The following is a 115,343-nucleotide window of genomic DNA, read 5'->3' as shown; positions in this document are numbered from 1 at the left end:
TTATTTGATTTTTATAGCGCAAACATTATATTAACGCTCGTCGAAAATTCGACATTCAAAATCAGAAAGGGAAATATAATGAAAAAAATAATTGGACTAGCTGCTGCAAGCCTTATTCTTACCTCAGGTTGTGCCACAATTCTTACCGAAGAAACACACAAAATAAACGTTACAACAACTAGCGGTGAAACGACTACAGTTACTGTTGATGGCATGTCTCAAACAGTTCCTGGTGTAGTTACTGTTAAGAAAGAGAACAAAGATAAAGTGCTAGTTGCTGACGATGCAAAATGTACCGACGTTAACTTGAACAAAGAAGTCGAATCTGCGTTTTTCATCAACATTATTAGTGGCGGTGTATTCGGTTCGTCTACCGATTACGGCTCAGACAAAATGTGGAAATACCAAGATTCAGTAAGCGTACCTTGTAAATAAGATATGTTTACTCGAATTCTAAAAGGAAGCATTCTTGCTTCCTTTTTTTTGATTTTTTCAGCTAATTCCACGGCCAGTGACGTTACTCAAACTAGCTACTCGAAAGTTGATAGCGCAACGTTACAGCAAATAGCTAACGACCCGTTGTGGCACCTATTGTTACAACTAAAAAATGGGAAGCCAATTACTAACGACACCTCTATCTATATATCAAAGTCGTTCGTCAGCCCGTTGGCCGAAGCGCAAGCTACCATAGACCTTTTTCAGCGTAATACCCAAAACATTTGCAACTACCCTGCTCGTTTACGGCTGCTCAAGCGTTACATACCAGAATTCGAATCTATTACCCCTGCCGAGCACTGCGCAGAATATCGCAAATTTGTTGAAAGTGTTCCGGCCGATAGTATCAAACTAATTTATGCCTCAGAAAATGTTACATCTGCGAGCTCTATGATGGGGCATATTATGCTTCGACTAGATGGAACTAACTATAAAGGCATTCCCGTTAAGCACGGTATTACGTTTTTTACAGAATTAGACTCTTTAAACGTCCCTCACATCATGTACGAAACATTGATGACAGGAAAAGAAGGCGTATTTAAGGTTGCTCCTTACCAAGAATTTGAGCAGTTTTACCTCTATGAAGAGCAAAGAAATATTTGGCGATACACGCTAGATTTCAGTGAGCAGCAGCGCCACTTTGTACAAGACTACATATGGGAATTGGGACAGCAGAGCCCCGCTTATTTTTTTCATATATTCAACTGTGCCACCGTTACTCAGTTGTTGGTAAATATTGCTCGTCCTGCTCATCTAAATCAGGTTGCAAGCTGGCTGACCCCTCTTGATGTTGTTAAATTTGCACAAGCAAACTCTCTCGTTGCATCAACCCAATTTGTTCCTTCTAACAAATGGGAAATAACGACGTTAGAAGAAAGTATCGGGAGTAAACGCGCGTCTGCCATATCTTCGCATTTAGCTCGCGCTCAGCTAGATTCATTATCACTTTCGTTTGTTGAAACCAAATACGCACTGGCGCTTAATCAATACTTTAGGTCAGCTCAAACAATTTCAGAACAGAAATATCAAAAGAACTCCGCTGAAATTGCAGCGTTTGATGCTAAATATCAACACCTTTCTTTAGACGTGTCTGAGTTTCCTGTTCCTTCCACTCGCCAGCAAGAAGGATATGTTGCTGCCGGCTTCACTCATCAAGACAGCCGTTCGTTTATGTCAATTCGAGCCTTTCCTGTTGCAAGAAGGCTAGCCGACGACAACAGAAGCATGATTGGTGAAACCGAGCTTATCTTGGCCGACGTTGAGTTCAGAGTTGGTTTAGAACAAAGCAACTTAGGTGATATCTATATGGACAAGGCCATGCTTTACCAAATGGTGTCGCGGGTACCTGTTACACAAAATATAAGCAACTGGTCATCATCATTTAACATAGGGCTAAACCGCGTGCTAACTGACGAGCGAAAACGCAAACTCATTGTGCAATCGGAGTTTGGGTTAGGCTTAACACGTGAAGTAATGCAAGGTTTAGGGGGGTATAGCGACATCATAGTAGGTGCAGGCGCTAACAAGCACGAAGCATTTGTGTACGCCAAACCCGTTATTGGGCTATATGCATATACAAAACTGAATAGTAAGTTGGCGATTAGCTTAAGTAGGACCTTCAACCAATATGGAAGTGATGAGCCAATCGATGCAGCATCACTTAGCTTGCACCAATATGGTTTCGAAAACATCGCGTTAGATTTTGAAGTGAATATACAGAAAGTTGCCGATGAATATGAATCTAGCGCAGCTTTTATGTTGGGTTATCGTTTTTAATTTACTCATAGTGGGATGTATTGGGGTTACTTCATTTGGTGCTGCCTAACAATTGAAGTCCCCCACCAAACCAATTAAAGTCGCTCAGCACAAACCCTTCTCACTTCTTAAAAGGCTTTAATTAATGAACATTGAACGAATGGAAACTAAGCAGCGCATGAGTCGTATTGTGAAGCACAATGGCGTCATCTACTTATGCGGGCAAGTATGCGCAGATGCCACGCAAGATATTACTCATCAAACTCAAACCATGTTAGATAAAGTCGACAGTCTGCTTATACAGGCAGGCAGCGATAGAAAGCATATGCTTTCAGCGACCATTTACCTTAAAACCATGGATGATTTTGCGAAAATGAATGAGGTGTGGGACAACTGGGTACCAGAGGGTTACGCTCCGGCGCGAGCTTGTGTTACAGCCGATATGGCGCGTGAGGCTCTGCTTGTAGAAATCTCAGTTGTTGCTGCTGAGATTGCAGACTAAGCATTAAAAGCAAGAACGGATTCTAGGCTCTATGATTGATGATATACCGCAATTGCATAGAGCCCTTCCATGCTAAATTTATCCAAATTTTTCTCGCCGTAATATCTCTGAAATAAATATCCTATAGCGTATAAGGTTCTCTGAAAGTGCCGTCAAAAGCACTATTTCAAAACGCACATTGCTCCGATACGAGTTTTCATGAAGAAATTGAAACGCTATCAATACGAACGATATGCCATCCTCTGTCAACTCGCCTACCCCGATGCCGACGCGCAATACGAAAAAATACTCGACCCTTTTCATGAACGACATCTTGTCGATAAGTACGGCAGAATGAGCGTGAGGATCCTGTGGGTAGAGAACAAAAAAGAAGTCATCATCGTTTTCCGAGGTTCCTTAGGCTTCAAAGATTGGTTTGCTAACCTGTTTTTCATACCCTATAAATTGCACCAGTTAAATAGAAGTTTCTTTGTCCACTGGGGGTTTGCCCGATTACTTGCGCAACCTATGTACTCAAGTACAAAAACCTCTGATGACGCCTTACCACTCAGAGAACTACTCGTAAAAGTATTAGAGCCACTTCGTGCACAAGGCAAACGGTTTTCATTTATCGGTCACTCATCCGGTGGTGCGGTCGCCGTGCTCATGGCCGATTATTTCGAAAGACGGTTCCCTAAGTCAGTAAAAAGAGTGGTTACCTTTGGGCAACCTGCTGTTGGCACCCGCTCTTGGTACAAGCATTACTTGTTACACCATCGAACGTATCGCATTTGCTGCGACCTAGACGTTATTACCTTTATGCCTCCCTTCCCTTTTTACTTCTGGCATGTGGGTAAAATGCTGTGGCTGCATGATGATAAAATTTATGAAAACACGCCTACTCACAGGCGATTTTTAATGTCTCTTAAAAGCTGGTTGTTGCGCCCTATTACCTACCACTACATGCGAAAATATATCCGCAACAAGTCTTTGTTTGACGAGCATTAAAGCGATCATTTTTGGCCATTTGCGCGTAATTTAAATGAGTTAATACACGCATACCCATCCCAATGAGTTAGTTGGCAGGCGAGAGGAAAGATGGCTTCATTAATGGTAGAACGCGCAAGAGCAGCACTCAAAAACGCATTTGTCGGCGACGCACTCGCTATGCCGGTGCACTGGTTTTACAACCCTGCCGATATTTATAAAGCCTTTCCATTAGGTATCGAACAATTTGAAGATGCTCCAACGTTCCACCCCTCTTCAATAATGTCGCTACACTCTACTCAGCAAGGTGGACGGGCAAACAAAGCATCAGCTAGCCAAAAAGAGATAGTGGGTGAGGTTATTCTAAAAGGAAAAAGGCAGTACTGGGGTAAAGACAACGTTCATTACCATCAGGGAATGAAAGCAGGTGAAAATACGCTTAATGCCCACTGTGCCCGTATTGTTTTAACCTGCGCGCTTAAAGGCTATGACGCAGATGAGTTTTTAAACCAATACATTAGCTTTATGCGCGCCGATGTTCCTAAGCACCCCGACACGTATGCCGAGTCTTATCACAGAGGTTTTTTCGCAAATCTCGTACAAGGCATTCCGGCAGAAAAATGTGGAGCGGTTACCCACGATACAGCTTCGATAGGGGCTTTTGTATCAGTAACACCTTTAGCGGTAGTAGAAGCAGCTAAGAACACTGCGCTTAATGACATCAAACACCTGTGTCGTAAGCATCTATATTTAACTCATCCCGACGAGTCGTTAGCTTCAGTCTGTGATTACTATGTAGAGCTGATATACAAATTGGTTCACCGCCAAGATGAATCACCCAAAGACATTTTAGATGAAATTGCGCGTAACTCAGCAGGGTTGAACTTGCCGTCCCTTACGGCAAAAAACAAAAGCGATATTGAAGTTGTAGGGCGCATGTATTCGCCAGCGTGTTATATCTCAGACGCCTGGCCCGCCGTTTTGTATTTCGCATACCGCTACGCAGATAATCCGAAAAGAGCGCTTGTAGCAAACACTAATGTGGGCGGTGACAACGTGCATCGCGGTTTTGTGTTAGGGGCCATACTAGGTTTAATGCACGGGGCAGAAATAATGCCATGGTTTAGTGAATTAACTGATGCGAAAAAGCTAAATTCGCTGATCGATTCGCTCGCCGAGGAATAATTAGGATATAAAAGTATTGTAGTTTAAGGCTGTGTACTTTCAGGGCGAAGCGAATGTCTAACTGAGCGCATTGTAAGCTACTAATTAATGATGTTCGCTTCACCCTAGTTAACTTTGTGGCAAAATCTTACAGCGTAATCGTTTGACCCGTTTTCGCTGCCTCAAATATCGCGTTAACAATCTTAATATCAGCAAGCCCTTCACTACCAGGTACCATTGGCTGTCGCCCAGTTAATATGGCTAGGGCGTCGTTATCCATTTGAAGTGTTTGCTGCATACCGTCAATAGGTGGCAGTGTTTTCCCATCAGATGTTGTACCCGTAACACCGTTGTAGCTCTGCATTGGTTTTAGCTGATACCAACCGTCTTTACAGTCAGCTTTAAAATGGTTAAACCCTTTTACTACGCTAGTGCCGCAATCCGCCACCAGCCCGTTACCAAAGTCCATGGTGAATAAGGTAGTTTCATCAACTTCAGTAAACTTGTTTGGGAAGCGCTTTGGAGGATGACTACCGGTAACAGACAAGGGCTCTCGCCCCGTTAAAAAGCGCGCACTGTTTATTGCATAAACGCCCATGTCATAAAGGGCACCGCCTCCCATATGCTTTTTCATACGCCAGTTGTCAGCTGGTCTACCCTGCCCCGCATAACCAGCGAAGCTCGACACGGCAGTTATATCTCCGTAGGGTTTCGTTTCAAGGTATTGATGAAAAGTGCGGGTATTAGGTTCGTGCTGCATGCGATAACCAATAGACAGGGTCACATTATTTTTACTACAGGCATTGATGATGGCCTGGCACTCCTCACTATCCATGGCCATTGGCTTTTCACACCACACGTGTTTCCCCGTATTTGCGGCTTGCACTGCGAAGTCTTTATGCGTACCTGTGGGGGTAACGACATAGATAATGTCGATATCGTCGTTATTCGCTATTTCTGCCATTGAGCTGTATGTATATACGTTGGGGTCTTTAATACCGTATTTTCTTTGCCACTTGGGAATTTTTTCTTCGCTACCCGTGATGATGCCTCGCAGCTCGCAATGCTTGGTGTGCTGTAGCGCTGGCGCTAATAAATTTGTGCTGTAATTGCCTAAACCAAGCAAGGCTACGCCTAGTTTCTTCTTAGGTGTCTGAGCGAGTAAATAAGGGCTGTGGGCAACGAGTAAACCTGAACCCGCTATTTGAAGGAAGTGACGACGAGTAATACCAGGCATTAGCCCTCTCCATAAGACAATAATCCATGTTTGATTTTAATAGTGCTTTACTTGCCTATACAGATCACCCAAATATTGTCGAAGAAGATACGAAGACTAGAGTTTGAAGGAATTGAACTTTAAACATGAAATTTTCGTAATATTTATACTCTTTCTTCTTCAAGATTGACGAAAAAATCGCGCAAATTTCGCTTCTCACCCAAGGCTAAGACATGGATAACGCTGGCTCTACTAACGAACAACAACGAAAGAATTTAACTGGTGCGTACCCTAAAATAGCCAAGCAAACTAAGTTGCTGAACACCCTGGTGATCTTCGCCTTTATTTACACCATGTATTTAGCGAAATCACTTCTAATTCCACTGTTCTTTTCAGCTTTTATAGCCTTACTACTCAGCCCACTTGTCGCCATTGCTAGAAAGGTATATGTGCCACGGACAATTTCGGCTGGCGCTCTAATTGTACTGTTGGTAGCCCCCTTTACTTTGTTATCAGTACAGCTCGCTGAGCCCGCCGAACGTTGGCTACACTCCCTACCTAAAATAGCTGCCGAAATAACGGAAGAGATAGAAGAAATTAGTAGCAGTATTGACGCCTTTACTACCCCTCCACCTCCTCCCGAGACCGAGACCGAAGAAAGAGAGTCTTCGATTTTTGATTGGTTTGGCGACAAGGATGAACCCGATATTCCGGAGACTCAGTCTGATAAAACAAATTCAGTGACCGACAAAATTAAGCAAACCGGCATTGATATGGGTTTAACGCTTTTTAGTAGCGCGCCTTTTTTGCTAGCGCAAATGCTGGGCTGTGTAGTATTAATCTTTTTCTTGTTAGTTTTCGGTCCTAACCTGTTTCACGTTTTCATAAGAGACTTTCCCGTGGTTACGGATAAAAGACGAGCATTAGTGTTAGTCGATCAAATCCAACGGGAGCTTTCTTCATACATAGTAACGATTAGTATTATAAATACTTGTTTAGGGCTGGCTACCGCAGGCGCATTTCATTACTTTGGTATCGAAGATGCCTTATTGTGGGGGGCACTAGTCGCTTTAATGAACTTCGTACCCTATTTAGGTGGCGTTGCTAGCTGCGTTGTACTTCTTGTTGTGGGGCTAGTTCAGTTTGGGCTTACAAGTAGTGTATTTTTACCCGCGGGGGTCTTTCTTATTTTAAATATCACCGAGTCTCAGTTGATCACACCGGCTGTTTTAGGACGAAGTATGCAGCTTAATCCACTCATTATTATAATTTGGATAGCAATAACAGGTTGGTTGTGGGGCGTAATTGGTGTGTTGCTTGCTGTACCTATCTTAATGTGTGTGAAAATAATACTGGCAAACTTAGGGGTGTTTAACCACTGGATAAGGCTTATTGAGTCGAAGTAACACCTTCTTATCTTGCTAAAAATACGACTTCCGTTGCAATGAAAATATGGAAAGATGTAATAAGTGAGTTTTATTTAAGGTGTTTCTAAATAAGGAATGAAGCGACCTAATACGATAACGCACAACCATAGCGCTATAGATAACCAAGCCACTACCGCTGCTTCTTTGCCTATCGTTGGTGGCTGGTGAGTCTTATGTAGTTGCGGTTTTACTCTTTTTACAAAGTAAATCGTATTAACACCGGCTAGCCCAATAGCCAGCATCTTAAGCCCGAAAGCAAGGTTAACTAGGTATCGTCCAGGGTCGCCTACTACAAATAAGACACCCGAAATCAAATTAATAGCAAAACCGATAAGGGCAAAACGGAGAAACAACTCAACATTGTTTAGCGGAATTTTTTTGGCTACACCTACAAGACGTAAATCTACGATCAGCAGAGCCCCAAAAAGCATGCTCAAACCTAAAAAATGTGCCATTTCTAATATTGGAAATACTGCGGCATTGTCCATAACGAAATGATTAAGCTGGCTTGATTGTAATGTATCGATCACTGTGGATAGAAAAGTATTCATTTTTACGCCCCTAACCTGTGTAGCCAATCAAGCGGCCAGCAATAATAGCAAACACCCAACAAAGCAGTGCGACGACAGCCAGCGTCTTATGCCTTTTATCGTTTTCGCTTGGTGATGACATCGCTTTTTTGACCATCAACTTAGTAAAAGTAAGCCCCAAAATGACCAATACAATTTTTACTCGAAAAGCCAAGTTGAAATAAAGTTCGGAAGCGTTACCGAAAAACAAAGCTGAACCAGATAAAAAGTTAATCACGAAGCCAACCAAGCCTATCGACCAATAGGGAGTAAAGGACGAAAGAGGTATGGTTGACGCAAATCCTAAAACACGAGCACATAACATCAATGAAACGCCCACCATAATCGCCATACCAATCGCATGCAGCGAGAGGATAATGGGATAGCCCCATTGCGTGCTTGATACAGTTGTTCCAATTTTTGTCTCTTCAAACCAATACAAAAGAGGTTTGACCGATTGACCTGCTCCAACTTTTTCTGAGGCACGTGTTACACCTACCCCACCTAAACTGTCTGACCCTCGTTCAGCGGTTAGATCTTCACATTCGTAGTCTATGTATTGGTCGCTGGTGAAGGTTACCTGATCTTGCCCTTCCATTGGTGACGCTAAATATAGTGGGTCTGTTATCGTATATTTTCTGGTTAAAACAGTGCCATCTTCACTTAACGTAAAGCGCTCTACAATCGTCATCTGTGTACTGTTCTTAGCTGGAGAAGGTGGGCCTGGTCTTCCCTCGGGGCCACTTCTCCCCTCACTAGGCATACCTTGTTCACCGTCTGGGCGTGGTGGTCGGTTTGCTCTTTCTTGCCCCGGTGGCGGGCCGCCAGGATTACCTCCAAGAGGCGCCATTATCCACCCTTCATCAAACCCTGTGGTTGTCACAACTAATTCCTCTCCTTCCCAATGTCCAGTAGAAAAACCGGCACGATTAGGCTGATAGTCTTTTGGAATAGTAGTGCCATCTAGATAAATAGTACGCTTTAAGTTCATGAAGCCGTATGTCAACGTAATACGTTTATCTGTTTGGTCAATATGATTAACCATCATATCGAACCACCAGTCCATAATGATGTTAGTTGGCTCACATTGATATCGAGGATTATCAGCGGATGTAGCGTCTTCAACCGCTTTTTCTCCGGCAGACGTTAACACTGCTTTGCCTCCGCCCCCGCCGGGAGGGCCTTCGCCTGAGCGAACCATGACCCAATTTCCAGCCATATTCAACGAACCATCTTCGCGAAGACGCTCACGCGAACTTGGGTCTACGGTCTGCTCTGGAGAGGTGGTCTCAACATCGCCGCCTTCATCATGATGAACGTCCTCTTCATGATGGTCCTCGTCATGCTCTTCAGCGTGATAGTCTTTGGAAGGCTCGTCTTCTAAAGCCCCTTCACTTGCTACAAGTACATTCCCTTGTTCATCAAACTCGCTATTTCGTGATGCAACAACGCCATTTTCAAACGTAATTTCTTTCATGTAACAAGTAGTAGGATCGGTTCTGTCTGGTGAACCTTTAATGGAAATAAAGCTACCCGTTTTGAAGAGCGACTGAGTCCAGCCTCTTCGCTTCAATAATGAGCCAGACTGCAATTCGCACCGTTTGTTTGTAACCTTACCTGTTTCATCAATTGAGTCGAAATACACGTAAGCATGTGGGTTAACAAGACGTACCCTAGTGATGTTACCGCTAAACTCGACCGTGGCATTGGTATCGAATTGTCCGCTACTTCCGTGATGAGCGAATGCTGACAAAGACATTATTAGCGCAGCAAATGCACAAAAATAAGCAAAGTGGCGCATTACTTTTCCTATATAAATGGTTTTGAAATAGTGTCACTAGCCACTTAGGTTAGACATAGTTCACACTACTAAGAAAAGATATTCAAAGTAGAAAAATATCATAGTGAATAAGTTTTCCGCTCACCATAGGATAAGTGTAAAGATGGGTTAAAGCTTGTGCTTGAGAGTAGAGGAATTATTGCCTGTTTAGCCACTGTGCCGTATTTTACTTCACATCAATTACTCACTATCCAAATTACCTCTTACCCTTCAGAAGAAGCCTCTCGATGTGAGCCAGAGCATATTAAGTCAACCTTTCACAATGCGCGGTACGATAGTCGCTCCACTAGACAGTTCAGCTGTGGGAAGTACTAATTTACTCGTTACCAGCTTTCATAGACTGTGAAAAAAGTGACCGTTAACTATGATATCCAAGCCGTCAATAAGCCCTATACCGAAACAGAATCTCGCACTACAACCTTGCGCCATAAACCCGAACACTGCTCGACAAACTGCTTATGAATGGGATGAGATTGGTATTCATCTTGCGCTTCAACACTTTCGAAAAACATGAGCTCAGACACATCAAAAGAATTATCAATAACATCGCGCTTTAAGGTATTGGCAGGTACGCCAATGTGAAGGGAATGAATTTGCGGTATAGCTTTTAGAGACTCTAAGCCAGCTATCAACTTCGCTCTATCTTCATTGGAGCCGGGATTGTTAAGCCAAAAATAAACCATATGAAGTATGGGGGGAAGCATACTACTTTTCATGCTTGAATACTTAGCAGAGGCTGAAGGTATAGAACTTGGAGAACTGGCACTAGCAGGTAATGCAGCAAAAGAAGCCAGTGCGCCGGCACTCGTTACAAACTTTCTACGTTTTATATCCGTCATCTTTGATGCTCCATGGTTAAGCGCTTTATCGAAGGTCTACCTACCATCGCACTATGACGAAAACGAAGCAACTATAGCCAGCTATTATTTAAAACAGCCAGCTATCGTCTAAACTGCAGCAGCTATGACACCGCTTTTGGTACATTAAGCGCTTCCCGGGCGTCATTGGTCAGTTTCACTAACGCTTTCCTTACATCCGTCGAAGACGCGCATAGCTCCTCGAAGGGGATAAACCAAGTCTGTTTTTCTGTACCGCAATGCATGCCTTCTGGAAATACACTGTGCATTATCGGCGCTTCAACGTTAACGCCTATTTTGTGCTGCAAGATAAGCTGCATCGCGTCCTGATGGTCTTCATTCATATGGGTAATCATGCCCTCTGGTGCGCTATGCCAGTCTTGGGCTTCAACGCGCCAATAGTTTTTATCAACCCAATGGATTTTTCCGAACCCACCAATAAAACGGACTCGCTCAGTACGAATAACGTAAAAATTGAAGTCGTGAGTTTGCTCGTATTTTTTAGCTTGTGGGAATAAACGAAGATACTGCGCTTTCACGTCATCTTGGTTCGCTAGCTCCGCACTCCCCATAATAGTCACGCGACCATTCGCCTGAGAGTCATCTTCACTAGCATCGAAAATGGTTAAGCTAACCTTGTCGTTCGCTTTAATATTGCGCGTATGCAGAGCGATATCGCTGATGTAAATAACTGCGTCACCGGCAGACGTTAAATAATAAGGTACAACCGAACCAAAAGGGTAGCCGGGCATTGATGTTGAATGCGTTCCCAATACACCGCTATGATGGGTCCGGCTTAGCTGTTTTGCTTGAAATGCAATATCTTGCATACTCATGGTTAACTCCGTTCTTGTTTATCGGTTTTCGCTATATTTTCGCTATAGTTAATGTGTGACGAAAACTTGTTTTTGTTCGTTTTTAATTAGGTTTAACTGGGTGTGATAGCACCGAGATAGCATATCGGTAGTGAGCACTTGCGTTGGTGCTCCGTCGGCTAAGCAACGCTTTTCACCCAGTAAAATAAGTCTGTTGCAGTAAGGCGAAATTAAATTCAGATCGTGACTTACGCAAATAATGCAAAGCCCTTTTTCTCGTAACGCGACCAGTTGCTGCATGACCAGTTTCTGGTGACGTAAATCCAGCGCTGAGGTGGGTTCATCTAACAGCAAAAGCTTGCCTTCCAACGTCTCATTCTGATCACTTGGCAATATTTGAAGAACTGCCTTGGCTAAAAAAACCCTTTGCCTTTCTCCGCCAGATAAGGTTTGAATATTTCGAGTAAGTAAGTGCGTAATGTCGAACTGCTCGGCTACAAGATTAATCAGACGACTTTTGTGTTCTAGCGATTCAATATGCTGATACCGCGCCAAATGAAGTAGCTCGTCGGCGATAAATCCAAATGGCGTTGCAGCGCTTTGTGCCATCACTGCACGCTGCTTTGCTAACTGGTTTGCGCTTAGCGAGCTAATCTCTTGCCCGTCAAGGGTTAGCGTTCCACCAGATGGCGTTTCTACACCACTGAGCATACTTAGAAGCGTAGATTTGCCACATCCGTTTTCACCCGCTATCGCTGTAAATTCGCCAGTGTTAAATGACAACGATATTTGCTCTAGCAAGCGCTTTTTACCTCTGGCAATGACAACATTTTTTAATGTAAGCAACTCAGTGTTTAACCGTTTATCGTTATCGCTTTGCTCTAAGCTTTCAATTTTCATAGTAGCTACACCCCACCACTAAATATACGGCGTTGTTGCCACAGTAAGTAAAGGAAAAATGGCGCCCCTACTGCTGATGTAACAATACCAATAGGTATTTCCATAGGCACAAATAAGGTACGAGCCAATGTATCGGCAACCATTAATAGCAACGCGCCCATTAGTGCGCAGGCAGGTATTAGCACCCGGTGGTTTACACCAAAAATTGCCCTGCACATGTGGGGCACCACCAAACCTACAAAGCCAATAATGCCGCACAGCGCCGTCGCTAGTGCCACAGAGAACGCCACCAGCCATAAAACCCAGTGTTTGTATCGGGTAACATTAAGCCCCATATAGGCCGCCTCTTTTTCACCAAGCGCAAGTAAATTAAGCGCATTACGTGACTTCATAAGACCAGTAAAAGCAACAAGCCCAGCTAGCGCAATAAGACCACAAAGCGTCCAGCTTGCTCCGGCAAGGCTACCCATGGTCCAGTAGCTTATTTGGCGAAGTGCATCATCGCTTGCTACATAACTAATAGCCCCTATCACAGTTCCGGTTAAGGCGTTAATGGCAACCCCTGCCAAAATAAGCGCGGCTACTGAAACGCCTTGCGGCCCATTTGAAAACCGAAGCACTGTCCATACAGAAAGTAGTGCACCACCAAAGGCCCACATGGCTACCCATATAGACTCAAGCGCAGGGATGAGGGGAGGTACTATGGTCATACTAAGAGCTGCGGCTGCGGCTGCGCCACCTGCAATACCAATTAAACCAGGGTCGGCAAGAGGATTACGCACTAGCCCCTGCATTGCACAGCCAGATACGGCTAGAAGCGCGCCAATCAGCATTGTCATGATCACCCTCGGCAGCCTTATTTCAGACAACACATACCAATGGGTGCTATTTGCCGCGGTATTTCCGCCGCTAATGAAGTATCTAAGTTGCTGTTCAATATCAATTGGTAAACTGCCGCGGGTTAACCCCACATAAGCACAGAGCAACAGCAATACAACCAATATTCCTATGCCAATACGTTTTCGCTGCGCGCGGGCATTAATAAGCTGAAGTACCACAGACATAGACGCACTATCGCCTGGCTTATCAGCTAGGTTATCACTGTGCTTAGCTGCCGAAGATAACTGCATTATTGACTCGTACTACTGTTAGCCGCGTTTTGCGCTTGCTTAATTTCAATAGCTTTTTCTGCATACTCTGCAACATGCTGAAGCGCTACATCAAAGCGAGGAGAAAGGCCCAAACTTATGCTGCTATCCATGGCTTCAACCAGGCAATGGATACCAGCAAAGGTGGCTGCCAACGCATGGTGCGTACAAAGGGCGTCCTTCGCGCTTTTCCCACGTAGCATGTGCCCAGCGGCAATTACAATATCAGGATTTTGCATCAGCACAGACTCTGCGCTCATCACTTTGTAACCTTCCACTGCTGCACCTATATTAACGATACCCAGCGTATCGAATAGCGCTTGGGGCACAGTATTTTTACCCGCAACCATTATTCCTCTGTCATTATTCGCCACCACAAAAAGCGCTTTAATTGGCGTATTGAACGCTAAGGTTTTATCTGCGAACTGCGCTTTTTGTTGCTCTACCTTCTTTTCAATATCGTGAACAAGGGTAATGGCGTTATCACTTGCCGATAGTTTTTCGCCAATATCCAGTACTAGGCGCTTAAGGCCACTTAAGTTTTTATCTACGTTAAAGGTAGTAACCTCTACGCCAGCATGGGCTATTTGTTCAAGCGCAACACTTGGGCCTGTCGCCTCAGCTCCTAGCAGCATTGTGGGCTGTTGGGCCAATACTCCTTCAGTGCTGAGCTGTCGAAAGTACCCAAGCTTAGTTAAACTTGCCGCTTCTTTTGGGTACATACTGGTACTGTCAGTAGCAATTACCCAATCGCCTCGTCCTAACGCGAAAACAATTTCGGTGATACTGCCGCCAGCGGTAACAATTCTAGGAGATGTAGTTTGCGGTTCAACTAAAGGGGCGCTAAACGCCCCTCCCGCAAACAAACTCCACCCCGCCATCACAGTACACATCGCTTTTACGGCAATAGATGAAAGTGAAAGAGCCTTTTGCAACATTGTTTACTCTCCACTTACCGGGTCGGCGCGGAAACTGTACGCACCTGATGTTCCCTCTTCATCGTAATAGCTGGTAATTTGAAGCTTGTAGGTAGTGTCGCCAGACTGAATTAAATAAACCCCAAACTGTGAGTAAAGTAAGTGGCTGGTACTGTCGTAGAAATACCAGTTGTTCGTAGCCATAGCGTACTCGCTAACGGTCTCTTCACTGAAGCCATAAAACTGTGCCGCTTCGGTATCCACGCCATCGTACGTTTCAGCGTCGGTGCGAAGTACGGTTGCATCATCAGCAATAGAAAGGGTAAATTCCCCCGCCCCGTCCGCACACGGAATAGATAAGTCCCAACCGTCGGCTTGTGTAACTACTTGCTGCATATCAAAGTCAACGTAAACGGCGTCGCTACAACCCACTGCATCAACGGTAAGTGCAACTTCTTCAGCAAAGGTGCTTTGCCCGTCAAGTACACTTTGATGCATAACGCCAAGGGTTATTTCGCCAATACCTCGCCCTTCAGTGACAATGTCGGTAACGTGAAATTTTGTGTAGTTGCTGTCAGAGGACACAATGTAATACGTCTCTTCATTTGGCGTTACTACGTGAGTAGTAAAGTCGTAGTTGTAAAAGGTATCGCCGATCACTTGGGTTTCTGTATCTGTGCTGAACGCTTCAGCTTCTGGTATATCGCTTTGAGTAACAGCTAAGTAGTCGTCAAGTTCGCTATCAGCCGTAGCATTTAGGAACAATTCAGATACTGGCGCGCCTGTATCATCATAAAAGTCGCTGTTATTTCCGGTAAAGTAAAGGCTAACAGCGGTTTCCTGGTTTGTATTCAAAAACACATTGGTACGCTTAAAGCCAATATCCCACGTGGTATCCGTTGCGGCTTCTTCTTCAGTAAGCGTAAGTTGTGTTTGTGTATCTAAGTCAAAATAAACGACCACAGGCTCTGATGTAGACCCTGTACTAAAAGGCCCGTAAATGGTCCCTTCTTCGTTTTCACCATCACTGCTTCCGTCATCTGAATCTCCACTGCCATCGGTTACTTGATCAGGCGTTTCAACTGAGGTGTCATCGCTACTTGAACCACCACAAGCAGTTAAACCGAATGTCATGGCAAGCAATAGCGCCAAATACGTTTTGTTCATGTGTTTTCCTTTTTTAAAGTTCGCCGAATTAACCAGCGGTTTTTAGTTGTTGGTTTGGGATCTGCCGTTAGGTATTTTTTGTTTTGATCTCAAACGCTGTTTTCTATGTCGGTGCTTTCGTTTAATGGTTATTTCAATACTGAAAACTCACGCCCAGATACAACCGCCTTGCAGCAATCGGCCTTGCGTCGAAAGTCCCCGCTAGAAGTGCGTCGGTTGAGCGATGCTCATCGGTGAGGTTTTCAAGCCCGAGGCGCGCTTGCCACTGAGGCGTGAACTGGTGCTGTACAACTGCGTTTAGCGTGGTAAAGCTGTCTTTGAAAACTGATGTATAGCCACTGGAAGGAGATACATTTCCCTCATGCACTCCGTAAAGCTGAAGGCTGGTGTCGGTTTGGCTAAACTGATAAGTAACGGATGCTTTAACTAAGTGCGTAGGGCGTTCAGGCAAGCGCTGAGAATTACCATCTTCAGCAATTAAATAACTGTAATTCAGTTGCCACTGCCAATTATCATTCTGCACGCTGGCGCTTAAATCTGCACCGTATAGGGTCGCTTCATCGAGGTTTTGATAAACTGAAATATCTAAACCTGCTTCTTGCGATGCGTCCACATCTACCGCTGTGGTGATAAAGTCATCAGCTTTAGTGTAATGAAGGTTAATATCAAGGTGATATAACCAGTCACTTTGGATCGGTTCTACTCGAAGGTTAGCGCCTAAGTTAGCATTCAACGCGGTTTCAGGGGTAAGTGCGTCGTTGCCAAGCACCATATAACCCAAGTTACTGTGGTCAAATATGTAATAGCGTTCCTTAAGGTTAGGCACGCGATAACTACTGCCAGCCCCTGCGCGAAGTTGCCACGAAGTACTGTCAGCACTAATTGACTGGCTTGCACTTGCTTTAAATGCAGTATGCCAACCAAAATCAGAATCGTTTTGTATTCTTGCGCCTGCTAAAAGCTGGGTGTCGTTTTTCTGCCAGTTTCCTTGTAAATAAAGCTCGGCACTTTCACGACTTACATCGTCAACTTCAACCGTGCCCGTGCTGAGGTTTTGCTGGTCCAGCGTGTCGCCATGTAAAACAAGGCCGCCTACCCACTCGATATCTTCGGTAGAATAAATTTTCTGCGCTTCTAGTTCCGCTAGCTGAATATCGGTTTGACGCAACCCGTTGCTGTTACCACTCTCTTCATCATGTGAAAGATAGCGCGTGTTGATATGCCAATCGTATTGTTGCTCAACGCGAAGATCGTGCTGCCACTGAGTAACGTTAGAAAGATAACTAATAATGGTGGCTTGGCCTGGTATTGATGACTGAGGTTTGTCTTTTTGCTCGTCCAGCCATTGCCCTTTATATTGCACGCTAACGCTATTTATCAACGTTGATAAAGACATTTGCACAAAAGATTTGTCTACCGCGCCACCATCTTGCGATGTAGTTTCGCCGTCGTAATCAAAACCCGGGTTAGTAATGTTCTGAGCCGTGATGCCAAGCTGCCAATCGCTTACTGCTTTCGCTGCAGTGACCCTAGACGTGTGCCCGAATTCATCACCGTCAATTGCATCATCGGTAAAATAAGATGCCTCGTAGTCTGCTGAAAACTGCGAGCCTTCTACCCTTTCGGTAATGATATTGATAACGCCGCCCATAGCAGAGCTGCCGTAAAGCACAGAAGCAGCGCCTCGCACAATTTCAATTTGCTTAATATTAGCCACGCTAATTTGGTCAAGGTCGACCGAAGAGCCTGTAGGTGAAATGATGGGCTGGCCGTTGATTAGCACCAGCACATGGTCACCATTGAAGCCATTTAGCTGAACGTTGTACCCGTCTTTTTGACTGCGCCTAACCACAACACCGGGCATCACTTCAAGCACTTGGCGTAGCGTGCCTTTACTTAATCGAGCAATCTCTTCTTTATCAACTACATCAACCTTCACTGGTGAAGAAGCCAGTAATTTCGGCGTCCTAGTGCCAGTCACCACAACGCGCTCTAGGTCATCTTCCGCTAAAACTGAAAAAGCCAAAGGAAGCGTGGCGGCTATGGTAAGTGAAGATACAACGTAGGCTCGTTTCATTTATTTTTCTTATAACGCAAATGATAATGATTTGCGTTTGATCTTATTTATTTAGAAACGTTTTGCAAGGCCAATTCTTAGATGCGTCCAAAAAAACAAGGTAAATGCCTAATAGATATGACTTTTTAATTATTTCTTGTAGTTTAAAATGATGAATGGGGAAATTTATAAAACTTGGCAAGATAATTGATTTACAAGGTAGGAATTAAGGTTTTAATAACGGGATTTTGACACTATGCGCCTGCCTACCAAACAACTTATCAATAAAATAGAAAATTTGTCTAATGGCCTGACACCAGAACAACTATCGAGCTTTTTAGATATTATTGACGCTATGACAGCACTGGTTGAGGAAGCGGGCGAATTTAAGGAAAGTAATAAGGGCAACAAAAAAGTTGAGCCAGTACCGGTGCCAGCACTTTCTAGCGCTGTCCATTAATCATTATGCTTGGGATTAAGAACCGCTATTAGTTGATAAATACTGCCCATTGCAATACTTTAGCGCGCGTCCCACTTAGAAAAAGAGAAACGCGTGCTATACCTTGTTGCAGTTACAGTCCTATGGGCATTTTCCTTTTCGCTTATCGGTGAATTCTTGGCCGGCTCAGTAGATAGCTACTTTGCCGTATTAACCCGCATCATTCTTGCTGCAGCAGTGTTCCTTCCGTTTCTAAAAGTATCATTGTTAAGCGCAAAGCAAAAAGCGGCGTTGGCAGGTTTAGGTGCCGTGCAGTTGGGGTTAATGTACATTTTCTTCTACCACGCGTTTTTATATTTAACCGTGCCTGAAGTGCTGCTATTCACCATTTTTACGCCGCTCTATGTCGTTATGTTAAACGACGCTCTGTTTAAGCGATTTACTCCGTTTTATTTGTTGTGTGCACTTATCGCCACCGCAGGGGCAGCAATAATTCGCTTTGATGGCGTGACTGATGATTACTGGTTTGGTTTTGCCATTGTTCAGGGTGCTAATCTTTCCTTTGCGCTAGGACAAGTGGGTTATAAAAAGCTGACTTCGACTTTTACGGCCCAAGTGCCTTATCACAACGTATTCGCATGGTTTTATTTAGGCGCGTTAGTTGTAGCCTTACCCGCGTTTTTCCTATTCGGTAACCCAAACCAACTACCACAAAATGCCGAGCAATGGTGTGTGCTGCTGTGGTTGGGTATTGTAGCGTCGGGGCTTGGGTATTACTTTTGGAACCAAGGGGCGCTAGCCGTTTCTGGTGGTACCTTAGCTATTATGAATAACGCACTCATTCCAGCGGGGCTTGTGGTTAATTTAGTGCTTTGGCAAAAAGATACGGATTTTTTTCGTCTATTTTTTGGCGGTGCCATCATTGCTATTGCGCTTTGGATGTCTCATCAATACACCAAAAAACAGAAGCAGACCTAGCCTTACCAAAGCCAACGCTACGCAGGGCTATACTCACTTACCATAGTGTAGTCTTTGCGCGGGCCTTTGACCTGCCATGTTGAGCGCCACACAGGCCAAGTAGAGAAGTCATAGCGCACTACGTAGTTGTCATCGCCGCATAAGTGTTCGGCGTTCGGGTTGCTTGCACTAAATGTATGAAAATAACGTTCATCGTCGAACAACACTTCAAATAAACCCGTTTGAGGCTGCTGCCAGAAATACCGACGTTCTGCAGGCATTACGCTATTATTAGGTGCGGTTACTTCGCCTTTTTCGTAATACTCTAAGGTGCAACTCTCTTTATGTGCGCTGCCATTATCTTGGTCTTCTATGCCTTTGTGTTTTTTGGCTATATTGTCTTTGCCGATGTGGCCGTTATCTAGGTAGTCTTCACTTATGTAGCTTTTACCTTCTAGCCAGCTAAATTCAGCTTGGCCAGAAAAGGTAAATACATCGCCATTTCGCTGGATGATTTTGCGCGTTAGCGTCCATTGTCCAGCAAAATCGTCTAAGGTATGAGGATGATTCTCTATCATTGCTCTCCCTTACCAAAAATAGGTAACAGTGGCAGAGTATTGGTCGCCGCGCCCCGGCGTACCAGGAATTTCTTCAAAGCGCTCATCCCACAAGTTATCTACGGCCAATACTAGGTTTAACCCTTCAATCTGAGCCGGTGAATAGGTAAGGGTGGCATGCGAAAAGAACGCAGAGTCACTGCCGTTTCTAAGCGCGTTGGTTTCTTGTTTTCGCCACTCGTTATCAATGCGAATTTCAACCGTTTCAGTTGCGAACCACACCAATCCAAGGGTTGCGCGATGCGGCGGGTAGTTAAGCGCGTAAAAGCTCGCGTCTACCTCATCAATTCGATAATCTTCAGACTTGTCTAAATAGGTATAGCTGGCCACCACATCTGCGCTATCAAAGCGTTTAATGGCAATCACCTCAACACCTAAGGTTTCGATATCAACCGGGTTTGCACTGCGCGCTGAAGTAGCGTCGAAGCTATACGTCCAATCTGTCAGCTCGTTATCCCAGCGATAGAATACGGCGGTATCAACTTTGAAAGACGTTTTATCAAATGACGCCCCAAACTCTAGGTTTTTGCTGACTTCTCGCTGTAATTGATTGTTACTTCTAAACAAACCGCTTGTGGTACTGCCGCCTACAGCAGTGTAGCCAGCCACCTGCGTCGCCTCTGCATACGAAAGATAGAGTGTACGCGAGGTATTGCTCCCTGTTTGGGTAAGCCAACTAATATCGCCCACAAAAGACAGTCGGTCGTCGTCGCGGTTCGTATCGTCAAACGCTCCACCTAAACGAACGGTAAGCGATTCATTGCTGTTCAACTGCGTTCGATACTCGGGCACTACACTTATTTTGTAGTAGTCGCGAGAGGTGAAATTGTTTTCTAGCGTGGTTGATGTGATGTCGTCTGCAGTAAGCTGTGCGGCGTAGTTAATACCGAATTCTTGCGAAACATTATGAGTACCAGAAAGCGCCAATGACTTCACTTTGGTTTCGTGAAACGCCTGAAACGCTTCAGGATTTTCACGTGAGAACACGTAATGGTCGTCATTCTCTCTGTAGTAAGCAGAAACCTCAAAGGTATTTTTCATGCTCTCTTCTCCGTAGCGCTGTTTGTGATTTAGCATGACCAAACGGGTTTGAATGTCTTCTGTCTCGTTTACATTAAAAGGCGTGTACAAGTTAGGCCAGCCAAAAAACTTTTGCTGAAAGCCATAAAACACGTCTGTTTGTGAGGTTTTACTTGCCAGCTGAATACGTCCAGACGCGCGTTCGAAATTATGATCGCCATTAGCGATAGAGCCATCACTTTCAGAGCGAGAATACTCGCCTTCAACCCCAACAGACCAACCGGCTTTCAAACCAAGTAAGCCATCAAGCGAGTGCTTTACTGCACCGTGTACACGCTGCAAATTGAAGTTGTTATTACCTACTCCCACTGACACACTGCCTGCTGTTTGGATAGGACGCCAGCCGTAAGACACCGTACCTACAGAGCTATTTACGCCGTAAAGCGCATTATCGACGCCCGTGAAAATACTCGGTTCCGTCAACATTTCTGGCGCAATAGGAATTTCAGCGAAATAGTGCCCCGTTTGCGGGTCGATAAGCGTTGCGCTTCCTATGCGAAACCCCGTGTTTTCGAATATACCGCCGCGAATAGTCACGTCAGCCTGCGCTTCTGCCATGTTCCTCGATTGCAAATCGACACGCGGGTCGTACTCTAAATTTGAAATAGGTGAATTAAACGTGCCTACCGGCTTGTCATTCGCCGTCGCCGCCCCTTCAATCGTAATTTTCTCCACGCCTTTTTCGTTACTGTTCACGCCAGCGTTAGCGCTTGAAGTATCAACACTTTCAGCGGCCATGGCAGAAAAAGGTAGAGTACAAAAGAGTAATGAGAGGGTTGTATGACGCATTTAGTGTCCTAGTTCAAATTTACGGGTAGCAAGCAATAAGGCGTGACAAAAACGCGAAGTGTATAGCATTGGCAGTCAGAGGAAAACGCCAGATAGTTGAGTTTGGACCAGTATATTCACTTTGCAACAACGCTTTGTAATAACGCTTTGCGCGTTTTTACTTTTCGGAAGAAGCACCCTGTATGCATTTAGTCCTCAATAATCATCAATTTCACCTCTTCACCCATCAATACCATTGATAAAAGAAACGAGATAACATAACATTCGCAGCCTCTACTAAACCTGCCAAAGACACGTAATACCTTGCTTATGCTTGACCTTAAAAAACCGTTTATATTTTCTTTAGCCGCATTATCAGTAAGCGCCGCTGCGCAAAGTGATGATGGCTCCCTTCAAGGCGCTCATGATGAACTTGAGCACATTGAGGTAAAGAGGCACTTTCAGCCTTATCGTGGAAATGTACCGCTAATAGATACGCCTCAAGCAATCGACCGAATTACTGCTGATACCTTAGCGAATGAAGGGATCACGCGCTTCATCGATGCGCTAGATTTTGCGCCCACCATTGTTAGACAAAACAATTCTGGCGGCATGTTCGATAGCTTCGCGATCCGAGGGTTTTCTGGCGATGAAAATAACCCGTCGGGTTATCTAATAAACGGCTTCAACGTGCGAGGCTACAGCGGTAATAGAAGTACCGTTAACGTTCAAACCATAGAAGTAATGAAGGGTCCGGGATCAGCCTTATATGGTCAAGGTGAACCTGGCGGTACCATTAACGTTATTACCAAAAAACCTCAGTTCGAAGAGCAAGGCTACATCCAGGGTACCGTAGGTAATTTTGATAAAAAACAAGTAGAGTTCGATTACACGAACGGCATTAATTCAGACATGGCGTATCGCGTTAACGGTTCATACGAAGACTCTGATACTTATCGCGATAACGTGTTTTTCAAGAATTTGAACCTTAACCCTTCATTCATTTGGAATATTTCTGATCACACCAGCTTAAGCTATCAGATGGAAATACTGGATCAGGAAAAGCCGCTTGATCGCGGTGTGTTCATATTAAATAACGACTTTGACGCCGTAGATGCCGAAGACTTTTATGGTGATGTTAGAGACGGAGCCCATGAAGTTAAAGCCTTCGGACATCAGCTAGTGTTAAATCACGAGTTGAATCACAACTGGCATTTACTCAGTGGCTTCGCCTACAGAGACTCTTCTTTTGAAGGGCAGTCTTCAGATACTGAACTGTCAGAAGGCCGTCAGCTTTTGTATACCGACCCATCTATACTTTCAAGGCAACGCAGAACCCGTGACTATCAAGCGCAAGACTTATCACTACGCTTTGAATTAAGTGGCGTGGTAGACGTGGCAGGCTTCGTAAATAACGTCTTGTTTGGCTTGGACTATTACAACTACCACATCGATACAGACTATCGTCGTTGGCGCACTGCGTGGGGTGCTGGTGATACCACTTACAGCATCGACCCTGAAAATCCAGACTACGCTATTTTCAGACCTGACGTTACGCCCACTACACTCACAGCTGAAAAGCAGAAAGGGTTAGGTTTCTACGCACAAGATGTTATTGAACTCACCGATGCAACCAAGCTTTTAGTTGGCTTTCGCGTGGACAAATTCGAGCAAGACATTCTTAATAAGTTAAGCAATGAAGGGCAAGAACAAGACCAAACGGAAGTGACGCCGCGCTTTGGCTTCGTGTATGAAATCAATGATTCTGTAAGCCTTTACACTAGTTATGCAGAAGGTTTCAGACCCAACCCCGGACTTGACTCTGACCGCAACGCGTTTGACCCTGAAGAGACCACCTCTTTTGAGGTAGGAGCTAAGTGGGAAAACATTGCTGATATGTTTTCTGGTAGCGTCGCTATTTTTGATGCTGAAAAGACCAACATGCTTACCGCTGAACCTAACACTGGCTTTTCAGCTACGCTCGGTGAAGTTGAAAGCCAAGGGGTAGAATTTCAGTTAACGACTGACCTTACTTCAGACATTCGCCTTGATATGGCCTACGCATACATTGATGCTAAAACCGCTAACGAAGTCAATAACTTGGATTGGGGCGTGCCTATTCCTAAAGGGTCGCGCTTAATCAATATTGCCAAGCATTCGGGGTATATCTCGCTTAACCATTTCACCAGCATCTTTGAAAAAGAAGCGTTCTTTGGTGTGACCATGCGTTACGTGGGCGATCGCTTAGGGCAAACCACGGATCCAACATTCATTTTGCCGTCTTATACCCTTGTGAACTTAGCAGGGTCAGTGAATATCAGCGATGCGCTTTCTATGAGATTTGACGTTAACAACCTGTTCGACAGAGATTACTTTGAGAACTCATACCATCAGCTTTGGACCATGCCGGGCTCACCAACTAACTATACGGTGAGCGTTAAATACCAGTTCTAGTATTCAGTTTCGAGAACCTCTGTTTCAGTAAGTTTTTCCAAGTGCGCTAGAAGCGCGTTTAAAACCGAAAATAAAAGCCGGAAGTGTTTTCATCGCTTCCGGCTTTTTAATTTTATAGCTTCAGAAAATGTAAGGGCTGTGTGCCTTGTTATAGACGCTCTAAATCAAACGCGCCTTGCTTTGAGAGCTTTTCGTTCAACGGCTTCACTTCTTCACCAAACAAGGTTTCTAGCTGCACTTTGTACTGCTGCCACTTTGACTCTAAGTCTTCCAACCGTTTTAGTGCACCAGCTTGTGCAGGCGCGCCCGTTCTGTCGAAGTTATCCATCAAGAAACGTACTTGTCTGTCGAGCATATTCGGCCAGTTAATGTCATCTTCAAAAGTTTGATGTTTGGGCTGAATAACCAACGCTTCCCAGTCGTCGATTGCACTAACAATGCGCTCGATTGAAGCCGACACATCGCTTGCCAGCATTACGTTATCTTCAGAAACGCCGTTTAATTGTGCTCGCACATCACGGGCTTTTTGCAGGTGAGCAAACAAATCATTCAGTAAGGTTTCTGTAGCCTGAATGCTCTTTTCAACCACTTGAAGCTGCGCTTTATCTGCTTCTTCTCTTGGGTCTGGAAGTACTTTAAATGTGCGGGTTTGTGCCTGTTCACCTACTGTGATTTTCGCTTTGTAGTCTCCAGGCATAACACGGGCGCCTTTCCAACCACCAAACAGCTTTACATTCTCGATGCAGTTCAACGGCTCACGTCGAAGATCCCATACAAATTCGTTGTAACCCGCTTTTGTTGCAGGGTGTTTAAATTTGATGGGGCTACGAACGTCTTCATTACCCTTCACGCATTTTTCAAATGCACTAGGTGTCGATGACAGTGTGCGAACAAGCTCGTTATTGGCATTAAATATATCAATGCGTAGCGTTTGCTCTTCTTCTAGTGCGTCTTTCAAGTAATAACGGAAGGTAGCGCCACGCGGTGGATTCTTCGCTTGAGGCTGGTCAGTCATGCCACCGCCAGATAGCAAGCGAATGCCATCTACGGGTTCAAACTGAAACAGCGCTTCGTCATCTAGCGACTTGTGCACTTCACGTAGCGGGCTCATGTCGTCTAATATCCAAAAGCCTCGTCCTTGGGTTGCTACAACGAGATCATCACCTTTTACCTGCATATCGGTAATTGCCACAGGCGGCAGGTTTAAGTCTAGTTCTTGCCAGTGTTTACCGTCGTCGAAACTAATAAACATGCCGCTTTCTGTACCCGCGAACAGCATACCTTCGCGCTCTGTATCTTCACGCACTACGCGAACAAAGGCGTCCTCTGGTAGACCTTCGTCAATACGCTTCCAGCGCTTGCCGTAGTTGTCGGTTTTGTAAATGTAAGGCGTGTAGTCATTTAATTTATAGCCTGCTACCGCAACGTAAGCTCTGCCTTGTTCATGAGGGCTAAGTTCTATGGCATTGACCTGCGCTTCTTTTTTATGAGGGGTGATATCTTTCCAGTTTTTGCCCTCATCACGGGTTATATGCAGCTTACCGTCATCGGCTCCCACCCAAAGTTCACCTTTATTAACCGCTGATTCGGCAATATAGAAAACCGTATTGTAGTATTCAGCCCCAGCTTGCTCATTGGTAATGGGTCCGCCGTTCAAGCCTTGCTTTTCAGGCTCGTTACGGGTTAAGTCTGGGCTGATTTCTTGCCAGTTCACACCGCGATCTGTGGTTTTTAAGATCATCTGCGTGCCGTAATAGACTGTGTCAGGATCATGCTTTGACACTACCACTGGGGCATTCCAGTTGGTGCGATACTTTTGATCTCGTGCGTTTCGGCCAAACACATATTCAGGGTAAGGCATAATAGGTCGCGTAAGCCCGGTGTCGCGGTTGTATTCGGTTAATGTGCCGTTGATTGTAGTAGCGTAGATCAGGGTGGGATCGTCAGGGTTGAACGCAATATGCGCACTCTCGCCGCCGCCCACGGCAAACTGATCTTCTATTCCCATACCGTCACCCCAGGTTTCAGACGGGGTTGCCATGGTCGTGTTATCTTGCTGCCCGCCATAAACATAGTAGGGGTTTAAGTTGTCGGTAATTACACGATAAAACTGCGCTGTTGGCTGGTTGTAAATGCTCGACCACGATTTACCACCGTCGAAGGTAATGGTTGCGCCACCATCGTTAGCGTTGATCATGTTTAAGCTGTTTTCTGGGTTTATCCACATATCGTGGGTATCACCGTGGGGCAAAGATTTAATTTCGAAGGTTTTACCGCCATCAATGGATTTATGCAGCTGCACATTCATCACATACAGGGTATTTTCGTCGTTAGGGTCAACCTTAATATGATTGTAGTACCACGCACGGGCTTTAAGAATATTATCGCCGTTCATTAACGCCCAAGACTTACCCGCATCATCACTACGATATAAACCACCTTCATCAGCCTCGATAATGGCGTAAAGACGCTTTGGGTTAGACGCGGCGATATCAACACCTACTTTACCAATAAGCTTGGGCAGGCCTTTTTCTAGCTTGTCCCAGCTTTCGCCGCCATCTGTTGACTTATAAAGGCCACCGCCCTCACCGCCCGATTTAATAAACCAAGGCGTTCTGCCGTGATGCCACATGCTGGCATAGAGAATTCTCGGGTTAGTAGGGTCGATAGCTAAGTCGGCAGCGCCAGTATCGGCATTCACTTTTAATACGTGCTGCCATGTTTTACCGCCGTCTATCGTTTTGAATATACCGCGTTCTTCATTAGGCCCCCAGATATTGCCCTGCACTGCAGCCCAAGCTATATCGGGGTTGGTGGGATGTATGCGAATTTTAGGGATTTGACCGCGTTTATCTAAACCCACCAGCTTCCAGGTTTCACCGCCGTCCGTAGATTTATAAACCCCTTTTCCATGACTAGTAGTTACGCCTCGAATAGGGCCTTCACCCGTACCTACATAAATAACGTTTGGATCTGAAGGCGCAACAGCGATAGAACCTATGCTGCCTACCTTAAATGTTTTATCGGATATAGCTTTCCAGGATAAACCCGTGTTTTCGGTTTTCCAAACACCGCCACCTGCGGTGCCCATGAAATAAAGATTGGTATTACCTTCAACCCCAGTAACCGCCACAGAGCGCCCACCGCGATAAGGCCCAATAAAGCGATACTCCATTTTATCGAAAAGTTCGGGGTTAACCGTATCTTCAAGTGCGAATGCAGAATGCGAGAAACTAGAAAGTGCGCTTACGCAAATAGCAAAAGCGGCCACCATTTTCCGAGAAACCAGTCTCTGTGAAACCATAGATAGTGCCTTGTCGTGTTTTTATTTTAAAAAAGAAGAACTTCTTATACTGCTTTGTTGAAGGCGTTATGGCAAAAGTTTTTGTAGTGGGCAAAACTGTTAGTTGGTGATATGTGACGGAATATAACTTTAAAAATAATCCCTCAACACACACTCGCTGTTGGAAAGCTTAGCGACTATACGCTCACCAAAGCCGGGTAAAAACTCGATGGTAATAGAGACTCCTTCGCCTCGGCTTTCCATTGGATAACCGCTTAGCCACTTAAGGTAGGTTTCTACTTCGCTATCTGTTAGCACCATCGATTCATTCAGAGCATCCTTGGTTGATTGGATAGTTTCTCTGTCAAAGTCACTGCTACTATCATCTTGTTTTTCAGGCTCTGCAGCATCATTGGAATTGGTATATGGCTGTTTTTTCATGGCGCTTCCTTAAAGTCATCACTACAGACTAGGTGTTTCTTTGTTATGAATATCTAGATTAAACAAAGAAATGTATTGCCTGAATAAGCAGTTGTCTTAGCCCGTTTACGATTTCGTTGTTCATCTATTGCCTCAGCCCTTACAATGAATGCATTCTGTTGTTACGGCGTTAGCATTAGTGACTCGCGCTGTGTAATTCGACACCTAATTACTGAAGAGACTTTTTTTATGAGATTTCTACTTTCGATAGCTTTCACTATTGCGCTTGCAGGCTGTGCAACCCTTTCTCAGTTAGCGGTTTATACGGTTTCTAATGCCGAGCTAGAGCAAGTACTTGATAGCCAAGTAAGCAAACTGCAAAAGCAAACGTCACTTGCTGGTATTCCTCTGTATTTGGATGTGGAAGATATGACGGCGATCATTGGGCCAGATGGCAGAGACGTGGTGCAGCTAGGCGCAATTGCCACCGCTCGCGTTAGTGCCTTTGGTTTGAACTACCCTGCTAAGGTAAGCCTTTCATTAGAAGGCATGCCTTATTACGACAGTGAAGAAAAAGCGATTTTTGTGCGCTCGTTGTCGCTACTTGATAGCACCATTGATGCAGGCGGTTTTAAAGGTAACTTAGCGCCTGTAAGCGGTGAATTTATGCAGCTAATAAACGGTTATTTAGCATCGAACCCGGTTTATCGCTTAGACCCAGCAAACAAAGCGGTGAACGTACTTTCAACCGTGCCTTTACAGCTAACCGTTGAGCAAGGGCAGCTTGCGCTTCGACCTAAACAATAATCATTGAAACACCGTAAGCAGTGTCGAGGTTACTAATTGTTAAAGGTACTAAAGTAACCTGAGCCTCGATGCTCGCAAACAGATTTTCCCATTCAGTGAAATAGGCAGGCATAGTGACAGAACGTATCAAAACGCTAGATGAATTTGCAAAGCATGTAGATTATTCATTACTAAATACCCTTACCCCAGACCCACAGTCGACGTGTGATGGCAACGACCATGACCCGCGCCAAGTGTTCTCTGGTCACTATGTGCCGGTTACTCCGACCCCATTATCTTCACCCAAATATATTGCGCACAGCGAAACGCTATTTGCTGAATTGGGCTTAGACGATAACTTGGCTACAACTAAAGATTTCACCCAGCTGTTTTCAGGCGAAATGTCTGCAGTGCCTGAATCTATGAAGCCTTTCGGCTGGGCGACCGGCTATGCGCTTTCTATTTACGGTACGGAGTACACACAGCAATGCCCCTTTAGAACGGGTAATGGCTATGGTGACGGTCGCGCTATCTCTATTGTTGAAGGGATATTTAACGGTAAGCGTTGGGAAATGCAGTTAAAAGGCGCGGGTCGCACGCCTTATTGTCGCGGCGCAGATGGTCGAGCCGTATTGCGCTCTAGCGTGCGCGAATTTTTAGTACAAGAACACATGCATGCGCTTGGTATACCCACTTCCCGCTCTTTAAGTTTGTTCATGTCTGAATCAGACACAGTAGACAGGCCTTGGTATCGCGAAGGCTCTCATTCCTATGAGCCTGAAGTGATGGTAGAAAATATAACGGCGATATCCACCCGCGTCGCCCCATCGTTTTTGCGCGTAGGACAAATAGAGCTTTTCGCTAGGCGCGCACGCTGTAACGAACACAGCGAAGCATTAAACGAGCTAGAAGCCATTGTTAAACACCTTATTGAGCGAGAGTACGCAAGTGAAATAGACGCAGCGGCGCCATTTGAAGAGCAAGTGGTAACGCTGGCTGAGCTATTTAGAGGCCGATTAACTCGCCTAGTTTCTAATTGGGTTCGCGTAGGTTACTGCCATGGCAATTTTAATAGCGATAACTGCGCCGCCGGCGGCTTTACGCTGGATTACGGGCCATTCGGCTTTTGTGAGTTTTTTGAAGCAGACTACCAACCTTGGACAGGTGGCGGTCGTCACTTCTCGTTTTTAAACCAGCCCATTGCCGCCCAAAAGAACTTTGATATGTTTTGCCGCTCACTGATGACGCTACTTGAAGGCAACAGTGAACAACTCGCAAAGCTTGACGATATTAACGACGGTTTTTCTGACGTTATGGAACGCGCTATGGAGAGCATGTGGGCAACAAAGCTCGGCCTTGCCAGCTACGACCACGACTTGCTTATCAAGCTGCTTCAATTAATGCTTCGCACTGGCGTTGACTACAATATTTTTTTCAGAGAGCTATCATTGATACCTGAAAATATGGCGAGTTTGACGAAGAGCTTTTACTACCCGCCTAAAGCAGAGGTGATGACAGAATGGGAAGCCTGGTTACAAACGTGGCGTGAGCGTATTGAAAAGGACGCTGAAGCACAAGTTGATGCAGCAAACGCTATTGCTGCTACCGCAGAGAACATGCGCCAAGCTAACCCTAAATTCACATGGCGTGAATGGCTTATTGTGCCTGCCTACAAAGCTGCAGAGAAAGGTGACTTTACCCAAATTCACGAACTACAGAATATACTTACCGCGCCTTATGATGAGCAGACAGAAGAGGTAGAGAATAAGTATTACCAACTGCGCCCACTTGAATTTTTCAGTGCTGGCGGTGTTGCACACTATAGCTGCTCTTCTTAGCGAAGAGCAGCGGCGTCTCAGTCTACTTACAGCGAATCGATGGCAGAACTAGGCTCAGTAAACCAAACCGGGCCCTCTTCGGTCATATAGAAGTGATCTTCTAAGCGAATACCGAACTCGTTTGGCACCACGATCATAGGCTCGTTACTGAAACACATGCCAGGTGCTAGCGGGTGAGGATTATCTTTTACTAGATACGGCCATTCGTGAATATCCATGCCGATGCCATGTCCTGTTCGATGTGGCAAGCCTGGTAGATTATAATCTGGCCCTAAGCCGTCGTTCGCCAAGCTGTCTCGGGCAGCTTTATCCACTTCGCCGCAAGGAACACCGACTTTGGCGGCATTAAATGCCGCAAGCTGTGCGTGCTTTTCGCTTTCCCACATTGCCCGTTGTTTATCGGTTGGCTCACCAAAACAATAGGTACGAGTGATATCAGACAGGTAGCCGTGAACTTTACAACCCGTATCAATCAATACAAGATCGTTTTTCTTTAATACCTGCGGGTCTTTAACGCCGTGGGGAAACGAGGTCGCTTTACCAAAAAGCACAATACAAAAATAGTTACCGCTGGCGCCTACTTTTTTATGTGCATCATTAATAAATGCTTCAACTTCTGTGGTGGTAATGCCTTCATAAAGCATACTGGCTGTGGCTTTGTGTACAGCAAGGGTCATGTCCATGGCTCGCTGAATGAGCGCGAGTTCATTGCTAGATTTGTGCATACGACAGTGTGCAGTAACCTCAGCACCATTGATAATTTGCCATGGTTGTTCCAGCAGTTTATTAAAGCCATCTACAATAAAAAATTGCGTAGACTCATCCACACCCAGTTTGCTGCCACCCGCCGTATCCAGCTCGCTTAACATAGAAATGGCAAGCGCGTATGGGCTTTCATGTTCTTGCCAACCGATAATCTCGCCTTCTACTAGTTTACGCTCGTTTAATGAGTCTATTTCAAACGTAGGGGCAAGATATACAAGATCACCTTTTGCAGGTAAAAGTGCGCCGACCAAGCGTTCGCTGGCGTACCATTGCATACCTGTAAAATACGCTAAGTTAGTCCCCGCGTTTAGATATAACGCGCCAATGCCATGCTGTTGCATGTAATGCTGCGCCTTGGTAATTCGGGCTTTGTATTCTGAAAGTGGGATGGGTGTTAGGTCGCCTGTCATGTTGACGAGGCTATCTAAAGCCTGTTGTGGTGTTTTTGTGCCTATCGTTCTGCCCATTTTTTGTCCCTACACTAGCGCAAGGCTGATTTTCTATTGGAGTGTGTTCAGCCCGCCTTAACTATGAATTTATTAAAACGGGCACACTGTACAATAATGGCTAGGAAAGTCGAGATAAGCGAGGGTAGCGATGCCTGTTTAATGGCGTAACTATTGCTGAACACTCGCTTACTACAACTCAATTTTACAGTGCACTTTTCCACGCAGCTTCTGGAAGTAAGTACAAACCTTTCTCGCTTGCTGCACCTTCATTCACGATATAGCCGATGCCCGCAGCCATCACGGCTAGGGTTACGTCAAACGCATTGATGCTGTCGCCATAGCCCGCCGTTAAGTTAAACATAGAGCCATCAGCGAGAAGATACAGCGTTTTATCGCCTAGCTTATAAGCGTTAACATAAGGCATTGGCACACTGTGAGTAGCGTTATTTTTAAGGTATGGCACATCAATTTCTTTAGCTACATGGCCTACATTTAAAATAAACGCCCCGTCTTTCATGCTGTCTAAATGGCTTGAATTCACTACGCCATAGGCACCAGTTGCAGTGGCAATAACGTCAGCTTGGCTGGCTGCTTCATTCAAATCAACCACTGGCCAGCCGTCGTATTTCGCCTGCAGCGCTCTTGCTGGGTCAAGTTCTGCAACTTGAACCTGTGCACCAAACGCCTTTGCCGACGCTGCCACGCCCTGCCCTACCAAACCATAACCAATAACAACCACTACTTTTTCGTGCAGGGTTAAATGGGTGGTTTGGAAAAAGGTTTGCCATGCGCTTAAACCCACCATATGCCTGTTGTGAAGCCCTTCTTTAACTGGCAAATCATCCCAGTTAAATATCGGGTAGTTTGGCGCCATACCGTTTAAGCGGTTAATGCCAGAACCCGTTGCTTCTAAGCCCGATACAATGCTTGGAACTGGCTTGTTTGCTTTTATATTTTCATGCAGTCGAGTAGTAAGGTCCGCCCCCATTTCACATAAGTGAGTGGGTTGCCATGCTAGCGCTTTATCAAATGACTCAGACCAGTCAGCGTCGCTCATGTCTCGCCATGCATGTGCTGTTGCACCTTTATCAACAAGGTAAGACACCACGTCATCTTGAACCGTAGTAGGGTTGCACGTGGTTAAAAAGATATCGCATCCACGTGAAAGTAGCCCCTCTACCAAAGGTGCCATTTTTAAATCTAAATGCATGTTGCAGGCAAGCTTGACGTTAGACAGATCGGGAAGTGATGCAATGGCTTTGCGAGTGCGCGGCATATGCAGGCTGGCCCACGCCAGCTCTGCTTGAAAGTCTTGGTACATGAAAAGGATACTCTGAGAAAACGAAAACAGAATCATACGTGAGAATGCTGTATATATAAAACAGCGAGGTACTTCCTCTTATTTCCAACTACTCCTTTTTAATTTCTCTGGTTCTTGGCTTCTTTCTTTATTCGACGCCTTCGTTCCACAGCACCACCTTATTGCGCCCTTTCGCTTTTGCTAAATACAAGGCTTGGTCTGACTCTTTAATTAACACATTGATATCATCTTCGCCTGGAGAGGTGCCTGCCACGCCGATACTTACGGTTACACGAAGCAGTTTATTGATGTCATGGGTGAATAGATGTAGCCGCAGGTTTTCGGCTATTTGCTTAGCGTACTGAACGCGGGTATTAGGTAAAAATACTAAAAACTCTTCTCCCCCCCAACGAAAGGTGATGTCAGAGCCTCTAACCTGCCCTTTTATTTCTTCTGCCACTTTTTGCAGCACCTTGTCGCCCATGTCATGACCATACTTATCGTTAACTTTTTTAAACCAGTCGATATCAATAAGCATAACTGACATAAACTTATTACTGCGTTTTCCTAGCTCCCAAATAGGGTACACCAAATCTTCAAAAGCACGCCGGTTATAGAGCGAGGTGAGAGGATCGAGTCTTGCGTCGCGCTCAGCGTCTTTTCGCGCTTGCTGCACTTGCTTGTAGTTAAACGCTAGTGAAATAGACAGTAGAGACATTTCCAATAACATGCCAATTTCAATACCTCTAAATGCCCACTTTGAATAAGGAATAAGCCCCCACGTGGCCAAACTCGACACAGTTGCACCACCTGTTCCGCACAAAATAGCGGGGAGAAAAAACTTAGCAAGGGTGTCACCATTGCGATAGGCTAATATTCCGATACACAGCATCCAAACCGAAATTGATGTCAGTACCACCAGTTGTGACATCACCGCAAAAGAGCGGTTTCCAACTAGCACGATGATTACCGCAAGCCCAACTAGAGCACCGTAAATATACTTCCTTGACCGGTAAAGCCTGGGCAGGTAAAGCTGGGTATTAAGAAACTCGATAGTGAATCTTACCGCGCTGAATAAATAAAAAAACATAAGCGCTGGCATTAGCCACTGCTGAAGGAATACCGACTCTGACCATACCCACCAAAAACCGTGACCTGTGTAGGTGAAGTTAAACAACAGAAACGACGAAAGATATAGTGAATAAAGCAGGTAGCGCTGTTCTCTAAGATAAGAGTATAAGACGAGGTTATACAGCAACAGAATAATAAGCGCCCCATATAGAGCGCCATAAAAATACGCATTTTCCGTCGATTTATTCTTTGCCGTTCTGGGAGATCCGACATAAATGGGGATAGTCATCGGGTCTTGGGACGCAAACCGAAAAATTACCAGCGTTTCTGGCTGAGTAAACCGATAGGAAAGTGATGGCATGCGAGTATCTTCACGACGTGCGCTATGCACCTGGTTGTCACCAAGACGAACATGGTGTTTTCTTTTACCGCTTTCAAAAAAATAAACGTCGATATCATCGATCCACGCATTGTCTATTTTTATTGTAAGAGGTAAAGGTGAAATCGTTTGTTGCCGGGTTTCATCAACCTGATTGGTAAGTACGTTGTAGTTATTAAGTTCAATCTTTAGCACACCCCAAACGGTGTTATCGGTAAACCCATAACTGACTTGCCTTCCTACATTTTTGACTAAACTATTCTGCTGGTATTTTACTAAAATGTCTTCGGCGGCTGACGCACTACCGCCCTCGAAATACATCCAAAGCTTGTGATTTATCAGCTCCATCTTATCTAATGGCGCTGTTCCTTTAGCATAAGCGAAAGAAAGCCCGCCCCAAAGACTGTAAACTATCACCAAGCCAACAAAGAAAAGAAATGTTCTCATACATCAGTTCTTTCTAATAGGGGTTCAGAGACAGGGTTGGAATTAGAAAAGCTTAACCCTTGTAAACTTAAATATTAACTTACGCTTATCAACAAGGTTTGTGAATAAGTTTATTTAGTAGATCACTATGTAGCCGCTTTTTCTTTCGTAAATTACACATTTACTTTATGCATAAGCTCAGAAGCTTGGCATACTATGGTCCTGTATGCCTATTTGCAAAGCAGCAATCTACTGCTTTGTTTCGCAAATCTACTCAATGGCGTTAGTTCTTTTTATGCTTAGCTTTATTACCAGTACCCTTATTCCTGTATTGATCCTTCTTTTGATGGGGTGGCTTTTCTTTCGTATTAAGTGGCTGAATGAAGGCTTTATAGAGGCTGGGTCAAAGCTGGTATTTAACGTTGCGCTTCCTGCTCTCCTGTTCCTATCAATCGCCAGAGCTGACTTTTCCAAAGCCGCGAATCTATCCCTTATGAGCGTGGGCGTGATAGGTACACTTATTGTATTTGCAGCGCTCATGGTTATTTCTCATTTGACAGTACATCCTTACAAAGCCAGAGGTGTAGTTGTTCAGGGCGGCTTTCGAGCCAATATGGGTATTATCGGCTTAGCCTATTGTGCTAACACCTATGGGCAAGAAGGACTTGCTGTAGCGTCTGTCTATATGGGGTGTATTACCATCTTATTTAATGTACTTTCAGTGTTTGTTCTTAACTTTTACCAAGGTACGTCGCGCTCCTTAATGGGCCAAGTTACCGGCATGGCGAAAAACCCGTTGATCTTATCGATTGCCGCAGCTCTGCCCTTTTCATACTTCGAATGGCAGCTTCCCGATACCCTAGTGAAAACAGGAGAGTACTTCGCACAGCTTACCCTGCCACTTGCGCTTATATGCACCGGCGCATCACTGCAGTTCCGCTCTTTTTCCAGTGACTGGTTTAATATTGTGCTTAGTACAACCAGCAAATGTGTAGTTTACCCATTTGTATTGGTTGCCCTTGCCTATGCTTTTGGTTTTAAAGGGATGGAGCTGGGTATTGTTCTTTTATTAGCCATCTCACCAACCGCTGCAGCAAGCTATGTCATGGTGAGAAACTTAGGAGGCGACTATCGCTTAGCAGCAAGTATTATCGCAGTCAGCACATTAGCGTCTTTACCGATTACCGCCCTCGCCTTTGGGGTACTAAGCAAATTGCACCTTGTGTAACGCATCAAGGCTATTCCTATTTGCATAGAGCTATTTCGCAATTTTCTCGTTCACAGCGTTCCATTTGAGTAAAAAAGCTCCCATAGCCTAGCAACAGCTAGCCAGCACATATTACCAATTTTATTTTTATTTTTTACCAAAAATTAAAATTGGCCTATCCACCACATCTTCTATTCTGTTATTGTGTTTATTACAAATTGTCATTTTTAAATAACAACATTTTTACCCTACATCCGTTGTTACCTGTTTTCATCAATGGCTATTTGATAACAAGGAAATAAATACAATGAACATCAAGAAATTTAGCCTTACCATGCTAGCTGTTGGTATCAGCCTATCGTCTTTTGCTAGTGAAGCAAAAGGTCACCCTAACCTTATTCTTACCGAGCCTGGCGTAGAAAGAATGAGAGACAACTTGGGTGAAGTTCCTCTATTTGATAAAAGCTTGGCAATCGTTAAGCAAGAAGTAGACGCCGAAATTGCAATGGGTATTGATACGCCCATCCCTAAGGATTTCTCCGGTGGTTACACCCACCAGCGCCATAAACAAAACTTCTTCATTGCGCAAAAAGCAGGCGTACTCTATCAAGTGTTAGAAGAAGAAAAATACGCCAAATACATCCGTGACATGTTGTTTCAATATGAAGCCATGTACAAAGACTTACCTTTGCACCCGCAAGAGCGTTCCTACTCTCGTGGCAAACTTTTCTGGCAGTGCCTAAACGACAGCAACTGGCTGGTTTACATGAGCCAAGCTTATGATGCTATTTACGATTACCTATCAGCTGATGAACGCAAAACACTAGAGGACAACCTCTTCCGTCCGTTTGCCGATTTCATTTCGTTAGAAAACCCACAATTTTTTAACCGCGTTCACAACCACAGTACCTGGGGCATCGCTGCCGTAGGCATGATTGGCCTTGTTATGAACGATGAAGAGCTTATTCAACGCGCCCTTTACGGTATTGAAGACGATGGCTTAGAAGTGGGCGGTAAAGACAACGATGGCGGTACTATTAAAGTAGAAGGTCAGCGTAAGGGCTTTTTTGCTAATTTAGAAGAACCCTTCTCTCCTGATGGCTACTATACCGAAGGCCCTTACTATCAGCGCTATGCAATGTATCCTTTTCTAATACTCGCGCTGGCTATGGAGAACAATCGTCCAGACTTAAAAGTGCTACAACATAAAGATAATGTTTTGTTGAAGGGTATTAATGCACTTCTTAACCTTTCTGATGCCGATGGTGAATTTTTCCCGCTTAACGATGCACAAAAGGGCATGTCTTATAAGAAAGCCTCTTTGGTAACTGCAGTCGACCTCGCCTACTTTTACGGAGAAAAAGATCCTCGCTTGCTAAGCGTGGTAGAGAAGCAAGGACAAGTGCTTCTTCAAGAGTCGGGGCTTGAAGCCGCTATTGATATTCGAGATGGCAAAGCGGTTCCCTTTGTAAAGTCTTCCGTGAATTTAAGTGATGGCCCTAACGGTGACCAAGGCGGTGTAGGCATTTTGCGTTATGGCAATGAAAACCTAACGCTGGTGTTTAAATATGCCGCTCAGGGTTTAAGTCACGGCCACTACGATAAGTTATCGTTCTCCTTATACGAAAAAGGCGAGGAAGTTCTGCAAGATTATGGCCTAGCTCGCTTTGTAAATATCGGTCAAAAAGGCGGTGGTAACTATCTAAAAGAAAATACCACGTGGGCTAAGACAACCATTGCACATAATACTTTATCAATAAATGGCACAAAGCATTTTGATGGTGTGTACGACGTTGCCAGCCAGCATCACTCAGAACTTTTCACTTTTAACGCAGAAGATGACAACGTAAAAGTGGTTAGCGCAACAGAAGAAAATGCCTATCCCGGCACGTTAATGCACCGCACTATGGCCGTTATCAAAGACGAAAGCTTCGAAAAGCCGTTTGTGCTAGACATTTTACGCGTTGATTCTGACAAGAAAAATCAATATGACCTACCCTTTTATTACATGGGTCAGATAATTGATAAGAACTTTACTCACGTGTCGCCTACCAGCTTATCACCATTTGGTGAAGACAATGGCTATCAACATTTATTTGTAGAGGGCAAGGGTAACGCGAGTGAAGGCAACACTAAGTTCCAGTGGCTTCAGCATGGCAAGTATTATACGCTGACTACGGTTACCAACGCTGAAGACGAGGTGTATTTGACTCGCATTGGCGCAAACGATCCAGACTTCAATCTACGTCGCGACGCAGCGATTACGCTTAGACGAAATGATACTCAGGACACTTTATTTGTTTCTGTAGTAGAACCTCATGGTTCATACAGCCCGGTAAGTGAATCGTCGATTAACTCAAGAAGCAGTATCAAAAGTCTTGAGGTGGTTTTAGATAGTGACGCGTACACTGGCGTGCGTATTACCGATGTAAAAGGTAACACTCAGCTGTTTATTATCGCTAATAGCAATAATGATAACAGCGCAAAACACAAGGTTGAGATTAACGGTGATAGCTATAGCTGGGTAGGCCCTTACTTTTATATGTAAAAGCCTATAGGTGAAAAGCGCTTCACTCTTATCGCGAAGTAACTTAAAACAAAGCCTCATTAGAGGCTTTGTTCATTTTAAATTCTTACTTTTTACTTTAGCAATGGATATTCCCCCATTTTTCTTATTAATAGCACGCGCTAAAAAGGAATAGCTGGTGGCGCTATTTCAAGGGAGCCCATTACCTATAAAATTTGCCCGTCACTTTCTTGAGCTGAGCATTTTAACTTTAATAACCCTTCTATAATATTTTTACTATACTACCTTTAGTAACTAACAATTGAGCGCACGTATAATTTTTTGGAAAGTTGTGGATATCGAAAATCACCGATGTTCTCCAATCTAATCAAGCTTAAATGGATTTAAACAAATTACATGTCACAACTTTTTCAGACTCTACAGGCAAGAGTTATTATTCTGATTTTAATGATTGCCGTGCCCGGCTTCATTAGCATCTTTTACGATGCATTCGTGGAAAGAGAACAAGCAATAAAGACTGCAGTTATCCAAGCAGTAAATACCACAAAAACACACTCGAAGATCCAAGCAAACCTCATTGATAAAACACAACATTTTCTAAAGAACTTGGCGCAATTCGATGCAGTGCAGCAGCCTAGTTCACAACAGTGTAGTCGCTTCCTTGCTAACGTGCTTAAAGTAAACAGTAATTATGTAAATCTAGGTGTACCACGCGCAGATGGTGAATTGTTATGTAATGCACGAGAATTAAAACGTTCGGTAAACGTTTACGACCGACCTTATATACAACAAGCCATCGCCACCCGTAAATTTTCAATCAGTGAATTTCAAATAGACCGGGCGACAAATTTAACCAGTATTAACTTTGCCTACCCCGTTATAAATTCAAAACAAGGTAATTTAGTCGGTTTGGTTGTAGCTGTTATATCACTCGAGTGGTGGAACGAAATACTTTCTGAGTCTTACCTGCCTGATGCTACCGTGGCATTTATAACTGATAGTGAAAACAAAATTGTGGCAGCATTCCCTGCTAGACAAGAGCTGATTGGCACTCAGCTAGATATAGAAGAAAAGGGTGATAAGAGCGAATATACAGACATAACATTGGGTAATACTGTTTTTCTGACCGAAGACCCTTATCAACGGGTTTATGTAACGCACCCACTATTTGATGATGGGAAGCATATCAACATCACCATTGGTATTCCGCTGAAACATACGTTTGAAGCAATTGATACCAGGTTAACGACAACCACCCTTATATTAGCGTTGATCGTTTTATTTTTCGTCGGTGTTTCAGTATGGCTGATTCGAAAAAACGTTTTGATACCCATAAAAACCCTTTTGAAGTCGACTACAGCGTTGGCCGAAGGTAAAGAAGTTGATGAGACATCGACAAAGGGCAGTATAGAGCTAAGAAAGCTTCAGCTACGTTTTGCACAGATGGCTAGAACGCGCCTAGATGCTGAAAAACAACTTATTGATAGTCAAAATTCACTGCAGGAAAGTCGAGATATCTTAGCGAGTCATATTGAAAACACACCTTTAGGGTGCGTTACTTGGGATACTGACTTCATCTGCACTGATTGGAACAAATCGGCTGAGGTGATCTTTGGCTATAGCAAAGAAGAAGCTATAGGTAAGCATGCCTCGGAGCTTGTGGTTCCAATTGAACTGCGTCATGAAATAAATGACGTATTCGAAATACTAGTCGAGGGAAAAAAAACTGTCCGTAGAGTAAACGATAACCTCACTAGACTGCTCGAAACAATCACTTGCGAGTGGTACAGCACCCCAATCTTGGACTTCTCTGGCAAAGTAATAAGCGTCGTTTCATTAGTTCAAGACATTACTGTAAACAAACGCTTAGAAGATAAATTAAAGTTATCAGCCAGCGTCTTCTCTCACGCCCGAGAAGGTATCTTTATTACCGATAGCGAATCGAACATTATTGATGTAAACAAAACCTTTGAAGAGATAACTGGCTACTCCCGAAGCGACGTATTAGGCAAGAAGCCCAGTATGTTTAAATCTGGAAAGCAGTCTAAGGAATTTTACGAGAATCTATGGAAATCGATAATCAATGACGGCTATTGGGCGGGAGAAGTTTGGAACAAGAGAAAAAACCACGAAATATATGCTCAATTACTAACGGTTAGTGCTGTAAAAGATGATGACGGCACAGTTAAAAATTACATTGCTATTTTTAGCGATATCTCCGAGACAAAAGAACAGCAATATCGTCTTGAGCAGATGGCTCACTACGATATCTTAACTAACTTACCTAACCGCACTCTACTCGCTGAACGTTTGGATAGTGCTCTTAGGCAGTGCCAGACTAATGAACGTTACGCCGCTGTTGTGTTACTTGATTTAGACGGGTTCAAAGAGATAAACGATACGTTCGGACACAGCGTAGGAGACGAGCTACTTATTACATTGGCTCACCGTTTCAAAAGCACGCTAAGCCAGGGAGATACCATTTCCCGTTTTGGTGGAGATGAATTTGTAGCAGTACTTACCGATTTAAAGCAAGCCCAGGACTTTAGGAATACAGTAAAGAACATGCTTAGAGCAGCTTCAACGCCAGTTAAATATGGTGAAAATGAACTCAAAGTTTCAGCAAGTATTGGCGTTACGGTTTACCCTTCCGACGAAACCGATGCAGAGCAACTTATCAGACATGCTGATCAAGCCATGTACTTAGCAAAACAGAAAGGGAAGAACTGTTTCCACCTTTTTGACATTGAATCAGAAGATGCGATTAAAACTCGCCATGAAACAGTTAAAAATATAAGCAAGGCGCTTCAAAATAATGAGTTTGAACTTCACTACCAACCTAAAGTGAATATGCATACAGGAGAGATTGTTGGTGTAGAAGCGCTGATTCGCTGGCAACACCCACTACGTGGACTACTTTCTCCGGCAGAGTTCTTACCCTTTATCGAAAATCACCCTCTGAGTATCGACGTTGGCGAATGGGTTATTGAACAATCGTTGCGGCAATACCACCAATGGAAGCAATTCGGCATAGACATCAAAATTAGCGTGAATATTTCTGCATTGCAGATACAACAAAGAAACTTCCCTACTCGTTTAGAACATTTGCTTTCAAAAGTACCCGAAACACCACCTAAAGCAATCCAATTAGAAGTACTTGAAACCAGCAAGCTATCTAATATCAAAAAGGTGTCTGAGATTATGGAAGACTGTGTAAATCTCGGTGTAACCTTTGCCATTGATGATTTTGGAACGGGTTATTCGTCTTTAACTTACTTAAGACGCCTGCCCGCTGAGGTGATTAAAATAGACCAGTCATTCGTTCGCGATATGTTAGTAGACTTAGAAGATAAAACGATTGTTACTGGTGTAATAGCGCTGGCTAATTCATTTAACCGCAGTGTTATCGCTGAAGGTGTGGAAAGTGTTGCCCATGGAGCATCATTATTAGCACTAGGTTGTGAGCTTGCGCAGGGGTTCGGCATAGCACGCCCTATGCCCTCCAAAGCCCTACCTACTTGGGTGGAGCAATGGGAGACAAGGGAAAAGTGGAGATAAGCTCGAGAAGTATCTTCTCTACTTTGTGGTATTAATATTGAGCTTAGTTAGATGATTCAAACAGCGTTGGATAAAGATCAGGGAGCTCGCGCCAGTGCTCGATCACCGGTACGCCTTCAAATGCACTCGATACTCCCCCTTCAATATGACTCGCCCCCGTGTATTTCACTACCGACATTCCGGCACTTAACGCACCCTTAATGCCTGCATCAGAATCTTCTATAACTAGGCATTTTTCAGGTAATACGCCCATCTTTTCTGCCGCCAACAGAAAAATATCAGGCGCAGGTTTCCCTCTTGTAACTTCAGCACTTGTGGTTACATCGCCATTAAAAATACTGTCTAATGCCGTCGTTTTTAAAGAAAAGGTGACTCGTTCAGGATGACTACTGGTCGCAATACATTTTCTAACCAAAAGACGCTGTAAAATAGCCTCTAAGCCAGGTGTGGGGATAAGTTCTTCGGCAAACACAGCCAATAGTGCAGTTAGATAATCGTCCTTAAAAGCCACGGGTAGGTTGATGTTAAAGTCTTCGGCTATCTGCGCTTTTGCAGACTCATAACTTTTACCTAGAAAGTGCCTATCGAAGTAATCACCATCTATTCTAACGCCAAGGTCGTAAAGCATAGAAATAAGCACGCGTTTACACAAAATTTCACTGTCAATAAGTACGCCATCACAGTCGAAAATAACCAACTCGATATCGGTGTTAAGTGCTGTTGGCTTTTTCTGCTCCATAATAATTCCTTGCTTATTTTGCCCGTTGTTTGCCAGATATGCCTTCCATACCTTGCTACGGTTACTGACTAAATCTTGGTTTAAAACATGCTATCTATGTTCTGTCTTTCCGGTGAGCGCTAATGTCCTAACGGCAAAGAAGTACACTATTAACTAATGTTGAGAACCTAATAGTGTACTTGCTATGCGCTCATTGATACCTTGTGTTCAACGCGTCAACAATGCAACTAAGCCGCAGAAGACGACGTTTTTTCTCCCCAAGACAACTCGGGGATAGTTACGCCATCTTTGTCGAAGTGCATGATTTTCTCTTGCGCTGCCGTTAAGTTAATTATGTCGCCGTAGGCCACTTTACAATCACCATCGGCTTTCACTGTTAATGTACCGACACTATCAACATGAACATGCAAAAAGGTTTCAGACCCTAAGTGCTCAATCACGCCAACTCTACCGGTCCACAGGCCTTTTTCTTCGGTAATCCTAAAGTGCTCTGGGCGCACGCCCAAGCTGCACGTCGGGTCACCCGTTTTTGCATCTACGCTAATAAAGTTCATTTTTGGTGAACCGATAAAGCCTGCCACGAACTGGTTTACTGGCTTTTGATAAAGCTCTAAAGGCGTACCCACTTGTTCAATAATACCGCCATTAAATACCGCAATACGGTCGGCCATGGTCATGGCTTCAACTTGATCGTGAGTAACATAAATCATGGTGGTATCTAAGCTTTTATGAAGTTCAGATATTTCTAGGCGCATATTAACGCGAAGTGATGCATCTAAGTTCGACAGCGGCTCATCAAACAAGAACGCTGAAGGCTGGCGTACTATAGCACGTCCGATAGCAACACGCTGGCGCTGTCCGCCCGAAAGCTGACCTGGTTTTCGGTCAAGGTAATCGGTAAGGTTAAGCATTTTCGCCGCTTTTTCAATTTTCTGCTCAATGATTGCAGGCTCTACTTTCGCCTGTTTTAGCGGAAACGCAATGTTGTTACGCACCGACATGTGAGGGTAAAGGGCATAAGACTGAAACACCATAGCCAAACCACGCTGGGCGGGCGGCATGTCAGTTGCGTCTTGGTTATCGATTTCGATAGTACCGCTTGTAGTATCTTCAAGGCCGGCAATCATGCGAAGCAAGGTTGACTTACCGCAACCCGACGGCCCAACGAATACAATAAATTCACCATCTCGAATTTCTAAGTCCAACGGCTTAATCACGTTAACGTCGCCGAAGCTTTTTGTTACTTGTTTTAAGGTAATACTTCCCATTTTGAAGCTCTCCTATTTAACTGCGCCGAAGCTTAAGCCGCGCACTAACTGTTTCTGACTAAACCAACCAAGAATAAGAATGGGCACTACGGCCATTACTGAGGCGGCTGATAATTTTGCGTAAAATAAACCCTCTGGACTTGAGTAACTGGCAATAAATGCTGTTAAAGGCGCTGCGTTAGCTGCTGTAAGAATGAGTGTCCAAAATGCCTCATTCCACGCCAAAATAACGTTTAACAGTAATGTTGAGGCAATGCCTGGCAGCGCTATCGGCAGCAGCACTTGGAAGATCTCTTGCTTTATTCCAGCGCCATCCATGCGTGCCGCCTCTAATATTTCATTAGGGATTTCTCTAAAGTAGGTATAAAGCATCCACACCATAATAGGCAGGTTGATAAGCGTCATTACGATGACCAGACCAATGCGCGTATCTAATAATCCAAAATCGCGAAATAGCAGGTAAATAGGAATTAACACGCCTACCGGTGGAAGCATCTTGGTAGAAAGCATCCACATAAGTAGGTTCTTTGTGCGCTTAGTTTGGACAAACGCCATCGACCAAGCTGCTGGAATAGCAATTAGCAATCCAAGGAGGCTAGCCCCAAGCGAAATCACAACTGAGTTCATAAAATGGTCGAAATAAGGAGAGCGAGAAAGCACCTCTGCATAGTTCTCTAAGGTCCAATCGAACATAAACAAACTCGGCGAAGCAGAAATAGCCTCTGACTCTGTTTTGAAGCTTGTAATAATCGTCCAAAGAATGGGGAAGAAAATCATCCCGCTTACTGTCCACGCCGCAAGGGTGTAGATAAGTTTTGATTTATTCGTATCTTTAATCGCCATTACTTATCCCTCTAAGTTCTTGCCAATAAGGCGCATTAGGAAAATAGCGACTATGTTGGCAATAACCACTGCCACGATGCCGCCTGCCGAACCACCGCCTACATCAAACTGCAAAAGCGATTGGGTATAAATAAGGTAAGTAATATTGGTCGATGAATATCCAGGGCCACCGCTGGTCGTTACTAGGATTTCGGCGAAAATCGATAATAAGAAAATCGTCTCGATAAGGATCACCGCCGTAACCGCGCGAGAAAGGTGAGGTAACACGATATATACAAACTTGCTCCACGGGCCTGCACCGTCAAGATCTGCCGCTTCTAGCTGCTCTCGGTCAAGCGATTGAATAGCCGTAAGCAAAATCAGTGCTGCAAACGGTAGCCACTGCCACGACACAATGATGATGATTGACAGTAAAGGCAGTTCAGCAAAAAAGTCGATAGGCGTTACGCCAATAAACTCAGCGAAGTGGGCAAACAGACCATTCACTGGGTTCATAAACATGTTTTTCCATACCAGCGCCGATACCGTAGGCATAACGAAAAATGGCGCAAGTACCATAATGCGTACGTAGTTTCGCCCCCATATTGCCTGGTCTAATAAAACCGCTAAGCCAATTCCGCCACAAATGGTGATAAACAACACACCGCCTACTAGCAGCAAGGTGTTAAAAAATGACTCGATGAATGCGGGGTCAGTTAAAAAGAACTCGTAGTTGAGAAAGCCGATGAATTCGTTATCGCCCGGCATAAGCAAGTTATAGTCTAATACCGAGAAATAAAGGGTCATGCATAAAGGCACGATCATCCATGCTAAAAGCAAAGAGACCGAAGGAAAAAGCATGATTTTGGCTAAAGTACGAGATTGTGTGGTCGCCATGACTAGCCCTCTTATAATTATTAAATGGGAAAGTGCAATAAAGCACTTTCCCTGTGGTTAACGCTGTTTATTTTGGGTAGCGCGCTTTGCGCATAGCGCGTTCAACTAAACGCTGTGAGCTTTGCAGTGCTTGGTCTACCGTCATCCGGCCGGTTAACGCGGCGCTAAACTGTTGACCTACTGCGGTACCAATACCTTGGAATTCAGGAATTGCGACAAACTGAATACCTACGTAGGGCACAGGCTCTACTGTTGGGTTTTTCGGGTCTGCAGAATTAATCGAATCTAGGGTAATTTGTGCAAACGGCGCGGCTTCTAAATAAGCGTCGTTCTCATACAATGAGGTACGTGTGCCCGGAGGGACATTCGCCCAACCTTTTTTATCTGCAACTAAGTTTGAATATCCCTTTGATGTTGCCCAGCTGATGAACTTCATCGCCGCATCGGTTTTCTTACTGCTTGATGGAATAGCTAAAGTCCAAGCCCAAAGCCAATTACCACGTTTACCTAGACCGTTATCAGGAGCAAGCGCGAAACCTACTTTGTCGGCAACTTCAGAGTCTTTTTCATTAGTAACAAAGCCACCCGCTACTGTAGCGTCAATCCACATGCCGCATTTACCGGTTTGGAACAGTGCTAAGTTTTCGTTAAAACCATTGGCTGAAGAACCTGGAGGACCGTATTTTTCCATCACATCTACGTAGTACTCTAAGGTGTCTTTCCACGCTTTAGAGTCGAACTGCGGCTTCCAATTTTCGTCGAACCAGCGAGCACCAAAAGAGTTAGACATTGACGTTAATAGCGCAATGTTTTCGCCCCACCCAGCTTTACCGCGAAGACAAATGCCGTATACCCCGGCGTCTTTATCGGTCATTGCTGCAGCAGCTTCTTTGATAAAGCTCCATGTAGGTGCTTTCGGCATTTCTAAGCCCGCTTTTTCCATTAGGTCAGTGCGGTACATCACCATTGAACTTTCACCATAAAACGGTGCAGCATAAAGCTTGTCGTTTACGGAAAGGCCACTGCGAATGGCAGGTAACAAGTCGTCAATATCGTAATCGTCACCTAGCCCGTTAAGTTCGGTAAGCCAGCCTTGCTTGCCCCAAATTGGTACTTCATAAGTGCCAATTGTCATTACATCGTACTGCCCACCGCTAGTAGCAACGTCGGTAGTAACGCGCTGACGAAGAATGTTTTCTTCTAACGTTACCCATTTGAGGTCGATATCAGGGTGCTGCTTTTCAAACTCGCTGCTAAGCGACTTCATGGTGATCATGTCGCCATTGTTAACGGTAGCGATAGTGATAGTTTCTGCTTGCGCCGCCGCGTTAATGGTTAGTGCGCTGGCTACAATTAAAGATAGTTTTTTTAACATCGGGTCTCTCCCCTTTGTACTCTTATCAGATATGACTTTCCCCTCCCCGCCCAAATTTGGTTAAAGCGGGGATAAAAAAATCAGAGGTATTAAAGTAAGTTAGGTGGTTAGGCAGCGAAGCAACTCAGTGCCTAACCTTTTGTGTTAAAACTTGGTTAGCGATTAAAACTTAACTGAAATTTCAGACGTTAGACCGTCGAAACCTGCGCCAATTTGACCGCCAGAATTAACGCCTTCGTCTTGGTCTACGTATTCAACTTTCCAAAGGGTACGGTCGTTGATCCAATAGCCCGCTGATACCTGTAGACGAGTCACGTCATTATCTGTTTGCTCAATAAGGTCTGACGTATTTTCAGATTCTGCATAACGTGCAGCAACATAGAGCTTCTCTGGAATAATGTATTGCTGCGCTTCTACTACCCAGTATTCAACTGACGAATCAGCCTCAATGACTTGGTTAGAATCGAACGTAGTACCTGTTGGGTCTAACACGCCTTCATTACCGAAGTAAGTGATACCTGCAACAGCATTACCTTCTACGTCTGCAAAGGTATAATCATCAGTTGCTTTACCTAACATTAAAATAACGCTGGTTTGGTCACTTGGCTGATACGCCAAGTTAAGCTGCATAATTGATTGATTAAGCCCTGGTAGTACACCTACGTGAGTATCACGTTCACTAGAGGCAGACGCAGAAAAGTTATAGTTTTCACCGTCACCAAAACGATAGTTGGTAGTGGTAACGCCATCTAAGCTGGCAAGACCGTTTTCGAATACAAGTTGCTCGCCTTGATTAGCATTGAAGAAGTTAAGACCGGCTTTAAAGCCACCTTCAAATTCCAAGGTACCTTGCAAGCGGTAGTTGTAGCCGCGATCTTCCTGAAAAGCTTCACCAAAGCTTGACGTAGTCATGTGACCCGCCACATTGTATGAGCGAAGAATGCCGCTATCGAAGGTTTCGGTATAGCTTAGCTGAATACCGTTTTCGGCAGTGGCGTAGTCGTTAATACCGTTACCGATAAGTGCGTTACCTTGGTTGTCCGCACCGTCTTGGAAACCTTTAAACTGGAAAGGAGAGGCACCTATGTTGCCCACACGCAGAATAAGGCTAGCGTTCTCTTTTTCATAGCCTGTCAAACCAAACATATCAAACTCAACGCCGGCAAAATCTTGGTGGAATGAGAAGTCTCTGTCGCCATTATTACCGAAGTCATTAGGCTCTTCAGCGATATCAATATCGGCAGTTATGTTTTCAGTAATTTTGAACTTGAACATTAAGTTAACGCGAAGACGCCCAAAGCCATCTGACTGAGTTTCATCTTCTGGACGGAACGCACCATCTTTGGCTTGGATAGCTTGGTAGTTCTGCATAGCTAAGAAGTTAACTTGCACTCGTCCATCAAGAAATTCATTGGGTTCACTAGGTGGTACGTACATCGGCTTTTCTTGGCTTAGCTCTTGCGCCATACCTAACGTTGGCACGGTAGCCGCTAATACAGCGGCAGCGATCAGACTTAAAGATGCGCGTTTAGCGAACTTAGTTGATTGCGTCACGTGTTTCGTTGTATCTAGTCCCATTGTGAACCCTCTATTATTCTTTCGTAATTGTGTGGAGTGTAATTTTTGAAGAGTCTTCGTATCTTGGAGAAATCGGGAAAAACATCACCAAAACCCAAATGCTCACATAAAGATCAAATGCTCAACATGTGAGGATATGACCACCATTTGTTATCCCCGTCAACCAAAAAATTAACAAGTTTTTATCAATGCATAGCACAAAAATCACAAACGGTTGATATCAAAGATCTTTAAATTGTTAACTTTAATTGTAAATTTTCAAAATTTAATAAAAAGTAAAATCACTTTTTACACACCCTTACCTTTAAAGGCTATCAAAAGGGTTATTTTTGATTAAAAATAATGAACAAATAAAGCAAGGGCAATCAAAAGAACACAGCAAGAGCATTTGCGCCATATTGAGATTATCGGGAAGCATCGCTAAATTTTGTACTGTTGTCGTATCTAGGCGAGGATGAGTGGGTAGATAAAAGCGGGTATGCCATACTGGGCTCGTTCCGCTTTTGATCCGGCCTGAAGGTGATTTATGCTCAAAAATGTAAAGGTATTGCTAATTCATGGCATGCTGTCATTGCTACTCTTTTCACACGTCTCTCTTGCACTGGGAACCGACGCCAATTCGCTAGCCCGCCCCGCATTTGATAAACGCTTAAGCACGGTGGAATATCCATTCGATGCAAAAATGTTTAGCTTCTCTTCACAGGGGATCGATCTTGAAATGGCTTATATGTTTTTGCCCCCTAAAAAAGACAAGCCGGTTGTAACACTTTTCCACGGAAAAAATTTCAACGGTTCGTATTGGGAAAGTACAGTTCGCCTTCTGCAAAGTCAGGGCTATGGTGTGCTTATACCCGACCAAATAGGCTTTGGAAAATCGTCTAAACCCTCACAATATCAATACAGTTTTGCCACGCTTGCGAATAATACTCGACAACTGATGCAGTCTTTAAACATCGAAAAAAGTATTATCGTTGGTCACTCCATGGGCGGTATGTTGGCTACGCGATTTGCATTGCTTTCCCCCGACACAAGCGAAAGCCTTATTTTGGTAAACCCCATAGGTTTAGAAAACTACTTGCTGTATGAAAGTTACACCGACATTGAAACGGTATACCAAAGTGAGCTTAAGAAAACGCCAGAAATGATCGTTAATTATCAAACAAAAAACTATTACGACGGTGCGTGGAACAACACATATGCCGAGCATGCCGAGTTTTTACAAGGGTGGATAAACGGCCCAGACTGGGAAACACTAGCATGGGTTAATGCGCTGACCTACGATATGATATTTACGCAGCCGGTTATTGAAGAGTTTGATGATTTAGCCCTGCCAACCACACTAATATTAGGTACCCGTGATCGCACTGCGCCTGGACGGGCAAACAAACATGACAAGGTAAGTAGAGAATTAGGTCGCTACGACAAATTAGGCAAGGAAGTACAATCACGCAATTCAAACATCCATGTTGTTGAATTAGAAGGGTTAGGGCACCTGCCCCACATTGAAGCTTTTGAGCGATTTAAGGTGCCATTTTTAGACGCATTACATGACTAATCTCTGCGTAGTTATTACTTTCTAGAAAACCGATAGTAAATTTCTGGGGCGCATTAAGGTATTTTTCTTTGCCTTTGCGCCCAAATCCGATAACGGTTCATTACTGTTATAAAAGGGCGTTATTTAACGCCCTGAAATACCAGCTTTTGAACTCGTCTACCCGTATTAACTTCGGTGGTGTACAAGTTTCCTTCGCTATCGGTATCAATACTGTGTAGCCATATAAATTGACCTGGATAGCGACCGTTCTTACCTATCGAACCTAGCTTTTCATGAGACTTTCTATCGTAAATCCAAATACGCCCGTTCATCATATCGGCTACGTACAAGTATTTTCCGTCGGGTGAAAATGCCACATCAGTTGCTGTACCTAACCCTCCGGTTTCTGGCCGTACGGCAAAGTTTTTTACAAAGCGGATATCTCCGCTTTCTTCCCGTTTAAATATTTGAAGACGGTTGTTTCGACGATCGCAAACATAGATAAACCCGTCGCTGTCTTGATTTATACAATGCACGATATTCCCAAACAAAGGATTTTCCGGGTCTATTCCCTGCTTTTGCGGCTGAGTAGCTTGGGACTGATCGAAATCTCCTTCGCGAGTGGGCCCTAATGGCTTTTCTCCATAAGCACCAAGCACGTGAGTGGCCTTCTCTTTCTCAACATCAAAACTTGCAATGCGCGCATTAATATAGCCATCTGCAATCACTAACTCGTTGTGTGTACTGTCCATGAACATATCTGCGGGATTACCCAAAGTATGCAGGTTCATATTGCCGTTGGTCTGCCCACGCCTACCTATGCCTTTTACAAACTCGCCATCAAAAGTAAAACCTACAGACACATGGTCGTCTTTGCCATTCCCAGCTAACCAAACCGTGTCATTTTCATCAACAAATAGACCGTGTACGTTTACCGGCCATTGGTTTACACCGTCTATCGTAGGTGCATTGTTTTCTCCGCCCCATGCTGTAGCTACCTCGCCATCGGGCGTAAAACGAATAACATGGGGGGCTGGTTCACAACACACCGCAGTAGGAGGTGTTGCAACAAGCCCTGTATCGGTTTTACCCAGAGAGTTGGGACGTTGCAATATCCACACGTGATCATATTTATCGATAGAAAGACCCGACACCTGTCCGAGCATCCAGGTTTCGGGCAACGATGGCCAGCTTGCATCAACGCTAAATCTAGGCAGAGGCTTGTTATCTATAGGATAGGTGGCCATAGGGATAAGCGGCGCTTTATCTTCTAATAACGAAGCGCTTTTTACTGTTTCAATCCCATCTGATGGAGACGCGACTTGTGTCGCTTTGGCATAGGACGAACTCCACAACATAGGAGAAGTGATTAACGTGATGACACAAAAAGAGCGAGCAATTGACGTGGTCATTAGGTTTCCAATTGAAGAGAGCATTTTAAACGGTAAACACAAACACCATGCTGCTAAGTTACCGACACTATTGCAATAGAAACAGCCAAGTTGTACGAAAATCACGCTAAAACGAAAAGCGCCGGGCAACTCGACGTTAACCCGGCGAAAAAGGTGTAGCAGTCACCTTAATCTGCTTCTATCTCACCCTCTTCAATGGCCACAACGCGACGTGCTTCAACGTAGGTTTTAATAGCCCAAAGTGTTTCTTGATCTAGGATAGGATCGGTTTGACCTTCAGGAATACCGCCAAGTGCGGGCATGCCTTTAGCCGAGCCAAAACGCAAGCGCTCAACGAACCATTCGTCGTCTTCAAAGCTTTCTGGGTCGAGTTCACGAAGGTCTGGGTTTATTCCGCCAGACTGCGCGTGCAGGCCGTGACAACCTGCACAGTTATTTGCATAAGCTGACTCACCAAACTTGATGACCTTCGTTTTGGTTTCTTCATCAAGGCTTCGATATGGGTTTTCAAACACCCAGCCATTTTCAGACTCATCGCCATCAGTGATGGGCGGCATAGCTGAGCTATCTGCTCCTTGAGGGATAACATTTCCATGTGCAAACACGTGGCCAGACAAGCCAGTTACCACGAGTGCCGCAAACAACATCGATATTTTTGTTTTCATAATTCATACATCCTCAAAAGACTATGAATTAAGTATACGTACGAGGAAATAAGGGGTAACTCTACTTTGGTTTCGAAAGGCTCCTCCTTTGGTAGGAGACCACAATGATAGCCACTGAAAGCGCAAGTTTTACCGTTGCTGCTTCAACGTTAGTACTAAAGTCAAAGTCGAAATAACGCCCTTAAGAATGATAAAGACTTACCTTGCAACAGGTTAATGAATAGGTGATGAAAAAAGGCCAGCGCACGTAGGCGCTGGCCATGTATTAATCACTATTTACTGCTCAGCTAAGATTAGTTTTTTGCCACCTGCTGATAGCGCTTGGGCAATTTAAACGTCCACACTGTGCCGCCTTGGTTGAAGTGCTTCACGCGTTTTGCAACTTCACCGCCCCATAATGGCACTGCGCCGCCCCATCCTGATAGTACAGAGATGTACTGCTCACCATCCATTTCCCATGTCACTGGAGAGCCAACAATACCTGAGCCAGTTTGAAACTTGTAAACCATTTCGCCGGTTTTGTCGTCAAAGGCCATAAGATAACCTTCAGGGTTACCGGTCCAAACCAAACCACCACCTGTGGTTAACACGCCGCCCCAAAGTGGAGAGAAGTTGTTATAGCGCCAAACGGTTTTACCTGTTTTAGGGTCAATCGCTTTAAGTACGCCGATAAAGTCCTCATTCACTGATTTGATGGTGAAGCCCGCACCAAGGTACGCTGCACCTTTCTTGTAAGAGGTTGGCTCGTTCCAGATATCCATTTCCCATTCGTTTGAAGGCACATAAAAGAGTTCAGTATCCTTTGAATAGGCCATTGGCATCCAGTTTTTACCGCCTAAGAACGCAGGGCGAGCGACAACCTGTGCGCCTTGTTTACCATCAGCTGATTGCGCTGGGCTTCCTGGGCGATTTTCTTCAATGTAGATAGGTCGACCTTTTTCATCTAGCCCCTTTGCCCAGTTCAATTTATCAACGAACGGGAAGCCGCGAATGAAGTCACCGTTTTCGCGGTTAAGGACGTAGAAAAAGCCATTTCTGTCGGCGGTTGCCGCCGCTTTCACTGTCTTGCCATTTTCCTGGTAGTCAAACGAGATAAGCTCGTTTACGCCATCGAAGTCCCAGCCATCGTGCGGCGTGGTTTGGAAATGCCACACAATTTTGCCTGTATTAGGGTCGATAGCTAAGCGTGAAGACGAGAAGTAGTTATCGCCAGGACGCAGGTGAGAGTTCCACGGTGCAGGGTTACCCGTACCGAAGAATAGCAAGCCTGTATCTGAGTCGTAAGTGCCGCCAAGCCAGGTTGCTGCACCACCGGTTTTCCATAAATCAGCAGGCCATGTTTTGCCTGGCGCGCCGCCTGAAATTCCATTTTCGGTTTTCTTACCGTCTTGCCATAGATACCCCATGTGCCCTTCAACAGTAGGTCTAACCCATAGCTGTTTGCCAGACTTCGCATCGTAAGCATACACTTTACCGACGATACCGAATTCACCACCGGAAATCCCTGTAATGACTTTTCCGTCAACAACAATAGGAGCAGCAGTAATGGCGTAGCCCGCTCGGTAGTCTTCAACTTTTTTCTTCCAAACAGTTTTACCTGTGTCTTTATCCAATGCCACTAATTTAGCATCCAAGGTGCCAAATATGACCAGATTATCGTAAAGCGCTACGCCACGGTTTATTACGTCACAGCAAGGCATAATGCCGTCTGGCAAACGCGCCTCATATTGCCATAATTCTTCACCCGTTCTCGCATCGATGGCCCACACACGAGAGTAAGATCCGGTTACATACATCACACCATCTTTTACCAGAGGCTGCGATTCTTGCCCTCGTTGCTTTTCACCACCTAATGAGAACGCCCACACGGGACGCACTTCTTCTACTGTATCGCGGTTGATAGCGGTTAGCGGACTATAGCGCTGAGCTTTCAAACCCATTCCATACGTCACTACGTCATCAGTGGTAACGTGGTCATTTTGAATATCTTTGTCGGTGACAACAGCATGGACAGGAGTTAACGCACTTGCACAAACCAGCATAGATAGGGCAAGTTTTTTAATTGGCATATTATTATTCATAACGGTTCCTAGTTGCATGTAGGCCATAAATGGTCTGTTTCAGACTATTCGTTAGGATTAGCATAGCTAGGGGGGATGTCGATGCCTATGCAACAGCGGAGTGATTTGACTCCTCCTTTAGGAGGAGGAATGAAGGGCTATTTTCCCTTTTGTTTAACGCCTTTACGCTTTCACGTCTTTTTAAAGTAATGCGTGACTGATAACGGCGCTAGAGGTAAGAAGGCAATTGGCCATTGAGTTATTGCCTAAAGTACTATCGCTCTGAACGCTATTGGTCACATGCTTTTATACTGAATTATCTTATTCTGAACGCTCTTGCCCCGCAAAATAGGGCGGCATCTCATAAATGGTTTTGTATTTCTCAAATAACCGTTGCATATCGCCCTCTACTACCATGCGCGTAATTACATCACCAATTTCATAGCCAAGCGCGCGATAATTAGTATGAACAGCAAGTCCTATGTCCCACTTTTGCTTTCCAATAAGCGGAAACGCGTTGCTTGCAAGGCGATATTGCTCATTATCAACAAACTGACTGAGGTAGGATATTTGCGAGCGCAATCCCATTACCGCTTCGACGGTTCCCGCTTTCATCGCGTCAAACGCTTCTGCGTTTGAGCCATAGTGCGATGTTTTTTCTCGCAATCGGCCGCCAAACGCTGACGTTAAGTAAAAGTGGGGAATGCTGTCTATTTCCGCACCAATCGTGTGATACTGAAACATGCCCATGGTTTCCACTTCGGGCAAGGTTTGCGTGTTGTGAATGATTTGCCAGCTTTCACGCTGATAAGGGGCAAACATATGGACAAGCTCATTAACCAACAAGCCCACGTCGTCACGTTTTTGAGAAAAGCTTGGGTCGTAAGGCGCGCGCATCATCACATCAGCCTTAATGCGATGAATTATATGGCCCTTCCATAGGTAATTTCTGAAATCGTCTTCTGTCGTTTCACCTGGTGTCATCCATATCAGTTCTAGCTCAACACCAAGGGCGCTCGCGATTTCACGGGCGATATCAATATCAATACCTGTGGGGCTGTCGTTTTCAATAAATGAAAATGGAGGATAGTCGGTGTACACCGCAATTCTAATTAAACCGCTGTCTTTAATATCGTCTAACGATCTTGCTTCCCCGAACGCAGAAAGCGCAGAACCCGTTATCAGGCAGAGTAAAATGAAAATAACTCGAAAAGGTTTAACTAACTGCACAGCTTACCCACTTATTCAATCGAACTTCTTAAGCATACTAAGGGGTTAGCGTGATTTTACTAATGCTACTTTAGCGCCATAGCATTCCTCCTTTAGGAGGATGTTCTTCGGGAAAATTGCCATATACCCTTATGTCAGACAAACAGATATCAGCAAAAGCATGCAGCTGAGCTCGGGGTGGTATATGGCAAAGGGTGTAAAAAGCACGGTTGAAACACGATTAACCGGCAAGCGTTATCAAAACTGTGTAGCGTCACTTTGTTGCTGCGTTCTGTTGTCGTTTTTAAACAGCGCGCTCGCGTATAATGAAGCGCAACCTTCACGTACTCAACAAGCTGCACCACAGGCCTCTTTTGCCACTATTCCTGTCATTTACATAAAAGTTGCGGGCACATCTCCACCAGGCACACCAGACTATTTAAAGTCCCCCAGCAATGAGGGGACAGCTGGTGCAAGTGTGGCGATAGAGGATGCCAATATCACGGGAAAATTTCTTGGTTATCAGTTTGAGTTAACTGAAATCAGTGTGCCTTCTATCGGCGAACTGCAAGCTTCTTTAGCTAAAACACGTAAGCACTCTGCTTCAAGTGCTAACACAAATCACAAAGAAATAAGCAGCAATCAGCAAGGCAACATTGCACCCGTTGTATTACTGGACATGCGAAGCAGTGATAAGGTAAAGGCTGCCTCAATTGAGCAGTTGATTGCCAATATTCAAAGCACGCTTCCTAATGCCGTATTTTTCAACGTAGCTAATAGCGATGATTTGCTGAGACAAAATTCATGTCGCCTGCCCTTGTTTCATACAATCCCCAGTTATCAGATGAAAGCCGACGCGCTAGCCCAGTGGTTTCGCACTAAGCGTATTGACGAGATATTTGCAGTTTACGGAAAAACCGCTGACGATGCTGCATACCTAGCCGCGTTCAAACGCAGCGCTAAAAAATTCAAACTTTCACTTGTTGAAACTAAACAGTGGCAGGACACTTTTGATTTACGCAGGGCTGCCTTTGCTGAAATTCCTCAATTTACGCGAACAACAGAAACCTATCAGGCTGTTTTTACCGCTGATAGCGCGGCGCAATTCGCGTATAGCCTACCCTTTAACACCTATTATCCCGTACCTGTGGTAGGTGCTGCCGGCCTAAAAGCGCTAGGTTGGCATTTTACCCACGAACAATGGGGCGCCCGTCAGCTCCAAAGCCGTTTTAACGACGGGTTTAACAGACACATGAATGAAGTCGACTTCGCCGCGTATCTTGCGGTAACGGCGGTGGCAAATGCTGCGCAGCAAGGAAGCGATTTAAAGCAGCAAGGAATACTTGACGCCTTGCTTAGCGACCACTACACGCTGGGTGCCTATAAAGGCCGCCCTCTTTCTATTCGCCACAACACTCACCAATTTCGTCAGCCTATTGCGCTGGCCCACGAAGACGCATTGGTGACTCATGCGCCCCTTGAAGGCTTTTTGCACCAAACCAACGAACTGGACACATTAGGCGCAACACACACTACCTGTAAGGACAAGTTATGAGCTATCGCTTTGCACTCTTGCTTGGCAGTTTAATGGCTGCCTTTGCACTTCCTCAAGCCTTTGCACTTCCTCAAGCGTATGTCACTAACGAAAAAGACAACACGCTATCTGTCATTGATATGACGACATTTGATGTGATTGAAACTATCGAGGTTGGAGAGCGCCCCCGAGGGTTTATTTTAAGTGCAGACCAGTCCCACGCATATATCTGTGCCTCTGATGCTGATCGCATTCAAATTATGGATTTGTCTACCCATTCGATCGTAGGCGATCTTCCCTCAGGTGCAGATCCTGAAACCATAGCATTACATCCTAACGGCACCACTATTTACACAGCTAATGAAGACGATGCCCTTCTTACTGTTATCGACATTCCAACGGCTCAGGTCATTTCTCAGATAGATGTAGGCGTAGAGCCTGAGGGGCTGGCTGTGAGTCACGACGGCAGCATGATGGTCGTCACATCAGAAACCACTAACATGGTGCACTGGATAGATACCAAAACTCACGAAAATATTGCGAATAGCTTGGTTGATGCAAGACCCAGAGATGCTCACTTTACCAGAGATGATAAGTACCTTTGGGTAAGCTCGGAAATAGGTGGCACCGTTAGTATTTTCGATACTGCTACTAAGCAAAAAGTGAAGACCCTTTCCTTTGCCATTAAAGGCGTTTATCGCGACAAGGTTCAGCCAGTGGGTATTGTGCTTATGAAAGATAAGCCCTACGCCTTCGTGGCGCTTGGCCCAGCGAATCGCATAGCGGTCATCAATACCGATACCTTCGAAGTGGAAGACTACATTTTGGTTGGGCGACGAGTATGGCAATTAGCGTTTAATCAAGATCAGTCTTTATTGTTGACCACTAACGGTGTGAGTGGTGATGTTTCTGTCATCAATACCCACACGTTAAACGTAGAACATACGGTAAAAGTGGGGCGATACCCTTGGGGCGTGGCGGTTAAATGGAAATAGCGGTTCAAGCGGTTTCACATCAGTACGGCAGCCACAACGCGCTAAATAATATAAGCCTTTGCCTAAAACCAGGCTTAACCATGCTGCTTGGACCAAATGGCGCAGGCAAAAGTACCTTGTTTGCGCTAATTACGGGCCTTCAAAAGCTCATGCAAGGCAGCATTACCTTTGATGGTGCTACTCTGTCTCAATCTCGCACAAGTATTATGGCGAAAATGGGCGTGGTATTTCAGCAAAGTACCTTAGATATCGACTTATCAGTAAAACAAAATTTGTCCTACTTTGCTTCGCTCCACGGCATAACTACCGCTAGCGCGCTATCTCATATTCAAAGCCTGCTCGACGAGCTCGATCTTACGACCAAGCTCAACACAAAAATTCGCAACTTAAACGGCGGGCACAGACGTCGGGTCGAGTTAGCTCGCTGCCTTATTCACAAGCCATCCTTGCTGCTACTAGACGAGCCTACCGTTGGCTTAGATATAGAATCCCGTCATCTTATTTTGCGGGTAGTACAAGCACTCGCTCATTCCCAAAACGTAAGTGTACTGTGGGCCACGCATTTATTTGAAGAAGTGAAGCACAACAACAACTTGATAGTCCTATCAAAAGGACGAGTGTTAGCCCACGATAAATGTGAAGCCTTGTTAGCCAAGTATCATCAACAAGATATTGAGCACCTTTGGCAGCATTTGATGCAGGAAGGCTCCTGATGTATTGGCGCTGTTTTGTTGGCGTACTTACCCGAGAGAAGCTGAAGTTCTGGCAGCAACGTACACGCCTGTTAAGTGCATTGGTGCGCCCGCTGCTTTGGCTATTTGTTTTTGCCGCAGGGTTTCGTTCAGCCCTGGGTCTTTCAATGACCGAGCCTTACGAGAGTTATATTTTGTACGAAGAGTATATTGTACCTGGGCTTGCCGCCATGATTGTGCTTTTTAATAGTATGCAAAGTTCATTGTCCATGGTGTACGACAGAGAAATGGGCAGCATGAAAGTACTGCTGTTAAGCCCAGTTCCCCGCCCTTTTCTGCTAGGCAGCAAGCTTATAGCCAACACTTTGGTAAGCGCTATTCAGGTGTACATCTTCTTTGCCTTTGCGCTTTTACTGGATGTACGCCTATCTGCGTTTGGATACGTTTATGCGTTGCCTGTTATTGCACTACTGTCATTGTTTTTAGGTTCGTTAGGATTATTACTGGCAAACTATATTAAGCAGCTAGAGAACTTTGCCGGGGTCATGAACTTTGTCATTTTCCCATTGTTCTTTCTATCAAGCGCCCTATACCCGCTTTGGAAAATGCGTGAGGCCAGCGAATGGCTGTATCAGATTTGTGCCTTTAACCCCTTTAGTAGCGGCGTAGAATTACTGCGATTTGCGCTCTATGAAAAACTCGAACACAACGCGCTTGCCGTTGTACTTTGTCTTACGGCTATCACTTTTATTTTCGCTGTGAGAAGCTTTCGCCCCAAAGCCTCAAAAGGACGCTTCTCGTGATAAAAGCAAACCTAATTTGGGCTAATGAAAGCAATAAAGTTGAAACGTTAGACGATAGTGACTGCTTACTTATTTTAACTACACCCGAGTTATTAGCGAGCCAACTATTTCACTTTTCAACACCCGCTAAGACATACATTGAGCAGGTTTTTGACGATGAAGGTTTTGCAGGAAATAAAGGCCAATGTGTATTCGTACAAGGCCTTAAGGCGTTTAAAACAAGTTACATCTCAGACACTGAAAACAGCGGAAAAAACAAAATTAGCCAACAATTAGCTGAAGTAAAACGGGTGCTGTTTTATGGTGTCGACCTTCCGTTTCTTGAAGCATCAAATGCCCTCAGCTCCTCTAGCCGTACCCAGATTTTATCTAATGCCAAGACTTTATCTAGAATTAAGAACCCTTCCAATGTCAACCGCTCAAGCTACGCTAGCGATTCAAATTCTTCGTTTAATTCAAAAAGCACCAGTGACTTGAACCAAACTAACGCGCCAGCATTTCGCTACGTAGAACAGCAGTTTGATGCATTGTTTAAAAAACTTAAAAACGTGTCGGTAACCTTGGAAACGCTGTCGTTAATGGCGCTTTCTACCACTGAAACAGCAAGCAGTGACCCCGTTAACGTTATTGCGAGCCACTCACCATTTCTGAGTGCGCTACTTAGAAGCTATTTCAAGCACGGCTATCACTTTAAAGGCTATAAGACGAATAATCGTTCGGTTTCTAGCAGTCGAGTCCGCGATAGCAACAACAACGCAAATAATGGAGCAATTAACCAAGCACTTGATATTAGGGGCTCGCTGTCTCTTGCATTAGATGCCAAGCATTTTACTAACGCGCAAAAGCATCTCGTTTCACACACTATAAGCTATGAAACGGCCCTTAATGACGCGATGACCTGGGCTAAAGATCTCGCCCACATGCCAGCCAACTTATGTACGCCAGATTATTTGGTCGAACAAGCTCAGAATCTGGCGCAAACCTTTAATACGGTGTCTTGCGATATCCTCAATGAAAGTACGCTGAAGCAGCTAGGTATGAATGGCTATTTAGCGGTAAACGCAGGTTCACAGTTCGCAGCCACCATGCCTATTCTTCGCTACACAGCCAAAGGTTTAGAGAATTCTCCGCCGGTAGTGTTAATTGGCAAAGGTGTAACCTTTGACAGCGGCGGCATAACGTTAAAACGCAGCCCTGATATGCGCCATATGATTTACGACATGGCAGGCGCTGGCTGTGTATTGGGCGTCATTCAGGCGGTTGCCACGCTGGGGTTAAATATAAATATTATTGGTATTGTGGCGAGCGCCGATAATGCAATTGATGGCAAAGCCTATCGCCCGGGTGACATCATTACTATGCACTCAGGAAAAACCGTGGAAGTCATGAGCACCGATGCAGAAGGGCGTATGCTTATGGCCGATGCAATCAGCTACGCGAAACAGTTCTCCCCCTCGGTTATTATTGATGTAGCAACGCTAACCGGCGCGGCCATTAGCGCACTGGGGCACAAAGCCACTGCGCTTTTTAACAACTCATCAGCGCTTGAAAGTGCGTTAGTTGATGCGGGAGAACTGGCTAACGACAGGTGCTGGCCTTTCCCACTTTGGCCAGAATATCAAGACGCTATTACCTCTCAGCACGCGGATATGATGAATACGGGTATAAACTCTCCCGGTGCTATTTCGGCAAGCTGCTTTCTCTCTCGCTTTGCTGACGGCATCCCGTGGGCTCACCTCGATGTGGCAGGAACCGCTTTTACCTACACCAAATCGTTATCGGCAACCGGCCGCCCTATTCCTCTGCTGTTATCTTACTTAAGCAGCTGCGCTAAAAAAAATAATCAATAAATCATCAAAATTCATGACAGTTCTCCTCCCTTAGGAGGATATCTGTTAACACATATTCAACATATACTCAGTCATGCGTTTAATCATAAAGAAGAGGAACAATTATGTGGACTAAACCCCAATACACAGAAATGCGCCTTGGTTTTGAAGTAACTCTTTACATCAATAACCGCTAGGCAACGCCCTCTGGGATGATGAACAAAAAGGCTGCCGATGCAGCCTTTTTTTACTTGTAGTATGGAGTTGTTATGCACGTATTGATTCTTGGTGCTGCCGCCGGGGGTGGATTTCCGCAATGGAACTGTCACTGCCCAAATTGTAAGGGTTTACGCGAAGGTAAAATAAAGGCGAAAGGCAGAACACAGTCGAGCATTGCTGTCAGTAGCGATGGTAAAAATTGGGTTCTCATTAATGCCTCCCCCGATTTAAGGGAGCAGATAAATAGCCATCCGCAGCTGTGGCCCGACGCCCATGTGTCTCGCGGCACACGCATAAGCGCAATTGTGCTTACCGACAGTCAAATTGACCATACTACAGGCCTGCTAACATTGCGCGAAGGCTTACCCCTTCCCGTTTATTGTACCGATGTAGTGGCCGAAGACCTAACCACCAGCTTCCCGCTTTTTACCGTATTAAAACACTGGCACGGCGGACTACAGCAGCATTCAATTAATACCGATTATCATCAACGCTTTGTACCAAAGGGGGCAGAAGGCCTGACTTTCCAACCCGTGGTATTAGAGTCTAATGCGCCCCCTTATTCGACATATCGCGACAACATTGTGCCGGGCAACAATATCGGCCTGAAGATAACTGACGACACCACGGGCAACGTGCTTTTTTACGCGCCGGGATGTATGCAGGCAAACGACACAGTAAAACAGGTGATGCGCGAATCTCACTGCGTGCTATTTGACGGTACGCTGTGGGCCAATGAAGAAATGATAGATCACGGCTTTAGCAATAAGCTGGGCACTGATATGGGACACATGCCGGTTAATGGAAAGGGCGGAGCCATTGCGCTGCTAAATGAATTTAACGTTGAGCGTAAAGTACTTATTCATATCAACAACACAAACCGCGTGCTTGACGAAGGCTCCAGTGCCTATCACAGCCTGTGTGAGCAAGGTATTGAATTGGCTTACGACGGTATGGAAATTGAGGTGTAGTAATGACAGAACACGCATGGTCTAGACAAGAATTCGAACAAAAACTGAGAGAAAAAGGCGCTTACTACCATATTCATCATCCCTTTCATAAACGTATGAATGAAGGACACTGCAGTGTTGATGAAATTCAGGGCTGGGTGGCCAACCGACTGTATTATCAAATGGCGATACCGGTTAAAGATGCGGCAATTTTAGCGAATTGTGAAGATCAATCGGTACGCAGAACCTGGATCCAACGAATTATCGATCACGATGGACGGGAAGGTGAAGACGGACTGGGTGGCATAGAAGCCTGGTTGCGGTTAGGCGAAGCGGTAGGCTTGAACCGCAGTGAATTACTTGATGAAACACACCTGTTGCCAGCGGTTAAGTTTGCAGTAAATGCCTATGTGAATTTTGCCCGCCGTGCGTCGTGGGAAGAGGCTGCCTGCTCATCGTTAACTGAAATGTTCGCCCCTGAAATACATCAAAGCCGATTAGATACCTGGCCTGGGCACTATACATGGATTGATAGTGAAGGCTTTACCTACTTTCAAATGCGGTTAAGTCAGGCGCGCCGTGATGTAGAGCATGGCCTGCAGATTACCCTTGACCACTTTGTTACCCGACAACAGCAAGAACATGCGCTCAATATACTGCAGTTCAAAATTGATATTTTGTGGAGCATTGCTGATGCCATTTGCTTTGCCTATGAATATAAGAGAAAGCCGTTTGATGGTATTGCCGATCAGCGGGTGTGCCATAAAGGGAGGTTTTAACGATGTCGAATTTACAATCGCAAACCGAACACCACTTAGATGCTGATAGCGTCGGTGCTGATGACATTGGTTCAAATAAGCCGGAAGACAACATTGAAAATAGCAGCAGTCACAACAACGAGGGCGGCCGCACAAGAGACAAAATAGCTTCTTTAAATCCGCTTTTTCGCATGCAGTACGAGAAAGCTCAGGGTTGTTATGTTTTGTTGTTCCCCGAAGGAATGATCAAACTTAACCCTTCTGCGGCAGAAATTCTTACGCGTGTAGATGGCAACAATACGGAAAATGCCATTTGTGCTGAGCTTCGCCAGGCGTTCCCTGATGCACCTGAAGATTTAGAAGAAGATGTTCATGCATTTCTACTTCATGCCGAGCAAAAGAAGTGGATCCGCTATGACGAATAATACAGACGTTGATTTAAAAACCGACGTACCAAATACCATAACGCCACCGCTATGGCTCCTCGCCGAAATTACTTATCAGTGCCCATTGCATTGCCCCTATTGCTCAAACCCAGTAAACATGGAAGAAACATTTAATGAGCTCTCTACTGAGCATTGGGAGCGTGTGCTGCGTGAAGCGCGGGAAATGGGCGCCGTGCAATTGGGCTTTTCTGGCGGAGAGCCATTGCTTCGAAAAGACTTAGAGCACTTAGTCGCTTATGCGCGGGCTTTGGGTTTTTACACCAACTTGATCACCTCTGGCATTGGCATGACAGAAAAACGTATTGCCAAACTCAAAGAAGCCGGCCTTGACCACATTCAGCTGAGCTTTCAGGCAGCCAATGCTGAAGTCAACGACTTAATAGGCAACAAGCGTCACTCATTTGAACAAAAACTTAAAATTGCGAAGCTGGTAAAACAATACAACTACCCTATGGTACTTAACTTCTGTATTACCGCGCAGAACATTCACGAAATAGAAGACGTGATGGCGCTCAGCGAGCAGCTGAACGCTGATTTTGTCGAGCTAGCTACCGTACAGTATTACGGCTGGGCCTATGAAAATAGAGACCATTTGCTGCCTACGTCACAGCAGTTACAGGAAGCTGAAGCCGCAGTGAACCGCTACCGCGCGCAGCAAAACGGTAAAGGGCCAACCTTCATATTTGTGTCGCCCGACTACTACGAATCTCGCCCTAAGGCGTGCATGAATGGCTGGGGCACAACGTTTTTAACCGTAACGCCAGATGGCAGTGCCCTTCCGTGTCACAGTGCAAAGATATTACCCCTTCGTTTTCCTAATGTGAAAGAACGTTCATTGCACGATATTTGGCACCAAGACTTTAGCTTTAATCATTTCCGTGGCGACAGTTGGATGCCTTCGCCCTGTAGGGACTGCGATGAAAAAGATAAAGACTTTGGCGGCTGCCGATGTCAGGCCTACCTACTAACAGGTGATATGTATAAGACGGATCCGGTTTGCAGTAAGTCGCCCGATCACCATTTGATGAAAGGCATTACCGATAAAGCAGGTACTGCACCGTCGAAGGCACTTCAGTATCGGAAGGTGGAAAAGCCGATTCCCATTTTAGAAGTAAGTGCTACGAGGTAAGCGCTAAGAGACAAGTACTACGAGATAAGTGCACTGCGATAAATACAAAACAAAAAGAGATACCGTTAAACCGTAATGATAAAAGTGTATGTCTGAATTTCATTTCATTGATGCCGACTCTGGATCAAAAGTGCATAGCGTTGTTTTTGCGCTAAAAACCCCTGCAGCAGGCCACACTGGGTTGTCTCATTTAGCTGAGCACATGAGCTTTCGACGCTCTCACCCATACCCTGCTGCCCACGAGCTTTTTACGGCCAATACACTTCTGCCCGTCACTATTAACGCTACCACGCTCGCCCAGTACACCTTCTTTTTCGCCTCGTCTGATAAAGCGGATGTACTGCTTGATGCTATAAATTACCTGTACTGTGGCCTGCTTAACCGGGATTACGGTACCGATGAGGTTATCTTAGAGCGTGACGGGGTTATTTTTAACGAGCTCGCCATGCTAGAGGCAAACAGTGACTATGCATTAAACGCCGCTATTCGATTAGCCGATACCGATAAAAATGCCTATCAACACGCAGGCGGTTTTACACAAACCATAGGCAGCAACATCATTCAAGCGCTTCAAGACTACAAACGCCAGTGGTATCAGCCAAGCAATATCACCACGCTGGTTTACAGTGATTCAGCCCACTTTTTTGAACAATGCAAAGAGGTTGTTACAGCCTTGAGCGCGGAAACAGCCCTGATCGAAGAAATAGCCCTGAGCGCAATGAAAGCACTGAGCGAGAAAGCAGCTTTGAGCGAAGAATCAACACTGAATAGAAACGCCTCTCTGAGTCAGCACGCATCTCAACCCGAACACTTACATTTAGACAAAGAAGCCTCTCTTAATGCACAAACAATAAAAGGCGAAAACGAATCAATAAGGCATGTATTAACCTGGTGGTTTCCTCAGTGCTTTTTAAAGGGTTTACAGAAGCAAGAGGCAACGCTTAACACTGTAGTAGGCCCTGAAAACACCTTATTTATTGACCCCGAAATTAATCAACAAGGTAAATTCGCAATTCGCCTCGTCACAAACGAAGCGATTAAAGAAGAAGCAAGAGAGTTTTTAAGAGAAGCTGCCCCAAGGCTTTCAAAAAAACTGACACATAAGCAGATAAAGGGTAGTAATAATCAAGAGTTGGAACGACTAAAAGATGTCGTATCCACGTGTCTCGCCTCATTAGATATCGCGCCTTCAAACCCGATGGCAAACACTGATAAACACGCAGAAGGTGTGGGGGCGGCTATTCGCTATTTTGCGCAACTAACAGATGCGTTGCGTTCTAACGAGTGTGCCGCCCAAGATTGTGCCACCAAAAGCGCTTATTTGGCGAGTGCTAATAAGGTATCGCTCTCCTATTTAGGGGCTCTACCTCCACCTAAAAAGTCATTCGCTCTCGAGCGGATTAGAAAGGCACGCAAAGACTTTTCCGCGCAGGCCAACGCTTCCAATAGCGACCAGTCACTTTTAATACCGCGTCTTGTCTCCAAGTACCAACATTTTATTACTTTAGAGAACTTGCCTTCGCTCCCACGGTTGTTACACCCCCTCGCTAAAAACACCACTGCTTTAGCGCGATTTAACGCAGAGCAAATTGCTTCGCACTTAGCACCATTTTTAAACCCGTCCTCCCCCACAACAGTACAGTCAGTGCCTCTAAATTCAGCCTCTAGTTATTCAGCCTCGCACTGGGTGTATCGCATCGCGTTCTATCAACAGTCAAGACTACAAGCGGTACTGGCACACCACCTTTTCTGGCAACCAAGAACCTCGGGGGAATGCTACGCACTGGGCGCTGCAACTTTTGAAAATTACCTTTTTCTATTTGGTGCCAGCGATACAAATATCACAGAGCGTGAAAACTGGTGCAATACGATTTTGTCGATGCCCATATAGGGAAATTCGGGAAAAAACACTGCTACCAATTTATGATACTTCCTCCCTCTTAAGGAGGATATTTTTAGGGAATGCTTAAGGCAATACTAAAGCTATAATTAATAACGAAGCAGTCAAGACCATGCCTACGCGAATTTCTACAAAAAGCTCTAGCCAAAACGTTGCACAATTCCCAACACATCAACTTGCCCGTTCACCATTTGCTCTTGCGATTATTGCAAGCGCTGTAACCTATGCGTTTAGCTCTGCTGCAGAAGCTAACGATGCAATGGACCACTACGAGGTTATAGAGGTGCAGGGAGCGACGCCGCTTAGCACCAACAGCAATAACTCTGCCGTATTTGGTAACTTTCAGACACTCACTCAAGACGACATTGAAGGGAGCGTCAACCGTTCACTACCGGAGCTACTCAAAACTCAGCTAGCAAGCGTGAACCTAAACGATGTTCAAAACAATCCGTTCCAACCCGATCTGCAATACCGCGGGTTTACTGCCTCTCCGCTGCTTGGTCTACCTCAGGGCATTTCGGTGTACTTGAACGGCGGTCGGGTTAATGAAGCGTTTGGCGATACTGTGCATTGGGACCTAATGCCTCTAGATGCTATAGATACCGTTTCTTTGTACTCTGGTTCAAACCCTCTGTTTGGCCAAAACACGCTAGGCGGCGCCCTTGCGCTAACAACGAAAACAGGGTTTAGCTTCAACGCCAACGAAATAGATTTACAGGCTGGACAATTCGGCCAGAAAGCCGCGTCTGTGGAATCGGGTGGTCATAACGATCATTGGGCGTATTATGTAAACCTGAATCACTATGAGGAAGATGGCTGGCGCGACTATTCGCCATCTGAAGTGCAGCAAGTATTTACATCGCTTGCCTATAAAAGTGACAAAATGCATCTCGACTTGAACCTGTTTATGGCCGATAACGAGTTACTCGGGAATGGTGCGTCACCTATTGAACTGCTGGATATTGAAGGCAGAGAAGCGGTCTACACCCACCCCGATCAGACCAACAACGAACTTACGCACGTTAATATAACCGGTGATTTCGTTTTAACTGACACCTTATCGTTAACCGCCAATATGTTTTATCGCGACACACAAACTCAATCAATCAACGGCGATGACAGTGATTTTGGTGCCTGCCAGTTCGCTGATGGACGCGTAACACTGTGTGAATTTGAAGATGATGACGACGATGACGATGAAGATGATGATCCGCTTGATAGTGATGATGATGGCGACGACGATGATTTGCCTGTTGTAGGAGAAGGTGACGATATAGAAGCGGTTGAATTTATTGGCTTTGATGACGACACCGCGCTTGCCGAAATATCAGATGTGGACGCAGATGAACTTGATGGTACATACAATACGGGCCACACAGACGCCAAAGCTACTGGATTATCTTTTCAGCTAGCAAAACAATATGCCTTAAGCGGCTTCAGTTCAGAGTTTATTGTTGGTGCCAGCTACACCAAAGGAGATGTTAACTACGCCGCTGATACTACATTTGGTATTTTGGAAAACGATTCTGCACAAGACTCACGCACCGTTTTACCCATAGACGGGCTCATGGCACAAGAAGCCAGGGTTAGATTAGATGTAGACACCACCGCATGGTCGCTATTTTTCATGAATAGTACACAGCTCTCTTCAGCCGTATCACTCAATCTTGGTGGACGTTTTAACCGAGACCATATTGTTATGGAAGACCTGATTGATGACGGTGAAGGTTCATTGGACGGCAATCACCGTTTTACCCAATTTAATCCAGCGGTAGGGGTAGACATTACTATAGATGAGCAAAGCCAGTTGAATCTTGCAATCAGCCAGTCTTCAAGAACGCCAAGTCCAGCAGAGTTAAGCTGTGCAGATGAAGACGACCCGTGCCGCTTACCGAATGGATTTGTGGCCGATCCGCCTCTTGATCAGGTGGTCACCCAAACTATTGAAGCGAACTACACCACACGCATTGATAACATCGACCTGATGCTAAATGTTTTTCATAGTAGGAGTAAGGACGACATTATCTTCCAACAAGCTGGCTCTGTTGCCTCTCGCGGATACTTTATTAACGTTGATGAAACCCAGCGTCAGGGCGTTGAATTCAGCGTAGGCTCAACGTGGGAAAAACTAACCTACCGGTTAAACTACAACTATCTTAACGCAACCTATGAGTCGACATTCACGTCGTTTAGCCCCTTTAACCCTCAGGGCCCAGATCGGGTCGTAACGCCAGGTGACAAAATTCCAGGCCAGCCAGAGCATTTAGTCAAGCTCTACGCAGATTACGCCTTAACGGATAAAGCGCGTTTAGGCGCAGAAGTTATTTCAGCATCTAGTCAGTACTTTAGGGGCGATGAGGCTAACGAAAATGAAAAGATTGATGGATACGTTATTGCAAACATTTATGCATCGTACCGGTTCAACGACACATTTACCGCATCGCTACGTGTGAACAATGTGTTCGACAAAGACTATGAAACCTTTGGCACGTATGGCGAGGCTGATGAGGTGTTAGAAGACATTTATCCCGACGTAGAAGGCGCAGAGTTCGTGGGCCCCGCACAACCGCGAATGGTCAGTATGAATTTAAAAGTGAGATTTTAATCAGATAGCAGTTGTTACCAAACGCGTTTCTACCGACGATTTGTTCTGCAATATCGGGTTGGCAACCCATCGCATCAATTGATATCAAACAGCCTTTTATATGCAGCAGGTTAAGTAAAGCAGGAATGGCAGTGATTTCTTTCGGCCTACTCTGGTTCTTAATCTGCTCACTGCGTAACTCAATTCAATTAATGTTGACTGTAAGGTTTATAAAAACATGTGTTCACCTGCTCTATAGCCTTAATCCCAGTGCAACACCTTTTCGAAAAAGATACCTCTCGCTTGACCCCGCGTCTTTTGAAAACAAATTTCAATGGAAAAATACGCTTTTTCCAAATATGGAACAAATCATCAAATCACGTACATCCGCAGCGTTACGACATTTTCGCTTAAATAGTGCAGTGTTAATGTCCTAATAAATAAATTAACAAAAATTCAAACTCACATTAATCGCGGCTACAGCTATTTGGTTATTGCGTTTGCAATTGCTCATCAATGAGGTTTATACACATGAAATTTATAACAAGAAACGCTTTATTCCTATTGATATTATTATTCGCCCATAAAGCGAGCGCGGAGTCTTTCGATCCCCTAACTCCTTCAACAATTTTCATCGCTGGAGATTCAACAGCAGCCAGTTATACAAACTCGGCGCAGCAAGGTTGGGGTCCGATGTTCCAGCGCTATTTTAACAATGACAACATAAGTATTGAAAATCACGCTAGTGGCGGTAAAAGTTCCCGGACATTCATAACTGAAGGATTGTGGCAGAAGTTGATTGCTAATGTGACTGCAGGAGATGTTGTCATAATTCAATTTGGTCATAATGATGCAAGCCCAATTAATGATATCCGGAGGGCACGCGGCACATTAACAGGAATTGGTGATAATAATATTGATATACAAAACCTGATAACCAATCAACAAGAGCGCGTCTATTCTTTTGGCCACTATATTCGCAAAATGGTCGAGGATGTGAAAGCAAAAAAGGCGCTACCCATATTAGTCTCTCTTACTGTTAGGAACATCTGGAAAAACCACCGAATAGAACGTGGCTCAGGACAGTATGGTTTATGGATGTATCAGTTAGCAAACGAACTCGACACCCCTTATATCGACCTTTCAAATGCCGCTGCTGACGAACTTGAGAGCCTAGGTAAAATAAACACTAACGCCTTGTACCCCAAAGATCATACTCATTTCAATAGTGAAGGAGCAGACCTCCATGCCCGTTTAATAGTGGCCCAGCTTAAAGGTTTACGTCCGTCATTAGCTCAATCTCTTTATTCTGAAAAAGGAAAAGCGGTAAAAGGTTATGACTGGACTTTTGTAAAACTGCCGGTTGTAGCCAATAAAGAGCACAGAAGTGTTTTCTTTGTAGGAGATTCTACAGTGAGAAATGGTCGAGGAGACGGCGCTAATCAACAATGGGGTTGGGGTGATTTTGTTTATGAGTGGCTAGATAATCCAGGAATAAATATTGTTAATCGCGCGGTAGGAGGGTTATCTAGCCGAACTTACATTAGCCAAGGACACTGGCAGCGCGCTCTTGCTATGATGAAACCTGGAGATATTGTTCTTGTGCAGTTCGGTCATAATGATTCAAGTCAAATCAATGATGCCATTCGGGCACGTGGTACGCTTCCAGGAATAGGACGTGAGCGAAAAACAATAGATAACATGCTAACTGGTCAAAAGGAAGTTGTGAGAAGTTATGGTGCTTATTTGCGGCAAATTATCGGTGATGCAAAAGCAAATGGAATACTTCCAATAATATGCTCGCCTGTCCCCCGCAAAATATGGCATGAAAATACACCGTTTATTGTCAGAGATGATGAAAGTTATCCGTTGTGGGCTTCGCAAGTAGCGCGACAAAGCAACACGCCTTTTATCGATTTACATAATTTAGTTGCCCAACGCTACGAAGCGCTCGGTCGAGAAGAAGTCAGCGCTCTCTTTGGCGATGCCCGCACTCACACGAATAAAGAAGGCGCAAGGCTCACTGCTGATATCGTGACAAAGCAACTAGCGCCAATAGTTGGAATTTCAGCAATTCCAGAAGGTTAAAACCTAAATTAATATGCTTCTAGCCAGTTCGAACTGTGTGCGTGGGTAAAGCTAAGTCCTTTACCCACACATGGTCAAATAGATTCTACAAGCAATTAGAATATCAACCTTATTGAACACCAAACACTTTACCAACGTTATAGTATATTCGAAACTTTGAAAATTCATATATGAAACTCATTGAGCAATAAAGCTTCATTATGAGTGGTTTTGATGGATTTTGTGTTGACTTGACACCTAAATTGTCACTAGCATGCAACATATGTAAACAAGATATTAATAAAAAGTTTATTTAGGTTGGTTTAGGTCATTCATTAATTGCCAGATTGTTAAACCAGTTTTGATATGGAGAACGAGGTTACAATGAAAAACACAAAATACGCCGATGGTTCATTGCCTGCTACACGTAAATTTATTGCCAACAGTATTTCAATTGCACTATTGACTGGAGTCACTTTTGCTTCGATACCAACATTTGCCCAAGAGCAAGTTTCCGATAAAGATGAAGAAGCGAAAGAGGAGCAAACGGAAATTATTGAAGTCTATGGAATGCGCTCTAGCTTGAGAAGTGCTATCGATAGAAAAAAAGAAGCTGGCACAGCAACGGATTCTATCGTAGCTGAAGATATTAGTGAGTTTCCTGACAAAAATATTGGTGAAGCATTACAACGCGTAACTGGTGTTCAATTAGGGCGAGAATTCGGTGAGGGTACAGCTGTAAGTATCCGCGGTGTCGAGCCTCAATTAGTGAATGTTGAAGTTAACGGCGTTGCTGCTGTAGGGGCATCTGATCCATTTGCCGGCTCTGGACGCTCCGTTGACTTTGCTAGCATGTCTTCTGAACTGGTAAAAGCGCTAGACGTCATTAAAGGCTCTGAGGCTCGTTTAACCGAAGGGGGCATTGGTGGCACAATTAAAGTGATAACCCGTAAACCTAACGATTTCGAAGAAAACTTCTTGCAAGTGAGCGCTGAAAATCAGTACAACGACTTAACTGAAATTAATAATCAGAAGTACAATTTCACAGGTGTTTATAAGTTTAGCGATGACGTTGGCGCCATGTTAAACCTTACAACTCAAGATCGTGCAACAGCGTTTCATGCATTGAGAAATACCGAATGGGTACGACAAGCTGATTACGATGGCTCTTTAGAAAAGACTTTTGTTGATGAGGACTATGCCGATATAACTGACGTATCGGATTGCCCCGACTCTGCCTGTGAAGCTCAATGGTATGATTTCCGTGCGAGAATTCCGCGAAACAGTGTATGGTCTAGAGATGAAGACAGAATAAGTGCTAACGCTATGTTTCAGTATCGGATTAGTACAGACCTTTCAACTCATTTTGGTGTTACATATACCGAGCGCGACTTCACTCAAGTCGATACTAATCTTCAATTAGAAGTTCCTAGTGAAAGTCATCTATACGAAGACAGCTTTACTGTTGGCGATAATCACAACGCCTCATCTTTCCTCACACGTGATGCCACAATAGTAAATCGTAGCATTAATAATGATTGGAATTTAAAAACGGCAATATACGATGCAGGTTTTGACTATAGCAACGATCTATTTTCAGTCTCAGGGGTGCTAGGTTATACCAAGCAGACTCAAAATATTTATCAAATCGAATCACGTGTAAATGCCAACAGAGTCGAGAATGTCTTGGTAGAATTTGCTGATAATGGCGCTCCGATATATAACCTCAATACCGGTAACAATCGCGCCGATGTCGATCAAATGTTTGACGCAAATAGCGCAGACTCATATTGGTTTTACTCTCGAATCTACGATAAGCCAATTGCGCAAGATAATGACCAACTAATGGGTAAACTTGATTTTACCTATTATATACCAGAAGGCTTTTTCTCCAAAGTCCGTTCAGGTGTACGCTTAAGCTCAGAGTACCAAGATCATGAATTACTAGACCGCCGTATTACTAGAATTGCCGGCAATGAATACGGCGGTACTGAGTGGACCTTAGAAGACCAGGCCTCGTTAATTGACGCTAACTCCTATACTGTTGATAACTATTTTGGAAACTATGATCCTGGTGTGCCAGTTATTGATAGCTGGTTAGCACTTAAGCCCCTAGAGTTTTACAACGGCTTTATGGACATTCACGGAGACAATATATCCGACGCTGAAAAAGCCTTTACTCAGGCAGGCTACTATGAAGTAGAGATGGACTCCCAAGCCTTTTATGTCCAGGCTGATTTTGAATCTGAAATAGGCGATATTCCCTATTGGGGAAACATGGGCATGCGTTACGTTCGCACTCAAGTAGATACAACGGGCAATGCTATCGTTCAAGTTCAGGTCGATGTGGTAGATGGCGATCCAGATCAAGGTAATATGATTGACCCTGACCACCCGGAAGCTTTTAACGACCAAACGACGTTATCAAACGACTATAATGAGCTTTTGCCCAGCATTAATGTAAACTTTGGATTGATTCCTGATGAATTAATTCTTTATTTTGGCGCTGCCAAAGTTATGGCCCACCCAAAAGCTAAAGATCTCAATATATCAGCGAGCTGTACTCTTCGTTTAGACGCACTCTCACAACAAGAAGGTCGACCAAATACGTGTACTGCGGGTAACCCTCGCCTTCAGCCCTACGTGGCTAAGCAACTGGACGTAGCATTAAATTGGTATCCTAACGAGGATTCAATGCTTTCTGGGGCGTATTTTACCAAAAAAATGGATAGTTGGATTCTAGATGCAATTGAAACGTTTGATCAGGACTTTTTTGGTGACGGGAACTTATACGATGTAAGACAGAAAATTAATGGAAGTGGCGTAACAACAAATGGTATAGAATTGGCAGGGTCGACCTTCTTCTCTATGCTACCAGCCCCGTTTAACAATATGGGGATCAACGCAAACTACACTTACATGACTTCCGAAGATGTCGGCTTGTTCAATCAACTAACGGGAGAGGAACTAGACTTCCCTTCTCAATCGCAAAATAGCTATAACATAACGTGGTTTTATGAGACGCCACAAGTGAGTGTTAAATTCGCTTATAATTACAGAGATAGCTATCTGCAAGCACCTGCAGATAGAGGCGGTAACCCTGTATACGTAGATGATGCAGGTTTCTTAGACGCGAAAGTGGTCTATCGCCCTCAAGATGGCATGTTGGAAAACTTCAAATTTCACTTCGACGTTAGAAATCTACTTAAAGAAGGCAATATATATGTCAATGGCCCAGGCCGTATCAGTGACATCCGATACTCTGGAAGAGAGTTTTCTGTAGGCTTCACTTATAAGATGTAAATAGCAGTATGTAGATATAGGGGCTAATAGCCCCTATTTTACTTAACTAATAGTCACTCTTGGTTACGTAGAAACACGAGTTCAGTTGATGAACTTTGTTATTCACCAAACGCATAATCGTCTACGTTGAAGTTTTTCAAACCTTTTACATCTTCTACTTGGTTTTCAAGAATATAGCGCGCCATTTAACCACGCGCTTTCTTCGCAAAAAACTCATAAATTTATACTGACCGTTTTACAGTCTTTAAACGTTGACGTGATGTTCATGCCGTCTAAAGACTTCTTCTTCACTGCTTTAAAGTACTCATTTGGAGCAAGGTTGTTCAACACATTGTCACGCTGTGCTTCTAATGCCCTATTTAGCAAATAAGTTATGCGAGCGTCCCATAACGCATACAGGTCTTTTACCTTCAGGGTTTGCTAATTTAGTGCCCATTTCTAAACGATAGGTCTGCATTAAGTCTAAAGGACGAAGAAATCCGTACAGGCCGCTTTTTTAAACAAAGAAAAAATCGAAGATGACCAACTTAGGGAAGACACAACGCAAGAAGCAGATAACCTGCTTAATATGTTTAATAGCTTGCTACACAAAAGTAGCCTTGAAACTCCTAACAAAAAAGAAGGCTTTTGTATCACCGACGTGCGCGCCATCGTGGAAGACGTGGCTGACCTTTCCATTCCCTTGCAGAGGAGCGCAATATCGCCCTATCGAGCTCGACGCAGCCACAATGCTTGCTGATCCTAATCTACTCTTTTAAGCTGTAGCGAACGTGTTAGATGGTGCCATAAAGTACTGTAACGAAAACAATGTAGTTACCGTAGAACTTTCTATCACGGCGAGTCATATCGTGATTGCCGTGAACTGTGCTGGAGTTGGCGTGGGTGAGCATGTAATTGTGAATCGAGAACGCCGGTTTTATCGGGCAGACGGGAGTAGAACCAGCAAAGAAAATGGGTTGGGCTTATCACTCGTATACGCCATTGTGAAGCTACACGATGGAAGCATTTGGTTTATTCATTACCCGCTTCTTAAAGGGCGCGGGTTAGGCTTGTTATTTACGTTTACGCGTTAAGCCTTGAGCTATCGCTTTTGTCGACAAATAAAAAAACGCTGAAGCTTTTTTCTGAGCATCAGCGTTTTTTCCGACATTTTCATTGTCTCACTATATGTCGACCGCCTATGCCAATAACGACTTCACGTATGCTTTAATATCTTCATCTTGACCGTGGTCAAATAGACATTGTTGAAAACGCTCGCCAGATACAGCTGTTTTAACCAGTTCAACGTCCATTTTTTTCAGTGAATCAACATAGCTCTCTGGAGCCAACGCACGTTTCAAATCTGCGAGAATACCAGCGTTTCGTACTTGGGGTTCTTTACGTTCAACAGGATAGCCAGCACCACGCTCGCCTGTTAACGCTTTCTCAAAGATATAGCGCGCATTAAGTTCAGCGCCCCACCCAAAGCCTTTGGCAAAAGGTAGCGCTAACGCATTTCCATTGTTAACTTGGTTAAACAGAAATGCATCTGAAGGGTCGATGCAGTAACCGCAAAAAACGCCTGGGTGAGCATTCAAAGACATCATTGCCCCTTGACCCGTACCACAGCCGGAAATGACGAAATCGACAGCCTTAGAATTGAGTAAGATAGCTCCCATTATGCCCAAGTGCACATAGGTAAGGTGATGATCCGTTTCACTATTCATACCCACGTTGAATACATCGTGTCCCAACGAGTCTGCGACGCTCGTGAGCTCATTTAATATTATCGGATTCTTAGTCGCTTGACTGTTTTCCATCATTAGTGCAATTTTCATAACTTCTCCAAACTGATTCTTTCTTTATCCGAGATTGAGCTAGCCTAGCATACCTACAATTTACACCTCACTGTGTACTCTCAACTACTATGACTTAGTTCCATATTTGAAATAAACGATGTGTATGCTTTTGCTTTTGATGCAAAAAGAAGTTTTTGCTTTGGTTGCCATAGAGGCTAACGAAAACGAATATGGTCTCGATTAAGTTCACTTATACAGCTACACCCCATCAAACGCATATCACGCTCAATTTCAGCCACCATTAGTTTCATTGCGCGCTCAACGCCCTTCTCTCCAGCCGCGGCGAGGGCGTAGAGGTAGTAGCGCCCTAATCCGACCGCCTTAGCACCGAGCGCCAGCGCTTTCAACACATGCGTACCTCGTTGAATACCGCTGTCAAATATCACGTCGATTTGCTCACCGACCGCATCCACTATCTCAGCGAGTTGATCAAATGAGCTCCTTGAACCGTCTAATTGCCTACCACCATGGTTAGAAATAACAATGCCCGTACAGCCTATATCAACAGCACGCTTGGCATCTTCTACACTCATAATCCCCTTAAGACAAAATTGACCATCCCAAAACTTAACCATTTCGGCCACATCGTCCCAGTTCATGGATGGGTCTAACATGTTGGTAAAATAGTCGCCTATCGAACTTGTTCCGCCCCCCATATTGATGTGTGCATCTAATTGAGGCAGAGAAAACTTTTCATGCGTGACGTAGTTAATGCCCCAAGCGGGCTTCGATAAAAATTGCCACAGGCCAGCAGCATTCAATTTAAACGGAATTGAAAATCCAGTCCGTAAATCACGCTCTCGATTCCCCCCAGTAATGGAGTCAACGGTCAACATCATTACTTCGATCCCCGACGCTTTAGCCCGCTCCATCATTGCTTGGTTTAAACCACGGTCTTTATGAAAGTAAAATTGATAAACTTGTGGGGTGTTAAATTGCTTAGCTATCTCCTCCATACTCACAGTACCTAGTGAGGATACGCCAAACATGGTGCCGTACTTCTCTGCAACCGACGCCACTGCCCTTTCCCCTTGGTGATGAAAGAGTCGTTGCAGCGCGGTAGGTGAAAGATATACAGGCAACTTGAGCTGTTGCCCCATTACGCTCACGCTTAAATCAATCTCTTTAACACCAGTTAGTACATTAGGCACTAGGTCGCAGTCATTGAAAGCATTGGAATTGCGTCGTAACGTTGTTTCGTCGTCTGCGCCCCCATCAATGTAATTAAATATGGGGCCGGGTAATTTCTTTTGTGCCAACTTTCTGAAATCATGGAAGTTGTGACAATGACTCAATTTCATGAAAACTCCGCCATCAAAAGTGATGAATGAAACGAAAACAGCCCGCATAAACGGGCTGAAAATTAATGATAAAGCACACTTACACTGATAACACTACTTGGCAGCAATAGTGTAAATATGTTGTCGAGCCTTCCTCATTACACAATCCCTGAGCCCGTTGCATTAGGATCTCTCGGGCGTGCTTTCGCCATATTCTCTCGATAATTAGATTTGCGATAAACCGCCAGCGGATCTATTGCCGCCCCTTTGCGCAATCGAGCCATTGCCAAAATAGGCGACACGTCCAGATTAAACGCATTTTTTAGTTCAAGAGATGCCATTAGTGCGTCGTTTTCATCTTGATAACCATATAGCTTTTCACGGTCAACGATGAGCGCTTTCACATATGAACGCTGAACCTCAATCGCTGAGTTAATCAAACTCTCCGCAGGGTCAGTCACATTGTGCGACTGGTCCAACATATATGCAGGCCCAAACTCTTCTTGCTGACGATATTCTGCATCAACCAATTCATTAAAAATAAGAAATTGCTGATAAGGATGCAGAGAGCCACTGTCTAAATCGTCATCTCCGTATTTACTGTCATTGAAGTGGAACCCGCCCAATTTTTTAAATTGAATTAGACGAGACACAATCATCTCAATATTGGTATTAGGTGCATGATGCCCTAAATCAACAAGCGATTTACATTTAGGTCCTAGCTGCATAGCTGCTAGAATATTTGACCCCCAATCTTGAATAATTGTCGAGTAAAACGCAGGCTCGAACATTTTGTGCTCAATATGCATTTCCCAATCGTCAGGCAACCCTTTATAAATTTCTTCCATGCTTGACAGATAACGTTCAAATGCACGTTGGAAGTGTTGTTGACCGGGGTGATTTGAGCCGTCACCTACCCATACCGTGAGACTTTTCGCACCGAGTTTTCTACCGTATTCAATACAGTCTAAATTGTGGGCAATAGCGAGTTCTCGAGAGGCTTTTTGTGTATTGCTCAAGCTGCCGTACTTGTAAGACGCGGTTTGCCCCACTTGATCTTGAAAGGTATTAGAATTGACCGATACCCACTTTATGCCATATTCGTCTGCTTTCTCTTTTAGCTCACTAAAATCTGAGACCTTGTCCCACGGAAAGTGCGGAGAAACACTATCAGTACAACCAGAAAGCTCATTGATTACGGCGCAATCCTCCAGCTTTTCCCAAATATTGCGAGGTTCGCCTTCGCCAGGAAAACGCGCAAACCGTGTTCCACCCGTACCGGTTCCCCAAGAAGGAACAGCAATCTGAAATTCGCCCGCGGCGCAGGTAAGCCGCTCAATATCCACGTCACTCCGTGCTAGCTTCTCGCCTAGCGCTGCATAATCTGCTTCTAAATCACGCTTTAGTGTGACGTTCTCTTTTTCTAGTAATGTTTGATCTATTCGTTTTAACATAAAGTCGCTCCTACCGCAGAAATGCTTCGTGTAAACCACCATCAACACTGATAACTTGTCCGGTAGTTTTGCTCAACTGTCCCGACACAAGTAAATACGCCGCCTCAGCTTGGTCTTCTGGTGTAATAGGTTGTTTTGTTAGTGTTCGTTGTGCGTAAAATTGCGCTAGCTTATTTCTCAGTGACTCTGTTGATTCACTATCTTCAAAGGCTATATCATATTTTGAAAGAGAAGAGATAACGCGATCCCTAGGGAACATGTTGCTTCCTTGTACCACAGTCGCTGGCGCTAATGCATTCACATTGATCAACGGCGAAAGCGTCACCGCAAGTTCACGCATCAAGTGATTTGCAGCGGCTTTACTCGTGTCATAAGCAAGTGAACCCTTTTTCGATACCGCGGCGTTAACACTCGTCGTTAAAACCATGGCGCCATTCAGCCCCTGCTTTTCCCAAATTTTTTGCGCTTCAGACGCCACAATGTAACCGCCTTTAACGTTCACACCGAAGCTAACATCAAAGACGCTGTCGTTTTTAATTAGATCTGGCCCTTCGGCAATAAAGACGCCTGCAGTAACAATGACCTTATCAATACCGCCATAGGCGAAAACAACCTCTGCCAACATTGCTTCAACGGCTTCACGCCGTGTGATATCGACAGCTAAAGCAATAGCAGGGCCACAAGCTGATATTCCACTGCCTGCAACGCCAATACCTTGGCCATATATATCAGTTAGCTCTTTAGCCGTCGCTTCAGCACTAACCAAATTAAGGTCAGCGCATACAACATGTGCCCCTTCTCTGGCAACCCGGTGCGCCGTAGCTTTACCGATGCCATCACCAGCACCAATAACCACCACTACATCTCTTGCCAGTGTTTTCTCGGCCGGCATACGCTGCAGTTTAGCTTCTTCAAGTGCCCAGTATTCTATGTCAAAAGCTTCTTGAGCAGGCAGCGCCGTATATTCAGAGATAGCCTCTGCCCCACGCATCACTTCAATAGCACAATTGTAGAATTCTGCGGTAACCCGCGACTCACTTTTGTTTTTGCCCCAAGCAATCATACCCACACCGGGAATCAATACGACCGTTGGACTCGGGTCGCGCATCTTAGGAGAATCGGCCCGTTTACACGCGTTATAGTAAGCCGTGTAATCCTCGCGATATTTCGCAAGACCGCGTTCGAACTTCTCAATCAGGATATGTATGTCGTCTTGCTCAGGATTAAAATCGACATAAAGCGGTTTTATCTTCGTACGTAAGAAATGATCTGGACAAGACGTACCTAATTCGGCTAATCGTGGCGCATCAACACTGTTAACAAAACGCAATGTAGCTTCATCGTTTTGGACTGTGCCTATAAACTTCACATTGTTAGACAACATACCACGTGCTACGGGTAGAAACTTAGTTAGCATCGATTTACTACTATATTCATCGAGCGATGGGTATTTTTGACCACCAAATGTCATTTCACCTTTATCGTGTTCTTCAATATAGCGCGCCGCCGTTTCAATAACCCATAATGATGTTTCATAACAGCTTTTGCTTTCATTCGACCAATTGGTGTGACCGTGTTGGCCTAACAGAATACCCCATATTTCCGGGTTTTCAGCATAAGTATCTTCACACAGTTTCGCAGCTTCCCACCCCGGACGCATCCAAGGTACATAAGCTAACTTACCTCCCCATATAACCTCAGTTAATACTCTTTGATCTTTGCAAGATGCGACAGATATCACTGCATTCGGGTGTAAATGATCGACATGCTTCTCACTAATCATTGAGTGCAAAGGTGTATCAATTGAAGAAGCGCGAGGGTTTAAACAAAAGTTACAGTGCTTAAACATACCGACCATGCGGTCTTCACCAGCAGATTTGTAACCCTTATCGCTAAACGACTGATAAGTATTATCCAGGGCATTCAACTTATCCTGATAAAGTGATGAAAAGTTCTCTTTTTTAGATGTTCTTAAGTCACCACCAGACCCTTTTACCCACAATACTTCGACGTCCTCTCCAGTAAGGGGGTCCGTTTCAATAAGTTTCGCTGACGTATTGCCGCCACCGGTATTAGTAATTCGCTGGTCTTCACCAAGTTTATTGGAGCGATATACAAGGTTTTCGACGGGATCAAGTTTGTCAGCAACGTCATCTTCCCATAGGTACTTTACGAATTTGTAGTCTTCTGGCTTATAAGGCATGTAAGCGCGTCCTGTGAATGTATTTTACGAGTTTTGGGCAAAAAGCAAACTAAAACAGCCCACTAACGCTCAATATACATCCACAACAATCTATGTCAATCATTTTCAATCACAATTAAACATTAATATTACATATGAAATACATAAAGATTACATTAGCAATAAGTTAATAAAGAGAGAAAGGCATTGTAGGAGTGAACCCTAGCTAAGACGCTTAAGGTATGCAGCAATAGAAGAGTGTTTTATAAAAAATGGAGTTGATGTTAGCGCGTTACAAAACAAAAGCGCGGTAGTAAAGCGCTAACAAACACGAGTTAATCGCAGGCCTGTACCACAATCACATTTACGCCGTTGTCTTCCAATTTTTTCAAGGTTGCAGCGTCGGCATTACTATCAGTAATTACGGTATCTACGTCTTTTATCCCGCAAAAGATAAGATTCCCTTTCACGCCAATTTTTGAGCTATCGGCAAGCACAATAAGCTTCTCAGCCCGTTTACGTAGCTTCTGCTCGGCAAGTATAAGCAGCGGGTCTCCCTCCACTACACCGAATTCACTTACGCCAGGGGAACCCATGAACATTTTACTGCCGCGATAATTTTGCGTGGTGTCATTCTCAAACGAACTTAAAATTATGCTTTGTTTTCGGTACACCTCACCGCCAGGCAAAGTTACCTGATTCTGACTATTTTCAAGCAGCTCATGAGCAAGTACAAACGAGTTGGTTAATACATTCATACGCCGATCAACTAAGAACTCCGACATCATGAACGTCGAGCTTCCACCATTGATAATAATTGATTCGCCATCTTCACACATTTCCGTAGCAGCCTTGGCAATCATACGTTTAGTGTTGGTATTTTTTTCTCTATCGACTAGGAATGCATTACCTGATAGGCGTATATTCGATACGGCTCGACTTTCTATCACTTGAGCGCCGCCACGTATTTTCTCTAGCTTATTTTGTGCCGCCAATTTATTGAGGTCTCGGCGTATAGTGGCTTCTGATGAATTCAGCTGCGTGCACAAATCTCGCACGCTGATGAAGGTGGCTTCATCAAGAATATCGAGAATCAATTGGTGGCGCTGTTTCTCAAGCATGGATATCCCTTGTCGTTAGGTCTTTTTGTTAACATTAATATAACCACAGTTACGCTCAATATCAATCATACGCTATTGAAAACGCGTTAATTTGATTGGTTTATGCGAAATAGCCATTGTGCTCTGTATTTTTCCATACCGCTAAAATTTGACGCTAAGCATGGCTCTACTGCGATATCACTTCCATCATAATGCTCAAATTCCGTCAATGCCGATGCTCCCAGTACAGTACCGGTATTGTCAGCAGACAACCAAACTTTTTGATGAGGGCGTAATTGAGCTACCAACGCACAGAGTAGTTGGTTTTTTAAGAATGCGCCCTCAATATATATTTCGCCGTGCGCGTCTAAATCGTCTAATCGCCGATCAATCATCAATGCACAATATAAGGTTGCAATAGCGTGCACAGAACTCGAGTTCTCTGGGCAATACTGTCTGGGCGAAAGTCCACCAAAAGGCCCATTTCCGTTACTGTAATCGGGCGTTACCATCCACAAATTATCTATGGCGGTTTGAAGATCTTGCTGGGTCGGTGACATCACTATATTGCCTCCCAAAGAAGCACAGATTCGTTCGTATTCACGGCCTCCCATAAAACGGGCGCAAGCAACGGGGTTACCATAAACATCGACGTTTGACAGGGTATCCTGATGATTTCCCAAGCCTTCAAGGTTACCGTTTACTTGCATTAAAATGGTCCAGGTTCCCGTTGAGATGACAGAGAATGCTTTATTATGGTTTAGTTTCAAATACCGCAGTAAGCTCGCATTGCTGTCATGGACCCCCGTATAAACTTTGCAACTTATCGGCAACCCCGTCTCTTCACTAACCTCATCTGTCACAGTGCCTAAACAATCCCACGCATTTTTTAAAGGGGGAAAAAGCTGGTGCCAACTTTGTTTCTCGACTAAGGTGGAATACTGACCTGAAACCGGTTCCCATAGATCCGTATGGCACCCTAGGGAGGTGACTTCTGTAGCCAGTTCACCGCAGAGCCTCCAGGCCCAATATTGCGGGTACATTAACATCGCGGTTGCAGAGGAAAATGCTTTTGGGTAATGACTCTCAAGCCAAAACAACTGTTTACCAAGGTTTAGACCGCAAGGTAGCGAAGGAGAGAACGTTTCATTGAAACTAGGTCTCACAGTCATATAATCTTTTTCGCAACTATCTACACCTTCGTATTCGTAGTCTAATATAGGCAGTACCAACCCCGTAGGGTTAGATTTATCTGTATGATTAATTAAAGCACCAGCTGCTCCGTGCGTTGTTACGCTAATCGCTTCTACCGAGGCTGTGAAATTACATGAGCGTAGTGTCTCGGTAAGCCAAGACCAGATTGCATTGACATCGCACTGACTATACATACCTATAACCGGCGAGTTTTTACAGCTAAAACTGGCTAATTCAGTATTATTTTCGAGAAATAACAGCTTAATGTGTGTTTTCCCTATGTCTAAAACGGCTTTTCTCATGAATGAATACTTCCTTATGGTATTTGTGCCTAAATTAAGGCGATTAACCTACCGGGCTAGATAATAAATCAACATGGTTACTGTCCATCACTTGGCGAGGAATGATAGCGCCAGGATGGCGAATGATCGTACCCGCTAATTTTGCGGCAACTTCAACAGCGTGCGTTACTGACATTTTTTTTGCCCTGCACGCCAAGTACCCTGCGGTAAAACCGTCGCCCGCTGACGTGGTATCGACTACGTCTGTTACTGGTACAATAGAGACAGAGGTGTCTTCGAATGGAGTAACGACTCTTACAGGTTTAACCCCATCTTTTAAGATCATCTCATGTGGCGACATAGAGGAAAAAAAGTCTACTATTTCAGGTATAGAATCATGTCCAAATAATGCGGTATGATCTTCCAACCCTGGAAATACAATATCGCTCAAAGAATAAGCTTTTTGTGTCCAATAGACTGCATCTTCAAGCCCTTCCCACAACATAGGGCGATAGTTCGGATCAAAAGCAATGGTTGCCCCCTTGGCCTTACTCTCTTCTAGCAAGTCGAGCAACATCTGTCGTTGAGCCGCACAAAGCACGGCAAGGGTTATGCCTGTAAAATAAATGAGATCAGCGTTGTCTAGCGTTACACCGTGATTAAAAGCAAGATTCATAAGCTCTTTAGCAGCGGACCTATCACGCCAATAATGAAAAGAGCGCTCACCTTGAGAGTCGGTTTCTATTGCATAAAGTCCAGGCAAACGGTTGCGATGTTTTAACATCAGCGAGCTATCTATCCCCTCCTCTTCAGCGAAATGGCTTATACGCTGACTAAATTTATCAGTACCAATTGCGGTTAAATAGCTCACCTGACTCTCGTTAAACACCCGCTTGAAGTAGATTGCACTATTGAAGGTATCACCTGCGACGTTTAGGGTAACGTTATTACTCTCTGTCATAGGCAGCTCTACCATCACCTCGCCAATAAAAACACTGTGGTACATAAATTTGCTCTAGGTTGTTTGTGGTTTTGCGACAATCGGAAAAATTTATTTTGCTCTATCTAGCTGATACGTATCTTTATAGATGCCACGAGCGGCTTCTTTAACCAAATCGGATACTTGTTGGATATTACCTTTAGGAAATACTGCCGCAGGAGCTGTGATACCAAGTGCGGCTACTACTGTGCCCATGCTATCTCTGACAGGTACAGCGACACAGCGTATATCCTTGTTGTATTCCCTTTCATCGACGGCATACCCCATGGCTCTTACCCTAGATAACTCTTTCTCGAGCACATCAATCTCAGTAATCGTCAGGTCAGTATGTTTTTCCATCGGATGCTCTTCCATAAGTAGCTCGACATTATCTGCATATAAGAATGCGAGAAATACCTTTCCTGTGGCAGAGCAATGAAGCTGAGCTTCCCCCCCCGGACGCTTAGACACCATCAAGGGGCTAGGACTGTCAAACACTTCCACTATTAGTGCTTTCCCATGGTTTGGCACCGCTAAGTGGGCGGTATACCCCGTTTGCAGCGCTAAACGTTGAATATGGGGGATGGCAAAATGCTGCAGACGGTCAGAATGGATAACTTGTAACCCTAGCTGTAATAGACTTGCTCCGCTGAAATAGAGTTTGCCCCGCTTTTCGAGCAGGTTTTCTGCCAGTAGCGTTTTTAACAAACGAAACACTGTGGTTCTTGGAAGTGACAACGCTTCCTCTAGGGCTTGCATACTCAACCCTTGCTCGCTGTTTGCCATCAATCGTAAAATTTCGCAAGCATGAACCACACTGGGTATTGTGTAACGTTCTGTCGCCATGTTGACTCCATCTTTTTGAAGTGCTGAAGCGCTTTCGCGCCTCGGACTCAAGGTTATTAACGCGCCAAGAAACCGCCATCGACTGCAAGGATATGACCATTTACATAGGCACTGGCATCACTGGCTAAGAATACCGCCGCACCTTGTAAATCTTCTGCCTCGCCCCAACGATTTGCTGGGATACGCTTGAGTATTTCATTGCTGCGTTCACTGTCATCTTGAAGCGCTTGCGTGTTATCGGTACGAATGTAGCCAGGAGCAATGGCGTTAACTTGAATATTGTGCTGCCCCCACTCGTTCGCTAATGCCTTAGTTAACCCAGCGATAGCATGTTTGCTAGCGGTGTATGCAGGCACCGTAATGCCCCCGCTGTAACTGAGCATTGAAGCTATATTAATGATTTTTCCACGCCCGTGTTTGACCATAGCCTTACCAATTGCTTGGGACAATATAAATGCAGAATCAATATTCACCTGCATCACTTTCTGCCATTGTTCTAACGGAAACTCGGTCGCCGGTGCGCGATAAATGGTACCGCCGTTGTTAACTAAAATATCTATGCTACCTTTTATTGTCAGTGCTTCATCAGCGAGCGCGTGCGTTGCATCCGCGTCACTTAAATCAGCACTAAGGGCATATGCATTCAGGCCTAGTTCCTTAATTTTAGCCACTGTGTCATCACAGCCACCTTTGCGACTACTGGCACAAATCACAGTTGCACCTGATTGAGCTAACCCCACCGCTAGCGCCTGTCCAATACCTCGGCTTGCTCCTGTAACCAGGGCAGTCTTGCCATGTAGTTCAAAATTTAAAGCCATCGCTTCTTGCTCCCTAATAATAAAATTGATTGCTAAAAGTAGTTATCGACTTACTGCACCTTTGCTGGCGTTACTTCTACGGCATATACATGGACTGGGCCGTGCATATTGGAACGGAAAACAACCCATTTATTATCTGGTGTGAAGGTAACATTAGGCTCTAACCTGTAATCGTGGTTTTCCATATTCACTAACTTAGTTGCTTTCAAAACTGACGGCTTAATCAAATGCTCAGCATCAGGCGCACTTATTCCTGCCACGTCTTTAACAGGTTGCGAATCAAAAAGGTATATCCATTTGCCATCATTGGCGCGAGCAACCATCTCACTGTCGCCGCCGTCACCGGCAAATAGAATTCCGTTAGGCGCAATATTAAAATGAACCGACCACCAGTCTCGAGGAAGGTGGCGCCATACCCGCTCGTTAGTGTTTATGTTTACACTAGCTAGCCAAAATACCTCTCCTCGCGGCGTTTGCAGGTCGTAGAAAATTCGTTCCCCTGAGGCATCAAAAAACTCATGCCCTGCTATTTCCATATTTATCGTCCGCGCGTGCATTTTTTTACGTTCACTGCCATCTAAATTCATGGTCCAAATGCGATCAACTTTATGCCATGGACCCTCGTGGCAATACATAATCTTGTTAGGATCTTGAGGAGAAAACTGAATGTGATTTAACCAGTCTGTCGCTTTATAGATGGTTCGCTGTTCTCCGGTCTTGATATCGACCACAAACATCTGCATAGGAATTCTAGCTTCAAGGCGTTCATTAATTCTTACCTCTTTGGCTTCAGCAAAAGTAAGTGGTTTACCGTCCTCACCTAGCGCCTCATATCGCGCTTCAAATCGAGCATGTCTTGGTCCCGATTCAAGTTGATAAGCACGCTCTGCAAACGCACCTATAAGCAAAGTTTCATCGGCATTGATTGAGTGAACTTTCCCCCTCGGCACAGTAGCAACGTGCTTTGCGTCACCAGTATCAATATCAATCGCAAGTACTTGGGTAGGTTGCTGCAGTTCGTTATTCGCTACAACCTTCCCGCTACCAACTCCTTCGATCTGTGTTACATACACATTGCGACTTTTCGGCCCCATAAATAACAACCCGACATCAGGATGTTCGTAGAGCCTGCGTACTTCAAAGGTAGTCAAATCTACTGTTGCAATGCCTCGCGGATTATCAACAGAGATAACCATTTTATCTCCTTCGGCGCTGTAACCGTTTTGATGGAAGTACAATGAGCGAGAGCCAGGTTCTTCAGACAGCCTTACAACACGGTGGCCCGTCGTCTCGTCTATCCACTCCTTAGGAATCGTGTTGGCAACACTTGAGGTAGCGAATAATGCCAAAGTGAGTAGGAGGCTAGAAAACGCGTGATTACTTTTCATTGAGTGCATCTCTCACTCCTGGTTTGGTAACTGAAGGAGAAAAACGCCCTACGTTATTGCGTCCCCAGAGGTCGTCGTATTTAAAACCAGATAGATCTTCTACAATGCGCTTGTTTTGTTCCGACGTTGGCGCAGTGGCGCCTGTTTTCAGATGAGCAATCTCTCCCATCAATACTTCATGGGTCTCTTTACTTAATTTAAAGAACGTAGATACGTAGAAGCCGAGCAACAAAACGATAATAGGCCCAACCGCTAGCATGACCACAATAGTGGAAACTGCTTGGTCACTTTGCGCGTCCGCGCCTGAAATAAATCCCCCCATTTCCAGGATGATCCCCACTGACATGACCGCAAGCGCCTGTGTTGCTTTTCGAATGAACGTCATGACACCCGCAAAACTTCCTTCGCGACGCTGAGCGGTCACGATTTGGTCTACATCCGCCATGTAGTTGTACGTGTTCCAAGGAATGTAATTAAGCGCGCCCCGACCAAGACCAGCAATAATCACGCCTGCGGCTAACCATAACAGGTTAAACTCTCCACTCATGACGTACATCAGCACTAGCGCGACAATAGCAACGATATAAAGTGAAATTGCTACGCGATAGGTTGGTGCAGGTCCAAACCGCATAACTAACGGTATTGCCACTGCCACGGCGGCGAGCTGTGCAATGTAAGTTACCGCCATCATTTCAGATGCCACGACAACGGTTCCGCCAATTGCGAATACGACAAAATAGGTGAACACAGCATTAAATACATCTTGGCTAATATAACCACCGAGATACATACCTAGATGTAAACGAAATGCTCGAATCTTCAGTGTAGAAGTGAGATTGGTATATAACACTTTGAAGGTATCAGCCACACTTCCTTTGCGTTCCTGCGCCAGCGCGTCTTCACTCACACCGGTTTGTTCACGTTCCCACGTAAACAACCACACAATGAAAACCACTGCCATAAACAAGGCCGCAAAAATAACCCCCATAATTAGGAAAGTTGATGCTGACTCTTTCCCCCCAACTGAACTGACAATCCAACTAGGTAGAATGCCCGCCAAAATTGCCGACATTTGTCCGGTAAGAATACGCGCACCGGCAAGCTTTGCTTTTTTCTTATAGTCATCTGTCATTTCGGCAGCAAGCGTTTCATAAGGAATGATCACCGCTGCGTAAACTAATTCGAAAAATACGTAAGTAACTAAATAGTAGAGGTAATGCTGACCACTAACCCACATTAATGCAAAGCTCGGAAGCAAGGGAATAGAAAACAATAAAAAGACTCTGCGACGGCCGAACCGGCGCCCAAGTCGCGTATTGCCTAGGCCGTCTGATATATGACCAATAAGAGGACTTGCAACCGCGTCTAGTATACGTGCTATGGCAAAAATACTCGCAGCTTCCACTGCTGATAGACCACAAAACGTTGTATAGAAAAACAAAATCCAACCACTGATGACGGCCATGGAGCCTGCACCGAGGATGTCATTAAGACCATACGCGATATAATTGACGGGTTTTAGTTCTCGTCTTGTCATTATTCTATTCCCTCTTCCCGTGTGATTGTTGATTAGATGTAGTTATTCATATACTCAACCAGAGCCAGTATCGCCATAGACTGGCCATACGGCATCGACGTTAACGGGATATCCTTGTAGCCTTGAAGGGTATCGAAAACAGGCGTACCAAATGAGACCTGCTGAAGTTCACCGGTTTCATCAATATGTTCAATCACCGCTTTGATTGCTTTTTCTGCGCAAGGGAGATACTCCTTACCAACGTAACCTTTTCGCACTGCTTTCAAAATGCCGTAAGCAAATCCTGCGGCTGCAGACGCCTCTAGATAAGAGTCAGGATCATCAAGCAAGGTATGCCATAAACCATTTTCATGCTGTGTCTCAACGAGTGCTTTAATTTGTACTTCTAATGTTTCAATTAAAAACAATCTCAAGCTGTCAGTCTCTGGTAAATCGAGCAACTCGATAAACTCAGGAATAGCGATAGTGACCCAACAGTTTCCCCTAGCCCAACGCGCATCGGCAAAGTTGTGACGACCATCAAATGTCCACCCGTGGAACCAAAGTCCTGTTTTTCTATCAGCGAGGTATTTGGTATGTAACATAAACTGACGCTTCGCTTCTTCAACATAATGAGGTCTGTCTAATAGCAGGCCTATTTTAGCCAGGGGAAGCACACTCATCATTAATGTGTCATCCCACAAGTGCTGATAGTTGTCTGCGTTAAACACAATATGTTGTAAACCATCTTCTTCGGTGCGCGGCATGTCTCGCATTACCCACTCTGCCCACACATCTAAATAAGGGAGGTAGCTGCGATTACCCGTGCGTTCTTGCATGTAAGCAAGGGTTAGGAAAGGAGACATAGTGTTGACGTTTTTCGTCGGCGTGCCTTCTGCAAATCGGTCAGCAAACCATGCTTCAATAATTTCCTGCGCCTTGCTGTCGCCGGTAATATCCCAATACTTTAGCAAGCCGTACAGACCTATACCGTGCGTCCACTCCCAATCTCCCCAGCCTTTAGTGTCAATAACACGTCCATCTTCGAGTTTAAGCAAAAACTCGCCGGTTTCATCAGTAATATTGACAAGATTATCGATAAGTAAATCAATCTTATTGCGAACCGTTGAATAGGCGATGTCGTTTACGATAGCAGGCATAACAATTCCTCTAATTAAACAATACGGGCTCAAATATAGCCGCCGTAAAAAATCACTTTCAATCACAATACATCATTTCACATCAATTTAACATGATTACCGAAGTGATTTTTACAATTTAAATTCATATATGAAATTTATTTGTTCAAATAAGAAAAGGCGCTTAAAAATTAAGCGCCTTATAAAAGGTTAAACGATTAATTGTTGGCTGCTCTATAAGGCGTCTTTAATAAGAGCAAGATTTTGGATTGCAGCAAGTCCCCACTGGGACGCATCATTCGTTGCAAGCCAAGCTGCCTCGTCAACCGAATTTAGGGTTCTCGGCCCCGCAATGCAGTCAGTTTGGATGGCACCTTGACTACTAGCCTTATTGAACTCCCGCCAAGCTCGTTTAGCCAGGGTTTCATCATTCTCTTGAGCTGCAACATAGGCTGTAAGTCTAGAATGAGCCACCGTAAGACTGTTGCCTTTCATACGCTTGCCAAGTACTGCTGTTTGTTCACTCGCGGGCGCACTATATAAGCGGCCGTATTGCAGCCATACTTTTTTGTATTCAGGCACGTCGAGTAATTGCAGTAATTCAGTGGATATCTCTATTAGTCCGAATACCGAGCTTAAATGGGATAGCTTAGGCCCTGTATCTTCATAGGGAACTAATTTTTGTGTTTTCACATTGTAGCCAAATGCGCCTGCAAAGAACCCTTGAGGGTGAGAACCAATAACTTTCATCGCATTAACGAGCTTTTCTTTGTACTCGTCGTTACCGCTGCGCTCCCATGCCGTTAGCCAGTTTGCAGCAGTAGAGCCCCAATCTGTTCCTACTCCCATCTTCGCCAATCCAGGAATAGGGTTAACTTTATCTACCTTCCGGGTTGGATTTACCACAGCTAGTGCAGCGTCTGCATTTGCAACTTCGTTGAGAACATCACCAGTTCGTTCGTCACCGGTAATGTAGTAGTGAAAACGACGATAAGCCGCGGTGCTTATGCGCATTTGTTTAGCACTACACCCCCAATGCTGTACGTTGTGACGAGTACCTAGCCCCTTAAATTTACCGGCGTGATATATATCCACATCGCGATTGTGCCGAGTCATGCGCTCAGCTAAATGAAAGCTGGTAGGATCGCCACTGCGTAAAAACGAGTACCATAGCCATAAATCAGGAGACAACTCAGAATTATCCCATGCATACCCCCCTATGTCGTATCGCCAAACGTGACGATCAGCATCATAGGTATGCATAATATCCCCGTAATTCCAAAATCCGTACCAATGACGCTGTTCAACTTGTCCAGCATAATAGTGAACCTGCCATGCTAGTCGGTCCTCTATTTGTTTGCGTGCAGGTGTTGAACGATCTGGTAAGCTCCACACGCCGCCAAATACTTTAGCTTCTAAGTAATCAATTGGCGCCGCCACTAATCTAGAGGGGTGGCGTACTTGCTCCGCCATGCGAATAATATCATCTCTCGCTGGTGTACTGTCTTTCACTGAAAGGGTAAATTCGGTGGTACGCGCGATGCCATGAGCATCGCCAAATCCAGGTTCATAATCTTCGTAGATGATATTGAGGGCGTCGAGTTGCTCCTCATAGGTTTCTTGACCCATTCCGTCGTGATAAAAGCGTACGTCCATGGCGGGAGCTTCAGGGGAGTAAAACCATATTGTGGCGTGAGAAATCGCTTCTCCTGCATCGCGTATATCGATTTGTACTGGGTGCAATTGCCAGAAGTCACGCATGCCAAAAGCGATACCGCCACTACAACCGCCCAGATAACCTACCCCACTTGAACGCGCCCCTTGATCTACACCTATCCAACCGTGACCTGCTTTGGTTCTCTTTTTGATCTCAAAGCCGTTAGCACCTATTTGCGTTAATGTAACATCGTTCCAAACTGGGATGTATTGCAAGCGACTACTTACACGCTCATCCCATTCACTTAAAGGAGGTGTTTTGCGTCCCGCGATCTGGGCATCTTTTACCGCTTGACCGGGGTCTCGCCTAAGTCCCGTAATACCCTTTACCGCTTCTGCCCATAGCCCTTCTCCTTCCCCTACTAAACGCAGATGCCTGTCGTAAAGTGCATCGTTTTGCAGTACCGAGAAACGCAAACCTAAACCTTGTATAAAGTCATTGTTTACATCGCCGTCAAAAACAAAAGAGTGAGTTATGTGTAACGCCTCGCTGCCAGCGTATCCATACAGTCGTATTGTGAAGGGCAACCATTGTTTACTATTTTCTCTAGCATGAACCCCCTTAACTTTGATGACAGCACGCACAGGTCCGGTCTGCTCAACCGTAACGCTTTGTATTTTTGAAGAAAACTGAGTAGTGACTGCATCGAAGTCAGGGGAGGACTTTACCAATCCGACAAGATGTGCGTTTTGCCCAACTAACTTGTTACCACGCATCAACTTACTAACAATATGCGTACCCTGTTTAGGAATTTCAAACTGCGCTATGCCTGTTGAAAGTGTCACCGCATTGGCGTTTTCACTTACCTTGACCGGTGTTCTGGGAATCTTTGGAGCCGATTTTATGATCTTTGCCGCGCGACCGACTTCTGCTGATGCAGGTATAGCATGAGCCGTCCACTTTATAGAACCATCAGGCCAAAATGCTGTTACCCATGTTTGCAGAGGAATCTGCTCGCTTTTTTCATTAACAAGCGAAAGTGGCTCTCCTTTACGCAACGCACCCTGTTTCCATGGATAACCAAAAGTCGTCCCTTTTAGTTCGCCGGGCTCATCACCGTCTAGCCAATTGAGAGCGCCTTTAATACGCTCTATTTTTTTTGATGATTGAAGAGGCGTACCGCTAGCCGGCTTCGTTGATGCTGAACACGCTGTTAATGAAAATGGCACAGATGCTGCCACCCCAGAACGGATAATAAATTCTCGTCTATCCATGTGGACTCCGATAACGCTTATTGTTAATTAGTTTTTAATCTTTGTTTAATTTTTATCACAAAAGAAATAAAATAACCAATTATGATTGGATTTGATTGATAATAATTGCGCATTTAAATCTTCAGGGGAGAGATCACTGTGTCGAATATATTTACTTTACTAGCCAAAGCTAGCTTATTTACACTCGTAGTGCTGTTATTGCCTGGCTACCAAAAAGCACCTGATACTATGCCCCTTAACGCTGTCCCTGCACAAGTAACTCAACATATGCAGCTTATCTATGACAACCCCATGCAAAGTGACGAAGATATGGCTGGTTGGCGAATGGAGGGGCCTGGGCAGGTAAGCTTCAAGAGTAATTGGATGCAAATGTGGTCACCTGATGAAGCCATGCATCATGTGTATTGGGCTCCCGTGTCATTTCCAGACAGCTTTGTAGCGAGTTGGCAAGCGCAAGCCCTCAATACTGACGCTGGGTTAGTCATTATTTTTTTCGCAGCTAAAGGGGTAAATGGAGAGTCTATTTTCGACGACCAGCTTGTACCTCGAAATGGTACTTTCACTCAATATACCGAGGGTGATATTAAAAGCTATCATATATCTTACTATGCAAACGCGGCCCACAATCCCAATCGTCAACACGCAAATTTGAGAAAAAACAACACGTTCTCATTACTGCAAAAAGGAAAAGTAGGCATTCCTGCTCAGTCAACACAGATACATAACATCACGCTAGTGAAGCAAAGCGCGCACATACAGCTGTTTGTTGATGACGAAAAGGTGATTGACTATATAGATAACACCTCGGTTATAGACAACGTCGACACGGGTAAACCTTTGACAGACGGCTTTATAGGTTTTAGACAGATGAAATGGACTCAGTTCCAGTATAGAAATTTAAAAGTATGGGCCAATACAACCCCATAGCACTCACTAAGCCAGTGTCATAGCTGGCTTAATTTTCTCTACATGCGAACTAACAAAAAGTGATACTCGAACCTGTTGTTTTTTGTTGAACTTTTTGGCAGCAGCTAACAGGCTCTAGTCTAGATGAAATACTCGCGTAAGCGGCTGAACAACTGGGCTGTTATCGGGGTTGTGTTCCATAATATCGCCCATAAATGCCCACCACTTTTGCATGATTTCGTATTCGGGTAAGTTATCCATATCGTGAGTCGATTCCCGTTTTAACACCGCGAACAACTGCAAGGTGTCTGGGTGCAGAAATATTGAGTAGTCGTGGATACCCGCTTTTTTCAATAAAGCCACAAGTTCAGGCCAAATCTCATCGTGACGTTTTTTATATTCATCCTCAAAACCGGGCAGCAACTGCATTACAAACGCTATTTTTTCCATTTCAAATATCCTATTAGAGCTCACTGACAACGCACTTACCCAGCACTGATTTCGTTAAATGAAAACGATTATGCCGAGTCCCCCTGTGGCGAAAGGTTTAAATAAGGCGGCGCGCCTACATGTAGGGTTTGAGGTGATTATGCGTAAACGCGCCAAAAAATATACAAACGACTCTCGCGTTTACTTTGACATCGACGATGGTTTTCTCGTATTAACACGAAAACCTATGTAACACCGGTCAAACTTCACACACCAGCCTTTAACATTCAAATTCAATCATAAATGCTCAAGCAATGTAAATACTAGGAAACATTAAAGTTTAAATGAGAAACATAACAATAGATGAATTATGAGCGCGCGAATACTTCATAGGCCGTGAAAATGTATAATATCCTCAGCCAGTTTTTGTAAGGAATTTCTTGAGATTGGTTTTTTGCAATGTATTCTACTTCATGAATCAAGTTGACGTGGAGCCACGATGCTTCGACACTGTACATTGCTTTAATGGCCGCTCGCCTTAGTGCCAGATCAGGTTGGAATAATAGTTTCTCTATTGCCGATACGAGACTTAATTGAGTTCCGTAGAGCGTAATACCTGCGATAGCTTGAATCTGGATATCCTGATTTTGATGTTGTAATAATGCCTCCATATGCTGCGCTATCTCTTCTTTCTTGTACGCCTGAGCGCTACGTAAATTTAGCAACCTAGCGATATCAGCTATATGGGACGATTTCTCCATTTGATAACTCTGCTCAATCAAAAGCGCTTCTACTTCCATAGCAGTATTTGAAAAGTGATGCTTTTTGACAATATCAAGCGCTAAATCAACCGCTTGCGGTGTACTCTCATGAAAAAGACCGCTTAACACGGAGAATCTTAGGTTTTCATCCTCGAGAGAGAGGGCATCAAGTAAAATTCTCTGCTCGGAATAATTCGCGCTTAATAGTTTGTGAACCATAAACTCATGGGGTGATGGATGGGTTCGGAGCAAAAACAAGAAATCCAGAAGTTTTGATTTATCGCTGCTGATCAACGCGTTATAACCAGCGTCTATATTAGCTGTTACGTTGCTCTCCGAACGCGAACTTTGCCATGATATTAAAGAAGGCATAGTACAATTTAAGATTGCTTCGTTGCCATTACTCACTTCGCTCAGCAAAGGCTTGTTGTTGTCGTAAGTCATTTCTCCATTCCATTTTGTGAATACTAGAAATGAAACAGCTACGCCAATTGCGACACCTAGTACAATGCCATCCCCCTTTTTCACTCGCTCACCTCACTGCATGTTTTCCTATTTAGTACCATCCGCGTAATAGGTTTCAATTATGAATCTAATTGAATGTTAGCAATTGATTCTGACCAATATTGATTGAAAAAATAAAAAATTAACACACAGTTAACATAACAACACAATAGGAATGCTTTATGTCTTTAAAAATAGCAAGAAAACAGGCTTTGTGGATATCACCACTGGGTGCATTGGCAATTGCTCTATCATTGGTAAGTGTGGCTGATGCGGCGGACACCACTCAGATTCCAAATAAACCCTCCTCTACTATTAATTTAATTGATAATGAGACCTACGACTTTGGAGGCAGAACCATTGATGGAGGCAATATTTCAGACAATGGTTTGTTCCGTTGCTTCAACCGGCGGGGCGTAACGATAAAAAATGTAACGGTAACCAACAGCCCTCGCTACGCCTTACTTGCAAGAGGGTGTAGTAGTTTCACCATCGAGAACTTTAAAATGAAAAATATGAGCAATAGTGTTGGCGGAATAAGGTTTGATAAAGGCACCGAAAATAAAACCGTCACCATAAACAACGTTGAAGCCGACAATGTGGGTGGCCATGCCGTGGAATTGTGGGACACCAATGGGTTTACAATAGGTACAATCAAAGCGAACAATACAGATGGATGTGGTTTACTACTTAATCGCAGCAGAAATGGTACTGTTTCTCGCGTAGAAGGCGACAAAAATGATCAATATGGGGGATACGCCACGTTCAGAGTTGCGAATAATAATGGCGGAAATATTCAAGTAGGCTCAGTCAAATCTCGTAATTCCGGACGCGGCTTCTTTAGCGTCAGCGGCTCAAGTGGTACAACAGTAAACTATGTAGATATAGCGTCGAGCAATCAAGAAGGTATTTATATTCAAGACTCATCCAACACTAAGGTAAATAGCGGAAAAGTAAGAGGGACACCCAATTGTAGAATAAGAGGTGGTTCTAATAATAGCATAAACGCTGATTGCGGTGGGTCGATCGCCAACTAATTAAGCCGCTATAACTGCAACAAAAACCAAAAAAACGCGACTTACTTTTTCACAGTAGTCGCGTTTTTTATCATTTATACATTTAATTTTCCCGCTACTAAAGAAGGAGATTAACACGCCTTACGGCCGATGGTTCAAAATTCAATAAAACCTATTATCAATTTACTGGACACCGAAAGCATTAAACCAGTCAAAAATAAAAATAAAAAGCCACTGTAATTAATCAACACTACCAATATTGGGACAGTAAAATGAAAAAGAATACATTGACAAAAACCTGTTTATCTATTGTCATTTTAAGCACAGTCAGTAGCCATAGTTTTGCCCAAGACGAGCCCTATTCATGGAATATCTCTGGGTGGATAAACGAAGGCTTAACCTATTACGACGACGGTGTGGGTAGTGATGTGGCACAACTTTCAGACAACGGTACAACGCTAGGCAGCCGTATTACGCTTTCAGGGAATTATAAACTGGAAGAACAAGGCATTGACGTGGGCTTTGAGGTCATTATTGAACCTCTTTCAGGCGCACCGAACTACGCCGGTGGTGGCCATCAAACCCCGCTTTTGTTTGCAAACCAGGATAACTTAGACACCTTCAATGGCGGCGACATAGGCCTGTTGGGCAGTAGCCTCTACTTTGGTGGCGACTGGGGTAAAATCACCATTGGTTTACAAAGCCTTCCCACCGATAACATTGCCGTTCTAGCCGATCCCTCTGGCACAATCTGGTCGGGAATTTCTCCATTATTTAGAGCAAATGGCTTCTTTATTCGAGGCGTAGAAGAAGGTTCAACCAATGTCGCGTGGGGTCAATTTGCTCAGTGCTTGGCTACGCCTGGCTTGGGTATTGGTATTGACTGTAACGGCATATATCGCAACGGCGTGCGCTACGATCTCCCTCAAATAGGCAACGTGAGTATTGCAGTAGGTTATGCAAACGACGAAATTTACGATATTGCGGTTAAGTATGCGGCTGAGCACGAAGGCTTCAAAACTAACCTTCACGCAGGTTACTCAGTGAATAAAGATGGCGGTAGCAATGTGGGTGGCAACAGTTCAACTACGCTACAACTGCAAGCAGGGCTCATGCATATTGAGTCAGGTGTATTTGGGGTAGCCACCTATCAGATGGAAGAAGCTGACGACGCGATTGTTGGGTCGGGTGACGATACGGATGCCTATTACTTTAAAGCGGGTATTAGAAAACAGTTTAATCGCTTTGGAGATTCTGCTTTCTATGCTGAATATGCCAGTTATAACGACCAATACGGCATGGCTCATTTAGATGGCGTTACCGGCTCAGAGCTTAGTCAGTGGGGTGTTGCAGCAGAACAATATGTTGGCTCGCGCTTCTTGGTGTACGCGAAATACGAAAACCTAAGTTTAGATATTGATGGTTCAGAATCTGCGCAAGGAATTTATAACAGCGCAGAAGACTTAACCCTAATTCAACTAGGTGGCACTGTGTTCTTTTAATTGAGAATTAAAAATCAGTCATATTTTAACATTGAACTTATATCTAATTACTCTGAAATTTAAAAATTACTCGATTCATTTAATTAATGATAAAAAACTGAACAATTTTAAACTTAAGTCAGAAATTAAAATTAAGCTAAAAGATATGACATAAAAAAGCGAGATTCACTCTCGCTTTTCCTATTGAAAAAGGAAAGATCATGAAAAATATATCTCTATTTTCATTACGTTCAGCTCAACCCATTCTGTTAGCCCTACTCTTCATAACGACAGTACATATCGCAGACGCACAGGTCATATTTCAGGAGGACAAAAACAATTTTATTCGCCTTGTTGAAAAGCAAAACGAAACAGACAGTGACGTGCGTGCCAACCAGCACCCCTTTACGCTGCAAGAGCAGGATGTATCCGCCATACTTAGCGCTATTCAGGTGGTTAAGAACAAAAATACGTCAACACCGCTTTTTTCCAACGAACAGGTTGCGTTACTTGCCGCCTATCTGCCTGAGGCGCTGCGAACAGCGACTGCTCAGCAAGACGTAATTTTTGCTCTTAGTAAAGAGAAGCGATATTTGGCAGGCCTTAAAACCCAAACGTATTACGTTGCAGGCAGTATTTTCGTTGCAGACGACCAGCTCAATATTCTTATTGGCGAATTCGATAAAGTAGCCAATAAAGCCTACGAAATGGCCTATGATCCTACTTCTCAGGGCTTGGTAAAATACGACTTTGATTTTGGTAATCGCAAACAAGCAAAGTTCTCATTCGATTCCCCACTCTCTTTTTCCGCACCTGGTATAGAACTGAAAACGAAAAATCGCTTCGATTGGGTGGTCGCACCGACTCAGCTGGCATTTGAAGCACCTGTAGAAAAGGAAACACTTTCCCCAGCGAATAGGGAAAACACACCCGATAAGAAAGACGTAGCTGGCTCGGCCCCCTTACCAGCAGAAAACGATATCGTTGCTCGTTTTAAACGGTTAGACGCACTAAAAAAGGCAAACCTAATTAGCGAAACAGAATACGCCGAAAAAAGAAGGCAGTTACTTGACGAGTTATAGAACGAAAGTCCCGTCCGTACTGGTCTTACGTGCTTTTTTATTATAAGCCATTGGTCTTATTAGACCTGATTTAATGTTATATTAATGTTAACATTGTAAACACGTGAAGTGACTGTTTAGCTTTTAATATTTCGGAGAATTTGGTCACTTTGAAGCGTTTCATTTACGCCATAATTTTGTCTTACTAAAAGGCTTATGTGTGAATAAAACGCCAGCCCAAACAAGTCACAAGGCCAGCGGCAAATGTCGCTTTTTTAGCTGAGGGAAAGACCATGCACCGTATCTTGATAATTGACGACCACCCTATTTTTCGTCACGCAATGATTACTATTTTAGGGAAAAAGTTTCCCGACTCAGAAACCCTCGAAGCCAATTCAATTTCTGAAGCGTTAACGTTGCTAGAGCAAGACGCGAAGTTCGATTTAATCATGCTTGATTTAAATATGCCGGAAACCTGTGGCCTAAACGGACTTTTAGAAATTCGAAACCAACACCCTAACGTACCTGTAGTGATTATTTCCGCTGAAACGGAAAAGCAAAATATACTGCAAACCATTTCTTATGGTGCCGTTGGCTTTATTTCAAAAAGCAGCAAGATTGAAGAAATAGCCACATCTATCGAGAGTATTTTTGAAGGGAACGTGTGTTTACCTTCAGAGATATTGAGAACGCCGTCTACCAGAACACGCATGACCAATGACAACGGTATTTCGCCGGAGCAAATTCGTTCATTAACACGAAAAGAGCTGACTGTACTGAAATATCTAACTCAAGGGTTAGCCAATAAAGTGATTGCCTACGAGCTTAATATTTCTGAAACCACGGTTAAGTCTCACGTCTCATCTATTCTCAAAAAATTAGGCGCCAGCAACCGAGTAAAGGTTGTCGCCAGTGCCGCGAATATCGACTTTAACCAATACGTATTTAATTAAGATCTGTTGATCTTTGCTGTGCACCGAAGATTAATAGGTCTTAGACACGTTTACTTTTAGCCATTCAAACTTGAGACTAGCGCCGCCTTGAGCACCGAGGAGTTAACAGGTTTGTGCAGCAGCTGAATGTCGGTGCCTTCAAGTTCATTCGCTAACGCTTTTGAGTGATTAGCGGTGCAAATCATAATGGGCATTGAAGGCGCGATTTTTCTTACGCGTTTCGCAATGTCTAAACCGGTTTCTTCTTCATCTAGGTGGTAATCGACAATAAGCATGTCGCACTCGTCAAAGCTGCCATTATTTACGGCACTGCATTGTTCAAAACCTGAGAAGGTGTCTACTTCCATGTCCCAGTTTGCGAACAACGTTTGCATAGCAATGCGCATATTCGCATCGTTATCAATGTGCCATATATGCTTATCCAAAACGTAATCTGGTAACGATGGCTCCAAAGTATAAAGATAGTCTTGCTCCTGGCTCGTATCACACACTTCGGTAATAGGAATGGTCACCGTGAAGCACGCGCCTACGCCCTCTTTCGAGCGCACTCGAATATCGTGCTCTAGCAACTTACTCATTTTATCTACAATGTATAGTCCTAGCCCCAAACTGTAAGAGTAGTTAAAATCGTTTTCTAATCTGGAAAACTCTTTAAAAATAACTTTCTGATCGTCTTCGCTTATACCCACACCTTGATCATAGATGCTAATTTCTAGGTTCTCATTCACCTTCCGTGCTGCCAGTAACACCTTGCCGTTGGCACCGTATTTCATTGCATTTATTAGTAAATTTCGCAATATTCGAGAAAGTAAGTTCACGTCTGTCACCACAAAGGCTTCTTTCAAGCGATAGCGAAAATCTACACTGTAGTCTTTACTGATATGCGTAAACTCTTCGGCTAGCTGCATAAGTAACGGCAATATATTTTCTTGCTGCTTATCGGGCTGTAACACCCCAGCGTCCAGTTTGGATGTTTCAATAAGCGTGCGAATAAGGCCATGTAAATCAGACAGTGAATTATCGAGTGCGGCAACAATGGGGCTGGATGAACTATCCACTTGATCTTTCAATGTTTCGTTGAACAAGATGGCAGCGCTAAGGGGCTGCATAAGATCGTGGCTAATAGCAGCCAAAAATTTGCTCTTTGAATCAATCGCTTCTTGAAGGGCGATGTTGGCGTGATTGAGTTCACGGGTACGCTTTTCTACATTCGATTCTAATTGGTCTTTAGCCGCTTTAAGCTGAAGCTGGCTTTCTACCTGCTGCGACACGTCTGTTGCCAAGACAAAGTGCCCGGTGATATCGCCAGATTCATTGAAATGAGGCAAATAAACTTTCTGTAAAAAGCCAACGTCGCCATGAGCATTTTTTTCTTTGCTTTGAAAGCTCACCACTTCGCCTTGGTTAACACGGCGCAAGTACTGAATAAGATTGGGGTAAACCTCTTTCAGATGGCTTCGCTCCATAGGCATATCATTAATGTCTTGCTCACTAACGCCATACCAATCGCGATAACCTTTATTGGTGTATTGAAACTTTTTATCGGTACCAATATAAGCAATAAGCGCCGGTACATTATCGGTTATCATGCGGATCCAGCTTTCGTTTTGCTTCAGCGTTTCCGCGTAGTGATGCTGCGATGTAACATTGGTGAACGTGCACAGCGTATTGCCGTCGGCCAGTGTAGTGATGTTGCGTTCAACCACCAATTGCTCGTGTATAATCTGGGTACTTGGCCCCACCGGTTTTAAGTTGAGCCCGCTCCAGTGACGGTTATTTTGAAGGGCATAAATATTCTTACTGTTTACCAGTACGTGCTGGGGCACGTTTGACTGGGTCAAAAACGTGTTATTCCAAAACGCAATGCCACCTTCTTTATCAATGAGCAATATTCCAACATCAATATTATCGATAAGGCTTTGCAACAGCTTGTTTTTCTCTTTAATGACTTGCTCGTAACGATTCGATTCAAGCAGTTTTACTTCAGTGATGTCGTTAAACAGAATAACGTTCCCGCCTTCTTGCGTGGGTCGATTGGTCAGCTGATACCATCGCCGGTTCGACAACTGATAGATCATCCTGCCTTCGACATCAGCAGGCAGGGCGCGGCGAATAACCCCGGAATGTTTGGCAGCTTGGGTGATATCGTAATAGTTATCGCCAATTTTAGGGGTAATGGAAAGGTCATCCCAAACAGTTTCAAAGTGCCGATTAAAGAAGATGATCCCGCCCAGTCTATCTAGCAACACCATCGCCTGATTGGTGCTTTCAATGGCGTCGTGTAAACGCTGTTTTACCTGATGGGTTTCTTCGTGAGCCCGCACCAGCTCGGCATTTGACTGCTCCAGCTTTTGCAGTACTGACTGTAGCTCCTCTGTTTTCTGACTTACTTTTTCAGAAAGTTGAACCGAATGTTCGAAGGCGCGGTAACTGTGATGATTAAAACCACCCTCTTCCATGCGATACATCAGCGCTGCGTTTATTTTCTCAAGCTTTTCGTTTTCACGCCGTTGCTCGTAAAGCGCCTTTTGGAGCGCTTCCACGTCGGTAAATTGATTATTGGGCTGCAAAATACACCCCCGTAAACGTTTGGTTCAAGTGAACCGAGTGAATATGCTCGCCATAGGCATTGAAGCCCGCAACATTGTATCTTTGCTGTAGCCGTCTTATTTCGTGGTCGTTTTTGCCCTGTTGAATCTCGAGCCTTCGCAAAAAGCAATCGCAAGCATAGACAAATTCGGGCTCGCCAAGCTGAGCGCGCAGTTTGTCTAGTTTACTTTCTAATGCTTCAATGCAGTCACCCAGCTGAACAAATGTAAGAATAATGCCAATATCTACCGCGCAGTAAAAGGTAATGGCGTTAGTGGCCAAATCTACTTTTTGAATGGAGCGGATGAAATATTTGCCACCTACCATCACAGCAAGGGGAAACATGGAAAACACATCCGGCGTTAAGTCTTCAGCTTTCATTCCCAATAAACTGGCGTAATACTGCGCTGCGGGTTCACCGTTAATTTCATACACGGTTCGCGATTCTGGATCGGCGTGGGTTACCACCAACTTCGATACGGGAGAGTTAATGTGATCAGTGGAGAATACGGTAAAGGGCTTCCCCGTACCAACAAGCAGCAGTACTGCTGCGTCTCGATGAAATTCACCGTTGTAAAACACATAGGTGGCTTCAAGCTTTAGATCGTCGCCAGCGCTACCGCCTAAGTGTGGAATATTGCCAAATGCAGTCGCAAAGGTTTCTAGAAAATGTTCCTCATGGCGGGTAAGTCCATCGAGCACAGAAATAACGAAGTGCTGCTCTGTATCGTAACGACGATCCCTCCCCTGTAAGGCTCGGCGCAAACCACTGGCAATATCGTGGGCTTCATCAAAGTTTACTTCGCCTAAATTAGGCACCAATGCTGTGGCAATAGAAAATTCGTTTTTCAAAAAAGCGACGGCCAAAAGTTTTTCTGTTCCGTAGCCGTTTTTATTAAATTCTCCAGCACTGGTGCAGCCAACAATGTTCACGTGCGGAAAACGTGCGGTGATTTCCTTTGCTACGGTATCTAAGTCAAACAGCGTGCTGGTATGAAAAAGTAATAGCTCTATTTCATCGCCCTTAACCTTGGCTAAAATCTCATTGGCCACATCACGGCAGGCTTCTTTAGCGCCGTATAAACTAGAATGGTTGTCATCGTTAATCTTGCTATTAGCAGGTTGACTAAGTGCGGACAGGATTGAGGTTTTTGACACGCGTTGGTACCTTTTTCTTTTTATATTTATCGATTTTGCACAAGTTAGGGTTATCTAACGTAACCACACACTCAAGGCACTGAATACATTCAGCATAGTCAATGCTGCCGTCTTGTTCTATAGCATCAATACCACATTTCTTTTGTTTGCACAGCTGACACGGGTTACCACAGGCATCTTTACGTGTGAGCAATTTAACTAAAGGGAAACGCCCCAGAATGGCGAGCCCTGCTCCCAACGGACATAAATAGCGGCAGTACACTTTATGAATTTTTAAGCTAAGTAGCAGCAATAAAACCGAATACAGCACAAAGGGCCAATATCGAACAAAGTGTAGGGTTATGGACGTTTTAAACGGCTCTATCTCAGCGAGCTTCTCCGCAAGGTTCAGCGAATAGAATGAACACGCAACTAGGCCTAGAAGCAATACATATTTAATTTTTTGCGCCCGTTTGTGGTGCTGAGGCTTAATTCTAATTTGTTTTATCCTGAGCTTTTCAGCCAGTATTCCCATCATTTCCTGAAGTGCTCCGAAGGGGCAAAGCCAGCCACAAAATAGTCCCCGACCAACAATAAACAACGAGACAAATACAAAGCTCCACAAAATAAAAATGACCGGGTCGAGAAGATATACCTCTAGGGAAAATCCATCGACAATATCCAGTAGCAGCGTGTATATGTTGACAACAGACAGTTGCCCTTGAGCGTAAAAGCCAATAAAAAACAGCACGAACACAAGGGAAAATGCCCGCACTGTATGCACAAACTTGGTGTAAGGCGTTAGCCTTTGCTGGAATGCAAAAAACAACGACAGCGCTACAAGATAAACAACGGTGATGCTTATCGTTAAGGCTCTGTCCCCCCAAATTTTCTGCCACAACGGAATGGGCTTCGCTAACTGAGCCTCAGGATTTTCCATAAATAGTTCACTAGGCAGTGTCACTTTCAAAGGGAACAGATACTCATCTTGCTCGAAGAAACTTGGCTTAAACGGCACACTAATCGCTATTTCCATTTCTTGGTCAAGTGACAGCCCACCTTTCGATTTTACGCGAAGTACTTTGATCTCGTTGTAGTCGGGCAATGGTTGTGAAAATGCGGGATCATAGAAGCTATAAAAATCGATATCGCGGATAGCCGTGGGAAAACCGCCTTGAGATACCCGTAAATGCTCAGGCGTGGTTTGGGGAATAAACTCATCGCTGATAAAACTGAACCCTTTCGTATTCAGCACCATCAGTGCCATTTCTCCTGGATTTAGATTTTCCTGTAACCGAGCAAACTCCTCTTCATCCAGCAGGTTTTTCCCCACAATAGGAAGACTTAAAAACGCATAGTAGTGTTCGGCAATGATGTCACCATCAAGAGCAAACTCTCTTTGAATATCGTCAACCGCCCGAACCACTTCTCTCGAGAGGCCTTTGGTATTTTGCTGGGTAATCTGGTGCTTTTGGATGTAGCCCTTGTCCACCAACTCGCTAAAAGTAAGAGGTTCGTAAAAGTCTGGATTGATAATATTATTGCTAGGCGCAACAAAGCCATCGAGCTTAGCTCTGGCAACGGCTAATGCAGATGTCACGATGGTATCGTTGATAACCAGCACCGATACGGTGGCTTTCGTAACCCCATCAAAGTAGGTAGCGTCTTTGCCTACATTGCTTTTCCCACCAATGATAAAACGCTCTTTGACACTGTGTCCTTGATATTGAGCAACGAAATCAAACATGGATTTCTCACCAAGCCCGTGCAAAAAAATCGGCTCGCTATGCTGCTTGACGAAAAGATCGACCATATTGCCTTGTGTATCTAGCCCAATCACCACATTAACCGGTTTGCCTGAAAAGCCTATGAAGTCGACAAAGTCATTCGACTCAAAAACATATCCGAGTAGTTGCTGAAGCTGATAGACCGGGGTTACCTTGATATCTGTATGCATTTCCCCCACGCGTGTAGCGTTAGGAAATATTTTGTAAATGTCTTGTGGAATGTCTGTCGCGTCAGACTGCGCCAACACATTGGTGCTGAGAAACAGCAAGAAAATGATTGAGGAAAATGCGATGCGCATAAAAGTAGCGGGCAGCGGTAGGCGCCGCCCTCAGGTTTACTTAGAAGAAACCAAGTGGGTTGATGTCGTAGCTTACCAATAGATTTTTTGTCTGCTGGTAGTGATCTAGCATCATCTTGTGGGTTTCGCGGCCAATCCCCGATTTCTTGTAGCCGCCAAATGCAGCGTGAGCTGGATACAAGTGATAACAGTTCGTCCATACGCGACCTGCTTCAATCGCTCGACCTACGCGGAATGCTACATTCGCATCGCGGCTCCATACACCAGCGCCAAGTCCGAAGCTTGTATTATTGGCAATCTCAATCGCCTCTTCTTCGGTTTTGAAGGTTTGAACAGCGATTACCGGACCAAAAATCTCTTCCTGGAACACACGCATGTGGTTTTCACCCTTCAAGATAGTCGGCTGAATGTAGTAGCCTCCATCAAAGCCTGGTAACTGTTCTTTCTCACCTCCAGTGACAACCTGAGCTCCTTCTGACTTACCGATATCGATGTATTTAAGGATCTTTTCGAACTGCTCGTTAGATGCCTGCGCGCCTACCATGGTGTCTGTGTCTAGTGGGTTGCCGCGTTTGATCTTCTGAATTTTTTCCAACACTTTTTCCATGAACGCATCATAGATGTCTTCGTGAATAATCGCTCGAGAAGGACACGTACATACTTCACCTTGGTTGAAATAGCCAAGCACTAACCCTTCCGCACACTTATCGATAAACTCTGGTTCGTGATCCATAATGTCTGCGAAGAATAAGTTTGGCGACTTGCCGCCAAGCTCAACGGTAGATGGAATAAGGTTTTCAGCAGCACAGCGAAGGATATGTCCGCCAACAGGTGTAGAGCCAGTAAACGCAATTTTTGCGATTCTTGTGCTAGTTGCAAGGGCCTGTCCAGCCTCTGCACCGAACCCGTTAACAATGTTTAGTACACCCGGGGGTAGTAGGTCTTGGATTAGTTCGGCGAACAATAAGATAGATACTGGCGTTTGTTCTGCTGGCTTTAACACCACTACGTTACCGGTAACAAGTGCTGGCGCAAGTTTCCATGCCGCCATAAGTAGCGGGAAGTTCCATGGAATGATTTGTCCAACTACACCATAAGGTTCATGGAAGTGATACGCCACCGTGTTTTTATCAATTTCACCGATGGTGCCTTCTTGGCTTCGAATACAGCCTGCGTAATAACGGTAATGGTCTGCGCAAAGCGGGATGTCGGCATTCAGTGTTTCACGAACGGCTTTACCGTTATCCCAAGTTTCTGCAACGGCGAGTAGCTCTAGGTTTTCTTCGATGCGATCGGCTATTTTCAGAAGAATGTTAGAACGCTCAGCTACTGATGTATCTGCCCAACCTTTTTTCGCAGCGTGAGCTGCATCTAACGCAAGCTCAATATCTTCAGACGTTGAGCGAGGGATTTGTGCGATGTCACTGCCATCTACTGGTGATGTTGCGGTGAAGTACTCACCTTTAACCGGTGCAACCCATTCGCCATTGATAAAATTACCGTAGCTTTCTTTGAAGCTTACGACCGAACCTTCACTACCTGGCTTTGCATAAATCATAAGAATTACCTTTTGATAACGTTGCGCGTACCACGCGCAGTAACTTGGTTTGTTGTGTAGTTTGATAATGGTACTTTTACGTTGTACCTACCATGATGCGATAGACCGATTTGACTCCTACTTTAGGAGGGGAAACCTATGGCTACTTGCCACTTTTCTCGACAAAAGACACCGATTGAGACGCTGAAAGCTCTGCATCACCGATGTAACCGTGTTTAGCCGCAATGGCTGAAAACTGGGAGGGCACCGCGTCGAGCTTTCGCTTAATGACGGTAAGTGCGTTAGAGACAGTCTTAGCCGATAGGCCCAACTCATCAGCAATATCGAAGCGGGATTTATTCATTGCTATCGCAATAAATATTTCGAACTCACGTTTTGTTAATTTGGCAGCAATGTCCACATTGGTATCGAGAAGTTGATTGGCTAAATTTACCGCCAGGCCTCGCTCAATATACTTTTGCCCTTTTGCGACGACCTTAATTGCCGAGATCAATATTTCAGGCGAACTACTTTTACTGATGTACCCCATAGCACCGGTCTGCATGGCGCGGTGCAATATGACGCTGTCTTCGAACATACTGAAAAAGATAATTCTTAAATCTGGATGTCGCTTCAAAAAAATCTTGGCTAAAACAAGGCCACTTTCATTTGAAAGGTTTATGTCGAGGATTAAGATCTCAATGTCACTACTGGCTAATAAACGATGGGTTTGTGCACCGTTTTCAGCATCAAAAATACGGCAATCGGGCATCATCGCATTGAGTAAAGCTTTGTATCCTTCACGCACCACAGCGTGGTCGTCGACAACTAGAATATTCATGCGACGTTAGCGCCCATAAGAGGAGGCATTTTTTTAAGGGTAAGGGACAGCGATACAGCAACGCCGCCATCATCTGGTGACGTCACACTGCAATTTGCTCCTATACAACGCGCTCGGCTGCGCATTGAAGACATGCCAATATTTTCTACAATGTGGTTCCCCAATCCCCGGCCGTTGTCTTTGACCATCACAGAAACCCGGTGAGTATCGCCATAAATTTGAATGCTAACCTTGGTGGCCTTCGCATGCTTAATCACGTTATTAATGGCTTCTTGAGCAAATCGGTAAAGATGAATATCTCGCTCATTATCTTCTTGATACCGCTTTAGATTAATTGACACGTTCCACTGCGTATCGGGTTGTGCCACTTCTTGTTCGTAAACCAGACGTTCTAGCGACGACTGAAGAGAGACTCTATCCAAAACAAGCGGATGAAGGTGAGCAGTGAGCTTTCTAATTGCATCGCTTATTTGATGTGACATCACCTGAACTTTCTGAGCAGAGAATTCAACAACAGAGCGCTCTTTTGCGTTAACCAGAATATAGGCGTGGGCTTTTATCGTTGTCAGCAACTGCCCCACGTTATCGTGAAGTTCTCTGGCAAGGTAATTTCGCTCTTGCTCTTGAAGAAGAGCTAACTGCTTATCTATTTTGATGAGCTGCTTTTCTTTTGTTTTAAGCGCATTTTGCAGGTGCTTAAATTGATTTAACACCCTGTTCATTTCGGTAATATCTGAATGTGGTAGAGGCTGTGATTCCTTGCCTTCTCGTAGCTTAGATAACGCTTCAGCGAGCTGATTTAGCGGCACTAACCTTTGTTTAACCGCTACATTTAATGTAAATAGAAGCAGAACAAAAGTCGCAAAAAACAGCCCCGCTACCAAGGCAAAAAACGTAAGATTCTGAGTGAGCTCAGTAGTATCGGAAGGCGTAACGATAAGATACTGATTTTCCTGAATTGGGATGATAACGGGTGTCAGTGCATTGCGTTCAGATGTAGACATTGCTGAGGGCTGCTCTGCCCGAAGACGGCCCGTGAAATAATGGGCAGATAAGTGAGGACTAGGCTCTACAATTGCTTCGATATCAGCGACAGGGATATTGAGGTTTACCATTTCTCGCACTTGATTAAGCGCGCCGGTCATTTCTTCCTCTATATTATCCTGTATGTGGAAGTAGACCAGACAGGTAAAAACCAAAAAGCAGCCAATGAATACGGCCACTACAGCTGTAGATATTTTCGTAAAACCTGACATAAGCGCCCCTGCAAGCCTTTTATTACAGGGTTATGCTATACAGCATGCGCTCAAAAGCACATCCTGCAATAGGGGCGAATTCATCCTACCAAGGTAGGATGAACTCACTTTTTCAAGCATAGGTGTTACAAGTGAGGCAATAGGTACGCTTATTGATTACGTTCTACACGTTCATGTCAACGCTACTTATTAATGTTTAATTTACGAGCTGACTGCTAAACTGCCCGACTGCATCCACAACTTCCTTCGCGCCGTTTTGGATTTGCTCAATAACCTCACCCGCTTCGTTGGCGTAATTAAGCCCAGACTGTGCTTTTGCATCACCCTCATTCACAAGGCTTACGGCATCGGTTGCCAACGTTTGGTTGTGCTTAACCACATTAATAATTTCTTCCGTAGCCTCGGTAGTGCGCGACGCTAACTGGCGTACTTCGTCTGCCACTACGGCGAAACCTCGTCCCTGATCGCCAGCGCGCGCGGCTTCAATGGCAGCATTTAAAGCTAGTAGGTTAGTTTGCTCGGCGATGGCACTGATACTACCTATGATAGTGGCTATCTGCTGAGACTGGCTATCTAGCGCGTTTATTCCTTCCTTAGCTCTGTCCATTTGATCCGACAGCGAAGACATTTCAGAAAGCAATTCACTTACTACTTCCTTCCCTCGAGATGCAATTTGATCAGTAGTATTAGAAGAACGATAGGCAATATCAGCAGCATTAGAGATTGCGTTTTCTCTAGCAACTTGCTCAGTAATATCGGTAGCTAGTTTAACCACTTTATACATGCGGCCGTGAGAGTCACAAATAGGGTTATAAGTCGCCTCTAACCAAAAGCTATTGCCATGCGCATCAAAACGTTCAAAGCGCCCTGCAACAAATTCACCACGGGCTAGGCGGTCCCAAAAATTTTTGTATTCCATGGAATTAGCGTATTCAGTATCGCAGAATATTCTATGGTGCTTGCCCTTTATGTCGTTCAAACTGTATTTAACGGTTTTCAAAAAGGCTTCATTAGCGTCTTGAATTACACCATTGAGATCGAACTCAATCGCCGCATTAGATTTGTGTAAAGCGGCTACTAAATCTTCGTGTTCTTTCGACTTAGCGATGGTGCGCGTGAGGTCATTTAGGTTTACCGAGAATTTATGTATGTTGCCAGTAATATCGAAAATAGGCTCTACTACACCCCGCAGCCACGCCTCATCACCGTTTGCACGCACAAATTCTATTGCCCCCCAGTAGTGGACGCGCTGCTCAAGAGCATCTTTTAACTTTTTAAAATGGGGTGTGTCCCTTGCAATTTCAGGCACAAACTCAAAAAAGCGTTTACCTTTTACTTGAGACAGAGAGTAACCTAGTTCCTCTTCGAACATCCTATTGACCGCGTCAATCTCACCACGCTCGTTTAGGCGAAGAAAAATCATGTCTTCACGTAACCCGTCTCGCACTTGCTTGAGTATGTGTAGTTCCTCTTTAAGTGCTTCGTTTTCTTTAACTAAGTGTTTATTGAACATAGGATCTTCCCTGATAGAGAATGGCAGTAATATAATTTGTATCGGCAGTTATTAATCGTGTCTTAACTATAATTTGATAAACGTATACAAGAATCACAAAGCGTGATGCTTATGTTTGTTTTTTCGACAGTATCTTATGATCTAGTTTAGTCATGCAATAGATATAGCCTAGACCACATTCACCACTTGGGTTAAATGAATACAGACAAATTTCTTCGCTTTTATCCTGCGTTTTTTCACATATTTACTCAGCAAAAGACAGTAGATGATCGTCTAATTTTTTAGTCGAGAAATTTTGAATGGTATTGCGCAACTTTATCTGTAAGCCATTGTGTGAATACCTGAAAGCGTGCTTGAGAATGGGTTTCCTTGTGTGTGGCAAGCCAGAACGTACGCTTAATATGAATCTCGTTTTCAATGAGTCGAACTAAGCCTGGCTGAGTTTCAGCCATAAATTTAGGCAGAATGCCTACCCCTGCGCCATTTACAAGCATTTGATACTGCGCATTAATACTGGTGCTGCGCAGCGCACTTAGCTGTGACAGCGCGGTCTCTTCAATGAACTTCAATTGGGGGGCGTAAACCAAATCAGGCACGTAACTCACTAAATTGAACGCGGTGAGCTCTTGTAATGTTCGTGGTTCGTTGTCGCTGATAAGGGACTGATGGGTATAAAGATAAAGGTTATAGTCAGTCAGTTTTTGGGTAACCAGTAAGCCTTTACTAGGCTTTTCTAGCAAGATAGCCATATCGGCTTCCCGTTTATTCAGATTTAAAAAGCCGCTGGTAGCTACAAGCTCGATACTGATCCCCGGATATTGCTTCTTGAAGTCGGGTAGCAATGGCGCTAAAAACCAGCTACCGAAACCTTCGGAAACGCTTACTCGAATCGTGCCCGCTAAGTGGGAACGTTCATCACCTAATTCGTTTTGTGCCTCTAAAAAGTAATGCTCTGCTTTTTCAATATACGTAACCAACTCACTACCATGTGTGGTTAGCACATATCCCTTTTTCGTTAGCTCGAACAACTTACAGTTTAATGAGTCTTCCAGTTTTTTTACACGACGAATTAACGTGGTAGGGTCTACCTTCAAGCCTTTAGCTGCAATAGCTACACGACCATTTCTTGCCAATCCAAGAAACAAGCGCATGTCATCCCAATTCACTCAAACACCTGCATTTTTACAGCACCATACTGCAAGTATATGTATTGTCTTTGCAAACACAAGGTTTCAATATTGTTAAAAACCCTAGGAGCTATGTCATGAGAAAGATTGTTCACTTTATTGCAGGTAAAGATTTTGAGGATAGCAGCGAAAATACCGCGTCGGTATTTGCGCCTAACACAGGTGAAGTACAGGCTGAAGTAAGCTTGGCTAACACTTCAACGTTGGCCTATGCAATTGAAACAGCCCAAGCTGCTCAGGTTGAGTGGGCAGCAACAAATCCTCAACGACGCGCTCGTGTCATGTTCAAGTTTAAAGAGCTAGTTGAAGCAAACCGCGATCGCCTAGCCGCGTTGCTATCTAGCGAGCACGGAAAAGTGTTGGTTGATGCGCAAGGTGATATTCAGCGCGGTCTTGAAGTTATCGAGTTTGCCTGCGGTATTCCTCATGCGCAAAAAGGTGAATATACCGAAGGCGCAGGCCCGGGAATCGATGTCTATTCTATGCGCCAAGCACTGGGTGTAGTGGCAGGTATTACGCCATTTAACTTCCCGGCCATGATCCCAATGTGGATGTTCGGTGTGGCTATTGCCTGCGGTAACGCATTCATTCTAAAGCCATCAGAGCGCGATCCGTCAGTACCTGTTGAATTAGCAAAGCTTATGATTGAAGCAGGCCTTCCTGCAGGCGTGCTTAACGTTGTACACGGTAACAAAGAAGTGGTTGATGGTATTTTAACTCATCAAACTATTAAGGCTGTGAGCTTTGTAGGCTCTTCTGATATCGCTAACTACGTGTACGAGCGTGGTGCCCGAGCTGGTAAGCGCGTTCAGGCTATGGGCGGCGCGAAAAACCACGGTATCGTAATGCCTGATGCTGATTTGGATCAGGTGGTAACCGACTTAGTGGGTGCTGCATACGGCAGTGCCGGTGAACGCTGCATGGCGCTGCCGGTTGTCGTTCCGGTTGGCGATGAAACCGCTGAAAAACTTAAAGCCAAGCTTATTCCGGCTATTAAAGACATTATGGTAAGTCATAGTGAAGATCCTAATGCTCATTATGGCCCTGTGGTTACTGCTGCGCACAAAGAGCGCGTTGAAGGCTATATCGACCTTTGCATAGAAGAAGGTGCTGAGCTTGTTTACGACGGTAGAACCAGTCAGATCCCTGACGACAGTCAAGGCTACTTCATCGGCCCCACATTCTTCGACCACGTAACCAAAGACATGCGCTCATACCAAGAAGAAATTTTTGGTCCCGTGCTGCAAATGGTGCGCGCAAAAGACTTCAACGAAGCGGTTAACTTAGCTAGCGACCATCAATACGGTAATGGTGTTGCTATGTACACCCGTAACGGCCATGCGGCGCGCGAATTTGCGCAGCGCGTAAACGTGGGCATGGTTGGGATTAACGTGCCTATTCCTGTGCCAGTTGCTTATCACACCTTTGGTGGCTGGAAGCGCTCTGCATTTGGTGATACCAACCAGCACGGTATGGAAGGGGTGAAATTCTGGACCAAGGTTAAGACCATTACGCAGCGCTGGCCTGATGGCTCAGATACGAACGACAACGCCTTTGTTATTCCAACCATGGGCTAAGCGAGGAGATTATTATGACCACAGTTGCATTTATTGGCCTAGGAAATATGGGCTCAGGGATGGCAGTTAACCTGGTTAAGAACGATTACAACGTACTGGCCTTTGACTTAAGCGAAGTGGCGCTGGCAAAAGCCAAAGAAGCGGGATGCACTATCGCTCAAAGTACCGAACAAGCTGTTTCTGAAGCTGACATCGTTATAACTATGCTACCCGCAGGCAAGCACGTAAAAGATATCTATTCAAATCAGATCCTGGCTTCTGTACGAGAAGGCACCTTGCTTATTGACTGCTCGACCATTGACGTTGAAACGGCGAAAAGTGTGTCAAAACTGGCTGAGAAAAAAGGCCTTAAAATGCTCGATGCCCCGGTTTCTGGTGGTGTTGCAGCAGCCGCAGGCGGCACGCTCACGTTCATGGTTGGCGGCGATACTGACGCTTTCGATAAAGCGCAACGCGTTCTTGGTGCGATGGGCAAAAAAATTGTTCATGCAGGCGGCCATGGTGCGGGGCAAGCGGCGAAGATTTGCAACAACATGCTGCTGGGAGCGACTATGATTGCGACGTGTGAGAGTTTCCAGCTTGCCCGGAAACTTGGCTTAGATGCGCAAGTATTCTTCGATATCGCGTCAAATGCCTCGGGACAGACATGGTCAATGACCACCTACTGCCCAGTAAAA

88 protein-coding genes and 1 pseudogene (1 of these 89 only partly in view) are annotated in these 115,343 nt (G+C 44.5%); 38 read left to right on the top strand and 51 right to left on the bottom strand.

Annotated features, from left to right (window positions below; genetic code table 11):
* Positions 1-78 precede the first annotated feature (78 nt).
* The 5 genes from ACXAGK_RS05430 to ACXAGK_RS05410 all read left to right on the top strand — a co-directional run bounded on the left by ACXAGK_RS05430 (position 79) and on the right by ACXAGK_RS05410 (position 4,903).
* Positions 79-435 (top strand): hypothetical protein, encoded by a 357-nt coding sequence (locus ACXAGK_RS05430; protein WP_039223413.1) that lies wholly within the window; start codon positions 79-81, stop codon positions 433-435.
* A 3-nt stretch (positions 436-438) separates the two neighbouring features.
* Positions 439-2,271 carry a lipoprotein N-acyltransferase Lnb domain-containing protein gene (locus ACXAGK_RS05425; protein ID WP_474854691.1) on the top strand — a complete coding sequence of 611 codons (1,833 nt, stop codon included), beginning with the start codon at positions 439-441 and terminating at the stop codon, positions 2,269-2,271.
* 124 nt (positions 2,272-2,395) lie between these two features.
* Entirely contained in the window at positions 2,396-2,752 is a 357-nt protein-coding gene (locus tag ACXAGK_RS05420) for a RidA family protein (protein WP_474854689.1), read from the top strand.
* A 198-nt stretch (positions 2,753-2,950) separates the two neighbouring features.
* On the top strand, positions 2,951-3,739 hold the full coding sequence (locus ACXAGK_RS05415; RefSeq protein WP_474854687.1) for a lipase family protein: 789 nt from the start codon (positions 2,951-2,953) through the stop codon (positions 3,737-3,739).
* A gap of 90 nt (positions 3,740-3,829) precedes the next feature.
* Positions 3,830-4,903: an ADP-ribosylglycohydrolase family protein gene (locus ACXAGK_RS05410; RefSeq protein WP_474854685.1), complete on the top strand. Its 1,074-nt coding sequence runs from the start codon at positions 3,830-3,832 to the stop codon at positions 4,901-4,903.
* A 127-nt stretch (positions 4,904-5,030) separates the two neighbouring features.
* Here the strand turns inward: ACXAGK_RS05410 and ACXAGK_RS05405 are convergent, their stop codons facing one another.
* Positions 5,031-6,119, bottom strand: a complete 1,089-nt coding sequence (locus tag ACXAGK_RS05405; RefSeq protein ID WP_474854683.1) for a Gfo/Idh/MocA family protein — start codon at positions 6,117-6,119, stop codon at positions 5,031-5,033.
* Between the two features lie 212 nt (positions 6,120-6,331).
* Here ACXAGK_RS05405 and ACXAGK_RS05400 point away from each other — a divergent pair, with 212 nt between their 5' ends.
* Positions 6,332-7,504 carry an AI-2E family transporter gene (locus ACXAGK_RS05400; RefSeq protein ID WP_474854681.1) on the top strand — a complete coding sequence of 391 codons (1,173 nt, stop codon included), beginning with the start codon at positions 6,332-6,334 and terminating at the stop codon, positions 7,502-7,504.
* A 74-nt stretch (positions 7,505-7,578) separates the two neighbouring features.
* Here ACXAGK_RS05400 and ACXAGK_RS05395 read toward each other — a convergent pair whose 3' ends face one another.
* From ACXAGK_RS05395 to ACXAGK_RS05385, 3 genes are all read right to left on the bottom strand, one after another.
* Positions 7,579-8,076: a DUF6644 family protein gene (locus ACXAGK_RS05395; protein WP_474854679.1), complete on the bottom strand. Its 498-nt coding sequence runs from the start codon at positions 8,074-8,076 to the stop codon at positions 7,579-7,581.
* 10 nt (positions 8,077-8,086) lie between these two features.
* Positions 8,087-9,895, bottom strand: coding sequence for a DUF6152 family protein (locus ACXAGK_RS05390; RefSeq protein ID WP_474854678.1), 1,809 nt, complete (start codon positions 9,893-9,895; stop codon positions 8,087-8,089).
* A 428-nt stretch (positions 9,896-10,323) separates the two neighbouring features.
* On the bottom strand, positions 10,324-10,728 hold the full coding sequence (locus ACXAGK_RS05385; RefSeq protein ID WP_474855581.1) for a Dabb family protein: 405 nt from the start codon (positions 10,726-10,728) through the stop codon (positions 10,324-10,326).
* Between ACXAGK_RS05385 and ACXAGK_RS05380 the strand changes: the two genes are divergently transcribed.
* A complete protein-coding gene (locus ACXAGK_RS05380) occupies positions 10,649-10,885 on the top strand; it encodes a hypothetical protein (RefSeq protein WP_474809344.1) in 237 nt (78 codons plus the stop codon). The two genes, ACXAGK_RS05385 and ACXAGK_RS05380, sit on opposite strands and share 80 nt — an antisense overlap.
* A 10-nt stretch (positions 10,886-10,895) precedes the next feature.
* On the opposite strand, the gene ACXAGK_RS05375 is transcribed toward ACXAGK_RS05380, so the two are convergent.
* From ACXAGK_RS05375 to ACXAGK_RS05350, 6 genes are all read right to left on the bottom strand, one after another.
* Positions 10,896-11,627 carry a HugZ family pyridoxamine 5'-phosphate oxidase gene (locus tag ACXAGK_RS05375; protein ID WP_474854676.1) on the bottom strand — a complete coding sequence of 244 codons (732 nt, stop codon included), beginning with the start codon at positions 11,625-11,627 and terminating at the stop codon, positions 10,896-10,898.
* 48 nt (positions 11,628-11,675) lie between these two features.
* The gene (locus ACXAGK_RS05370; protein ID WP_474805083.1) at positions 11,676-12,506 is read right to left on the bottom strand and encodes an ABC transporter ATP-binding protein; all 831 of its coding nucleotides are present in this window, start codon (positions 12,504-12,506) and stop codon (positions 11,676-11,678) included.
* Between the two features lie 5 nt (positions 12,507-12,511).
* The gene (locus ACXAGK_RS05365) at positions 12,512-13,636 is read right to left on the bottom strand and encodes a FecCD family ABC transporter permease (RefSeq protein ID WP_474805081.1); all 1,125 of its coding nucleotides are present in this window, start codon (positions 13,634-13,636) and stop codon (positions 12,512-12,514) included.
* A complete protein-coding gene (locus ACXAGK_RS05360; RefSeq protein ID WP_474854673.1) occupies positions 13,636-14,592 on the bottom strand; it encodes a heme/hemin ABC transporter substrate-binding protein in 957 nt (318 codons plus the stop codon). The genes ACXAGK_RS05365 and ACXAGK_RS05360 overlap by 1 nt, the downstream gene beginning before the upstream one ends.
* A 3-nt stretch (positions 14,593-14,595) precedes the next feature.
* A complete protein-coding gene (locus tag ACXAGK_RS05355) occupies positions 14,596-15,738 on the bottom strand; it encodes an HmuY family protein (RefSeq protein ID WP_474854671.1) in 1,143 nt (380 codons plus the stop codon).
* A 133-nt stretch (positions 15,739-15,871) separates the two neighbouring features.
* Entirely contained in the window at positions 15,872-17,815 is a 1,944-nt protein-coding gene (locus ACXAGK_RS05350) for a TonB-dependent receptor plug domain-containing protein (protein WP_474854669.1), read from the bottom strand.
* A gap of 235 nt (positions 17,816-18,050) precedes the next feature.
* On the opposite strand from ACXAGK_RS05350, the gene ACXAGK_RS05345 reads away from it, so the two are divergent.
* Together ACXAGK_RS05345 and ACXAGK_RS05340 are read left to right on the top strand one after the other, a co-directional pair.
* Positions 18,051-18,254 carry a hypothetical protein gene (locus tag ACXAGK_RS05345; protein WP_474854667.1) on the top strand — a complete coding sequence of 68 codons (204 nt, stop codon included), beginning with the start codon at positions 18,051-18,053 and terminating at the stop codon, positions 18,252-18,254.
* Positions 18,255-18,347: 93 nt separating this feature from the next.
* Positions 18,348-19,211: an EamA family transporter gene (locus ACXAGK_RS05340; RefSeq protein ID WP_474854666.1), complete on the top strand. Its 864-nt coding sequence runs from the start codon at positions 18,348-18,350 to the stop codon at positions 19,209-19,211.
* 17 nt (positions 19,212-19,228) lie between these two features.
* Here the strand turns inward: ACXAGK_RS05340 and ACXAGK_RS05335 are convergent, their stop codons facing one another.
* Both ACXAGK_RS05335 and ACXAGK_RS05330 read right to left on the bottom strand, forming a co-directional pair.
* Positions 19,229-19,768, bottom strand: coding sequence for a DUF6314 family protein (locus ACXAGK_RS05335; RefSeq protein WP_474854664.1), 540 nt, complete (start codon positions 19,766-19,768; stop codon positions 19,229-19,231).
* A 9-nt stretch (positions 19,769-19,777) separates the two neighbouring features.
* Positions 19,778-21,676, bottom strand: coding sequence for a TonB-dependent receptor plug domain-containing protein (locus tag ACXAGK_RS05330; RefSeq protein ID WP_474854662.1), 1,899 nt, complete (start codon positions 21,674-21,676; stop codon positions 19,778-19,780).
* Between the two features lie 309 nt (positions 21,677-21,985).
* On the opposite strand from ACXAGK_RS05330, the gene ACXAGK_RS05325 reads away from it, so the two are divergent.
* Positions 21,986-24,109 (top strand): TonB-dependent siderophore receptor, encoded by a 2,124-nt coding sequence (locus tag ACXAGK_RS05325; RefSeq protein WP_474854660.1) that lies wholly within the window; start codon positions 21,986-21,988, stop codon positions 24,107-24,109.
* A gap of 148 nt (positions 24,110-24,257) precedes the next feature.
* Here the strand turns inward: ACXAGK_RS05325 and ACXAGK_RS05320 are convergent, their stop codons facing one another.
* Positions 24,258-27,413, bottom strand: a complete 3,156-nt coding sequence (locus ACXAGK_RS05320; protein ID WP_474854658.1) for a WD40/YVTN/BNR-like repeat-containing protein — start codon at positions 27,411-27,413, stop codon at positions 24,258-24,260.
* A 129-nt stretch (positions 27,414-27,542) separates the two neighbouring features.
* Complete coding sequence (locus tag ACXAGK_RS05315) at positions 27,543-27,833, bottom strand: hypothetical protein (protein ID WP_474805059.1); 291 nt, start codon at positions 27,831-27,833, stop codon at positions 27,543-27,545.
* A 228-nt stretch (positions 27,834-28,061) separates the two neighbouring features.
* Here ACXAGK_RS05315 and ACXAGK_RS05310 point away from each other — a divergent pair, with 228 nt between their 5' ends.
* Both ACXAGK_RS05310 and ACXAGK_RS05305 read left to right on the top strand, forming a co-directional pair.
* Positions 28,062-28,619 (top strand): YceB family lipoprotein, encoded by a 558-nt coding sequence (locus ACXAGK_RS05310; protein WP_474854656.1) that lies wholly within the window; start codon positions 28,062-28,064, stop codon positions 28,617-28,619.
* Between the two features lie 113 nt (positions 28,620-28,732).
* On the top strand, positions 28,733-30,436 hold the full coding sequence (locus ACXAGK_RS05305) for a protein adenylyltransferase SelO (RefSeq protein WP_474854654.1): 1,704 nt from the start codon (positions 28,733-28,735) through the stop codon (positions 30,434-30,436).
* 26 nt (positions 30,437-30,462) lie between these two features.
* Here the strand turns inward: ACXAGK_RS05305 and ACXAGK_RS05300 are convergent, their stop codons facing one another.
* From ACXAGK_RS05300 to ACXAGK_RS05290, 3 genes are all read right to left on the bottom strand, one after another.
* A complete protein-coding gene (locus ACXAGK_RS05300; protein ID WP_474854652.1) occupies positions 30,463-31,668 on the bottom strand; it encodes a M24 family metallopeptidase in 1,206 nt (401 codons plus the stop codon).
* Between the two features lie 184 nt (positions 31,669-31,852).
* Positions 31,853-32,971: an adenosylhomocysteinase gene (locus tag ACXAGK_RS05295; protein ID WP_474854651.1), complete on the bottom strand. Its 1,119-nt coding sequence runs from the start codon at positions 32,969-32,971 to the stop codon at positions 31,853-31,855.
* 127 nt (positions 32,972-33,098) lie between these two features.
* The gene (locus ACXAGK_RS05290; protein ID WP_474854649.1) at positions 33,099-34,847 is read right to left on the bottom strand and encodes a sensor domain-containing diguanylate cyclase; all 1,749 of its coding nucleotides are present in this window, start codon (positions 34,845-34,847) and stop codon (positions 33,099-33,101) included.
* Between the two features lie 274 nt (positions 34,848-35,121).
* Between ACXAGK_RS05290 and ACXAGK_RS05285 the strand changes: the two genes are divergently transcribed.
* The 3 genes from ACXAGK_RS05285 to ACXAGK_RS05275 all read left to right on the top strand — a co-directional run bounded on the left by ACXAGK_RS05285 (position 35,122) and on the right by ACXAGK_RS05275 (position 42,118).
* Complete coding sequence (locus ACXAGK_RS05285; RefSeq protein WP_474854648.1) at positions 35,122-36,054, top strand: AEC family transporter; 933 nt, start codon at positions 35,122-35,124, stop codon at positions 36,052-36,054.
* Between the two features lie 286 nt (positions 36,055-36,340).
* On the top strand, positions 36,341-38,581 hold the full coding sequence (locus ACXAGK_RS05280) for an alginate lyase family protein (protein ID WP_474854646.1): 2,241 nt from the start codon (positions 36,341-36,343) through the stop codon (positions 38,579-38,581).
* 375 nt (positions 38,582-38,956) lie between these two features.
* Complete coding sequence (locus ACXAGK_RS05275; RefSeq protein ID WP_474854644.1) at positions 38,957-42,118, top strand: bifunctional diguanylate cyclase/phosphodiesterase; 3,162 nt, start codon at positions 38,957-38,959, stop codon at positions 42,116-42,118.
* A 43-nt stretch (positions 42,119-42,161) separates the two neighbouring features.
* Here ACXAGK_RS05275 and ACXAGK_RS05270 read toward each other — a convergent pair whose 3' ends face one another.
* The 6 genes from ACXAGK_RS05270 to ACXAGK_RS05245 all read right to left on the bottom strand — a co-directional run bounded on the left by ACXAGK_RS05270 (position 42,162) and on the right by ACXAGK_RS05245 (position 48,656).
* Positions 42,162-42,857, bottom strand: a complete 696-nt coding sequence (locus ACXAGK_RS05270; RefSeq protein ID WP_474854642.1) for an HAD family hydrolase — start codon at positions 42,855-42,857, stop codon at positions 42,162-42,164.
* A gap of 227 nt (positions 42,858-43,084) precedes the next feature.
* Positions 43,085-44,125, bottom strand: coding sequence for an ABC transporter ATP-binding protein (locus ACXAGK_RS05265; RefSeq protein WP_474854640.1), 1,041 nt, complete (start codon positions 44,123-44,125; stop codon positions 43,085-43,087).
* Between the two features lie 12 nt (positions 44,126-44,137).
* Positions 44,138-44,968 (bottom strand): carbohydrate ABC transporter permease, encoded by an 831-nt coding sequence (locus ACXAGK_RS05260; RefSeq protein ID WP_071959882.1) that lies wholly within the window; start codon positions 44,966-44,968, stop codon positions 44,138-44,140.
* A 3-nt stretch (positions 44,969-44,971) separates the two neighbouring features.
* The gene (locus tag ACXAGK_RS05255; protein ID WP_071952603.1) at positions 44,972-45,844 is read right to left on the bottom strand and encodes a carbohydrate ABC transporter permease; all 873 of its coding nucleotides are present in this window, start codon (positions 45,842-45,844) and stop codon (positions 44,972-44,974) included.
* 67 nt (positions 45,845-45,911) lie between these two features.
* The gene (locus tag ACXAGK_RS05250) at positions 45,912-47,219 is read right to left on the bottom strand and encodes an ABC transporter substrate-binding protein (protein WP_474830109.1); all 1,308 of its coding nucleotides are present in this window, start codon (positions 47,217-47,219) and stop codon (positions 45,912-45,914) included.
* Between the two features lie 162 nt (positions 47,220-47,381).
* Entirely contained in the window at positions 47,382-48,656 is a 1,275-nt protein-coding gene (locus ACXAGK_RS05245; protein WP_474855579.1) for a hypothetical protein, read from the bottom strand.
* 667 nt (positions 48,657-49,323) lie between these two features.
* On the opposite strand from ACXAGK_RS05245, the gene ACXAGK_RS05240 reads away from it, so the two are divergent.
* The gene (locus tag ACXAGK_RS05240) at positions 49,324-50,352 is read left to right on the top strand and encodes an alpha/beta fold hydrolase (RefSeq protein WP_474854638.1); all 1,029 of its coding nucleotides are present in this window, start codon (positions 49,324-49,326) and stop codon (positions 50,350-50,352) included.
* Positions 50,353-50,471: 119 nt separating this feature from the next.
* On the opposite strand, the gene ACXAGK_RS05235 is transcribed toward ACXAGK_RS05240, so the two are convergent.
* From ACXAGK_RS05235 to ACXAGK_RS05220, 4 genes are all read right to left on the bottom strand, one after another.
* Positions 50,472-51,743 (bottom strand): beta-propeller fold lactonase family protein, encoded by a 1,272-nt coding sequence (locus ACXAGK_RS05235; RefSeq protein ID WP_474854636.1) that lies wholly within the window; start codon positions 51,741-51,743, stop codon positions 50,472-50,474.
* 167 nt (positions 51,744-51,910) lie between these two features.
* On the bottom strand, positions 51,911-52,408 hold the full coding sequence (gene pedF / locus ACXAGK_RS05230; RefSeq protein ID WP_014980237.1) for a cytochrome c-550 PedF: 498 nt from the start codon (positions 52,406-52,408) through the stop codon (positions 51,911-51,913).
* A 293-nt stretch (positions 52,409-52,701) separates the two neighbouring features.
* The gene (locus tag ACXAGK_RS05225; RefSeq protein ID WP_474854634.1) at positions 52,702-54,489 is read right to left on the bottom strand and encodes a PQQ-dependent methanol/ethanol family dehydrogenase; all 1,788 of its coding nucleotides are present in this window, start codon (positions 54,487-54,489) and stop codon (positions 52,702-52,704) included.
* 300 nt (positions 54,490-54,789) lie between these two features.
* Positions 54,790-55,698: a substrate-binding periplasmic protein gene (locus ACXAGK_RS05220; protein ID WP_474854632.1), complete on the bottom strand. Its 909-nt coding sequence runs from the start codon at positions 55,696-55,698 to the stop codon at positions 54,790-54,792.
* Positions 55,699-55,882: 184 nt separating this feature from the next.
* Here ACXAGK_RS05220 and ACXAGK_RS05215 point away from each other — a divergent pair, with 184 nt between their 5' ends.
* From ACXAGK_RS05215 to ACXAGK_RS05150, 14 genes are all read left to right on the top strand, one after another.
* Positions 55,883-57,232: a type 1 periplasmic-binding domain-containing protein gene (locus ACXAGK_RS05215; protein ID WP_474854630.1), complete on the top strand. Its 1,350-nt coding sequence runs from the start codon at positions 55,883-55,885 to the stop codon at positions 57,230-57,232.
* Positions 57,229-58,206, top strand: a complete 978-nt coding sequence (locus ACXAGK_RS05210; protein WP_474854628.1) for a PQQ-dependent catabolism-associated beta-propeller protein — start codon at positions 57,229-57,231, stop codon at positions 58,204-58,206. The genes ACXAGK_RS05215 and ACXAGK_RS05210 overlap by 4 nt, the downstream gene beginning before the upstream one ends.
* A complete protein-coding gene (locus ACXAGK_RS05205; protein ID WP_474854626.1) occupies positions 58,197-58,919 on the top strand; it encodes an ATP-binding cassette domain-containing protein in 723 nt (240 codons plus the stop codon). Before ACXAGK_RS05210 ends, ACXAGK_RS05205 begins: the two co-directional genes overlap by 10 nt.
* Entirely contained in the window at positions 58,919-59,701 is a 783-nt protein-coding gene (locus tag ACXAGK_RS05200) for an ABC transporter permease (RefSeq protein WP_474854624.1), read from the top strand. Before ACXAGK_RS05205 ends, ACXAGK_RS05200 begins: the two co-directional genes overlap by 1 nt.
* Positions 59,698-61,551, top strand: coding sequence for a leucyl aminopeptidase (locus ACXAGK_RS05195; RefSeq protein WP_474854622.1), 1,854 nt, complete (start codon positions 59,698-59,700; stop codon positions 61,549-61,551). The genes ACXAGK_RS05200 and ACXAGK_RS05195 overlap by 4 nt, the downstream gene beginning before the upstream one ends.
* 104 nt (positions 61,552-61,655) lie before the next feature.
* Positions 61,656-61,727: a pyrroloquinoline quinone precursor peptide PqqA gene (gene pqqA, locus ACXAGK_RS05190; RefSeq protein WP_071953288.1), complete on the top strand. Its 72-nt coding sequence runs from the start codon at positions 61,656-61,658 to the stop codon at positions 61,725-61,727.
* A gap of 72 nt (positions 61,728-61,799) precedes the next feature.
* On the top strand, positions 61,800-62,720 hold the full coding sequence (pqqB, locus tag ACXAGK_RS05185; RefSeq protein WP_474854620.1) for a pyrroloquinoline quinone biosynthesis protein PqqB: 921 nt from the start codon (positions 61,800-61,802) through the stop codon (positions 62,718-62,720).
* Positions 62,721-62,722: 2 nt separating this feature from the next.
* The gene (pqqC, locus tag ACXAGK_RS05180; RefSeq protein ID WP_049588479.1) at positions 62,723-63,478 is read left to right on the top strand and encodes a pyrroloquinoline-quinone synthase PqqC; all 756 of its coding nucleotides are present in this window, start codon (positions 62,723-62,725) and stop codon (positions 63,476-63,478) included.
* Positions 63,479-63,480: 2 nt separating this feature from the next.
* On the top strand, positions 63,481-63,882 hold the full coding sequence (gene pqqD / locus ACXAGK_RS05175; protein WP_474854618.1) for a pyrroloquinoline quinone biosynthesis peptide chaperone PqqD: 402 nt from the start codon (positions 63,481-63,483) through the stop codon (positions 63,880-63,882).
* On the top strand, positions 63,872-65,032 hold the full coding sequence (gene pqqE / locus ACXAGK_RS05170; RefSeq protein WP_283630830.1) for a pyrroloquinoline quinone biosynthesis protein PqqE: 1,161 nt from the start codon (positions 63,872-63,874) through the stop codon (positions 65,030-65,032). Before pqqD ends, pqqE begins: the two co-directional genes overlap by 11 nt.
* A gap of 88 nt (positions 65,033-65,120) precedes the next feature.
* Complete coding sequence (locus tag ACXAGK_RS05165) at positions 65,121-66,923, top strand: insulinase family protein (RefSeq protein WP_474854616.1); 1,803 nt, start codon at positions 65,121-65,123, stop codon at positions 66,921-66,923.
* 121 nt (positions 66,924-67,044) lie between these two features.
* On the top strand, positions 67,045-69,537 hold the full coding sequence (locus ACXAGK_RS05160; RefSeq protein WP_474854614.1) for a TonB-dependent receptor: 2,493 nt from the start codon (positions 67,045-67,047) through the stop codon (positions 69,535-69,537).
* Positions 69,538-70,047: 510 nt separating this feature from the next.
* On the top strand, positions 70,048-71,604 hold the full coding sequence (locus tag ACXAGK_RS05155; protein ID WP_474854612.1) for a rhamnogalacturonan acetylesterase: 1,557 nt from the start codon (positions 70,048-70,050) through the stop codon (positions 71,602-71,604).
* 363 nt (positions 71,605-71,967) lie between these two features.
* Positions 71,968-74,886, top strand: coding sequence for a TonB-dependent receptor (locus ACXAGK_RS05150; protein WP_474854610.1), 2,919 nt, complete (start codon positions 71,968-71,970; stop codon positions 74,884-74,886).
* Positions 74,887-74,984: 98 nt separating this feature from the next.
* Here the strand turns inward: ACXAGK_RS05150 and ACXAGK_RS05145 are convergent.
* A pseudogene (locus tag ACXAGK_RS05145) lies at positions 74,985-75,379 on the bottom strand (YaaA family protein); the annotation flags it as partial.
* Positions 75,380-75,656: 277 nt separating this feature from the next.
* Here ACXAGK_RS05145 and ACXAGK_RS05140 point away from each other — a divergent pair.
* Positions 75,657-75,959: an ATP-binding protein gene (locus ACXAGK_RS05140; RefSeq protein ID WP_474854608.1), complete on the top strand. Its 303-nt coding sequence runs from the start codon at positions 75,657-75,659 to the stop codon at positions 75,957-75,959.
* A 105-nt stretch (positions 75,960-76,064) separates the two neighbouring features.
* Here the strand turns inward: ACXAGK_RS05140 and ACXAGK_RS05135 are convergent, their stop codons facing one another.
* The 13 genes from ACXAGK_RS05135 to ACXAGK_RS05075 form a co-directional block, all read right to left on the bottom strand.
* Positions 76,065-76,703: an RpiB/LacA/LacB family sugar-phosphate isomerase gene (locus ACXAGK_RS05135; protein ID WP_168533713.1), complete on the bottom strand. Its 639-nt coding sequence runs from the start codon at positions 76,701-76,703 to the stop codon at positions 76,065-76,067.
* Between the two features lie 176 nt (positions 76,704-76,879).
* Positions 76,880-78,025 (bottom strand): alpha-hydroxy acid oxidase, encoded by a 1,146-nt coding sequence (locus ACXAGK_RS05130; RefSeq protein ID WP_474805003.1) that lies wholly within the window; start codon positions 78,023-78,025, stop codon positions 76,880-76,882.
* A 137-nt stretch (positions 78,026-78,162) separates the two neighbouring features.
* The gene (gene rhaI / locus ACXAGK_RS05125) at positions 78,163-79,458 is read right to left on the bottom strand and encodes an L-rhamnose catabolism isomerase (RefSeq protein ID WP_474854605.1); all 1,296 of its coding nucleotides are present in this window, start codon (positions 79,456-79,458) and stop codon (positions 78,163-78,165) included.
* A 10-nt stretch (positions 79,459-79,468) separates the two neighbouring features.
* Positions 79,469-81,661: a bifunctional rhamnulose-1-phosphate aldolase/short-chain dehydrogenase gene (locus ACXAGK_RS05120; protein ID WP_474854603.1), complete on the bottom strand. Its 2,193-nt coding sequence runs from the start codon at positions 81,659-81,661 to the stop codon at positions 79,469-79,471.
* 314 nt (positions 81,662-81,975) lie between these two features.
* On the bottom strand, positions 81,976-82,761 hold the full coding sequence (locus tag ACXAGK_RS05115; RefSeq protein ID WP_474376952.1) for a DeoR family transcriptional regulator: 786 nt from the start codon (positions 82,759-82,761) through the stop codon (positions 81,976-81,978).
* 86 nt (positions 82,762-82,847) lie between these two features.
* Positions 82,848-84,236, bottom strand: a complete 1,389-nt coding sequence (locus ACXAGK_RS05110; RefSeq protein WP_474854601.1) for an FGGY-family carbohydrate kinase — start codon at positions 84,234-84,236, stop codon at positions 82,848-82,850.
* A gap of 43 nt (positions 84,237-84,279) precedes the next feature.
* The gene (locus tag ACXAGK_RS05105) at positions 84,280-85,221 is read right to left on the bottom strand and encodes a sugar kinase (RefSeq protein WP_474854599.1); all 942 of its coding nucleotides are present in this window, start codon (positions 85,219-85,221) and stop codon (positions 84,280-84,282) included.
* Positions 85,222-85,266: 45 nt separating this feature from the next.
* Positions 85,267-86,040: an IclR family transcriptional regulator gene (locus tag ACXAGK_RS05100; RefSeq protein ID WP_049588497.1), complete on the bottom strand. Its 774-nt coding sequence runs from the start codon at positions 86,038-86,040 to the stop codon at positions 85,267-85,269.
* 56 nt (positions 86,041-86,096) lie between these two features.
* A complete protein-coding gene (gene kduD / locus ACXAGK_RS05095; protein ID WP_474854597.1) occupies positions 86,097-86,858 on the bottom strand; it encodes a 2-dehydro-3-deoxy-D-gluconate 5-dehydrogenase KduD in 762 nt (253 codons plus the stop codon).
* Positions 86,859-86,908: 50 nt separating this feature from the next.
* Positions 86,909-88,255, bottom strand: a complete 1,347-nt coding sequence (locus ACXAGK_RS05090) for an oligogalacturonate lyase family protein (RefSeq protein WP_474854595.1) — start codon at positions 88,253-88,255, stop codon at positions 86,909-86,911.
* On the bottom strand, positions 88,236-89,783 hold the full coding sequence (locus ACXAGK_RS05085; protein ID WP_474854593.1) for an MFS transporter: 1,548 nt from the start codon (positions 89,781-89,783) through the stop codon (positions 88,236-88,238). Before ACXAGK_RS05085 ends, ACXAGK_RS05090 begins: the two co-directional genes overlap by 20 nt.
* 32 nt (positions 89,784-89,815) lie before the next feature.
* Complete coding sequence (gene bglB, locus ACXAGK_RS05080) at positions 89,816-90,922, bottom strand: beta-galactosidase BglB (RefSeq protein ID WP_474854591.1); 1,107 nt, start codon at positions 90,920-90,922, stop codon at positions 89,816-89,818.
* Positions 90,923-91,135: 213 nt separating this feature from the next.
* The gene (locus ACXAGK_RS05075; RefSeq protein WP_474854589.1) at positions 91,136-93,832 is read right to left on the bottom strand and encodes an exo-rhamnogalacturonan lyase family protein; all 2,697 of its coding nucleotides are present in this window, start codon (positions 93,830-93,832) and stop codon (positions 91,136-91,138) included.
* Positions 93,833-93,970: 138 nt separating this feature from the next.
* Between ACXAGK_RS05075 and ACXAGK_RS05070 the strand changes: the two genes are divergently transcribed.
* Entirely contained in the window at positions 93,971-94,759 is a 789-nt protein-coding gene (locus ACXAGK_RS05070; RefSeq protein ID WP_474854587.1) for a DUF1961 family protein, read from the top strand.
* Between the two features lie 114 nt (positions 94,760-94,873).
* Here the strand turns inward: ACXAGK_RS05070 and rhaM are convergent, their stop codons facing one another.
* Both rhaM and ACXAGK_RS05060 read right to left on the bottom strand, forming a co-directional pair.
* Entirely contained in the window at positions 94,874-95,188 is a 315-nt protein-coding gene (gene rhaM, locus ACXAGK_RS05065) for an L-rhamnose mutarotase (RefSeq protein ID WP_474804981.1), read from the bottom strand.
* Between the two features lie 347 nt (positions 95,189-95,535).
* Positions 95,536-96,456 carry a HEAT repeat domain-containing protein gene (locus tag ACXAGK_RS05060; RefSeq protein WP_474854585.1) on the bottom strand — a complete coding sequence of 307 codons (921 nt, stop codon included), beginning with the start codon at positions 96,454-96,456 and terminating at the stop codon, positions 95,536-95,538.
* Positions 96,457-96,614: 158 nt separating this feature from the next.
* Here ACXAGK_RS05060 and ACXAGK_RS05055 point away from each other — a divergent pair, with 158 nt between their 5' ends.
* The 4 genes from ACXAGK_RS05055 to ACXAGK_RS05040 all read left to right on the top strand — a co-directional run bounded on the left by ACXAGK_RS05055 (position 96,615) and on the right by ACXAGK_RS05040 (position 100,943).
* Positions 96,615-97,469, top strand: a complete 855-nt coding sequence (locus ACXAGK_RS05055) for a right-handed parallel beta-helix repeat-containing protein (protein WP_474854583.1) — start codon at positions 96,615-96,617, stop codon at positions 97,467-97,469.
* 251 nt (positions 97,470-97,720) lie between these two features.
* Positions 97,721-98,950 carry a porin family protein gene (locus ACXAGK_RS05050; protein WP_474854581.1) on the top strand — a complete coding sequence of 410 codons (1,230 nt, stop codon included), beginning with the start codon at positions 97,721-97,723 and terminating at the stop codon, positions 98,948-98,950.
* Between the two features lie 200 nt (positions 98,951-99,150).
* A complete protein-coding gene (locus ACXAGK_RS05045; protein ID WP_474854579.1) occupies positions 99,151-100,011 on the top strand; it encodes a hypothetical protein in 861 nt (286 codons plus the stop codon).
* A gap of 272 nt (positions 100,012-100,283) precedes the next feature.
* Positions 100,284-100,943, top strand: a complete 660-nt coding sequence (locus ACXAGK_RS05040; RefSeq protein WP_014950680.1) for a response regulator — start codon at positions 100,284-100,286, stop codon at positions 100,941-100,943.
* 56 nt (positions 100,944-100,999) lie between these two features.
* Here the strand turns inward: ACXAGK_RS05040 and ACXAGK_RS05035 are convergent, their stop codons facing one another.
* The 8 genes from ACXAGK_RS05035 to ACXAGK_RS05000 form a co-directional block, all read right to left on the bottom strand.
* On the bottom strand, positions 101,000-103,513 hold the full coding sequence (locus tag ACXAGK_RS05035) for a hybrid sensor histidine kinase/response regulator (RefSeq protein ID WP_474854577.1): 2,514 nt from the start codon (positions 103,511-103,513) through the stop codon (positions 101,000-101,002).
* Positions 103,500-104,690 carry a nitric oxide-sensing protein NosP gene (gene nosP, locus ACXAGK_RS05030; protein ID WP_474854575.1) on the bottom strand — a complete coding sequence of 397 codons (1,191 nt, stop codon included), beginning with the start codon at positions 104,688-104,690 and terminating at the stop codon, positions 103,500-103,502. Before nosP ends, ACXAGK_RS05035 begins: the two co-directional genes overlap by 14 nt.
* Complete coding sequence (locus ACXAGK_RS05025) at positions 104,659-106,755, bottom strand: 4Fe-4S binding protein (RefSeq protein WP_474854573.1); 2,097 nt, start codon at positions 106,753-106,755, stop codon at positions 104,659-104,661. The genes nosP and ACXAGK_RS05025 overlap by 32 nt, the downstream gene beginning before the upstream one ends.
* A gap of 40 nt (positions 106,756-106,795) precedes the next feature.
* A complete protein-coding gene (gene exaC / locus ACXAGK_RS05020; RefSeq protein WP_118492296.1) occupies positions 106,796-108,313 on the bottom strand; it encodes an acetaldehyde dehydrogenase ExaC in 1,518 nt (505 codons plus the stop codon).
* Between the two features lie 142 nt (positions 108,314-108,455).
* The gene (locus ACXAGK_RS05015) at positions 108,456-109,133 is read right to left on the bottom strand and encodes a response regulator (RefSeq protein WP_474854570.1); all 678 of its coding nucleotides are present in this window, start codon (positions 109,131-109,133) and stop codon (positions 108,456-108,458) included.
* Positions 109,130-110,389, bottom strand: coding sequence for a sensor histidine kinase (locus ACXAGK_RS05010; RefSeq protein ID WP_474804961.1), 1,260 nt, complete (start codon positions 110,387-110,389; stop codon positions 109,130-109,132). The genes ACXAGK_RS05015 and ACXAGK_RS05010 overlap by 4 nt, the downstream gene beginning before the upstream one ends.
* 196 nt (positions 110,390-110,585) lie before the next feature.
* Positions 110,586-111,902 carry a methyl-accepting chemotaxis protein gene (locus ACXAGK_RS05005; RefSeq protein WP_474854568.1) on the bottom strand — a complete coding sequence of 439 codons (1,317 nt, stop codon included), beginning with the start codon at positions 111,900-111,902 and terminating at the stop codon, positions 110,586-110,588.
* A gap of 281 nt (positions 111,903-112,183) precedes the next feature.
* Positions 112,184-113,068 (bottom strand): LysR family transcriptional regulator, encoded by an 885-nt coding sequence (locus ACXAGK_RS05000; protein WP_474854566.1) that lies wholly within the window; start codon positions 113,066-113,068, stop codon positions 112,184-112,186.
* 98 nt (positions 113,069-113,166) lie between these two features.
* On the opposite strand from ACXAGK_RS05000, the gene ACXAGK_RS04995 reads away from it, so the two are divergent.
* Together ACXAGK_RS04995 and mmsB are read left to right on the top strand one after the other, a co-directional pair.
* A complete protein-coding gene (locus tag ACXAGK_RS04995; RefSeq protein WP_474854564.1) occupies positions 113,167-114,666 on the top strand; it encodes a CoA-acylating methylmalonate-semialdehyde dehydrogenase in 1,500 nt (499 codons plus the stop codon).
* A 14-nt stretch (positions 114,667-114,680) separates the two neighbouring features.
* Positions 114,681-115,343, top strand: partial view of a 3-hydroxyisobutyrate dehydrogenase gene (gene mmsB, locus ACXAGK_RS04990; RefSeq protein ID WP_474854562.1) — the 5' portion only. It continues 213 nt past the right edge of the window; only the first 663 of its 876 coding nucleotides appear in the window; it begins with the start codon at positions 114,681-114,683; its stop codon lies off the right edge, out of view.

This window comes from Alteromonas sp. ABM1_013 (assembly GCF_056160505.1).
The sequence above is the reverse complement of the archived record's forward strand: the minus strand, read 5'-3'. Positions and strand labels throughout refer to the sequence as shown.

What these genes read in the sequence shown, in the direction of transcription:
- ACXAGK_RS05055 (WP_474854583.1), top strand. Translation starts at nt 96,615, where the DNA reads ATGTCTTTAAAAATAGCAAGAAAACAGGCTTTGTGGATATCACCACTG.
- ACXAGK_RS05360 (WP_474854673.1), bottom strand. Translation starts at nt 14,592, where the DNA reads ATGTTGCAAAAGGCTCTTTCACTTTCATCTATTGCCGTAAAAGCGATG.
- ACXAGK_RS05045 (WP_474854579.1), top strand. Translation starts at nt 99,151, where the DNA reads ATGAAAAATATATCTCTATTTTCATTACGTTCAGCTCAACCCATTCTG.
- ACXAGK_RS05375 (WP_474854676.1), bottom strand. Translation starts at nt 11,627, where the DNA reads ATGAGTATGCAAGATATTGCATTTCAAGCAAAACAGCTAAGCCGGACC.
- ACXAGK_RS05010 (WP_474804961.1), bottom strand. Translation starts at nt 110,389, where the DNA reads ATGTCAGGTTTTACGAAAATATCTACAGCTGTAGTGGCCGTATTCATT.
- rhaM (WP_474804981.1), bottom strand. Translation starts at nt 95,188, where the DNA reads ATGGAAAAAATAGCGTTTGTAATGCAGTTGCTGCCCGGTTTTGAGGAT.
- ACXAGK_RS05135 (WP_168533713.1), bottom strand. Translation starts at nt 76,703, where the DNA reads ATGAAAATTGCACTAATGATGGAAAACAGTCAAGCGACTAAGAATCCG.
- ACXAGK_RS05015 (WP_474854570.1), bottom strand. Translation starts at nt 109,133, where the DNA reads ATGAATATTCTAGTTGTCGACGACCACGCTGTGGTGCGTGAAGGATAC.
- ACXAGK_RS05270 (WP_474854642.1), bottom strand. Translation starts at nt 42,857, where the DNA reads ATGGAGCAGAAAAAGCCAACAGCACTTAACACCGATATCGAGTTGGTT.
- ACXAGK_RS05085 (WP_474854593.1), bottom strand. Translation starts at nt 89,783, where the DNA reads ATGACAAGACGAGAACTAAAACCCGTCAATTATATCGCGTATGGTCTT.
- ACXAGK_RS05400 (WP_474854681.1), top strand. Translation starts at nt 6,332, where the DNA reads ATGGATAACGCTGGCTCTACTAACGAACAACAACGAAAGAATTTAACT.
- ACXAGK_RS05265 (WP_474854640.1), bottom strand. Translation starts at nt 44,125, where the DNA reads ATGGGAAGTATTACCTTAAAACAAGTAACAAAAAGCTTCGGCGACGTT.
- ACXAGK_RS05120 (WP_474854603.1), bottom strand. Translation starts at nt 81,661, where the DNA reads ATGCCTTATAAGCCAGAAGACTACAAATTCGTAAAGTACCTATGGGAA.
- ACXAGK_RS05330 (WP_474854662.1), bottom strand. Translation starts at nt 21,676, where the DNA reads ATGCGTCATACAACCCTCTCATTACTCTTTTGTACTCTACCTTTTTCT.
- ACXAGK_RS05090 (WP_474854595.1), bottom strand. Translation starts at nt 88,255, where the DNA reads ATGCACTCAATGAAAAGTAATCACGCGTTTTCTAGCCTCCTACTCACT.
- ACXAGK_RS05320 (WP_474854658.1), bottom strand. Translation starts at nt 27,413, where the DNA reads ATGGTTTCACAGAGACTGGTTTCTCGGAAAATGGTGGCCGCTTTTGCT.
- ACXAGK_RS05290 (WP_474854649.1), bottom strand. Translation starts at nt 34,847, where the DNA reads ATGAGAACATTTCTTTTCTTTGTTGGCTTGGTGATAGTTTACAGTCTT.
- ACXAGK_RS04995 (WP_474854564.1), top strand. Translation starts at nt 113,167, where the DNA reads ATGAGAAAGATTGTTCACTTTATTGCAGGTAAAGATTTTGAGGATAGC.
- rhaI (WP_474854605.1), bottom strand. Translation starts at nt 79,458, where the DNA reads ATGTTAAAACGAATAGATCAAACATTACTAGAAAAAGAGAACGTCACA.
- ACXAGK_RS05245 (WP_474855579.1), bottom strand. Translation starts at nt 48,656, where the DNA reads ATGTACGTACCACCTAGTGAACCCAATGAATTTCTTGATGGACGAGTG.
- ACXAGK_RS05155 (WP_474854612.1), top strand. Translation starts at nt 70,048, where the DNA reads ATGAAATTTATAACAAGAAACGCTTTATTCCTATTGATATTATTATTC.
- ACXAGK_RS05355 (WP_474854671.1), bottom strand. Translation starts at nt 15,738, where the DNA reads ATGAACAAAACGTATTTGGCGCTATTGCTTGCCATGACATTCGGTTTA.
- ACXAGK_RS05380 (WP_474809344.1), top strand. Translation starts at nt 10,649, where the DNA reads ATGCTTGAATACTTAGCAGAGGCTGAAGGTATAGAACTTGGAGAACTG.
- ACXAGK_RS05335 (WP_474854664.1), bottom strand. Translation starts at nt 19,768, where the DNA reads ATGATAGAGAATCATCCTCATACCTTAGACGATTTTGCTGGACAATGG.
- ACXAGK_RS05395 (WP_474854679.1), bottom strand. Translation starts at nt 8,076, where the DNA reads ATGAATACTTTTCTATCCACAGTGATCGATACATTACAATCAAGCCAG.
- ACXAGK_RS05040 (WP_014950680.1), top strand. Translation starts at nt 100,284, where the DNA reads ATGCACCGTATCTTGATAATTGACGACCACCCTATTTTTCGTCACGCA.
- kduD (WP_474854597.1), bottom strand. Translation starts at nt 86,858, where the DNA reads ATGGCTTTAAATTTTGAACTACATGGCAAGACTGCCCTGGTTACAGGA.
- ACXAGK_RS05005 (WP_474854568.1), bottom strand. Translation starts at nt 111,902, where the DNA reads ATGTTCAATAAACACTTAGTTAAAGAAAACGAAGCACTTAAAGAGGAA.
- ACXAGK_RS05415 (WP_474854687.1), top strand. Translation starts at nt 2,951, where the DNA reads ATGAAGAAATTGAAACGCTATCAATACGAACGATATGCCATCCTCTGT.
- ACXAGK_RS05100 (WP_049588497.1), bottom strand. Translation starts at nt 86,040, where the DNA reads ATGGCGACAGAACGTTACACAATACCCAGTGTGGTTCATGCTTGCGAA.
- ACXAGK_RS05285 (WP_474854648.1), top strand. Translation starts at nt 35,122, where the DNA reads ATGCTTAGCTTTATTACCAGTACCCTTATTCCTGTATTGATCCTTCTT.
- ACXAGK_RS05425 (WP_474854691.1), top strand. Translation starts at nt 439, where the DNA reads ATGTTTACTCGAATTCTAAAAGGAAGCATTCTTGCTTCCTTTTTTTTG.
- ACXAGK_RS05345 (WP_474854667.1), top strand. Translation starts at nt 18,051, where the DNA reads ATGCGCCTGCCTACCAAACAACTTATCAATAAAATAGAAAATTTGTCT.
- ACXAGK_RS05225 (WP_474854634.1), bottom strand. Translation starts at nt 54,489, where the DNA reads ATGAATAATAATATGCCAATTAAAAAACTTGCCCTATCTATGCTGGTT.
- ACXAGK_RS05150 (WP_474854610.1), top strand. Translation starts at nt 71,968, where the DNA reads ATGAAAAACACAAAATACGCCGATGGTTCATTGCCTGCTACACGTAAA.
- ACXAGK_RS05025 (WP_474854573.1), bottom strand. Translation starts at nt 106,755, where the DNA reads ATGCGCATCGCATTTTCCTCAATCATTTTCTTGCTGTTTCTCAGCACC.
- bglB (WP_474854591.1), bottom strand. Translation starts at nt 90,922, where the DNA reads ATGCCTGCTATCGTAAACGACATCGCCTATTCAACGGTTCGCAATAAG.
- ACXAGK_RS05105 (WP_474854599.1), bottom strand. Translation starts at nt 85,221, where the DNA reads ATGTACCACAGTGTTTTTATTGGCGAGGTGATGGTAGAGCTGCCTATG.
- ACXAGK_RS05115 (WP_474376952.1), bottom strand. Translation starts at nt 82,761, where the DNA reads ATGCTTGAGAAACAGCGCCACCAATTGATTCTCGATATTCTTGATGAA.
- ACXAGK_RS05410 (WP_474854685.1), top strand. Translation starts at nt 3,830, where the DNA reads ATGGCTTCATTAATGGTAGAACGCGCAAGAGCAGCACTCAAAAACGCA.
- ACXAGK_RS05210 (WP_474854628.1), top strand. Translation starts at nt 57,229, where the DNA reads ATGAGCTATCGCTTTGCACTCTTGCTTGGCAGTTTAATGGCTGCCTTT.
- ACXAGK_RS05260 (WP_071959882.1), bottom strand. Translation starts at nt 44,968, where the DNA reads ATGGCGATTAAAGATACGAATAAATCAAAACTTATCTACACCCTTGCG.
- ACXAGK_RS05165 (WP_474854616.1), top strand. Translation starts at nt 65,121, where the DNA reads ATGTCTGAATTTCATTTCATTGATGCCGACTCTGGATCAAAAGTGCAT.
- ACXAGK_RS05200 (WP_474854624.1), top strand. Translation starts at nt 58,919, where the DNA reads ATGTATTGGCGCTGTTTTGTTGGCGTACTTACCCGAGAGAAGCTGAAG.
- pqqB (WP_474854620.1), top strand. Translation starts at nt 61,800, where the DNA reads ATGCACGTATTGATTCTTGGTGCTGCCGCCGGGGGTGGATTTCCGCAA.
- pqqD (WP_474854618.1), top strand. Translation starts at nt 63,481, where the DNA reads ATGTCGAATTTACAATCGCAAACCGAACACCACTTAGATGCTGATAGC.
- ACXAGK_RS05315 (WP_474805059.1), bottom strand. Translation starts at nt 27,833, where the DNA reads ATGAAAAAACAGCCATATACCAATTCCAATGATGCTGCAGAGCCTGAA.
- ACXAGK_RS05405 (WP_474854683.1), bottom strand. Translation starts at nt 6,119, where the DNA reads ATGCCTGGTATTACTCGTCGTCACTTCCTTCAAATAGCGGGTTCAGGT.
- ACXAGK_RS05250 (WP_474830109.1), bottom strand. Translation starts at nt 47,219, where the DNA reads ATGTTAAAAAAACTATCTTTAATTGTAGCCAGCGCACTAACCATTAAC.
- ACXAGK_RS05240 (WP_474854638.1), top strand. Translation starts at nt 49,324, where the DNA reads ATGCTCAAAAATGTAAAGGTATTGCTAATTCATGGCATGCTGTCATTG.
- ACXAGK_RS05325 (WP_474854660.1), top strand. Translation starts at nt 21,986, where the DNA reads ATGCTTGACCTTAAAAAACCGTTTATATTTTCTTTAGCCGCATTATCA.
- ACXAGK_RS05275 (WP_474854644.1), top strand. Translation starts at nt 38,957, where the DNA reads ATGTCACAACTTTTTCAGACTCTACAGGCAAGAGTTATTATTCTGATT.
- ACXAGK_RS05235 (WP_474854636.1), bottom strand. Translation starts at nt 51,743, where the DNA reads ATGACCACGTCAATTGCTCGCTCTTTTTGTGTCATCACGTTAATCACT.
- ACXAGK_RS05215 (WP_474854630.1), top strand. Translation starts at nt 55,883, where the DNA reads ATGGCAAAGGGTGTAAAAAGCACGGTTGAAACACGATTAACCGGCAAG.
- ACXAGK_RS05350 (WP_474854669.1), bottom strand. Translation starts at nt 17,815, where the DNA reads ATGAAACGAGCCTACGTTGTATCTTCACTTACCATAGCCGCCACGCTT.
- pqqC (WP_049588479.1), top strand. Translation starts at nt 62,723, where the DNA reads ATGACAGAACACGCATGGTCTAGACAAGAATTCGAACAAAAACTGAGA.
- ACXAGK_RS05130 (WP_474805003.1), bottom strand. Translation starts at nt 78,025, where the DNA reads ATGAAATTGAGTCATTGTCACAACTTCCATGATTTCAGAAAGTTGGCA.
- ACXAGK_RS05110 (WP_474854601.1), bottom strand. Translation starts at nt 84,236, where the DNA reads ATGAGAAAAGCCGTTTTAGACATAGGGAAAACACACATTAAGCTGTTA.
- ACXAGK_RS05050 (WP_474854581.1), top strand. Translation starts at nt 97,721, where the DNA reads ATGAAAAAGAATACATTGACAAAAACCTGTTTATCTATTGTCATTTTA.
- ACXAGK_RS05295 (WP_474854651.1), bottom strand. Translation starts at nt 32,971, where the DNA reads ATGTACCAAGACTTTCAAGCAGAGCTGGCGTGGGCCAGCCTGCATATG.
- ACXAGK_RS05075 (WP_474854589.1), bottom strand. Translation starts at nt 93,832, where the DNA reads ATGGATAGACGAGAATTTATTATCCGTTCTGGGGTGGCAGCATCTGTG.
- exaC (WP_118492296.1), bottom strand. Translation starts at nt 108,313, where the DNA reads ATGATTTATGCAAAGCCAGGTAGTGAAGGTTCGGTCGTAAGCTTCAAA.
- ACXAGK_RS05160 (WP_474854614.1), top strand. Translation starts at nt 67,045, where the DNA reads ATGCCTACGCGAATTTCTACAAAAAGCTCTAGCCAAAACGTTGCACAA.
- ACXAGK_RS05430 (WP_039223413.1), top strand. Translation starts at nt 79, where the DNA reads ATGAAAAAAATAATTGGACTAGCTGCTGCAAGCCTTATTCTTACCTCA.
- ACXAGK_RS05255 (WP_071952603.1), bottom strand. Translation starts at nt 45,844, where the DNA reads ATGGCGACCACACAATCTCGTACTTTAGCCAAAATCATGCTTTTTCCT.
- pedF (WP_014980237.1), bottom strand. Translation starts at nt 52,408, where the DNA reads ATGAAAACAAAAATATCGATGTTGTTTGCGGCACTCGTGGTAACTGGC.
- ACXAGK_RS05280 (WP_474854646.1), top strand. Translation starts at nt 36,341, where the DNA reads ATGAACATCAAGAAATTTAGCCTTACCATGCTAGCTGTTGGTATCAGC.
- pqqE (WP_283630830.1), top strand. Translation starts at nt 63,872, where the DNA reads ATGACGAATAATACAGACGTTGATTTAAAAACCGACGTACCAAATACC.
- ACXAGK_RS05365 (WP_474805081.1), bottom strand. Translation starts at nt 13,636, where the DNA reads ATGCAGTTATCTTCGGCAGCTAAGCACAGTGATAACCTAGCTGATAAG.
- ACXAGK_RS05205 (WP_474854626.1), top strand. Translation starts at nt 58,197, where the DNA reads ATGGAAATAGCGGTTCAAGCGGTTTCACATCAGTACGGCAGCCACAAC.
- ACXAGK_RS05310 (WP_474854656.1), top strand. Translation starts at nt 28,062, where the DNA reads ATGAGATTTCTACTTTCGATAGCTTTCACTATTGCGCTTGCAGGCTGT.
- ACXAGK_RS05370 (WP_474805083.1), bottom strand. Translation starts at nt 12,506, where the DNA reads ATGAAAATTGAAAGCTTAGAGCAAAGCGATAACGATAAACGGTTAAAC.
- ACXAGK_RS05420 (WP_474854689.1), top strand. Translation starts at nt 2,396, where the DNA reads ATGAACATTGAACGAATGGAAACTAAGCAGCGCATGAGTCGTATTGTG.
- ACXAGK_RS05390 (WP_474854678.1), bottom strand. Translation starts at nt 9,895, where the DNA reads ATGCGCCACTTTGCTTATTTTTGTGCATTTGCTGCGCTAATAATGTCT.
- ACXAGK_RS05300 (WP_474854652.1), bottom strand. Translation starts at nt 31,668, where the DNA reads ATGGGCAGAACGATAGGCACAAAAACACCACAACAGGCTTTAGATAGC.